The 115,343-nt window shown below is 52.0% G+C and carries 108 protein-coding genes and 1 other RNA gene (1 of these 109 only partly in view); 55 read left to right on the top strand and 54 right to left on the bottom strand.

Going from position 1 to position 115,343, the window contains the following annotated elements; genetic code table 11:
* Positions 1-35 precede the first annotated feature (35 nt).
* The 8 genes from GOC95_RS08005 to GOC95_RS07970 all read right to left on the bottom strand — a co-directional run bounded on the left by GOC95_RS08005 (position 36) and on the right by GOC95_RS07970 (position 5,113).
* Positions 36-275 (bottom strand): hypothetical protein, encoded by a 240-nt coding sequence (locus GOC95_RS08005; protein WP_275356598.1) that lies wholly within the window; start codon positions 273-275, stop codon positions 36-38.
* Positions 276-376: 101 nt separating this feature from the next.
* Positions 377-1,513, bottom strand: a complete 1,137-nt coding sequence (locus GOC95_RS08000; protein WP_275356597.1) for a PepSY domain-containing protein — start codon at positions 1,511-1,513, stop codon at positions 377-379.
* A 29-nt stretch (positions 1,514-1,542) separates the two neighbouring features.
* A complete protein-coding gene (locus GOC95_RS07995; RefSeq protein WP_194749408.1) occupies positions 1,543-1,959 on the bottom strand; it encodes a biopolymer transporter ExbD in 417 nt (138 codons plus the stop codon).
* Positions 1,959-2,702 carry a MotA/TolQ/ExbB proton channel family protein gene (locus GOC95_RS07990; RefSeq protein WP_194749241.1) on the bottom strand — a complete coding sequence of 248 codons (744 nt, stop codon included), beginning with the start codon at positions 2,700-2,702 and terminating at the stop codon, positions 1,959-1,961. The genes GOC95_RS07995 and GOC95_RS07990 overlap by 1 nt, the downstream gene beginning before the upstream one ends.
* A gap of 27 nt (positions 2,703-2,729) precedes the next feature.
* Positions 2,730-3,596: an energy transducer TonB gene (locus GOC95_RS07985; RefSeq protein ID WP_275356596.1), complete on the bottom strand. Its 867-nt coding sequence runs from the start codon at positions 3,594-3,596 to the stop codon at positions 2,730-2,732.
* A 103-nt stretch (positions 3,597-3,699) separates the two neighbouring features.
* Complete coding sequence (hemP, locus tag GOC95_RS07980) at positions 3,700-3,918, bottom strand: hemin uptake protein HemP (protein WP_194749239.1); 219 nt, start codon at positions 3,916-3,918, stop codon at positions 3,700-3,702.
* A 183-nt stretch (positions 3,919-4,101) separates the two neighbouring features.
* Positions 4,102-4,719, bottom strand: coding sequence for a 30S ribosomal protein S4 (gene rpsD, locus GOC95_RS07975; RefSeq protein ID WP_275356595.1), 618 nt, complete (start codon positions 4,717-4,719; stop codon positions 4,102-4,104).
* 85 nt (positions 4,720-4,804) lie between these two features.
* Entirely contained in the window at positions 4,805-5,113 is a 309-nt protein-coding gene (locus tag GOC95_RS07970; protein WP_194749237.1) for a hypothetical protein, read from the bottom strand.
* Positions 5,114-5,311: 198 nt separating this feature from the next.
* Here GOC95_RS07970 and ilvB point away from each other — a divergent pair, with 198 nt between their 5' ends.
* The 4 genes from ilvB (at position 5,312) to asd (ending at position 9,657) form a co-directional block, all read left to right on the top strand.
* A complete protein-coding gene (gene ilvB / locus GOC95_RS07965; RefSeq protein ID WP_194749236.1) occupies positions 5,312-7,075 on the top strand; it encodes a biosynthetic-type acetolactate synthase large subunit in 1,764 nt (587 codons plus the stop codon).
* Positions 7,075-7,566, top strand: coding sequence for an acetolactate synthase small subunit (gene ilvN, locus GOC95_RS07960; protein ID WP_018987330.1), 492 nt, complete (start codon positions 7,075-7,077; stop codon positions 7,564-7,566). The genes ilvB and ilvN overlap by 1 nt, the downstream gene beginning before the upstream one ends.
* A 52-nt stretch (positions 7,567-7,618) precedes the next feature.
* Positions 7,619-8,635, top strand: coding sequence for a ketol-acid reductoisomerase (ilvC, locus tag GOC95_RS07955; protein ID WP_194749235.1), 1,017 nt, complete (start codon positions 7,619-7,621; stop codon positions 8,633-8,635).
* A gap of 173 nt (positions 8,636-8,808) precedes the next feature.
* Positions 8,809-9,657, top strand: a complete 849-nt coding sequence (asd, locus tag GOC95_RS07950; RefSeq protein ID WP_275356594.1) for an archaetidylserine decarboxylase — start codon at positions 8,809-8,811, stop codon at positions 9,655-9,657.
* 47 nt (positions 9,658-9,704) lie between these two features.
* On the opposite strand, the gene pepN is transcribed toward asd, so the two are convergent.
* On the bottom strand, positions 9,705-12,311 hold the full coding sequence (gene pepN / locus GOC95_RS07945) for an aminopeptidase N (protein WP_275356593.1): 2,607 nt from the start codon (positions 12,309-12,311) through the stop codon (positions 9,705-9,707).
* Positions 12,312-12,520: 209 nt separating this feature from the next.
* On the opposite strand from pepN, the gene GOC95_RS07940 reads away from it, so the two are divergent.
* The 3 genes from GOC95_RS07940 to GOC95_RS07930 all read left to right on the top strand — a co-directional run bounded on the left by GOC95_RS07940 (position 12,521) and on the right by GOC95_RS07930 (position 16,104).
* Complete coding sequence (locus GOC95_RS07940) at positions 12,521-13,006, top strand: DUF6036 family nucleotidyltransferase (protein WP_275356592.1); 486 nt, start codon at positions 12,521-12,523, stop codon at positions 13,004-13,006.
* 565 nt (positions 13,007-13,571) lie between these two features.
* Entirely contained in the window at positions 13,572-15,659 is a 2,088-nt protein-coding gene (locus tag GOC95_RS07935; RefSeq protein ID WP_275356591.1) for a GNAT family N-acetyltransferase, read from the top strand.
* 22 nt (positions 15,660-15,681) lie between these two features.
* Positions 15,682-16,104 (top strand): ASCH domain-containing protein, encoded by a 423-nt coding sequence (locus tag GOC95_RS07930; protein ID WP_275356590.1) that lies wholly within the window; start codon positions 15,682-15,684, stop codon positions 16,102-16,104.
* Positions 16,105-16,276: 172 nt separating this feature from the next.
* On the opposite strand, the gene GOC95_RS07925 is transcribed toward GOC95_RS07930, so the two are convergent.
* The gene (locus GOC95_RS07925; RefSeq protein WP_275356589.1) at positions 16,277-17,152 is read right to left on the bottom strand and encodes a PA4780 family RIO1-like protein kinase; all 876 of its coding nucleotides are present in this window, start codon (positions 17,150-17,152) and stop codon (positions 16,277-16,279) included.
* A 187-nt stretch (positions 17,153-17,339) separates the two neighbouring features.
* A complete protein-coding gene (locus tag GOC95_RS07920) occupies positions 17,340-18,188 on the bottom strand; it encodes an SDR family oxidoreductase (RefSeq protein WP_194749229.1) in 849 nt (282 codons plus the stop codon).
* An 89-nt stretch (positions 18,189-18,277) separates the two neighbouring features.
* Between GOC95_RS07920 and GOC95_RS07915 the strand changes: the two genes are divergently transcribed.
* The gene (locus GOC95_RS07915; protein ID WP_194749228.1) at positions 18,278-18,676 is read left to right on the top strand and encodes a helix-turn-helix domain-containing protein; all 399 of its coding nucleotides are present in this window, start codon (positions 18,278-18,280) and stop codon (positions 18,674-18,676) included.
* A 69-nt stretch (positions 18,677-18,745) separates the two neighbouring features.
* Here the strand turns inward: GOC95_RS07915 and GOC95_RS07910 are convergent, their stop codons facing one another.
* Positions 18,746-19,081, bottom strand: coding sequence for a zinc ribbon domain-containing protein YjdM (locus GOC95_RS07910; protein ID WP_194749227.1), 336 nt, complete (start codon positions 19,079-19,081; stop codon positions 18,746-18,748).
* 140 nt (positions 19,082-19,221) lie between these two features.
* Here GOC95_RS07910 and GOC95_RS07905 point away from each other — a divergent pair, with 140 nt between their 5' ends.
* Both GOC95_RS07905 and GOC95_RS07900 read left to right on the top strand, forming a co-directional pair.
* Positions 19,222-20,019 (top strand): transglutaminase family protein, encoded by a 798-nt coding sequence (locus GOC95_RS07905; RefSeq protein WP_275356588.1) that lies wholly within the window; start codon positions 19,222-19,224, stop codon positions 20,017-20,019.
* A gap of 19 nt (positions 20,020-20,038) precedes the next feature.
* Positions 20,039-20,899, top strand: coding sequence for a transglutaminase family protein (locus GOC95_RS07900; RefSeq protein WP_275356587.1), 861 nt, complete (start codon positions 20,039-20,041; stop codon positions 20,897-20,899).
* 182 nt (positions 20,900-21,081) lie between these two features.
* Here the strand turns inward: GOC95_RS07900 and tkt are convergent, their stop codons facing one another.
* Positions 21,082-23,067: a transketolase gene (gene tkt, locus GOC95_RS07895; RefSeq protein WP_275356586.1), complete on the bottom strand. Its 1,986-nt coding sequence runs from the start codon at positions 23,065-23,067 to the stop codon at positions 21,082-21,084.
* Positions 23,068-23,340: 273 nt separating this feature from the next.
* On the opposite strand from tkt, the gene fae reads away from it, so the two are divergent.
* The gene (gene fae, locus GOC95_RS07890) at positions 23,341-23,892 is read left to right on the top strand and encodes a formaldehyde-activating enzyme (RefSeq protein WP_275356585.1); all 552 of its coding nucleotides are present in this window, start codon (positions 23,341-23,343) and stop codon (positions 23,890-23,892) included.
* A gap of 77 nt (positions 23,893-23,969) precedes the next feature.
* On the opposite strand, the gene GOC95_RS07885 is transcribed toward fae, so the two are convergent.
* Together GOC95_RS07885 and GOC95_RS07880 are read right to left on the bottom strand one after the other, a co-directional pair.
* Positions 23,970-24,983, bottom strand: coding sequence for a Gfo/Idh/MocA family oxidoreductase (locus tag GOC95_RS07885; RefSeq protein WP_275356584.1), 1,014 nt, complete (start codon positions 24,981-24,983; stop codon positions 23,970-23,972).
* A gap of 112 nt (positions 24,984-25,095) precedes the next feature.
* Entirely contained in the window at positions 25,096-25,734 is a 639-nt protein-coding gene (locus tag GOC95_RS07880) for a response regulator transcription factor (protein WP_275356583.1), read from the bottom strand.
* 157 nt (positions 25,735-25,891) lie between these two features.
* Between GOC95_RS07880 and GOC95_RS07875 the strand changes: the two genes are divergently transcribed.
* The 6 genes from GOC95_RS07875 to GOC95_RS07850 all read left to right on the top strand — a co-directional run bounded on the left by GOC95_RS07875 (position 25,892) and on the right by GOC95_RS07850 (position 33,657).
* On the top strand, positions 25,892-27,148 hold the full coding sequence (locus GOC95_RS07875) for a hypothetical protein (protein WP_275356582.1): 1,257 nt from the start codon (positions 25,892-25,894) through the stop codon (positions 27,146-27,148).
* 8 nt (positions 27,149-27,156) lie between these two features.
* Positions 27,157-29,028 carry an ATP-binding protein gene (locus GOC95_RS07870; RefSeq protein WP_275356581.1) on the top strand — a complete coding sequence of 624 codons (1,872 nt, stop codon included), beginning with the start codon at positions 27,157-27,159 and terminating at the stop codon, positions 29,026-29,028.
* A 77-nt stretch (positions 29,029-29,105) separates the two neighbouring features.
* Positions 29,106-29,789, top strand: a complete 684-nt coding sequence (locus GOC95_RS07865) for a PEP-CTERM sorting domain-containing protein (RefSeq protein ID WP_275356580.1) — start codon at positions 29,106-29,108, stop codon at positions 29,787-29,789.
* A 164-nt stretch (positions 29,790-29,953) separates the two neighbouring features.
* On the top strand, positions 29,954-31,522 hold the full coding sequence (locus tag GOC95_RS07860) for a hypothetical protein (RefSeq protein ID WP_275356579.1): 1,569 nt from the start codon (positions 29,954-29,956) through the stop codon (positions 31,520-31,522).
* Positions 31,523-31,605: 83 nt separating this feature from the next.
* Entirely contained in the window at positions 31,606-32,289 is a 684-nt protein-coding gene (locus tag GOC95_RS07855) for a PEP-CTERM sorting domain-containing protein (RefSeq protein WP_275356578.1), read from the top strand.
* A gap of 156 nt (positions 32,290-32,445) precedes the next feature.
* Positions 32,446-33,657, top strand: a complete 1,212-nt coding sequence (locus tag GOC95_RS07850; RefSeq protein WP_275356577.1) for an NnrS family protein — start codon at positions 32,446-32,448, stop codon at positions 33,655-33,657.
* 3 nt (positions 33,658-33,660) lie between these two features.
* Here the strand turns inward: GOC95_RS07850 and GOC95_RS07845 are convergent, their stop codons facing one another.
* Complete coding sequence (locus GOC95_RS07845) at positions 33,661-34,212, bottom strand: thioredoxin family protein (protein ID WP_275356576.1); 552 nt, start codon at positions 34,210-34,212, stop codon at positions 33,661-33,663.
* Between the two features lie 111 nt (positions 34,213-34,323).
* On the opposite strand from GOC95_RS07845, the gene GOC95_RS07840 reads away from it, so the two are divergent.
* From GOC95_RS07840 to GOC95_RS07780, 13 genes are all read left to right on the top strand, one after another.
* Positions 34,324-35,058: a 16S rRNA (uracil(1498)-N(3))-methyltransferase gene (locus GOC95_RS07840; RefSeq protein ID WP_275356575.1), complete on the top strand. Its 735-nt coding sequence runs from the start codon at positions 34,324-34,326 to the stop codon at positions 35,056-35,058.
* 41 nt (positions 35,059-35,099) lie between these two features.
* Entirely contained in the window at positions 35,100-35,567 is a 468-nt protein-coding gene (locus tag GOC95_RS07835; protein ID WP_275356574.1) for a nuclear transport factor 2 family protein, read from the top strand.
* Positions 35,568-35,575: 8 nt separating this feature from the next.
* Entirely contained in the window at positions 35,576-36,505 is a 930-nt protein-coding gene (locus GOC95_RS07830; RefSeq protein ID WP_275356573.1) for an AEC family transporter, read from the top strand.
* A gap of 162 nt (positions 36,506-36,667) precedes the next feature.
* Positions 36,668-37,846 (top strand): cyclopropane fatty acyl phospholipid synthase, encoded by a 1,179-nt coding sequence (cfa, locus tag GOC95_RS07825; protein ID WP_275356572.1) that lies wholly within the window; start codon positions 36,668-36,670, stop codon positions 37,844-37,846.
* A gap of 310 nt (positions 37,847-38,156) precedes the next feature.
* Positions 38,157-39,725 (top strand): amino-acid N-acetyltransferase, encoded by a 1,569-nt coding sequence (gene argA / locus GOC95_RS07820; protein ID WP_194749211.1) that lies wholly within the window; start codon positions 38,157-38,159, stop codon positions 39,723-39,725.
* A 171-nt stretch (positions 39,726-39,896) separates the two neighbouring features.
* Positions 39,897-40,733, top strand: a complete 837-nt coding sequence (locus GOC95_RS07815; RefSeq protein WP_275356571.1) for a Tim44-like domain-containing protein — start codon at positions 39,897-39,899, stop codon at positions 40,731-40,733.
* A gap of 131 nt (positions 40,734-40,864) precedes the next feature.
* The gene (argB, locus tag GOC95_RS07810) at positions 40,865-41,749 is read left to right on the top strand and encodes an acetylglutamate kinase (protein ID WP_194749209.1); all 885 of its coding nucleotides are present in this window, start codon (positions 40,865-40,867) and stop codon (positions 41,747-41,749) included.
* 33 nt (positions 41,750-41,782) lie between these two features.
* Complete coding sequence (locus tag GOC95_RS07805) at positions 41,783-42,400, top strand: glutathione S-transferase family protein (protein ID WP_275356570.1); 618 nt, start codon at positions 41,783-41,785, stop codon at positions 42,398-42,400.
* Between the two features lie 15 nt (positions 42,401-42,415).
* Positions 42,416-43,081 carry a pyrimidine 5'-nucleotidase gene (locus GOC95_RS07800; protein ID WP_275356569.1) on the top strand — a complete coding sequence of 222 codons (666 nt, stop codon included), beginning with the start codon at positions 42,416-42,418 and terminating at the stop codon, positions 43,079-43,081.
* A 58-nt stretch (positions 43,082-43,139) separates the two neighbouring features.
* On the top strand, positions 43,140-43,733 hold the full coding sequence (slmA, locus tag GOC95_RS07795) for a nucleoid occlusion factor SlmA (protein WP_275356568.1): 594 nt from the start codon (positions 43,140-43,142) through the stop codon (positions 43,731-43,733).
* 22 nt (positions 43,734-43,755) lie between these two features.
* Positions 43,756-43,980 carry a DUF2788 domain-containing protein gene (locus GOC95_RS07790; protein ID WP_194749205.1) on the top strand — a complete coding sequence of 75 codons (225 nt, stop codon included), beginning with the start codon at positions 43,756-43,758 and terminating at the stop codon, positions 43,978-43,980.
* Positions 43,981-44,051: 71 nt separating this feature from the next.
* Entirely contained in the window at positions 44,052-44,699 is a 648-nt protein-coding gene (locus GOC95_RS07785; protein WP_275356567.1) for an SGNH/GDSL hydrolase family protein, read from the top strand.
* A 67-nt stretch (positions 44,700-44,766) separates the two neighbouring features.
* Positions 44,767-45,708: a sensor domain-containing diguanylate cyclase gene (locus GOC95_RS07780; protein WP_275356566.1), complete on the top strand. Its 942-nt coding sequence runs from the start codon at positions 44,767-44,769 to the stop codon at positions 45,706-45,708.
* Between the two features lie 22 nt (positions 45,709-45,730).
* Here GOC95_RS07780 and GOC95_RS07775 read toward each other — a convergent pair whose 3' ends face one another.
* The 21 genes from GOC95_RS07775 to mraZ all read right to left on the bottom strand — a co-directional run bounded on the left by GOC95_RS07775 (position 45,731) and on the right by mraZ (position 68,764).
* A complete protein-coding gene (locus tag GOC95_RS07775; RefSeq protein WP_275356565.1) occupies positions 45,731-46,948 on the bottom strand; it encodes a multifunctional CCA addition/repair protein in 1,218 nt (405 codons plus the stop codon).
* Between the two features lie 21 nt (positions 46,949-46,969).
* Positions 46,970-47,929 (bottom strand): complex I NDUFA9 subunit family protein, encoded by a 960-nt coding sequence (locus tag GOC95_RS07770; protein WP_194749201.1) that lies wholly within the window; start codon positions 47,927-47,929, stop codon positions 46,970-46,972.
* Between the two features lie 68 nt (positions 47,930-47,997).
* Positions 47,998-49,977 (bottom strand): transglycosylase SLT domain-containing protein, encoded by a 1,980-nt coding sequence (locus tag GOC95_RS07765; RefSeq protein ID WP_275356564.1) that lies wholly within the window; start codon positions 49,975-49,977, stop codon positions 47,998-48,000.
* A gap of 32 nt (positions 49,978-50,009) precedes the next feature.
* Positions 50,010-50,192 (bottom strand): hypothetical protein, encoded by a 183-nt coding sequence (locus GOC95_RS07760; protein WP_194749199.1) that lies wholly within the window; start codon positions 50,190-50,192, stop codon positions 50,010-50,012.
* Between the two features lie 21 nt (positions 50,193-50,213).
* Positions 50,214-51,149 carry a UDP-3-O-acyl-N-acetylglucosamine deacetylase gene (gene lpxC / locus GOC95_RS07755; protein ID WP_275356563.1) on the bottom strand — a complete coding sequence of 312 codons (936 nt, stop codon included), beginning with the start codon at positions 51,147-51,149 and terminating at the stop codon, positions 50,214-50,216.
* Between the two features lie 107 nt (positions 51,150-51,256).
* Positions 51,257-52,417 (bottom strand): cell division protein FtsZ, encoded by a 1,161-nt coding sequence (gene ftsZ / locus GOC95_RS07750; RefSeq protein ID WP_194749197.1) that lies wholly within the window; start codon positions 52,415-52,417, stop codon positions 51,257-51,259.
* Between the two features lie 83 nt (positions 52,418-52,500).
* Positions 52,501-53,739: a cell division protein FtsA gene (gene ftsA / locus GOC95_RS07745; protein WP_194749196.1), complete on the bottom strand. Its 1,239-nt coding sequence runs from the start codon at positions 53,737-53,739 to the stop codon at positions 52,501-52,503.
* 36 nt (positions 53,740-53,775) lie between these two features.
* Positions 53,776-54,480: a cell division protein FtsQ/DivIB gene (locus GOC95_RS07740; protein ID WP_275356562.1), complete on the bottom strand. Its 705-nt coding sequence runs from the start codon at positions 54,478-54,480 to the stop codon at positions 53,776-53,778.
* Between the two features lie 17 nt (positions 54,481-54,497).
* Positions 54,498-55,418 (bottom strand): D-alanine--D-alanine ligase, encoded by a 921-nt coding sequence (locus GOC95_RS07735; protein WP_275356561.1) that lies wholly within the window; start codon positions 55,416-55,418, stop codon positions 54,498-54,500.
* Positions 55,415-56,320: a UDP-N-acetylmuramate dehydrogenase gene (gene murB, locus GOC95_RS07730; protein WP_275356560.1), complete on the bottom strand. Its 906-nt coding sequence runs from the start codon at positions 56,318-56,320 to the stop codon at positions 55,415-55,417. Before murB ends, GOC95_RS07735 begins: the two co-directional genes overlap by 4 nt.
* Positions 56,317-57,726, bottom strand: a complete 1,410-nt coding sequence (gene murC, locus GOC95_RS07725; protein ID WP_275356559.1) for a UDP-N-acetylmuramate--L-alanine ligase — start codon at positions 57,724-57,726, stop codon at positions 56,317-56,319. Before murC ends, murB begins: the two co-directional genes overlap by 4 nt.
* Entirely contained in the window at positions 57,723-58,817 is a 1,095-nt protein-coding gene (gene murG / locus GOC95_RS07720; protein ID WP_275356558.1) for an undecaprenyldiphospho-muramoylpentapeptide beta-N-acetylglucosaminyltransferase, read from the bottom strand. Before murG ends, murC begins: the two co-directional genes overlap by 4 nt.
* Entirely contained in the window at positions 58,814-59,980 is a 1,167-nt protein-coding gene (gene ftsW, locus GOC95_RS07715) for a putative lipid II flippase FtsW (protein WP_228518902.1), read from the bottom strand. The genes murG and ftsW overlap by 4 nt, the downstream gene beginning before the upstream one ends.
* Positions 59,965-61,335, bottom strand: a complete 1,371-nt coding sequence (gene murD / locus GOC95_RS07710; RefSeq protein WP_275356557.1) for a UDP-N-acetylmuramoyl-L-alanine--D-glutamate ligase — start codon at positions 61,333-61,335, stop codon at positions 59,965-59,967. The genes ftsW and murD overlap by 16 nt, the downstream gene beginning before the upstream one ends.
* A 28-nt stretch (positions 61,336-61,363) precedes the next feature.
* On the bottom strand, positions 61,364-62,467 hold the full coding sequence (mraY, locus tag GOC95_RS07705) for a phospho-N-acetylmuramoyl-pentapeptide-transferase (protein WP_194749189.1): 1,104 nt from the start codon (positions 62,465-62,467) through the stop codon (positions 61,364-61,366).
* 8 nt (positions 62,468-62,475) lie between these two features.
* The gene (gene murF, locus GOC95_RS07700) at positions 62,476-63,840 is read right to left on the bottom strand and encodes a UDP-N-acetylmuramoyl-tripeptide--D-alanyl-D-alanine ligase (RefSeq protein WP_275356556.1); all 1,365 of its coding nucleotides are present in this window, start codon (positions 63,838-63,840) and stop codon (positions 62,476-62,478) included.
* Complete coding sequence (locus GOC95_RS07695) at positions 63,837-65,267, bottom strand: UDP-N-acetylmuramoyl-L-alanyl-D-glutamate--2,6-diaminopimelate ligase (protein ID WP_275356555.1); 1,431 nt, start codon at positions 65,265-65,267, stop codon at positions 63,837-63,839. Before GOC95_RS07695 ends, murF begins: the two co-directional genes overlap by 4 nt.
* On the bottom strand, positions 65,264-66,991 hold the full coding sequence (locus tag GOC95_RS07690) for a penicillin-binding protein 2 (RefSeq protein ID WP_194749186.1): 1,728 nt from the start codon (positions 66,989-66,991) through the stop codon (positions 65,264-65,266). The genes GOC95_RS07695 and GOC95_RS07690 overlap by 4 nt, the downstream gene beginning before the upstream one ends.
* A 25-nt stretch (positions 66,992-67,016) precedes the next feature.
* Entirely contained in the window at positions 67,017-67,295 is a 279-nt protein-coding gene (gene ftsL, locus GOC95_RS07685; RefSeq protein WP_194749185.1) for a cell division protein FtsL, read from the bottom strand.
* Positions 67,296-67,331: 36 nt separating this feature from the next.
* Positions 67,332-68,321: a 16S rRNA (cytosine(1402)-N(4))-methyltransferase RsmH gene (gene rsmH, locus GOC95_RS07680; RefSeq protein ID WP_275356554.1), complete on the bottom strand. Its 990-nt coding sequence runs from the start codon at positions 68,319-68,321 to the stop codon at positions 67,332-67,334.
* Entirely contained in the window at positions 68,318-68,764 is a 447-nt protein-coding gene (gene mraZ, locus GOC95_RS07675) for a division/cell wall cluster transcriptional repressor MraZ (RefSeq protein ID WP_275356553.1), read from the bottom strand. Before mraZ ends, rsmH begins: the two co-directional genes overlap by 4 nt.
* Before the next feature lie 331 nt (positions 68,765-69,095).
* On the opposite strand from mraZ, the gene GOC95_RS07670 reads away from it, so the two are divergent.
* Together GOC95_RS07670 and GOC95_RS07665 are read left to right on the top strand one after the other, a co-directional pair.
* Positions 69,096-69,479 carry a glutaredoxin family protein gene (locus tag GOC95_RS07670; RefSeq protein ID WP_275356552.1) on the top strand — a complete coding sequence of 128 codons (384 nt, stop codon included), beginning with the start codon at positions 69,096-69,098 and terminating at the stop codon, positions 69,477-69,479.
* A gap of 323 nt (positions 69,480-69,802) precedes the next feature.
* The gene (locus GOC95_RS07665; protein WP_343223973.1) at positions 69,803-70,999 is read left to right on the top strand and encodes an outer membrane protein transport protein; all 1,197 of its coding nucleotides are present in this window, start codon (positions 69,803-69,805) and stop codon (positions 70,997-70,999) included.
* A 69-nt stretch (positions 71,000-71,068) separates the two neighbouring features.
* Here the strand turns inward: GOC95_RS07665 and GOC95_RS07660 are convergent, their stop codons facing one another.
* From GOC95_RS07660 to rnpB, 3 genes are all read right to left on the bottom strand, one after another.
* Positions 71,069-72,235: a mechanosensitive ion channel protein MscS gene (locus GOC95_RS07660; RefSeq protein ID WP_275356550.1), complete on the bottom strand. Its 1,167-nt coding sequence runs from the start codon at positions 72,233-72,235 to the stop codon at positions 71,069-71,071.
* A gap of 105 nt (positions 72,236-72,340) precedes the next feature.
* Positions 72,341-73,915: a diguanylate cyclase gene (locus GOC95_RS07655; RefSeq protein WP_275356549.1), complete on the bottom strand. Its 1,575-nt coding sequence runs from the start codon at positions 73,913-73,915 to the stop codon at positions 72,341-72,343.
* 412 nt (positions 73,916-74,327) lie between these two features.
* An RNA gene (rnpB, locus tag GOC95_RS07650) (RNase P RNA component class A) lies at positions 74,328-74,670 on the bottom strand.
* 61 nt (positions 74,671-74,731) lie between these two features.
* On the opposite strand from rnpB, the gene ung reads away from it, so the two are divergent.
* Entirely contained in the window at positions 74,732-75,424 is a 693-nt protein-coding gene (gene ung / locus GOC95_RS07645; protein WP_275356548.1) for a uracil-DNA glycosylase, read from the top strand.
* Here ung and pyrC read toward each other — a convergent pair.
* Both pyrC and rsmI read right to left on the bottom strand, forming a co-directional pair.
* Positions 75,421-76,455 carry a dihydroorotase gene (gene pyrC, locus GOC95_RS07640; RefSeq protein WP_275356547.1) on the bottom strand — a complete coding sequence of 345 codons (1,035 nt, stop codon included), beginning with the start codon at positions 76,453-76,455 and terminating at the stop codon, positions 75,421-75,423. The two genes, ung and pyrC, sit on opposite strands and share 4 nt — an antisense overlap.
* A 12-nt stretch (positions 76,456-76,467) precedes the next feature.
* Positions 76,468-77,325, bottom strand: a complete 858-nt coding sequence (rsmI, locus tag GOC95_RS07635; protein WP_275356546.1) for a 16S rRNA (cytidine(1402)-2'-O)-methyltransferase — start codon at positions 77,323-77,325, stop codon at positions 76,468-76,470.
* 92 nt (positions 77,326-77,417) lie between these two features.
* On the opposite strand from rsmI, the gene GOC95_RS07630 reads away from it, so the two are divergent.
* The 3 genes from GOC95_RS07630 (at position 77,418) to GOC95_RS07620 (ending at position 78,836) form a co-directional block, all read left to right on the top strand.
* Positions 77,418-77,774: a YraN family protein gene (locus GOC95_RS07630; protein WP_194749177.1), complete on the top strand. Its 357-nt coding sequence runs from the start codon at positions 77,418-77,420 to the stop codon at positions 77,772-77,774.
* A 79-nt stretch (positions 77,775-77,853) separates the two neighbouring features.
* Positions 77,854-78,423 carry a BON domain-containing protein gene (locus GOC95_RS07625; protein ID WP_275356544.1) on the top strand — a complete coding sequence of 190 codons (570 nt, stop codon included), beginning with the start codon at positions 77,854-77,856 and terminating at the stop codon, positions 78,421-78,423.
* A 125-nt stretch (positions 78,424-78,548) separates the two neighbouring features.
* A complete protein-coding gene (locus GOC95_RS07620; RefSeq protein ID WP_194749175.1) occupies positions 78,549-78,836 on the top strand; it encodes a DUF3579 domain-containing protein in 288 nt (95 codons plus the stop codon).
* A gap of 1 nt (position 78,837) precedes the next feature.
* Here GOC95_RS07620 and GOC95_RS07615 read toward each other — a convergent pair whose 3' ends face one another.
* Positions 78,838-79,284, bottom strand: coding sequence for a TlpA disulfide reductase family protein (locus tag GOC95_RS07615; protein ID WP_275356543.1), 447 nt, complete (start codon positions 79,282-79,284; stop codon positions 78,838-78,840).
* 323 nt (positions 79,285-79,607) lie between these two features.
* On the opposite strand from GOC95_RS07615, the gene trxA reads away from it, so the two are divergent.
* The 4 genes from trxA (at position 79,608) to GOC95_RS07595 (ending at position 83,388) form a co-directional block, all read left to right on the top strand.
* Positions 79,608-79,934 (top strand): thioredoxin TrxA, encoded by a 327-nt coding sequence (gene trxA, locus GOC95_RS07610; protein WP_194749174.1) that lies wholly within the window; start codon positions 79,608-79,610, stop codon positions 79,932-79,934.
* A gap of 81 nt (positions 79,935-80,015) precedes the next feature.
* Positions 80,016-81,275, top strand: a complete 1,260-nt coding sequence (rho, locus tag GOC95_RS07605) for a transcription termination factor Rho (RefSeq protein WP_194749173.1) — start codon at positions 80,016-80,018, stop codon at positions 81,273-81,275.
* A 103-nt stretch (positions 81,276-81,378) separates the two neighbouring features.
* The gene (rpmE, locus tag GOC95_RS07600; RefSeq protein WP_018987393.1) at positions 81,379-81,579 is read left to right on the top strand and encodes a 50S ribosomal protein L31; all 201 of its coding nucleotides are present in this window, start codon (positions 81,379-81,381) and stop codon (positions 81,577-81,579) included.
* Between the two features lie 123 nt (positions 81,580-81,702).
* Positions 81,703-83,388, top strand: a complete 1,686-nt coding sequence (locus GOC95_RS07595; protein WP_194749172.1) for a glycosyl transferase — start codon at positions 81,703-81,705, stop codon at positions 83,386-83,388.
* Positions 83,389-83,430: 42 nt separating this feature from the next.
* Here the strand turns inward: GOC95_RS07595 and GOC95_RS07590 are convergent, their stop codons facing one another.
* From GOC95_RS07590 to GOC95_RS07570, 5 genes are read right to left on the bottom strand one after another with little or no spacing between them, the layout of a single operon-like run.
* Positions 83,431-83,628 carry a formate dehydrogenase subunit delta gene (locus GOC95_RS07590; RefSeq protein WP_275356542.1) on the bottom strand — a complete coding sequence of 66 codons (198 nt, stop codon included), beginning with the start codon at positions 83,626-83,628 and terminating at the stop codon, positions 83,431-83,433.
* A 55-nt stretch (positions 83,629-83,683) separates the two neighbouring features.
* Positions 83,684-84,586 (bottom strand): formate dehydrogenase accessory sulfurtransferase FdhD, encoded by a 903-nt coding sequence (fdhD, locus tag GOC95_RS07585; RefSeq protein WP_343223972.1) that lies wholly within the window; start codon positions 84,584-84,586, stop codon positions 83,684-83,686.
* The gene (gene fdhF / locus GOC95_RS07580; protein WP_275356541.1) at positions 84,586-87,477 is read right to left on the bottom strand and encodes a formate dehydrogenase subunit alpha; all 2,892 of its coding nucleotides are present in this window, start codon (positions 87,475-87,477) and stop codon (positions 84,586-84,588) included. Before fdhF ends, fdhD begins: the two co-directional genes overlap by 1 nt.
* 18 nt (positions 87,478-87,495) lie before the next feature.
* The gene (locus GOC95_RS07575) at positions 87,496-89,061 is read right to left on the bottom strand and encodes an NADH-quinone oxidoreductase subunit NuoF (RefSeq protein WP_275356540.1); all 1,566 of its coding nucleotides are present in this window, start codon (positions 89,059-89,061) and stop codon (positions 87,496-87,498) included.
* Positions 89,054-89,533, bottom strand: a complete 480-nt coding sequence (locus GOC95_RS07570; protein ID WP_275356539.1) for a formate dehydrogenase subunit gamma — start codon at positions 89,531-89,533, stop codon at positions 89,054-89,056. Before GOC95_RS07570 ends, GOC95_RS07575 begins: the two co-directional genes overlap by 8 nt.
* 131 nt (positions 89,534-89,664) lie before the next feature.
* Between GOC95_RS07570 and moaA the strand changes: the two genes are divergently transcribed.
* From moaA to lplT, 8 genes are all read left to right on the top strand, one after another.
* Complete coding sequence (moaA, locus tag GOC95_RS07565; RefSeq protein ID WP_275356538.1) at positions 89,665-90,675, top strand: GTP 3',8-cyclase MoaA; 1,011 nt, start codon at positions 89,665-89,667, stop codon at positions 90,673-90,675.
* The gene (gene mobA, locus GOC95_RS07560; protein ID WP_194749167.1) at positions 90,675-91,253 is read left to right on the top strand and encodes a molybdenum cofactor guanylyltransferase MobA; all 579 of its coding nucleotides are present in this window, start codon (positions 90,675-90,677) and stop codon (positions 91,251-91,253) included. The genes moaA and mobA overlap by 1 nt, the downstream gene beginning before the upstream one ends.
* Positions 91,250-92,518 (top strand): gephyrin-like molybdotransferase Glp, encoded by a 1,269-nt coding sequence (gene glp / locus GOC95_RS07555; RefSeq protein ID WP_275356537.1) that lies wholly within the window; start codon positions 91,250-91,252, stop codon positions 92,516-92,518. Before mobA ends, glp begins: the two co-directional genes overlap by 4 nt.
* A gap of 89 nt (positions 92,519-92,607) precedes the next feature.
* The gene (locus GOC95_RS07550) at positions 92,608-93,390 is read left to right on the top strand and encodes a TonB family protein (protein WP_275356536.1); all 783 of its coding nucleotides are present in this window, start codon (positions 92,608-92,610) and stop codon (positions 93,388-93,390) included.
* A 6-nt stretch (positions 93,391-93,396) separates the two neighbouring features.
* Complete coding sequence (locus tag GOC95_RS07545; protein ID WP_275356535.1) at positions 93,397-94,878, top strand: HAMP domain-containing sensor histidine kinase; 1,482 nt, start codon at positions 93,397-93,399, stop codon at positions 94,876-94,878.
* A 109-nt stretch (positions 94,879-94,987) separates the two neighbouring features.
* A complete protein-coding gene (locus GOC95_RS07540) occupies positions 94,988-95,449 on the top strand; it encodes a peroxiredoxin (RefSeq protein WP_194749399.1) in 462 nt (153 codons plus the stop codon).
* Positions 95,450-95,461: 12 nt separating this feature from the next.
* Positions 95,462-96,856, top strand: a complete 1,395-nt coding sequence (locus GOC95_RS07535) for a PhoH family protein (protein ID WP_194749163.1) — start codon at positions 95,462-95,464, stop codon at positions 96,854-96,856.
* 21 nt (positions 96,857-96,877) lie between these two features.
* Positions 96,878-98,044 carry a lysophospholipid transporter LplT gene (lplT, locus tag GOC95_RS07530; RefSeq protein WP_275356534.1) on the top strand — a complete coding sequence of 389 codons (1,167 nt, stop codon included), beginning with the start codon at positions 96,878-96,880 and terminating at the stop codon, positions 98,042-98,044.
* A 66-nt stretch (positions 98,045-98,110) separates the two neighbouring features.
* Here the strand turns inward: lplT and GOC95_RS07525 are convergent, their stop codons facing one another.
* The 5 genes from GOC95_RS07525 to GOC95_RS07505 all read right to left on the bottom strand — a co-directional run bounded on the left by GOC95_RS07525 (position 98,111) and on the right by GOC95_RS07505 (position 103,852).
* Positions 98,111-99,436, bottom strand: a complete 1,326-nt coding sequence (locus GOC95_RS07525; RefSeq protein ID WP_194749161.1) for an NAD(P)/FAD-dependent oxidoreductase — start codon at positions 99,434-99,436, stop codon at positions 98,111-98,113.
* Positions 99,437-99,510: 74 nt separating this feature from the next.
* The gene (locus GOC95_RS07520) at positions 99,511-100,020 is read right to left on the bottom strand and encodes a c-type cytochrome (protein WP_275356533.1); all 510 of its coding nucleotides are present in this window, start codon (positions 100,018-100,020) and stop codon (positions 99,511-99,513) included.
* 140 nt (positions 100,021-100,160) lie between these two features.
* Positions 100,161-100,643 carry a cytochrome c gene (locus GOC95_RS07515; RefSeq protein ID WP_194749160.1) on the bottom strand — a complete coding sequence of 161 codons (483 nt, stop codon included), beginning with the start codon at positions 100,641-100,643 and terminating at the stop codon, positions 100,161-100,163.
* 222 nt (positions 100,644-100,865) lie between these two features.
* Positions 100,866-101,741, bottom strand: coding sequence for a quinoprotein dehydrogenase-associated putative ABC transporter substrate-binding protein (locus GOC95_RS07510; protein WP_194749159.1), 876 nt, complete (start codon positions 101,739-101,741; stop codon positions 100,866-100,868).
* 245 nt (positions 101,742-101,986) lie between these two features.
* Entirely contained in the window at positions 101,987-103,852 is a 1,866-nt protein-coding gene (locus GOC95_RS07505; protein ID WP_194749158.1) for a PQQ-binding-like beta-propeller repeat protein, read from the bottom strand.
* Between the two features lie 302 nt (positions 103,853-104,154).
* Here GOC95_RS07505 and pip point away from each other — a divergent pair, with 302 nt between their 5' ends.
* From pip to GOC95_RS07470, 7 genes are all read left to right on the top strand, one after another.
* Positions 104,155-105,099 (top strand): prolyl aminopeptidase, encoded by a 945-nt coding sequence (gene pip, locus GOC95_RS07500; RefSeq protein WP_275356532.1) that lies wholly within the window; start codon positions 104,155-104,157, stop codon positions 105,097-105,099.
* A gap of 27 nt (positions 105,100-105,126) precedes the next feature.
* On the top strand, positions 105,127-106,401 hold the full coding sequence (locus GOC95_RS07495) for a YhjD/YihY/BrkB family envelope integrity protein (RefSeq protein ID WP_275356531.1): 1,275 nt from the start codon (positions 105,127-105,129) through the stop codon (positions 106,399-106,401).
* A gap of 124 nt (positions 106,402-106,525) precedes the next feature.
* Positions 106,526-108,034 carry a tetratricopeptide repeat protein gene (locus GOC95_RS07490; RefSeq protein WP_275356530.1) on the top strand — a complete coding sequence of 503 codons (1,509 nt, stop codon included), beginning with the start codon at positions 106,526-106,528 and terminating at the stop codon, positions 108,032-108,034.
* A 224-nt stretch (positions 108,035-108,258) separates the two neighbouring features.
* Entirely contained in the window at positions 108,259-108,798 is a 540-nt protein-coding gene (locus tag GOC95_RS07485; RefSeq protein ID WP_275356529.1) for a YfiR family protein, read from the top strand.
* Positions 108,799-108,804: 6 nt separating this feature from the next.
* Positions 108,805-110,880 (top strand): EAL domain-containing protein, encoded by a 2,076-nt coding sequence (locus GOC95_RS07480; protein ID WP_275356528.1) that lies wholly within the window; start codon positions 108,805-108,807, stop codon positions 110,878-110,880.
* A 72-nt stretch (positions 110,881-110,952) separates the two neighbouring features.
* The gene (locus GOC95_RS07475; protein WP_275356527.1) at positions 110,953-112,227 is read left to right on the top strand and encodes an outer membrane protein transport protein; all 1,275 of its coding nucleotides are present in this window, start codon (positions 110,953-110,955) and stop codon (positions 112,225-112,227) included.
* A gap of 173 nt (positions 112,228-112,400) precedes the next feature.
* Positions 112,401-113,873 carry a porin gene (locus tag GOC95_RS07470; RefSeq protein WP_194749153.1) on the top strand — a complete coding sequence of 491 codons (1,473 nt, stop codon included), beginning with the start codon at positions 112,401-112,403 and terminating at the stop codon, positions 113,871-113,873.
* A 61-nt stretch (positions 113,874-113,934) separates the two neighbouring features.
* Here the strand turns inward: GOC95_RS07470 and GOC95_RS07465 are convergent, their stop codons facing one another.
* Positions 113,935-115,343 carry the 3' portion of an EAL domain-containing protein gene (locus GOC95_RS07465; RefSeq protein ID WP_275356526.1) on the bottom strand. 1,189 nt of this gene lie beyond the right edge of the window, so the window shows 1,409 of its 2,598 coding nt (coding positions 1,190-2,598); its start codon lies off the right edge, out of view — the gene reads right to left on this strand; it ends in the stop codon at positions 113,935-113,937.

The raw sequence follows: 115,343 nt of genomic DNA, 5'->3' as shown, positions 1-115,343 counted from the left end.
GGCCCGGCAGCTTGCCGGGTCAATCAAAAAAAGACTTACTTGCGGGCGCGCCCAGGCTGGCCGGGCAAAAAACGGGCAGGCAAGCGCGGCTTGCAAAGATAGTAATAAAGGCTGATCACAATCGGCAGCGCCACCGCTGCATCGGACAGCAATTCGCGGGCATCATCTACCAGCAAGGCAGTGACCAGGCCCAGAACAGTGATGAGGCCAATGACCAGCGGCCATAAAAAGATTTGTGACAGTGATTTATTTTGCATAAACAGATGTGTGACCATGATTCATATTCGCCTATTGAGACATCGCCGTTGAAACCCCAGAGATTTAAATTCACAAACAGTGTCGATATTCACAAAAAACGCTATTCATCAAACCGGACTCAGCTCGCCTCACTCAGTATGATGCGCGTTTGAATATCCGGCACATATTGGTGGCGCTTTTTCCACCAGAGCTTGAGCCCGGTCCACAACACCACAATACTTAATAGATCCAGCACCGCCCAAATCCACTTCAAGGTCATGCCACCATAATCGCCAAAATGCAACGGCTGCGACACCAGCAAGCCCACCAGATACCAGGGCAGCGGTCGACTATCGGTCAGCTGTGCGGTCTGTGCATCGACCAGCACGGGCTTGAACAGGCGCTTGGTCAGCGGGCTATCGCCACGCATGAAAATGCCATAATGATGCCGGCTGGTATAAGGCGTGCCTGGAAAGGCGATAAAGCCTAATTGCATCTCGGGTTCGGCACGCTGCGCCACTTGCAAAGACTGCTGCAGTGAGGCAAACGCTGTCGGTGGAGGCAGGTTTTTATAGGGCGCGACCATTTGCGCCATTTGGTCAAATTGCCAGTATTTAATCAGCAAATCCGACCAGGCATTGATCACGCCGGTCGCCCCCACCACCAGCAACCAGCAGAGCGTGACGATGCCCAGAAAGTTATGGATATCAAGGCGCTTGAGCTTGTCGCCACGCTGGTGACGGATCTCGCCAAACGGCAGTTTGCGCATGAAAGGCGCGTACAGCACCACGCCGGAAATAAGGGCAATCAACAGCAAAAAGCCCATCAAACCCAGGAACAACATGCCAGGCAAGCCCGCGAATAAATCAACATGCAGCTTGAACATCACATATAAAAAGCCTTCGTCATCCTTGGGCTCACCCAGCACCTGTGCCGTACGCGCATCGAGTACCACGTTGTGGGTATTCGTGATGTCAGTCGGCGTCGTACCCAAGCGGACCACCCACTGCAATGGCTCGTCGTCTTCGCGGTACATATATTGCGGCACCAGCTTGGGGTAACGGGCTTTGGCCGCCGCCATCAGGCTATCCATGCTGGCATTGGGCCCGGCATGGCTGATCACAGGCGTTTCAATCTGGTCACCCAGCAGATGATGCAGCTCATGCATAAAAATCAGGGGCAGGCCGGTCAGGCATAACAGCAACATGAATGCTGTACAGACCAGACTGCTCCATTTATGGATCCATGCCCAGCGGCGGATGGTTTGCTGTTTCATATGCGATGGTTAACTCAGATGAATTTGAATCAAGGTTGCGGCTGGCTGACAAAGCCAATTTTTTTCATGCCCGCTGTTTGCGCCTTGGCCAACACCTCGGCCAGCACCTGATAGCGGGTGTTTTTATCGGCGCGAATCTGCAACTCGGACTGTTGCTGCCTGCCTGCTTCTTCCTGCAACTTGGCAGCCAACTCTGGCGCCTGGATTTCGCTATCGTTCCAGAACAGCTTACCGTCTGCATCCACCGCCAGGTCAATGACTTCCGGCTTTTCCTCCAGTGGCTGCGAGGTGGCCTGAGGCAAATCAATCTTGACCGCATGCGTCAGCAAGGGCGCAGTAATGATAAAAATCACCAGCAAGACCAGCATCACATCCACCAGTGGCGTGGTGTTGATTTCACTCATGGGCTGGGTGTGTTCACCCGCGCTAAAAGGATTTTGCCCCATCATAGGTTGCCACCTTTGCTTGCGACTTTAGCGTGCAGCTCAGTCACATTGGCAGGTTTCTGACCTTGCTTGATCATCAATGGCGCACCCGTGGTCAGCAAGGTATGCAAGTCTTGCGCAAAATTCTCGAGCTCGGCCATGACACTGCGATTCGCCTTGATAAAGGCGTTATAGGCCAACACAGCCGGGATCGCCACCGCCAGACCAATCGCCGTCATAATCAAAGCCTCACCAACCGGGCCGGCCACCTTGTCGATGGTCGCCACGCCGGATTGGCCAATCGCGGTCAGCGCGTGGTAAATCCCCCACACCGTGCCGAACAAACCAACAAATGGAGCCACGCTGCCCACAGAAGCAAGCACAGACAACCCGCTCTCCATGCCTGCCTGCTCTTGCGACAAGGTACGGCGCAACTGGCGTGCAACAAACTCATCCTGGCTGCAAGCCGCGCCCAGAGACTGGCTGGCATGTTGCTGATGGTGCTGGGTAGATTCCACGGCAGTCAGCGCCAGGCGGAACGCTGGTGATTGCATCTGCGTATCCTGCAAGGCCTCTTGCAAAGTCGCTTTGCGCCAGAACTGCTTTACATAAGCCGTGACTTCGCGCTTGTGCTTGAAGACTTGCCAAGCCTTGACCACAATAAAATACCAGCTCATGACCGACATGGTCAGCAGCACCAGCGCCACGATGACCGAGACAACCCCACCCTCGGTAATAAATGCCAAACCACTAGTTGATTGCATCAAACGTTCCTTTCAATAAAAACTGATTTAATTTTGTGTGAGTGAGAAAGACAATGGCACATTGACGAAAGCACTGAGCGCCTTGCCGCCTTTGCGGGCTGGCTCAAACCGCCATTGCTTGACGGCATTGAGTGCCGCCTTGTCCAGCCGCTCATAGCCACTGCTTTTAAAAATCTCTACCGACTCCGGGTGACCTTCTGCCGACACCAGCACCCTGAGCAACACGCGCCCCTCTTCACCGGCGCGCTGTGACAACCGCGGGTATTCCGGCGCCGGGTTGTTCAGGTAAGCCACACCAAACTTTGGCGGCTCCTCTTTTTCTTCCACCTCGTGCTTGGGTGGCGCAGCAGGTGCAGGTGCGGGCTTGCTAGGGGCAGCCGCTTGCGGCGCTTCCAGCGGCGGCGCAGCGGGCTGGGTGCTGGCTTCAAACTTGGGCTGATCTGGCGTGGTTTCCGTGATCCGTTCCACCACTGGTGCCGGGCGCTCTATGGGCTTGACTGGCGTTTCTTTTGGTTTGATCACCGGCTTCACCACCGGTTGCTGCTTGATGATGGGCACCACCTCTGGCGCAGGTGCCTCCTCTTTTTTTGCAGGCAAGGTAATCAACGATACCGTGATCGGCTCTGGCTTGGGCAACTCAATGAGTTCCTCTTCAAACAGCAGAAAACTGGCGATCACCAGCGCATGCAGCGCGACCACCAGCAGCATGCCCACTGCATGCCAACCCTGGCGGCGGTCACGCATGAGCAACTGCTCAGTCGCCAGTACTGACCAGCGGAACACCCCCGCCAGCTCGCCCAACTGCCGCTTATGCAAACTCAACTCAGGCAAGCTGTTAGCCGACATCCGGGCGGGCTTCAACGACAACCCACGCAAAGACTCACGTTGCGCCATTAGCGTCCATCTCCTACAAAAAGACTGTTTATTAAAGTGCTGAAGGCAACCTGCTGGTTGCCTGCTTCACATTGATATTTCACCACATACCACGCGCTCTTAATCATGAAGAGACGCCATGCCCAATATTGTCCTGACACTTGGTCAAGAGCAATTTATTTTGCCTGGTCCGGGTGAGTCGGTACTCATCACGACCATGCATAATGGCTACCACGCCGCGCTTCCCCAGCAATTCATTGGCATCCACCACAGGCACGCCGGTCTGAGTCGCGTTGGCGGCATTTTGCCCTTGATTCAACTCAGGCTGCAAGCGATTCGTCATCTACAATCCAGTCCAAAAAAAAGCCGACTTACATGCTTGCGCACTGCGGCATCAGATTTCAAGGAACACCCTTACCAGGGGTAATTTGGCGCATTAAAAACACGCCTATTTGAGCAGTGACATGTTGGGGTTAGGAGCACCACTCAAATTCATTGGCCTGCAGGCTTGCACCTGCACGCGAAATTAAACGCGGTTAGCGTAGTATTCAACCACTTGCTGCACTTCAATCGGGAACGGCACATCCTCAATGGATGGCAAGTGACCAATTTTTGCCGAGGCGGTCGTCGTATCCACAGATAACCACTCGGGGATGGTCAGACTGGGCGTCGCCATCGACTCGGCCACCATCGGAATTTTGCGACTTTTCTCTTTGAGCGTGACCACATCGCCCACTTTCAAACGCACGGAAGCAATATTGACAGACTTGCCGTTTAACAACACATGCCCATGATTGACCAACTGGCGCGCAGCAATGCCCGTCGGCGCAAAACCAGCCCTGAACACCACGTTATCCAGACGGCGCTCAAGCAAAGACATCAATTTGTCACCGGTAGGCTCCGAACCTTTACGCGCTTCCAGCATCAGCTTGCGCATTTGCTTCTCGCTCACACCATAGTTAAAGCGGATCTTCTGCTTCTCCACCAACTTCACGGCAAAATCCGAGCGACGACGACGCGAAGCCTGCTGACCATGCTGGCCAGGCGGATTGGGTCTATCTTCAATCGACTTGCGTGACAACCCTGGCAACTCCACGCCCAGGGCGCGCATAATCTTGAGTCGAGGTCCGGTGGTTCTTGCCATTTCAATACTGCCTTTCTTAATCTTTTGTTTTTTTGTATGCGATGTACACTACTTAATGCAACGAGTGCCTGCGCCCTTGCGCCTATCACTGCATGGTGGCCGACGGCGTCACAAATTCAGACACCGCCTGCTGCATGGCAAAGGTTTGATGCGCTTGCAACAACTCCTGCCATTCACGCAACAATTGCCTGGCCGCCGAGGTAATCAAACCACTCTCTGCATACTCAGGCGCATTCAAGGTCTGGGCCAGACTGCAACCCAACAAGGCCAAATCCTCCGAAGGATTCATGGCATAGCGCGTTGCCACACAACTCAGCGAAACCAGCACCGCACTTGCGGTCGGCAGGTCAGGATCGAACAACTGACTGGGTGATGCGCCTTGTAAACTCTGCATGGCGTGTATGCCTCTCGTTAACTGTTATGCAAATGATAATGTTTCTCATTTATAAAGTCAACTATTGATTGCAGGGATTGCAATATGACATCCGACGCAACTGAATGTCGGGCTCGGTCAGTGCGAAATCTTGACCAAATTAGTAAAGCAAGTTAATGTATAGGGTTCAACATTTATTAGCCGAAAAATCAAGGTTTTATGGACGCCTCAGCCCACTCTGCGACAGACACCCACGCCAAATCCATGACAGGTGCGGACATTGTTGTCTCCTGCCTGAATGAAGAAAAAGTCAAATTCGTCTTTGGCTATCCAGGTGGTGCGGTCTTGCATATCTATGATGCTTTATATAAACAGAATGGCTTCAAGCACATTCTGGTGCGTCACGAGCAAGCGGCTGTGCATGCGGCAGATGCTTACTCACGTGCAACAGGGGATGTCGGTGTTGCCTTGGTCACCAGCGGTCCAGGTGCGACCAATGCGGTAACCGGCATTGCCACTGCCTATATGGATTCGATTCCACTGGTGGTGATCAGTGGTCAGGTCCCGGTGCCAGCGATTGGCATGGACGCCTTCCAGGAAGTCGACATGGTGGGGGTGACCCGCCCGTGCGTGAAGCACAACTTCCTGGTCAAGCACGTTAAAGACATTGCGCCGACCATCAAGAAAGCATTCTTCATCGCCAAAACCGGCCGTCCCGGTCCAGTGGTCGTGGATATTCCTAAAGATATCACGGCGCACGTGGCTGATTTTATCTACCCAAAAACGGTAGAGATGCGTTCTTACAACCCGATTTTGAAAGGCCATAGCGGCCAGATCAAAAAAGCGGTCAAGCTGCTGCTGGGTGCAAAACGTCCGATGATTTACACCGGCGGTGGCCTGGTATTGGGTAATGGTGCGGCTGAGCTGGTAAAACTGGCTAAGGCGTTGAATTTCCCGGTCACCAACACCCTGATGGGGTTGGGCGGCTACCCTGCCACTGACAAACAGTTTGTCGGCATGCTGGGCATGCACGGGTCTTATGAGGCCAATATGGCCATGCAGCACTGTGACGTGTTACTGGCGGTTGGCGCGCGTTTTGACGACCGCGTGATTGGCAATCCCAAGCACTTTAGCAGCCACAAACGCACCATCATTCATATTGATGTCGACCCGTCCAGCATCTCCAAACGCGTCAAGGTTGACGTGCCGATTGTTGGCGACGTGCAATCCGTGCTGTCTGACATGAACGAGATTCTGGCTCAAGAAGAAAACCAGAGCACAGACACCGCCGACTGGTGGTCACAAATCAATGAATGGCGCGGCATCCAGTCGATGGATTACGCCTATTCAGACACCGTGATCAAGCCACAGTACGTGATCCAGAAATTATGGGAGGTCACCAAAGGCGAAGCCTATGTGACTTCTGACGTGGGCCAGCACCAGATGTGGGCGGCGCAATACTACAAGTTCGACAAGCCACGTCGCTGGATCAACTCCGGCGGCTTGGGCACCATGGGCGTGGGCTTACCATACGCCATGGGTTGCCAATTTGCCGACAAAAATGCGCAAGTCGCCTGTGTGACCGGCGAAGGCAGTATCCAGATGAACATCCAGGAGCTTTCGACCTGTGCGCAATACGGCCTGCCGATCAAGGTCATTCTGTTGAATAACCGTTATTTGGGCATGGTGCGTCAGTGGCAGGAGTTCTTCTACGAGAACCGCTACTCAGAATCCTACATGGATAGCCTGCCTGACTTCGTTAAACTGGCCGAATCTTATGGTCACGTTGGCATGCGCATCACCGATCCGGCGGATGTAGAAGGCGCCCTCAAAGAAGCGTTTGATAGAAAAGACAAATTTGTATTTATGGACTTTTTAACCGACCAAACAGAAAACGTCTTCCCGATGGTTGAAAACGGCAAGGGCCTGTCAGAAATGGTATTGAGCCCACGCACGGCCAGCCGCCTGAAAGGGGAAGAATAATGCGTCACATTATTTCACTGCTGATGGAAAACGAAGCAGGCGCCCTGTCACGCGTGGCCGGCCTGTTTTCTGCCCGCGGTTACAACATTGAATCACTCACGGTGGCGGTCACCGAAGACCCTACCCTGTCTCGCATGACGATTGTGACCACAGGCTCCGATGATGTGATTGAACAAATTATCAAGCAACTCAACAAGTTGATTGACGTGGTCAAAGTGCTGGATCTCAACGATGGCAAGCACATTGAGCGCGAACTGATGCTGGTCAAGGTCAAAGCCACCGGCGTCCATAAAGACGAAATGAAGCGCATGTGCGACATTTTCCGCGGCCGTATTATCGATGTGGCCGACAATAGCTACACCATTGAGCTTACCGGCTCTTGCAGCAAACTGGATGCGTTTATTGAAGCCATAGACCGCAGCGCGATTCTTGAAACCGTGCGTACGGGTGCTTCCGGCATTGGTCGTGGCGACCGCATCCTCAAGGTTTAACCGGAATTATTTTTTACAGACAAAGCATTTGTATTGAAAGGCAAAAGCAGAGATGAACGTTTATTACGACAAGGACGCCGACTTAAGCATTATCAAAGGCAAAAAAGTGACGATTGTGGGCTACGGTTCCCAAGGTCATGCACACGCAGCCAACCTGCGCGACAGCGGCGTGAATGTCACCATTGGTTTGCGTAAAGGCGGCGGCTCCTGGGCCAAAGCCGAAGGCGCTGGTCACACCACTTTAGAGATCGCAGCAGCGGTTAAAGACGCTGACGTGGTCATGGTATTGCTGCCAGACGAAACCATGGCAGAAATCTTCAATGCCGAAATCGCGCCTAACCTGAAAAAAGGCGCAGCACTGGCATTCGCCCACGGCTTCAACATTCACTACAACCAGATCGTGCCACGCGCAGACCTGGACGTGATCATGATCGCCCCTAAAGGCCCAGGCCACACCGTGCGTTCCGAATACCTCAAAGGTGGCGGCGTACCTTCATTGATCGCGGTTTACCAAAACACCTCAGGCAAAGCCAAAGAAATCGCTTTATCTTACGCTGCAGCTAACGGCGGCACCAAAGGTGGCGTGATCGAAACTGACTTCCGCGAAGAAACAGAAACTGACCTGTTCGGCGAACAAGCCGTACTGTGTGGTGGCGCGGTTGAACTGGTAAAAGCCGGTTTTGAAACGCTGGTTGAAGCTGGCTATGCGCCAGAAATGGCCTACTTCGAGTGCTTGCACGAGTTGAAACTGATCGTTGACCTGATGTACGAAGGCGGTATCGCCAACATGAACTACTCCATCTCCAACAACGCGGAGTATGGTGAGTACGTGACTGGCCCACAAGTGATCAACAGCCAGTCCAAAGAGGCTATGCGTCAATGCCTGAAAAACATCCAGAATGGTAACTACGCTAAACAGTTCATCCTGGAAGGCCGCACTAACTACCCAGAAATGACAGCTCGCCGTCGTTTGAACGCTGCTCACCCAATCGAGCAAGTGGGTAACAAACTGCGCGCCATGATGCCTTGGATCGCGAAAAACAAACTGGTTGATCAGTCTAAGAACTAATTCTAGACCTTGAATCAGTACCTAAGGTTAGGTTGATGACAAATTAATCCAGCCATAGGTAAAAAGCACAGGCCGATGTATCGCCTGTGCTTTTTTATTTGTAAAATCATGAATATAGACATGATAAAAACAAGTGCTTGCAACAACCAAGCGCTACTCAATAAGGGAAAGAAGTGAAACTCGCCATTCTGCTACAATACATTGCCCCCAAACAACTCCTCACCGCCGCCGCCGGCAAACTGGCGCACTGGCAAGCGGGTGGCCTGACCACGGCGTTTATCGGCTGGTTTGTGCGCAAATACCATGTGAATATGGAAGAAGCACTCAACGGCGATATCAGCAGCTACAAAACGTTTAACCTGTTCTTCACGCGCCCACTCAAACCGGATGCCCGGCCCTTGGCAAATAATGCCTTTGTATGCCCGGTGGATGGCGCGATCAGCCAGTTTGGCAAAGTTGAAAACGGCCAGATTTTTCAGGCTAAAGGCCATCATTACACCGCACAAGCACTAGTGGGCGGGGACGCTACACTGGCGGCCGAATTTACCAACGGCAGTTTTGCCTGCCTGTATCTAAGCCCCAAAGATTATCACCGCATCCATATGCCATGCGCTGGCAAACTGCTGAGCATGACCTATGTGCCTGGCGATTTATTCTCAGTGAATCCCCTGACTGCCGCCCATGTGCCAGGCCTGTTTGCACGTAACGAGCGCGTGGTCTGCACTTTTGAATCCGCCCAGCATGGCAAGTTTGTGCTGGTTTTGGTCGGTGCGACGATTGTCGGCAGCATGGCTACCGTTTGGCACGATGCCAAAGACCACATTATCAACCCGCCACGTCCGGGCAAAGTCATCCATTGGGATTACAGCAACCAACACATCATCTTGAAACAAGGCGAAGAAATGGGTCGTTTTCTGTTGGGTTCTACCGTGGTGATGTTATTTGAAAAAGACGTACTGGAGTTTAATGCCAGCTGGCACCCAGGCAAACCAATACGCCTGGGCGAGGCCATGGGGAAATAGTGCGAACAGACCATTAAAAAAAGCGGAGTTTAAGCTCCGCTTTTTTATTAGCCATTCAAGCTCTTACTCACCACTTCAAACACATCACCCGACAAATTAGGCGTATCCAGCACCGCTTGTAGCGCCTCTTTCATCTGCGCCTGCAAGGCAGGTGTGTAGCGCTTCCACTCACGCAACGGCGTCACAAGGCGCGCGGCAATTTGCGGGTTGATGCTATTGAGCTCGATAATTGCATCACGCAAAAAGGCATACCCTTTGCCGCTAGGATCATGGAACTTGACCGGATTGTTAATGGCAAACGCGCTATACAGTGAACGCACGCGGTTAGGATTTTTGATGTTGAAATCGGGGTGTGCGCGCAATAAGGCGAGGTCATCAAAAATTTGCTCGCGGTTGGCAATGGCTTGCAATGAGAACCACTTGTCGACCACCAGCGGATACTTTTCAAAGCGGGTATAAAAGTCTGCAAACACCTCGGCCCGTTGCGGCTGTGTACTGTCAGACAAGCACGACAATGCAGTCACCCGATCCGTCATATTATCTGCTGCATCGTAATGCGCTTTGGCGCGTGCGGCACAACCAGTGCCATTGGTGGTGGTCAGAATCACTAACACGGCGGCCTGTAAAGCACGGCGGCCCATGGCTTGCGGGGTAATGGTGAACTCGCCCGGATTGGCGTTGGCCTCATACAGCGCGGCCAAAGCGTCTTTATGCGCACGCTTGATCTGGGTGAGGATGCTGCTACGCGCCGCATCAATGGCTGCCGGGTCTATCACCGGCAGATATTGGCCAATCACACCTATCATGGGTAAACTCAAGGCGCGCGCCAGCAAGGCTTTGTCACCCTGCCCGCTCAAGCCTTGCGCAATCAGGGCGCCGACATCGGCAATAAACTGGCTGATATCCGCCTTCGGATCTGCCATCACACGCTGTATGGTGCGCAATGCCAGCGTCTGCCCAGCCTCCCATTTGTTAAAGCCATCGGTGTCATGCACCTGCAACAGGCGCAAGTCATCGTCACTTAAATCGGTCTCCAGTTTGACCGGGGCCGAAAAGCCACGCAGGATCGAAGGCACTGGTTTGGCAGCGATGCCATCGAAAGTGAATGATTGCTCACGTGCCGTCATTTCCAGCACTTGCGTAGGCACAATCTCGCTGCCGTCCGCGGCCAGTAAACCCACCGCAATCGGGATATGCAAGGGCTGCTTGTCGGTCTGCCCCGGCGTCTCCGGCTGCGATTGTTTAAAGCTTAGCGTATAACGCTGCTGGGCCGCATCGTAATGGCTGCTGGCGACCAAGGTGGGCGTGCCTGCCTGTTTATACCACCTGAAAAACTGCGTCATGTCACGGCCAGAAGCTTCTGCCATGCACTGCACAAAGTCATCACAGGTCACCGCCTGGCCGTCAAAACGGTCAAAGTACAAATCGGTGGCTTTGCGGAAGATCTGTGGCCCAAGCAAGGTATGCTGCATGCGGATCAGCTCAGCACCTTTGTCGTAGATGGTTTTAGTGTAAAAGTTGCTGATCTCGATAAACTGGTCCGGCTGCACTGAGTGCGCCAGCGGGCTGCCATCTTCAGGGAACTGCAAACGGCGCAAGCCATTTACATCGTCAATCCGCTGCACGGCACGCGAGTTCAAGTCTGCACTAAACTCCTGGTCGCGGAAAACAGTAAACCCTTCTTTCAAGGACAATTGGAACCAATCACGGCAAGTCACGCGGTTACCCGTCCAGTTATGGAAATATTCGTGACCAATCACGCCTTCCACACTCATGAAATCGCTATCGGTTGCCGTCTCTTGATGCGCCAGCACCAGCGCGGTGTTAAACACATTGAGCGAGGTGTTTTCCATCGCGCCCATATTAAAGTCGCTCACCGCCACAATATTAAACAGGTCGAGCTGATACTCGCGGCCATACACCTCTTCGTCCCACTTCATCGACTTTTTCAGTGACTCCATGGCATGACTACACTGGCCTTCGTCGCCCGCACGCACATAAATGTGCAAATCTACGGTGCGGCCCGTCATGGTGGTAAACGTATCCGCCACCCGCACCAAGTCGCCCGCCACCAGCGCAAACAAATAACAAGGCTTGGGGAATGGGTCATGCCAGACACGGTAATGCCTGCCATCCGGCAAGCCGCCCTCTTCCTGCAAATTACCATTCGACAACATCACCGGATACGCCTTGACATCCGCCTCAATGCGCACCGTAAACACGCTCAACACATCCGGCCTGTCCTGATAATAAGTGATGCGTCTAAACCCCTCAGCCTCGCACTGTGTGCAATAAGTGCCTTGTGATTGATACAAGCCCTCCAGCGCCGTATTGGCCTCGGGGTTAATCTCGCTCACGATAGTAAGCGTGAACTCATCACCCGGACTCGCAATCGTCATCTGCCCATCGGCCACCGTGTAATCGCTCAATGGCACACCATTTTTTACCACTGAAACAATCGTCTGCTCTTCTCCATCCAGCACCAAGTCGCTCGATACCCCCACCGGGTTTTTCAAATACTTCACTTCAGATGTGACGATGGTTTTTCCCGGCAAGAGGTTAAAACTCAAATTCACCTGTTTCGCCAGATAAGGCGCGGGCGTGTAGTCTTTAAGGTAGATGGTTTTTGGTGCAACAGCGTTTTCGGTTCGCATGGATTTACCTGAGAGTTTTTAGGGTTAAGTAAGGATTATATTTGAGAGTAGGCTTCTTTGAATTGGTTTAATCCGATTGGCTACGGTTTTCCATGAAATCTTAACTCCATTGATTGAGGCTTTTGATTAACAATGCCAAGTCAAGACTTGATGAACCGTGCGAAATTAAACTAATTCTATTTTTAAGCCACCTGCTTTAAACTGCAGTTATGTTTTATTTAGACCTGTTTGCAGCGCTGCAAAAATTTGATGTCGATTACCTGTTGATCGGTGGATTGGCTGTTTCTTTACATGGCGTTGAGCGAGCAACCATGGATGTGGATATCACAGTCGCCATGCAGCCAGAAAACCTTGAAGGCATGTTGCAATGTGCAAAAGCGTTGCAGTTGACGCCCGTTGCGCCTGTGCCGCTGGAAAGCCTGACCAATCTTGCGTTATTGCGTCAATGGCACACTGAAAAAAACATGCTGGCATTTGCATTACGCACACCAGACCTGGCTGGGGTCACGATTGATATTCTGCTGTTTCCACCTTTGGATTTTAACCAGATGCATACACGCGCTGTGCAATTTAACTTGGGGGATGTCTCGGTAGAAGTGGCTTGCGTAGATGACTTAATTGCGATGAAACGTGCTGCTGGTCGCCCGATAGACCTGAGTGATATTGAGCATTTAGAGAAAATAAAATCACTATGAACACGCCCTTTAATCCAGCCGACCGAACTTATCATGTGAGTGAAGAACGCTTACGGGCCTTTATGGCGTTAACTCCATTGCAGCGTTTGCAATGGGTCGAGCAGGTCGCTTATTTTTTGCGCTTGGCTAAGTCCTCAAAAGAAAATCAGTAGCAGCTATTCATTGACAGCTAAGGCTGGCTCACTTGCTATCCATGCGTAGAATGGGTGAGTAATTATGATTCCAATTGTTCGAAAAATTTTGTTGTTTTGCAAGACCTGACTCCGGCGACTGCTCTGCCAGCGATTCACCAAGACCCATGACCGCCTGCTGGTTGCTCAAGCCTTACATGAGCCGATGCACTTAATGACCCATGACAGCCAGTTGGTGGGGTATGGCGATATGATTATGTGGGTTTAAGTATCGAAGGATGCTCACGTTTTTCCTTGTGCTATTTTGCAAGACCTGGCCCTGATGGCTTGCGGTTTTTGTTATAAATTGCATTCAACATACTGACAACTATTGCAATTTATAATGAAACGCACGTAAATATAGTTCTAATTACAAATACAAACAGGATTGCTTAATGAAAGCAACTAATTCTGTAACTCTTTCCAGAGTAGCAAACTCTAATAGCAGCCTTAATGAAATTAAGAAGCTATGGAGAGATTACGCAGATACATTAGGATTTTTTCCAGAAGGAGCATTTGAACATTATGCTCAAAAGGGTCAAATCATAATTGCTGTTGACTCATCGAGCACACTTTTAGGCTATTTGCTTTATAGAGTTACTCCATCAAGAAATGATGCCAGTATTGTGCATCTTTGCGTTAACAAAGACGCAAGAGGTCAGGGTATTGCCTCTCTTTTAGTTAAAGAGTTATTAGCTACTACCAAGCCACTAAAAGGTATCGGCCTCAAATGTAGGCGAGACTTCGAAGCCAATAAGATTTGGCCAAAATTTGGCTTTAAAGCCATGTCTGAGAGTGTTGGTAAAAGCAAAGCCGGTAGCACTCTTACTCGCTGGTGGTATGACCATAATCACCCAGACTTATTCTCAATAGCTCAAAACACTTTAAGCGATGAGACTAAGAGAGTCGTAATTGATGCCAATATATTTTATGACCTGAAAAACAAGTGCAATGACGAGTCACTTGCTCTAACAGCGGACTGGCTTGACGACAGTATTTCAATATATCTTACCGACGAGATATTTAATGAAATCAATAGAGCATCATCAGAGACTGAACGTAATAGCTCGAGAGCATTTGCAACAAACTTCGATCTTATTCGATGCGAACATGAGGCATTCGAAAGCACATATTGCCTACTCAAACAGCACATACCAGCAAAGCCGTCAGAACAAGACATATCTGACTTTACGCATCTTGCAAAAGCTATTTCAGCGAAGGTCGACTTTTACGTTACTCGTGATGAAAAGGTTCTCAACAAAAGCAATGCCATATACGAGCTATTCGGTATTCCAATAATAAGACCATCCGATCTTGTCATTGAAATTGATAGTTTATATAGGGAAAGTGAATATCAACCAGCAAGATTAGCTGGCACACTTTGTAAAGTTTCCAGGGTTCAAAGTAAAGCTGAAAGTCGAATAGTTGATATTTTCCAGAATGAAATTGAGGGTGAAAGACAAACAAACCTTAAAGCTTGTTTGAGGAATATTTTATCTAACCCCAGAGATATAGATTGTTTTGAAGCGCTTGATCACAATAACAACTCTATTGGGCTTGTTAGCTATAACAAACAAATCAGCGGTATATTAAAAGTCGAACTGCTTAGAACCAATAAAAAACATGTACTTTCCAAAACATTAATTCGGCATCTGATTGGAAAGATAATTAAAGAGGCTGAAGACTGTAGCTGTTATTTAATTAATATCTCAGACCCTTATCTTGACTCAGATACCAAAGCAGCATTGCAAGAAGATAACTTTCATAAAACAGATGATGGATGGTTAAAGTTATCAATATTTGATCATTATGACCCTAGGACACTATCCAAGAAGTTATCTCATATTGGCAATCAACATGAAAATCTGAATAATTATTGCCAAACAATTTGCACAATCATTGAAAGTGCAGCAACTTATCAGGACTTAATTAGCTTTAAGAATGTAGAGGCTTTAATCAGTCCAGGACTAATTAAAGCCTCATCCATTCCTTGCTATATTGTCCCAATTAGGCCATTTTGGGCACAACATTTATTTGATGAGTATTTAGCTTCAAATGACCTGTTTGGCGCGAGATTAGATCTAGCCTTGAACAGAGAGGCTGTTTATTATCGTTCACCAAGAAACTCTGCTGGCATCTCCTTACCAGCAAGAATTCTTTGGTACGTTAGTCACAACAAAAAATTTCCAGGATCAGGGGCATTACGCGCTTATTCACGAGTAGATGAGGTGGTTGTAGACTACCCTAAACAACTATTCAGACAATTTAGGCGGTTGGGGATATATGAATGGAAGGATGTACTTTATACTGCAAAAAGTATCGACAAGCAGCTCATGGCTATTAAATTTAGTAATACATCATTACTTAAATGCCGTTGTGACTGGAAGAGTATACAGAAAGCTTTATCCGATGCTGGCATCAATTCTCAGCTACAAAGTCCATGCCGTATACCTGAAGAATTGTTTTTTAGCTTAATAAAATAATTCAGGATTTTTAAGGTATTAAATGTCAGTGCACTCACTTTTATTATCAATAAGACCGAAGTTTGCAGAACAAATTTTTAATGGGGCAAAAACGGTTGAATTACGACGCATCAAACCAAAACTCTCATGCGGTGATACTGTATTAGTTTATGTATCATCTCCAACCAAAGCCCTTATTGGTGCTTTCGAAGTAGATAAAGTGATTGAATCCAGCCCACAAAATTTATGGGCCAAAGTGTCACATATCGCTGGGATTACGGAAGAGGAGTTTACTGCATACTACGATGGCACTGAAAAGGCTTATGGGATATTCATTAAAAAATCATGGCAGTTAGATAAACCGTTGGAGTTGTCTAATCTCAAAATGAAGTGGAAGAACTTTCATCCCCCACAAAGCTATAGATATATATCTGCCAGTGAAGCTGAAGTCATAGGAGTTCTCTAATACCGGAACCACAAATTATTCATACCACCGTAAGTGAGTAGCCGTAAGGGTCGGGGGTAGAAAAATATGCTGATTTGAGGACTGCAAAACCAGCCTCATAGCAACCGAGGGTCATGTCTAGAAAAGTAGCTCGCTGAAGCGCGGACTACTTAAACATTCAATAATTACCGTCTTAAAACCGTTTAGGCTTAGGCAGCGCGGCTTTGGCTTCTGCCAGTCGCATTTGCTTTTTGGCTTCATCATCCCGCACGGCGTCTATCACGCGTACCACGCTTTTTAAATCTACCGGTTTATTGTCTTGTTTGAATTGTCCAGTCAGCACCGTTTCGGGCGTGAGTGCGCCTTTTGCGTAGAGCGCCCAAATTTCTTTGCCATAGTGCGTGTTAATAAGCTCGGGCGCAAATTGGCCGAAAAAATGAGCCAAATTACCGACATCGCGTTCTAGCATACTCATGGCGTGGTTGTTGCCTGCGGCATCGACGGCTTGGGGTAAGTCGATGATGATGGGGCCATGGGCACTGAGCAGGATATTAAATTCGGAGAGGTCGCCGTGGACAATGCCAGCGCATAGCATGCGCACGATTTCTTTGAGCAGCGACTGGTGGTGATGGCGGGCTTCTTCAGCGGTGAAGACCACGTCGTTGAGCCGTGGCGCGGCATTGCCTTGGGCGTCGGTAACTAAATCCATGATCAACACCCCTTCGTAAAACTGATAGGGGGTGGGCACGCTCACACCTGCCGCAGCTAACCGATACAGCGCATCGACCTCTGCACTTTGCCAGGCTTCTTCTTGTGCCTGTTTGCCGTATTTTGAACCTTTGGCCATGGCCCGTGCCTGACGGCTGCTTTTAACTTTGCGGCCTTCGGTGTAATCGACACTTTGGCGGAAACTGCGTTTGTTGGCTTCTTTATACACCTTGGCACAGCGTGTTTCTTCACCGCAGCGCACCACGTACACCGTGGCTTCTTTACCGCTCATCAACTGGCGCATCACTTCATCTATCACGCCATCTTCAAGCAGCGGCTCTAATCTTTTTGGGGTTTTCATCTTACGGGCTAATAATAATTTTGGTCAGACTACCATTAAACCGGAGGATAGAGGCGTGATTGCAGTGTGCGTAACGTATTTATCTGCCAATTACCATAAAAAACACCGCCTCCTGGGAGGCGGTGTTTATCGGTCAAGCTGTTTTAAATGACAGAACAAGAGTCATTGGGCTCAGCGTCATCTTCATTTATAGACCAGCTTTGATGACCTCCTCTAATGCCGTAGTTGGGCGACCAATGAGCTGGCTTAATTGCTTGCCATCATCAAACAACTGACCGTTTGATACGCCAGTATCCGAGTCAGACAACAACTCGGCAATGGGCTCAGGCAAGCCGGCATTGAGTAATGCTTTTTTATACTCGGCTTGGGGTAGATTGACGTAGGGGATCGCTTTACCGGTTTGACGTGAGAGTTCGGCGGCAAACTCTTCCAGCGTAAATGCCGTGTCCCCTGCCAGCTCATACACTTTGCCTGTGTGGTGATCCGTGGTCAGTACCACAGTGGCCGCTTCTGCATAGTCAGCGCGTGCTGCAGCTGAGATCTTGCCTTTTCCAGCCGCACCATACACTGCGCCCAATGCTAATGCCGCTGGAATCCCCGCGGCATAGTTTTCTGTGTACCAACCATTTCGCAATATGACAAACGGCAAGCCCGCTTTTTGTATCGCAGCTTCGGTCGCCTTATGTTCGACAGCTAGGCCCAGTAACGAAGTATCCGCGCGTAACAGGCTGGTGTAAGCCAATAAGCGCACATTTGCTCGCTTGGCGGCATCAATCACAGCTTGATGCTGCTTCACGCGCAAGCCGATTTCGCTCGATGAGATCAGTAAGACTTTTTCTGCGCCAGACAATGCAGCATCCCAGCTTTCAGGTTGGTTGTAATCGGCAAAGCGTACCTGCACGCCCAACGCCGCAATGTCTTGCGCTTTTTCAGCATTACGCACAGCAGCCACAATACTGCTTGCAGGCACTTTTTTGAGTAAATGTTCAATGACTAAACGACCCAACTGGCCCGTAGCGCCGGTAACAACAATCATAATATTCCCTTTCAACACATGAAATAAATTGAGAACGCGCAGGTTATCACCTATACTTACTAAAAGTAAGTACGCACAAAAAGGTAAGTATGAAAATAGATCAGAAGACAGGTGTATTGGCCAATGCCATGCGACGCGGAGAAGTGCTCTCGCCTGATTGCCCGTCACGAGAAATATTGAAGCACGTGACCAGCCAATGGGGGGTATTGGTATTGGTGGCGTTGTTGGGCGGGACGCTCCGCTTCAGTGAGCTGCGGCGAAGAGTGGGGGTGATCAGTGAAAAAATGCTCACACAAACGCTGCAACAATTAGAGCAGGATGGCTTTGTACAACGCGTGTCTTACCCGGTTGTACCGCCGCATGTGGAATACTCGCTGACACCGCTAGGCGAAGGCATCAGCCTGAAAGTGGAGGCGCTGACAGATTGGATAGAAGTCAATCTGTCAGACATCCTTGAGAACCAACAATTGGGACTAAAAAAGAAATAAGTATCGTATTGAAATATGCTCGCTATACAGCTAGATCGAGCGGCTTTAAGAGCCGGCCAATAAAACCAACTAAGCCTTTTTCACAAACTCCGACTTCAGCTTCATCGCGCCAAAGCCATCAATCTTGCAGTCGATATCATGGTCGCCATCGACTAGGCGGATGTTTTTCACTTTAGTGCCGACCTTAACGACGGATGAAGAACCTTTGACTTTCAGGTCTTTGATCACGGTGATGGTATCGCCATCTTGCAGCACGTTGCCGTTGGCATCGCGCACGACTTTGAGTTCTTCTGATTCGGCAGTGGCCACTTTGCTCCACTCATGCGCGCACTCTGGGCAGACGTAGTTATCACCGTCTTCGTAGGTGTATTCGGATTGGCATTTTGGGCAGGCTGGTAATGACATAAAAAATTTTCTGGCTAAAACTGTAAAACCATAAATTTTACAGGGTTATTATTGATATGTCTTAGTTATTCATTCACTTTTGCACATATGTCTTGAAAGCAGGCTAGAATGGGTTGGCTTGCATCACTTAAGGATTGCACATGTGGTTACGCACTGAATGTGATATCAGCTTTGTTGTCAGTATTCCCACACCGTTTATTTTGATGCTGAGGCCGCGCAGTGGGGTGCATCAATGGGTAGCTCGACAGTCTTATACGCTTAAGCCCAGTGTGCCGGTGGAAGAATATACCGACACTTATGGCAATCTTTGCCAGCGCTTGATTGCGCCTGTGGGTGAGTTTTATATCAGCACATCGGCGGATATTTTGACCGCTGACAAGCTTGAGACTGCGCCCGGCGGGCGGTTTGAAGAGGTTCAGCATTTGCCTAACCATGTGCTGACTTATTTACTGCCGTCACGCTATTGTGAGTCAGATAAATTCATTGATCTGGGCCAGCAAATTGTCGCCAATGTGTTGCCTGGATACGACCAGGTAAAGGCCATCGAGCAATGGATACGCCAGAATATTCGTTTCAATCCGGATTCTCCACATTTTCAACTGTCTGCGGTTGAGGTGAATCAGCAGCGCGAAGGCGTTTGCCGTGAGCTGGCGCATTTGGGCATCGCCTTGTGCCGAGGGTTGTGCATCCCGGCACGCATGGTGGTGGGGTATTTGCACGGGCTACAACCGATGGACTTTCATGCCTGGTTTGAAGCGTATGTGAACGGGGGATGGTACACGTTTGACCCGAGCCAGTCAGAATCCATGGGCGGACGCATTACTGTGGCCTATGGGCGCGATGCGGCCGATGTTGCCATTTTTAACCAGTTTGGCCCGGCCTTGTACCCGGCGCTGATGCAGGTGCGTGTCACGCAACTGGCCGCCGCACCGATTTAAGCGGCGCGAGAAACACACCATGAAACGATTAAGAATCAAACATCTGACTGAATACCTGTTCTCGAGCACAGTCACACTGCAGCAGCATTATTTATTGCTGCGGCCACGGGAAGGACATGATTTACGCATTGAGTCTTCTATCCTTAACATTACGCCGGCTTATCAGATCAAATGGTATCGCGATGTGTTTGATAACTCGCTGGCGGCTGTCACATTTTTGCAAGCGAGCGACAGACTCACCATTGCAAGTGAAGTGGTGATTCAACACTATGAAGAGGCCCCACTGGACTTTTGGATTGAACCCTATGCAGTGAATTATCCGTTTGCCTATGCGCAGGCTGACTGGGAAGACCTGGCGGCTTTTCAGCGCCCCACATTTGTGGATGATCAAGATGCGGTGAGCCAGTGGCTGCTACAACTGGGGCTGAGAAACGGCAGCATCAATACATTTGAACTGCTGACCCGCCTGAATCAGGCGATTTATACCCAGTTTCGCTACCAGATTCGCGAAGAACCTGGCGTGCAGACCCCGGCCACCACCTTGAATAAGCTGAGTGGCTCTTGCCGTGACTATGCCACCTTGTTTATTGAAGCTTGCCGCCTCTTGGGACTAGCCAGCCGGTTTGTCAGTGGCTATTTGCATGCCCCGGCGACTGAGGCCGGTAACGCCACCACCCATGCCTGGGCTGAGGTATATTTGCCAGGCACCGGCTGGAAAGGCTTTGACCCCACCGCAGGCAAGGTGACCGGCACACAGCATATTGCCGTGGCAGTGTCACGTAACCCGGAAACGATCCCGCCAGTGGCTGGCAGTTTTATCGGCCCCAACATTCAGCCTAAGTTGATTGTGAATGTACAAGTGAATTTGCTCACAGGCTAAGCAAGAGTAACCTTGCCGTGGATGGCTTGTTTCACGGCACATAGGCGAAAAAAAACCGCTTCACTAGGAAGCGGTTTTTATGCAGCGATTGTTCTAAATTACAGAACAGATTTCACTGTGTTGACTACGTTTTAGCTCCGGCATAACCTAAAGGTTAGCCTTCACTGAAACTTCGTCAACAATTACAGTACAGATTTAACTGTGTTGACTACGTTTTCCACTGTGAAGCCGAAGTGTTTGAACAGTGCGCCACCTGGTGCGGATTCGCCGAAGGTATCGATACCTACAACTGCACCTTCAATACCTACATACTTACGCCAGAAGTCTGGGTGAGCAGCTTCAACAGCCACGCGTTTCACGCCTGGAGTCAATACGCTGTCTTTGTAAGCCTGGTCTTGACGGTCGAATACGTTGGTGGATGGCATGGAAACCACACGCACTTTAGTACCCGCAGCGTTCAATTCAGCAGCCGCTTGAATTGCCAGATCCAACTCGGAACCGTTAGCAATGATGATCACATCCGCTTTACCTGCAGCGTCAGAGAATACATAGCCACCCTTGCGGATCAGTTCAAAGTCTTTAGCATCGTGCTTGATGCCTGGCACTGCTTGACGGCTCAATACCAAGCTGGTTGGGCCTTCAGTGCGCTCTACTGCAGCAACCCATGCAACGGTTGTTTCTGTAGAGTCAGCTGGACGCCATACATCCATACGAGGAATCATACGCAGACCAGAAGTGTTTTCTACTGGTTGGTGGGTAGGACCGTCTTCACCTTGACCGATAGAGTCGTGGGTCAGCACGTAGATCACACGTTGATGCATCAACGCAGACATACGCATGCCGTTTTTCATGTAGTCAGAGAACATGTGGAAAGTACCGCCGTATGGCAACAAGCCACCGTGCAATGCCATACCGTTCATGATGGCAGCCATACCGAACTCACGTACACCGTAAGAGATGTAGTTGCCTGGCTCTTTACCACTCACGTGTTTGAATTCTTTAGCCGCTGTCAGGTTAGAACCTGTCAAGTCAGCTGAACCGCCCAGGAATTCTGGCAAGATTGGCGCCAACGCTGTAATTGCTTTTTGTGAAGCTTGACGAGTAGCCAATTTCTCAGCTTTTTCGTTCGTTTCAGCGATGATTGCGTCAGTCAGTGACTTCCAGTTAGCTGGCAATTCACCGGCCATACGGCGTTTGAATTCTGCAGCTTCTGCTGGGTAGGCTTTAGCGTAAGCGTCGAACTTGGCGTTCCAGTCAGCTTCGCGTTTTGCGCCTTTGTCTTTTTGGTTCCAGCCTTCGTACACGTCAGCAGGAATCACGAATGGCTCGTGTGGCCAGCCGATTTCAGCACGGGTTGCAGCAACTTCAGCTTCGCCCAATGCGGAACCGTGGCAGTCGTGTGAACCGGATTTGTTTGGAGAACCTTTACCGATGATCGTTTTGCAGCAGATCAGTGATGGTTTGTCAGTGACTGATTTCGCTTCGTCAATGGCTTTTTGAATCGCAGCCTGGTCGTGACCATCGACTGAAACAACGTGCCAGCCGTATGCTTTGAAGCGGCCTGCGGTGTCGTCTGTGTACCAGCCTTCGATGTGACCGTCGATAGAAATACCGTTGTCATCCCAGAAAGCCATCAGTTTGCCCAAGCCCCATGTACCAGCCAGTGCGCAAGCTTCGTGAGAAACACCTTCCATCATACAGCCGTCGCCCAGGAACACGTATGTGTAGTGGTCAACGATGTCGTGGCCTGGCTTGTTGAACTGGCTAGCCAGCAGTTTTTCTGCCATGGCAAAACCAACACCGTTCGCAATACCCTGGCCCAATGGACCGGTGGTTGTTTCAACGCCTGGTGCGTAGCCGTACTCTGGGTGACCAGCGCAACGGGAGTGCAGTTGACGGAATGACTTGATGTCGTCCATGGTCACATCGTAACCAGTCAGGTGCAACAAGGAGTAGATCAACATAGAGCCATGGCCGTTGGACAATACGAAACGGTCACGGTTAGCCCATTGTGGGTTGTTTGGGTTGTGGCTCAGATTGTGGTTCCACAATACTTCAGCAATTTCAGCCATGCCCATAGGTGCGCCTGGGTGGCCGGAGTTTGCTTTTTGTACAGCGTCCATGCTCAGAGCACGGATGGCGTTGCACAAGTCGACACGAGTTGCCATTGTTTTCTCCCTAGAGTGAAAGTGAACGGTCTTACACAAAAAGCTGCAAAACCTTGATTGAATTCTTTAAAAAAGCCAGAAAACCAGCCTTTTACGGAAAGGCTAGATTATTCCCTAGAACCTGCTTTTCTTCAAGCGTTAATGGTTATTAAATTCATGCATGCGCTTGGTGCCTCAAGCGGTAAAACCGCGATACCAAGCGCATGCAACTAGCCATGGTGGGAGAATTCCCCTACCATGTTGCAATACATTGATAGCAAAGGAGCTCCAAAGATGTCTAATGATCGAATTATTATGCGTGTGGGTGAAGCACTGGTGGCAGGCGGCCCACCCGGCACGGCCGCTGAACCCGAGGTGGCGATTGGTGAAATGAATGGCCCGATGGGCACGGCATTTGCCAACCTGCTGGGCGACCAGGTCAAAGGCCATACCCGCGTACTGGCGATTATGAACACCGACATTATGGTGCGCCCAGCGACGCTGATGGTGAGCAAGGTGACTGTGAAAGATCCGCGTTACACCAATATTTTGATGGGCACCGTGCAGGGCGCCATTGCCAACGGCGTACTGGATGCCGTACGTAGCGGCTATATCCCGAAAGAAAAAGCCAATGACTTGGGCATTATTGTTTCAGTGTGGTTGAGCCCGGCGATTCTGGAACAAGAGAAAATCGACCATAAGGCGCTGTTTGATATTCACCGTGAGGCGACCTTCAAGGCGATTCAAAAAGCCTTGCGCAATGAGCCTAGCATAGACTGGTTGTTAGAAAACCAGGAGAAGATTGTGCATAAGTATTACCAGATGGGCCTGGATAATAAGATTTAGAGCATGGCAAGTTTTAAAACACCAACTCAGCAATAAAAAAAGGATGCCAAGGCATCCTTTTTTTATTGTGCAAAGCCTTAACGTTTCAACGCCGCAATCACCGCTTCAATTGCTTTGCAATTACCACGCGCATCATCAAAAGTGAGCAAAGGCGCTTTGCCATTGAGCACACAATCACCAAAGTGCTCGATCTCAAGGTTAAAGTGGTTAGCCTTGGGCAGCACAATCGTTTCTGACTTGCCGCCCGCTTCCCAGCTAATGACCGGGTCATCGCCGGGATAAGACCACATATTGTGGCATTTGATCCAGCCCTTATCGCCAATCAGCTCATACTCGGCTTTGCGGCCACGCTCAAAACTCACATCAAAGTGGCCGAAACGCGCACGTCCCTGTGCATCATGGCCAAAATCGAGCACACCACTGGCAACCACATCGGCGCCATGCTCGTTGAGTTTGCCATAGGCCAATACATCTTTAGGTTCGGCAGGGACGCCGTTTTGCGCAAAACACCAGCGCAAGGCATGGATGGCGTAAGGCCCAATATCCCACATGGCACCACCACCGTTGGCCATATCACGGGTAATGCGGTACATACGTGCAGGCGCCATCAGGAAAGAAAAACTGGCACGGCATGACAGCACATCGCCGATCAGCCCGCTGTCGATTAATTCTTTAACCTTGGCATGCTGCGGATGAAAGCGGTACATAAAGCCTTCCATCACTGTCACCCCTCTGGCTTTGGCGGCAGATTCAATCGCATCAATATCTGCCAACTTGGTCGTCATCGGCTTTTCAATCAGCACGTGCTTGCCCGCCGCAATCGCCTTGAGCGCCCATTCGGCATGCTCTTCGTTAGCCATGGGGCAATAGACAGCTTCAACATTGCTGTCTGTGAGCAGGCTATCCATATTGTCATAACAGCTGACACCGCCTGCGTTTGGCGCATATTTTTCCAAGGTGGCTTTGGCAGCGCCTGGGCGGCGACTGGCGATGGCGACCAGTTGTGAGTTGCTGGCCTCTACAATCGCAGGTAGCAAGCGCTCATTCACACGCGCAGCACCGAGAATGCCCCATTTTAGTTTTGTCGTCATGATGCTCTTCCCATGTTTTAATTTGGCTGATTATACCTTGCACAAAATGGCGGGGTCATGCGCCTTTGCATTAAGAAAGACAGGGCAAGGGCTTTGTAAGTGCCCTAAAAGATTAAATCAGCCCCATGCGTTGTGCCGTGATGGCGGCTTCAGCCCGCGAAGAAACGTTTAATTTACGGTAGATTTCCTTGACATACCCGGCTACCGTATTGCGCTTGAGACCCAGGATACTGGCGGTTTCTGCCATGGTCATGCCTTTGGCAATAATCGACAATACTTCTTTTTCACGCTCGGTGAGAACGCCTTGTGCAGTCGCCTCGACATAGGGGTCATGAAAATGCCGCAATAACTTGCGCGCAATCGCGGGGGACAGGGGCGGCTGACCCGTCACAATCCCATTCAGCGCCTGCACGATAGCGGTTTGCGGCTGGTCTTTCAGTAGATAACCATGCGCCCCTGCACGCAAGGCCGGGAAAATGTGGCTATCGTCATCAAAAATGCTGGCAACCACACAAATTGTTTGCGGTGAATGACGATTTAACCATTCAATCACCGCAACCCCGCTACCATCTGGTAGACTCAAATCAATGAGCGCGATATCGATTGCTGATAGATGGTTCAACGCAGTGAGCGCCTGCGCAATGTGATTGGCTGCGTGTATCTGGATATCTGGAAAACTCTGTTGCAGGACCTCAGACAGCCACAATTGTGACTCGGGAGTATCCTCAAGAATAAAAGCAGTTTTCATCATAGGGCAGTGGCTAGGACAGCAATAGCGTTGGGATAAAAACTATATACCAAATTCAACGTATAACACCCCCGCAAACAGGGGGCTCCGATCAAAAAATAATTCGAATACACTCATGACTAAGACTCTTTTGTGTTTGCCTGTTTTGTTGCCGAATCGAATGCGCCTCCTATTACGCCCGAACTGGATCAGTTTATTGATGGGCGGGCTATTGCTGGGTAACTTTCTAACCCAAGAGGCATTCGCCATGGATGAATTACCCATACCCACGGCATTTGGCCTCAACACCATGGCGCCTGAAAGTAGCTGGGGCATCCGCTTTGAGCAACGCAACAACGACTACCACCAGACCTATGATCAACATGGCAACTTGCAGGGACTAGGCGCCAGCTTTGACGGCATTCAATTAAATAGCAGCATTTTCCCTTCGCTCGCACTATTAGGTCCTGGTGCCTCGCTGGGAACGACGCGCTTCAAGAGTGAGGTGCGTAACCAGATCAGCACATTGACCATCGGCTATGGCGTCACGCCGGATATCACGGTAGGCGCGATTATCCCTTATGTGAAATCACACACGCACGTCAGTTTTGGCGTCGACGGTGGTAATGTCGGTGCAAACCCGGCGTTTGACGCGAGCCAACCGATTAGCGCGGGCAACTTTCCGTTTGCGCCTGCGGGTGGCGCGGTGGCTCCCATGGATACGGCTGGCGTACAAGGCATCCTGACGAACCCGGCGTATGGTTATCAATACAAGCGGATTGCTTCTCAACAGTCAGAGGGATTTAGCGACCCGACCATAGGCGTGCTCTGGCGGGCTTATAAGGCGGCAGACCAGAGCCTGATTGTGGGCATCGGCTGGCGAGTGGGTCTGGCCAGAAAAGACGACCCGGATAACTTGCTGGATACGCCGCCCGGCGACGGTAGCGACGACCTGCGCACCCGCATAGAATATTTCAAGAATATAGGCAGCCACCTCGACTTGCGGTTACTGGCCGATTACAACTGGCAAACCCGCGACAAAGCCAGCATGCGCATCCCCTCATCAGGCCAGTTACTGGCCCTCGCCAGTAGCAAACAAAGATTACAACGCAACCTGGGGGACTTTTATGAAACCGATATTGAGTTGGGGTATCGCTGGTCCAACTGGCGCTGGGCGGCTACCTGGCACCGTTATGAAAAGCAGTCTGACACTTACCGCTCTGACCTTGGCACCGATACCAGCAGCCTGGAAACGAACACCTACACCCGCGCCGACCAGTACCGGCTGAGTGCGACCTGGAGTGGTATCCAGGCCTGGCAACAAGGCAAATTACCGCTGCCGCTCATCGTCAGGCTCGAAATGCAGGATACTTTTTCCGGGCGCAACTTTGTCGATGTCCGCGATATTTACCTGCAAGTGACGGCTTTGTTTAGATGAGCTTTTGCGTGCATGCCCTGTTAAAACCATTGCGCGATAGCTGCATTTTTTTGTGGCTGTTGTTCGCCTCCCTAAGCACATTTGCAACCCCTGAGGTGACCAGCAACGCTCTAGTCAGCATGAAACAAGGAGAGTTTGTCCAGAGTGCCGCTCCCCAGCCCCCAGGTGACCATGCAGACTGGCAAACTGCCAGCCTGCCGGACATCTGGAAGATCACTCATCCGACGGCAGAGGGCATAGGCTGGTATCGCTTTCAGTTTGATTACCCGACACTCAGCCAGAAGGCTTTGTATGGACTCTACCTTTCCAGGCTCAGCCTGAATGCGGAAGCGTTTCTCAATGGTGAGAAGATAGGCTCTGGCGGTGCGTTTGAAGAGCCCGTCGCCAGGCACTGGAACCGCCCCTTGTTATTTGCCATGCCGCCCCACCTGCTCAAGCCCCGCGACAATCTGTTACTCGTAAGAGTCATTGCCCCCGCACACTCTCAAGGCATGCTCGCTCCGCCGCAAATAGATACATTAGAGCATCTGCAACCGCGCTTTGAAGAAGCCAGATTTATCCGTATCACACTGAACCAGACGTCAAGCTTGCTGATCGTGGGGATTGGGCTGCTGATGCTGAGCCTGTGGTGGCGCAGAAAGCAGGATACCGCCTACGGCCTGTTTGGACTGGCCGCCTTTGTCTGGGCACTGCAATCCCTCAATTTTTACATCATCACCGCGCCCTTGCCGACCCCACAATGGGAGTTGTTTGTGAATGCGAGTTTTCAGGCGATTGCCACCTTGTGGCTGATCTCACTGCTCGATTTTGTCGGCATCCGACTTAAGCGTTTCAATCAGTTGCTGTGGGCGATCCTCATCATGTCGCCGCTGACTTTGCTGTGCACTCCCGATGCTTACTTTACTGACGTCACCGATGTATGGCACCTGGTGACCATGGGCGTGGTGGTGTTCGGCCTCTGCTTGCTGGCAAAAGAAGGCATTATGCACCGCAACAAGGATGCCAACTTACTGTTGCTGACCTTGAGTTTGATCCTGCTATTTGCATTTCATGACTGGCTGATACACACCAATATTGCTGCACTCAACCACTGGGTGAGCAATGAGGAATATCTGATGCAATTCTCGGCCCCCGTGCTGTTTTTGATTGTCGGGCTCATGATGACTTCAAGGTATGTGGGGGCCCTCAATGATTACGAGCAACTGAATCAGCAACTCGAACAACGCGTGGTTTCCAAGCATGAAGAGCTGAATCAAAACTTTCAGCAATTGCAGTCCATTCTCAAAGAGCAGGCTTCGCTGGAGGAGCGCGAGCGGATTTACCAGGATCTGCATGACGACTTGGGAGCCAAACTGCTGACTCTGGTATACCGCGCCCAAGACAGCAACAATGCCGAACTTGCCAGGTCTGCCCTGCAAGACCTGCGCGATGTAGTTTCACGGGCCGGGACAGAACATATCCCATTGACGGATGCCATGGCCGACTACCGTATCGAGTGCGAGAAACGCTTGAGTGATGTCCATATCCAGCTGGTTTGGCAGATTGAGATGAAGGAAGACCACCTGCTTCTGACGCAACCGCAAGTCCTCAACCTGGGCCGCATTATCCGTGAGGCGGTTTCAAATGTGATCCGCCATGCACAGGCAAGCCAGGTCACAGTCAACCTGAGTCGTAGCGACAGGCATCTGTTACTGTCAGTGAGTGACAATGGCATCGGGCTGCCCGCCGAGTCGGCCAGAAACAAAGGCCGCGGTTTGAACAATATTCAGAAACGCGCGACGCTGCTGGGCGGTGAAGTGCACTTTGAAGCCTTGCCCGCAGGCGGGCTCAAGCTCTGCCTGCAACTGCCGTTGCAAGCATTCGCGCAAGCTCCCCATTAACACCCCCTATCCAGGGGGTGCAAGCCGGATGGCAAAGTCTCTAAGATGAGTACTCCAATCATCAGGAGGAGAGAGACATGCACAAATTAACAATAATGACCACACTCACTGGTTGTTTACTTGCCAGTGCCAATATGGCACATGCCACGAGTAGTACCGCGATCTTCTGGGGACCCACGCCCTACCTATCCTCGAGTGACATCCCGGCTGGCTTTTACCTGGGAGGCAATCCTGTCCTACTAGATAATCTGGAAGATGGATCGCTGGATGCGTCTATCAGTGCCAGTAACGGTTCAGTGTATGGACCCACCGGCATTGCCGACTCGGTGGATGCCGATGATGGCAACATTGATGGTTTTGGCACCGCAGGACGTAGCTGGTTTTCAGGCAATGTGACCTTCACTTACACGGGTAGCGGCCCTCTGCCAACAGCCTTTGGTGTGGTCTGGACGGATGGCTCTGGCACCATTACGTTCAGCGCAACAGATGCACTGGGGCAATCACTGGGTTCACAGTCGTATACGGGCATTCCTGATGGCACGTTTGGCGGCACCACCGGCGATGACCGTTTCTTTGGTGTGCAGTTTGCCGGTGGCATAAAATCGATCACCATAGGCACCGGGGGCGGCATTGAAGTCGATCATATCCAGTATGGGCAAATGGTGAGCAGTGTGCCAGAGCCCACCTCGGCGCTCATGCTCAGCCTGGGCTTGCTGGGCGTGGTTGGATACAGGCGCACGCGCAAATCGACTACAGAATAAAGGCGCTGTCACGCGCCAAAATCCTAGTAAAAAATAAAAACGACTGCTTCACCCTTTGAGTAGCTGTGATGGCACCCCCTGAACTGGGGGTGCCTTTTTTCAGATGATTGCACTAGTCTAGGGACATTCTTAATATCGTGCCCAACCAGGGCAAAGGGTTTGTCATGTTGACCTTGCAGCGCTACGCTAAACCATCTGCCGCCATCATTGTGTTGGTTGGCTGCCTGCCTTTCCAGGCCCTCGCCACAGAAATCGCAACTAACATGCGGCTAAACTTTAACGAGATTGCCATCATGAACAGAACCACCTCGGTGTCTGTCGATGGCGTGGATATCACCACTTACAGCAACCAGATTGACAAGCTGTTGACCCTGGACCCAAGTATTGCCAATGCGCGGTTTTTGAGCACCCGACTTGGAACGTTCAGTAGCGGCAGCATGACGATTGAACTAAGAGGGAATCAATTTATTTCACTAAATGACCCTGGGGTTTCAGTATTGCCAGATACCCAACGCACACTGACGCGGATAGAAGCCGGCGCCACATTAAGCGGCGGCCTACTGACCACCACCGAGTCACTCAACCTCGATGCCACCTGGTTTTGCCGTGCAACCGCGCTTTCCTGCACCCGCGATGAAGTTTATAGCACGTTAAAATTTCTCTCTCCGCTCTCAAACTCAACCACCAGTGCAGCGGCACTGGTGCAACCCATACGCTTGCAAGCAAGTGGCGCACCCACGTTTACCGCGGATGGTGTGAGCATCAATTATGCCGGGCTGTCTTTATCCGGCACAGTCAATGTGAATGCCACCTTTACCGCCAAAACACGTAGCCAATATGTGGCAGATGCCCTCGCCGCCACCCCAGGGGCAGGTGGCGGAGTCGCAGCCGCACGCTGGGATGCTGCCGCAACCGATATTCAATCCCTGCGCAATAGCGTACTGACGGATGTCGCAGTCGCAAATACCCTGAAAATCGCCCGCACACCCGAGCTAAAAGATGCACAAACACTGCTCGCAGCCGCCAGAGACAGCACCATTTTGCTCAATGCAGGCGCGACTGCACCGACAGTATTCAACTCACCCTTCGATCTCATGCGTCAGCTATGGAACGTCACCGCAACCGTGGACCCCTCTCTGGGACGCTCAACGGCTGGCTTTAGCAGCGAAGACCTGACCAGTGACAATGCAGCCCTGTCGTTGGCGGCATTATCGCTGATTGCCAGCGGCAGCGATGAGCATGATTTCGCTGCGCAACTGGACCACGCGCTGGGCGTGCCGCTCACGACAAGTGCCGCCCCTCAATTGACGCTGGATGGGGCATTACTTGGGTTGACTGACGCCATGCTCTCCATCTATTACTTAGGCAATAGCAGCAGCGGCTTGGTAGAACTCAACCTGCCAGATGCTGCTCGCTATGCTCTGTTACGGAATGGATTATATGACCGCATCAGTTTGCTGGAGGGAAACGGCCTGACGGTGATTGGTAACAGCGATTATGCCGGTTCGGCAGTGTTGCAAGGTGAAGGTGAAGTCTATATCGGCGAAATCTCAAGTGGTTTGCTAGAACTCAGCGGACAGAGCACGGCCTCGCGCTTGCAACTCAACAATATATACAGCAACCAGTTTTTGGTCGTCGCCAGCTGGGCAGTGACCCCAGTGCCAGAGCCAAGCCAGGCCTGGCTGCTCATGATGGGCTTGCCGCTGTTGTTATGGCGTCGTCAAAGCGCTTGAGAAAATACAGGCATATTTTGCCAGGTCGCTTTAACACACATACAAGCATTCTCATCCCATCATTTATTTAAAAGGAGCATGTGATGTCATCCCCAGTGATTAATCCAGCTTGGTTTATCAAACTCGTTACGCTTTTTACTATTGGCCTGACTAGCATGCCCGCGATAGCAGCCTTCACGGTATACACGGATAAAACCAGCTTTTTGACTGCAGCGGGTACGGTGTCTAGCGAAACCTTTGACGCAGTGACGGCAGACCTCGATCCCAGCAGCACCGGCATCCACCTCAATGACTTCACATTGAGCGGCAGTGTCAGTGTCGATGCACCTTCTTCAGCGATAGATATCAATGGCACAACCAACCTCTATTTCAACACCTCATACGGCGGCTGGGCGGATCTGATTTTTAGTCAGCCAATCACTGCCTTTGGGCTCACCATGAACAATGCCCGGCTACAATTGCTCTCCATCAGCTTGGCCCGTATCGGCCCGGCCTATGGTGAATACCATCATATTGCCACCTATGCCGCGCCCGACCCTTACGTCAGCAATCAAACTCTAAATGGCTTTATTGGGCTCACCTCCGATGTGGCGTTTAATCGCATCGTCTTTGCTGGCACCGGTTGCTGCTCCAGTACGTTTGCCGTAGACGATGTCACCTATGCGACGACGCTGGCGACGCCAGTGCCCGAGCCGTTATCCGCCAGCCTGCTTGGCCTGGGGGTCGCAGGCTTGTGCCTGTTTAGAAAACAACCGCTGCGTGTATAACTCACCGACACCTTGGCCATCAGGCCTGATGTTGATTTAACCCCGTTCAGCACAGGGTTTTTAATTGGCATTTTTGCATGCATCATGTTTGCGTCAGCGCAATATGCGGGCACCTCAGCGCCGTATTATTCGCTATACGCTTTTGAGGAGGCCTGCATGCAACCACTCACCATCTCACCACCCAGCCGCAAGGTACCGGCTAACCAGTTTGCCCTGTTCAACCTGGGCTTCAGGCCTTTTTTCTTGCTGGCTGCCTGCTTTGCGGTGCTCTCGATTGGCCTCTGGGTGTGGAAATATGCAACGCTTTCTGCACCAGTGTTAAACACCGTGACCGCATCACAGTGGCATGCACACGAAATGCTATATGGTTTTGCCTTTGCCGTGATTGCCGGATTTTTACTGACCGCGGTCAAAAACTGGACCGGTCTGCAGACCTTGCATGGTCGCCCGCTCATGGGCTTGGTCACCTGCTGGGCATTGGCCCGCGCCATCATGCTGATGGCACCCTCCCTGATCGCATTGGCAGCCGCGTTTGACGGCCTATTCAACCTGTGGCTGCTCATCGCGATTGCCAGACCAATTATTCAGGTGAAGCAATGGCGACAACTGGGCGTACTGTCAAAAGTACTGTTGCTGTCGGTTGGCAACCTGGCCTTTTATTCGCAAGCGCTGGGCTGGACAAACCAAGGTGCACATGCCGCGCTATGGATGGGTTTACTGCTGAATGTCAGCCTGATCATGGTGATGAGCCGCCGCATTTTGCCCATGTTTATTGAGCGTGGTGTGAAAGAACAGGTGACGCTCAAAAATTCAGTTTGGATAGACCGCCTGTTGATGGTCTGCCTGGCCGCACTGTTGATCAATATATTAACCGCCAATGCTGAAATGCTGAATACAGTGTTAGGACTTACTATCAGCATCAGCGCAAGCTTTAGGTTATGGCGCTGGCATACACCCGGCATTTGGCAGCTGCCGCTACTGTGGAGTTTTTATCTGGGTCTGTGGCTTATTAACCTGGGCTTTTTACTATATGCCTTGAGTTTTTTGCTACCAAGCATTTCTGTGATTATGGCCATCCATTGCTGGGCGATCGGCGGCATCGGCGTGATTACGCTGGCGATGATGACTAGGGTCTCATTAGGGCACACAGGCCGCAATATTCACAACCCACCGCGTAGCTTGGTATGGATATTTGGCCTGGTCATTTTTGCTACCCTGAGTCGGGTGTTATTGCCTATCGTGCTGCCAGACTTTTACCGTTTGTCAGTGATGCTGGCGGCCAGCACCTGGATCGCCGCATTCACATTATTTACGATTGTCTATTGGCCGATCCTCAGTCAACCACGCATTGACGGCACGCCCGGTTAACGCTCACTCTTTCCACTTGATAGAACAACCAATACTTGCAATCTGTTCCTGCGGGCCGTGACCTGTTTCAGCCACTAACTTCATGGCTTTGAACAATTCACGGGTACTCTCAGGAGCGGTTTCCTTGCGGCTCTCGTCAAACCGACCCCGGTATTGCAATGCAAAATCTTTATTAAAGCCAAAAAAGTCTGGCGTACACACAGCATCATAAAGCTTGGCAATTTGCTGAGTTTCGTCCAACAGATAAGGGAACGGAAACGCCATCTCGGTGGCAATTTTGCGCATGTTCTCAGGGCTGTCTTCCGGATAATCGGAAGGGTCATTCGACATAATCGCCACCGTATTCACGCCCAGCGTCTGTAGTTCTTTTACGTCAGCGATCAGGCGAGGCAAGATGGCTTTCACGTAAGGGCAATGGTTACAGATAAACATCACCAGCAGACCATTTGGCCCCATGCTGGTTTCAAGATTGACGAGCTTGCCATCTACATTAGGCAAATTGAATGCCGGTGCTTTCCAGCCAAAATCACATACGGGGGGGCTAATACTTGCCATCAGCGTTGCTCCTGCCATTAGATCAAACCATTATGGTACGTGATTAAGACGCCAAGGTGAATCTTGTCACCACCGTGCCCGCACACAGGCATTTTGGTTACAATGCCAGTCATGAGTAATTTACGCTTTCATAGCCCGGCTGCATTGACTGTGGGCCAATCCGTCCCACTCAGTGATAACGCCATGGCGCATGCAGTCAGAGTCATGCGGCTCAAAGTAGGCGACACGTTGATTTTGTTTTGTGGGGATGGTTTTGACTATCTCTGCGCGCTGACGCAGGTCGAGAAAAAATCCGCTACCGTTGAAGTCCTCAGCCGCACACAGGTCAGCAATGAATCGCCACTGAATACCCGCCTGCTACAAGGCATCTCTAGCGGCGACCGCATGGATTACACCATCCAGAAAGCGGTGGAACTGGGTGTGCGCGAAATTTTCCCGTTAAGTACCGAGCGCTGCGTGACCAAACTCAGTGGCGACCGCGCCGAAAAGCGCGTCGAACATTGGCAAGGCGTGGCAATCGCCGCCTGTGAGCAAAGTGGCCGCGCCTTAATTCCGTTAGTACACGCGCCTCTCACGCTTGCACAATGGCTGAGCCAACACGCGACCGCTGACAGCCTTAACCTGTTATTGAATCCTGTCGGTGCACAAAGGCTGGCATCACTAAACCCGCCAAAAAACGCCATTCATTTATTAATTGGCCCGGAAGGCGGCTTGAGCGCGGCAGAAATTGCACTCGCCTCGCAACATCACTTCCAGTCTATCGTGCTTGGCCCACGGATTTTACGTACTGAAACCGCAGCATTGACTGCCATGAGCGTGATGCAGTCACTGTGGGGAGACTTTTAAGCAAGTCTGACACTGCACACTTAGCAACCCAAGGAGCCTCTATGGAACCCCGCCCACCCTTACCGCCCTTTACCCTGGAAACTGCCATGCAAAAAGTACGCATGGCCGAAGATGCCTGGAACAGCCGCGACCCGGATCGCGTGATCCAGGTCTACACGGAAGATACGGTTTGGCGTAACCGTGCCGAGTTTCCAGTAGGGCGTGCAGAGGTGCATCAGTTTTTAACGCGCAAATGGGCGCGCGAACTGGATTACCGTTTGATCAAGGAAATCTGGGCGTTTCTGGATAACAAGATTGCTGTGCGCTTTGCCTACGAGTGGCACGACGACGCGGGCAATTGGTATCGCAGCTACGGTAATGAAAACTGGATGTTTAACGACGCCGGGCTGATGATGCAGCGCCACGCCAGTATTAACGACCTGCCGATTAAAGAAGCAGACCGCAAATTCTTCTGGCCCCTGGGTAGACGCCCGGATGAGCACCCCGGACTGACCGCGCTCGGTTTATAAGGCGGCACATGTTTCAAGTCATGCTGCAAATGGCCTTGCTGATTATGGCAGGCATGCTCTGGCAACGGTGGGCGCCTTCGCACATCACCGCCCTGTCGCACCGTCGTGCGCTGACAGATCTGGTGTTTTATGTGCTATTGCCAGCCTTGGTGCTCAATATTTTATGGCAGGCGCCGTTTGATTTGAGTGCAGTCAAAATTGCGCTGACAGCCGTGTGCCGCTTGATGGTCGCGGCCTCGTGCATGTGGCTGATACTGCAATTATTGCAACGTCTGATGACCGTGACCCGTGCACAGCAAGGCGCATTGATGCTGGCGGCCACCTTCCCGAACGCGACCTACCTTGGACTACCGGTGACCAGCGAGGTATTGGGCGACTGGACGCATGAGATCGTGCTCAAGTTTGATCTGTTTGCCTGCACGCCGATCTTACTCAGCCTGGGCATGCTCATGGCGCAACATTTTGGCCATGCTGAACAACGCTCGCACCCGCTCAAGGAACTCATGCGCGTGCCACCGCTATGGGCCTTGCTCTTGGCGGCCATCCTCAATCTGTGCCACATTCCGCAACCGGTCATGGTTGCACATGCCTTGCATACCCTGGCGGGCGGCGTGGTGCCCCTGATGCTGATTGCACTGGGCATGAGCATCCGCTGGGATACTTTTAAACTGAAATTCATGCCCTTGTTATTGCCCGTGTGTGCGATTGGCCTGTGCGTCGCACCGCTGGTGACCTGGTGCTTTGCACAATGGCTGGGCATCTCGGGTGACACCCTGACTGCATGCATTTTGCTGGCTGCCATGCCGACCATGGTATTTGGCATTATCATCTGCGAGCGCTATCACCTGGATGGCGCACTGTATGCCGCGGCCGTGTTCTTGAGCACCCTGCTCAGCATGGCCAGCCTGTCAGTATGGTTTGCAGCATTGCAGCCCTGACAGCAACCGCTTTAGCTCGTTAAAACCATCCTGCCCGACGGAATCTTTGCCGTCAAATCTGTCATACGTCATATGACGAGTTGTCTGCAAGCGCAACTGTTTTTATGATGCAATCCATCAGTCATGCCTACGTGAAGTGTTATTAGGGATTATCAAACGATCATGCCGAAAACCACGACCAACCATTACCTCAGTGCGCATCCCGCGCCACCGGATACGCTTGCCAGTTTGCTGGCGGGCGCCGGGATCACGATTAACGGCAACGCGCCCTGGGATATCCAGGTGTATGAAGAAAGCGTCTACCGCGATGTGTTGACCAAAGGCTCGCTCGGACTGGGACAGGCGTTTATCGAGGGCCGCTGGGGCTGCAACCGGCTGGACGAGTTTTTCCATCGCGTCATGCGGGCGGACCTGGATGAAAAAATGGGCGGGACGGCCAGACTCAAATTATTGGCTGAGATCATTCGTCATACCCTGTTTAACCTGCAAGCGCCGCACCGGGCTTATCAGGTTGCACAGCAACACTACGATATTGGCAATGATGTGTTTGAAGCCATGCTGGATTCGAGCATGAGTTACTCTTGCGGCTACTGGCAACATGCGCAAACGCTGGAAGAAGCCCAGCGTCACAAGCTGGATATGATTTGCCAAAAGCTGGATTTGCAACCCGGCGACCGCGTGCTGGAAATCGGCTGTGGCTGGGGCGGGCTGGCCAAGCATATGGCACAACACTATGGGGTGCAGGTGCTCGGCATCACGGTGTCAGTTGAGCAACAGGCCTTAGCCAGAGAACGTTGTGCAGGATTGCCGGTGGATATCCAGCTCAAGGACTACCGAGAGTTGCATGGTCAATTCGACAAAATTGTCTCGGTTGGCATGTTTGAGCATGTGGGCCAAAAGAACTACGAAACGTATTTTGCCACCGCACAGCGCTTGCTTAAGGATAACGGGCTGTTTTTGTTGCATACCATCGGCAATCATAAAACCGCCTTGCATACCGACGCCTGGATAGACCGCTATATTTTTCCGAATGGCAAATTGCCCTCGGCCAGCGAAATCACTGGGGCGATTGAAGAAAAGTTTTTAATTGAAGACTGGCATAACTTCGGACCAGATTATGACCGCACCCTGATGGCCTGGTGGGACAAATTCAACCGTGCCTGGCCTGAATTGCAGTTTAAGTATGATGAAAGTTTTTACCGGATGTGGAAATACTACCTGATGTGTTGTGCAGGCTATTTCCGCGCCCGGCAAGGGCAACTCTGGCAGCTGGTATTGAGCAAACGGCAGAGCAACCGTGTGTATCGCTCAATCCGCCCGCAGCCAGTCAGTTGTTGTTGACGTAGTCTCTCTGTGTTCTTGACCTTAATATGACGGCCTTGGCCGTCATTTTTTTGGCACGAATCTTCGACAGCAAAAACTTTTTAACCGCCGATACACGCCGATGAACGCAGATACCCTCTAAAACTCTACTGAAACTGTGCGCTTATTTCTTACATGGCAATTAACACCAGAAACTAGTTCCAGTCTCCACCGCATCGGCGTTTATCTGCGTGTATCGGCGGTCACAGGGTGTTACCCAGTCACATTATTTGCAATAAAAACCATTTTTATTTATTATTTTGCAAATTAACCTTAAATTAAACGCAAAATGCTAGGCTCAAACATCAGGGAATTGCGTAAATCGCAAAATTTAACCTTGCAGCAACTGGCTGCCCGCATGGGCACAGATGCCAGCAATTTATCGCGCATTGAACGCGGCGAGATTGGCATCTCTGAAGCCCTGCTGCGCGCCGCCGCACAGGCACTGCATACCACGCCTGGCCGGCTCTATGATGCCAACCTGACCCCCGTCTCGCTGACCAACACGCCACCCGCCATCCTTTCTAGCACGAATAGCAAAGAGTTTGTGCATTGGTTTCGCTCTGCGGCGCCTTATATACACGCCTTTGGCGGCAGCACCTTTGTCATTGCATTTGGCGGAGAAGTCGTCAGTGAACAACAGTTTGTGGCGCTTTCGCACGACCTCAACCTGCTGGCCAGCCTAGAAGTCAGACTGGTATTAGTTCATGGTGCCCGGCCACAAATTGAGCAACGCCTGAAACGTGACCACCTCACCCCAAAACTGCATAACGGCTTGCGGATCACCGATGATGCCGCCATGGAGGCGGTAAAAGAAGCCAATGGTGCCATCCGGGTAGAGATTGAATCACTGTTATCCATGGGCATTGCCAACTCGCCGATGGCAGGCAGCGACATCCGTGTTGCCAGTGGTAATTTTGTCACTGCCAAACCCTTGGGCGTACGCGACGGTGTGGATCTGCAACATACCGGCGAAGTGCGCAAGATTGATGCGGTCGGCATCCAGAAACGGCTGGACGATGGCGAGATGGTGTTGTTGTCGCCCATGGGCTACTCCCCCACCGGCGAGACCTTTAACCTGACCCTGGAAGATGTCGCGGTGAGTGCCGCGATTGCGCTGGATGCAGAAAAACTGATTTTCCTGATGGACTCAGAAGGGATCCAGAACCTGCGCGGCGAATTGTTGCGCGAAATGACCTCGGCCAAGGCGCGCAACCTGCTACGTAACGTGCAGGAAAGTGATGAGCCGATTTTTTATTCTGAGGACGTCAATTATTACCTGCCCGCCGCCGTGCGTGCCTGCGAGCATGGCGTGGCCAGAACCCACCTGATCTCACGCCACATTGATGGCGCCATTATTCAGGAGCTGTTTACGCGCCAGGGCATAGGCACCATGATCACTGAACTGTCACTGGAAACCATGCGTCAGGCCAATATCGAAGATGTAGGCGGCATTTTGCGGTTGATTGAACCCCTGGAGAATGAGGGCATTCTGGTGCGGCGCGGCCGCGAACGCATAGAGATGGAGATCAACTATTTTTATGTGATGGAACACGATAACCGCGTCATCGGTTGCGCGGCTTTATATCCGTTTCACGAGGAAAAAATGGTAGAGTTCGCCTGCCTGGCGATAGATCCCGCTTACCGTGGCGGTGGCCGCGGTGACAAGCTGTTTAACTTTTGTCAGCAGCAAGCCAGTCAAAAAGGCTTTAAACAGCTGTTCTGCCTGACCACCCGCACCGAGCACTGGTTTCTGGAGCGCGGCTTTAGCGAACAAAGCGTGGAGCAACTGCCGCAAGAGAAACTCAAGTTCTATAATTTCCAGCGCAAGTCCAAGGTGTTTGTGAAACCTTTGTAAGGCCGCAGCCCAAAGGCTGACCCTTTTATGGCCCCTAAAAAACAAACAATGGCCTTAGCTTCTTGAAATGCAACCATTTCATGCCCACTTACGTTACATTGGATATCCGATTGCCATGCAAGCGCTCTGGCAATCCAGCATTTATTTAAAACACAGAAACAAAAGGAAAACATGAAACAGTTTTGGAAGCTATTGATGGTGTTGATGGTCTGCATGAGTTTGTTCTCTGGTGTGGCAGAGGCCAAGCGATTGGGCGGTGGCGGCAGTTTTGGTAAAAATCGGCCGGCGCCTGCCAAACAAATGCAACGTGCGCCTGAAGCGACGCCACAACCAGCCCCTGCGGCTGCACCACGTAACGGGATGAGCAAATGGATGGGGCCATTGGCCGGTCTTGCCATTGGTGCCGGCTTGGCAACCCTGTTTTCACACGGCGGATTGGGCGATTTTGCCAATAATTTCAGCACATTATTGATGGTGGTTGCAGGCTTTGCCTTGCTGATGTTTTTAGTGCGTCGCTTTAAAAATGCGCAAGCCTCGCCGCCGCAATACGCCGGCGCAGGCGCACCGTATGCCCCCGCCGGATTTCAATCTGAATCCGCATACAACGCCAGCGCTGCCCCCACAATAAAAGCAGATATTCCTGCCGATTTTCCGGTGGATAGTTTTTTACGTGGTGCCAAAGCTTCATTTATTCGTCTGCAAGCCGCCAACGACCGCAAAGACATCCAAGACATTCGTGAATACACCACCCCTGAGGTCTATGCTGAAATCAGCCTGCAACTGCAAGAACGCGGCGATGCACCACAAATAACCGAGGTATTGAATATTGATGCTGAGCTGATTGAGGTGGTCACTGAAGGCGCTTACACCATTGCCAGTGTGCGCTACTCGGGTCAGTTGCGCGAAAACAATGGTGCGATTGAACACATCAATGAAATCTGGCACTTGCAAAAAGCGCTACAGCCAAGCAATGCGCCATGGTTATTGGCAGGGATTCAGCAAGCCTGATCTGGATGATGCATCCAGATTAAGCCACTGGCTGCCCTAAACTCGCATGAGGTGTAAGCGCTGTTTTTTAATCAGCGCTTCACATTTCTGCGGTAAAATTCACGCTGTTTTGAACTCAATACGGACCTCCGATGATGCAACATGCCACTGCCTCGCAAAAGGCAAAAACCCTGTCCGAAGCGCTGCCCTACATCAAACGCTTTTTTGATAAAACCATCGTGATCAAATATGGCGGCAACGCCATGACGGACGACCGCCTCAAAGAATGTTTTGCGCAGGATGTGGTGCTGTTAAAACTGGTGGGCATGAACCCGGTGGTGGTGCATGGCGGCGGCCCGCAAATCAATGAAATGCTGGACAAGCTGGGCAAAAAGGGTGAATTCATTCAGGGCATGCGCGTCACTGACGAAGAAACCATGGACGTGGTGGAAATGGTGTTGGGGGGTCAGGTGAACAAGGAAATCGTTAACCTGATTAACCGTCACGGCGGTAAAGCGGTGGGGTTAACTGGGCAGGATGGTAACTTTATCCATGCGCACAAACTGCTGATGGAAGACCTCAAAGACCCGAGCAAAATGATTGATGTCGGCCAGGTGGGCGAGATTTCCGGCATAGACCCCAGCATCATTACGTTTCTGGATAGCGGTGACTTTATCCCGGTCGTCGCGCCGATTGGCGTAGGCAAGGATGGCGAAACTTATAACATCAATGCCGATGTGGTGGCGGGCAAACTGGCTGAAATCCTCAATGCAGAAAAACTCATTTTGCTGACCAATACGCCAGGCGTGCTGGATAAAAATGGCCAGCTGCTGACCGGCCTGACACCCAAGCAAATCGATGACCTGGTAGAAGATGGCACCCTGAGTGGCGGCATGTTGCCAAAAATCGGTTCTGCGCTAGATGCGGCGCGCAGTGGCGTCAAGTCTGTGCACATCATTGATGGCCGCGTGGAGCATGCCTTGCTGCTGGAAGTGTTGACTGACGAAGGCGTGGGCACGCTGATCAAGGCGAAATAGCCATTCAGCCACGCTCATCAGCAGTGCCCAACCATGGCTGAGATTATTTTATACAGCAACAAACTGTCGCGTGGCCGTGCCGTGCACTGGCTGCTCGAAGAGCTGGGCCTTGCGTATCAGGCGGTGTGGCTGGACTTTGGTCCGGCCATGAAAAAAGCAGACTACCTGGCAATCAACCCCATGGGCAAAGTACCTGCCCTCCAGCATGGCGGGGCCGTGGTCACCGAGACGGCCGCGATCCTGACCTATCTGGCAGACACGTTTGCCGAAAAGGGCTTGATTCCAGCCGCGGGCACCCCGGAAAGGGCCGCTTTTTACCGCTGGATGTTTTTTATCGCCGGTCCGCTGGAAGCGGCAACCACGGCTGAGTTTCTGGGCTGGCAAACGCCGGAAAAAACACCTTTGGGTACGCCTTGTCAGGCTTTTCTGGGCTTTGGCTCACTGACACTCACGCTAGATACCCTGGAATCGCATTTACGCCAGCATGCCTATGTGTGTGGCGACCAGTTCACCGCCGCCGATGTCTATCTGGCGACCCATCTGGCGTTTGGCATGCGTTACACCAAAGCCTATCCGCCGCGTGCCATCTTTGACGACTACTTAAACCGCCTGCTGCACCGCCCGGCCAAATTGCGGGCAGATGCCCTTTAATCTGGCACGGCAGTGATGACACGTAGGGTGTGGATTTTTGACCTGGACGATACGCTGCATAACGCCTCGGCGCACATCTTCCCGGTGATGAACCGCGCCATGACCCAATATATCCAGGATCACTTGCAACTGGATGAACCTGCCGCCTGCGCCTTGCGCCAGCATTACTGGCAGGTCTATGGTGCCACCCTCAAAGGGCTGATGCGCCACCACGGGGTCAACCCGCATCATTTTCTTGCAGAAACCCATGCCTTTCTGACGGACGAGATGGTGCATACCACCAAACAGCTCAGGCAATTATTGCAGCAACTGCCGGGACGTAAATGCGTCTTCACCAACGCACCGCGTCACTATGCGTTGCGCGTGCTGCAAGTCCTGGGCATTGAGGATTGCTTTTCACTGGTCTTCAGTGTGGAATCCAGTGGCTTTCACGCCAAACCCAGCGTGCGCGGGTTTCAATTGCTGCTACGCCAGCTTAAATGCCGTGCGGCAGATTGCACCTTGTTTGAAGACAGCCTGCCCGCACTGATGACGGCCAAACGGCTGGGGATGCGCACGGTGTGGATCAGCCGCAAGTTACGCAAACCAAACTTTGTGCAATATAGGTTAGCGCATATGTTGGCGCTCACTCACAGTGGCCTGAAAAAAGGGCCGCTTTACATTCCCGCCGCCGGTGAATAAGGTTAAAATACGGGTCAAAATAACCACCTAACGATCAGGCTCAGGCTCCCACATCATTATGGCTACTATCAATAAAGAAGCACGCGCAAACCGTAAACAGCAAATTCTGGAAACCCTGGCAGGCATGCTGCAAACGCCACGTGGCGAAAAAGTCACCACGGCAGCCCTGGCTGCCAAACTCGATGTTTCCGAGGCGGCACTTTACCGCCACTTTGCCAACAAGGCCAAAATGTTTGAGGGCCTGATCGAGTTTATTGAAAGCGCCTTGTTTGGTGTCATGAACAAAATCACCACCGACGAAACCGATGGCCTCAAGCAAGTACAGCTGATGCTGCAAACCATGCTCAAGTTTGCCGAGCGCAATCCCGGCATGTCACGGGTGTTGATTGGCGATGCCCTGGTCAATGAAGATGACGCCTTGCAATTGCGTATCAACCAGTTGCTGGACAGGTTAGAAGCCAGCCTCAAGCAATCGTTGCGCATTGCCGAAGCTCAGGGTCACAAAATTAATGATGCCGGCACGGCGGCCAATACCATGATCAGTTTTGTGCTGGGCCGCTGGCATGCTTTTGCCAAAAGCGGATTCAAACGCAAACCGAGCGACAATCTTGAGCAACACTTGGCCCAGCTGATTACGGGCTGCCTGCAATAAGTTTCAACAGAAAGTATCACGGATGGAAACCACTATTTTTGGCATGAATGAAGCCCAACTCACCGAGTTTGGCATGTCCTGGGGCCTCGCGTTCCTCATGCTGTTTATTGTCTTTATTGTGGGCAACCTGGCCTGGAAATCCAAAGCGGGCAAAACCGGCACTTTTGCCTTGTTTTTGGCCCTGACGCTGGGGCTGGTCGGATTCCTGGCCAAATTTGCCATTCAGCACTATCTGAATATTCACTAGCTGAATATTCACCTGTTTTATCAAAACCAGCGCCTGCTTTATACTGCATGCTCCCTTGGTGAGGTGAAGCAATGCAGCACATCCTGGTTTACTCAGACTCGTTAAGCTGGGGCATCATCCCCAATACCCGTCAGCGCCTGCCGTTTGAGCAGCGCTGGCCTGGGGTCCTCGAAATCAGCCTGAGTCAAATGCAGCAACGCGTGCGCGTGATTGAAGATTGCCTGAATGGCAGGCGCACGGTGTTCGAAGACCCGTTCAAACCCGGTCGCAACGGCCAGCAAGGCTTGGCGCAGCGTATCGAAATCCATTCGCCGCTGGCGCTGGTCATCCTCATGCTGGGCACCAATGACTTTCAGTCCATGCATCCGCACACCGCCTGGCACGCCGCGCAAGGCATGGCCAGCCTGGTCACCACGATACGGCAAGCCCCCATTGAACCAGGCATGCCTGTCCCCCAAGTCATGATCGTGGCGCCACCGCTCATCACTCAACCACAAGGACCGATTGCAGAAAAGTTTACTGGCGCCGCACAAAAATGCCAGGGACTGGCCGCGGCTTACCGCGCAGTCAGCCAGGCGATGGATTGCCTGTTTGTCGATGCAGGGCGCATCGTCACCGCCAGTGAAATAGATGGCGTGCATCTGGATGCTCCACAACATCTGCAATTAGGGCAAGCCCTGGCCCATGAAGTGAACGCGCTTCTAGGGCAGCAAGCCTGAATTGGCTATTGCGACCCTGCTGTCCGTCCGCTACCCTTAATCAATTTATCACACCACCGTTTTCGCCATGGATCACGTACTGCCACCTCAAGATAACGATACTTATAAAACATTGCTGGAATCCACCAAAGCGATTCCATGGAAATTAGACTGGGCCTCCAAACGATTCACTTATATTGGCCCACAAATTGAGTCCTTACTCGGCTGGACACAGGACAGCTGGCAATCCGCAGAGGACTGGGCCGCACGCATGCACGAGGAAGACCGCGATCGTGTATTCAATTTTTGTATCTCGCAATCACTGCAAGGCCTGGATCATGAAGCGGACTACCGTGCACTGACGGCTGACGGTGGCTTTGTCTGGATACGCGATGTAGTGCATGTGATCCGTGCTACGAACGACGAGCCCGAGGCTCTGATTGGCTTTATGTTTGATATCAGCGAACGCAAACAAACAGAGCAACAATTACTGGATTTGCAAAAACAACTTGAAGTGCTGTCCTATCAGGATAGCCTGACTGGCGTCGCCAACCGCCGCATGTTTGACAACGTGCTGGAAAAAGAATGGCTGGAAGCCAGCCGACATCAGCAGCCCTTGGCACTGATCATGATCGATATCGACTATTTCAAGCAATTCAATGATGCTTACGGGCATCTGAAAGGCGATGAGATACTGAAAAAAGTCTCCAGCCTCTTGTCTCATGCCGGCGTGCGTGCAAATGATTTTTTTGCCAGGTTTGGCGGCGAAGAGTTTGCTTGGATTTTACCGGAGACCGATCTTGTTTCCGCAGGCAAGATCGCTGAGCGTTGCCGCCATCTGATTTTCAAGGCACAGATTCCGCATGCGCACTCAGCCGTCAGTCAGCTGCTCACCATCAGTGTGGGGGTGGGCAGCATCATCCCCTCAGCAACAGACCAGATGAATGATTTTTTGGCGGATGTAGACAGACTGATGTATCACGCCAAGCATCAAGGCAGAAACCGGATAGTCTTGCAGGAAGAGGTTTAGACCCTAAACGGTCGCGGACTGGTTAATGCAGATGCATGGCCTGCTGGATGGCCTGTGTTCTGGCTTCCGCCACCGCTTGTTTGATCTGCACAGGCGACTGGCATTGTTTGGCAATTGCGCCCGCGTCTACGGTCAAGGCCGCCTGCAATGCGCGGCTCAGATGCTCGGCATCCTCCAGTGGGCATTGCTCTAATCCCAGCCGGCCTCGGCTGTCACATTCACAGGCCTTGAGAAAATCCTCAAAACGGCTGCGCTGTCTGAATGCGTCCAGCTCCTCTAGAAAATGCAGCAGCGTACTTGCCTTCATTTGCCGCGCCGCATGCAATTTGCCATGATATTTCGCCACCACCAGTGACAGATCCTTGCAATCATTGGGCACTTTCAGGCGGGCCACGACATCCCTAATCAGATCAACGCTGCGCAACTCATGGCCAATATGGCGCGGCAGCACTTCAGCAGGCGTGGTGCCCTTGCCCAGATCATGGGTCAGTGCCGCAAAGCGTACAGGCAGGCTAAAGGCTTGCGTCGCAGCGTAATCAATCACCATCATGATATGGATGCCGGTATCCACTTCAGGATGATAAGTGGCGGTTTGCGGTACGCCCCACAAGCGGTCCAGCTCTGGGAAGATGATTTTCAACGCGCCGCAAGCACGCAGCATCTCAAACATGCGGCTCGGTTGGGACTCCATGAGGCCTTTGGCGATCTCTTGCCAGACGCGCTCGGGCACCAGGGCATCCACCTCGCCTGCAGCGACCATCTCGCGCATCAGCACCATGGTTTCAGGTGCCATAGTAAAATCGGTAAATCTGGCTAAAAAACGGGCAGCACGCAGGATTCTGACCGGATCTTCACTAAACGCGGCTGTCACATGCCGCAAGATTCTTTTTTCAATATCTGCCTGGCCACCGAACGGATCAATCAGTTGACCCTCCGCGGTCTGGGCAATGGCATTCATGGTGAAGTCACGGCGAGCGAGATCTTCCTCCAAGGTCACGTCTGGATCGGCGTGAACACTAAAGCCCTTGTAGCCTTTGGCGGTTTTGCGCTCGGTACGCGCCAGCGCGTACTCTTGCTGGGTCTGGGGATGTAAAAAAACGGGGAAATCCTTGCCGACTGCACGGTAGCCTGCGGCTAGCATTTGTTCGGGGCTGGCACCCACCACCACATAGTCACGGTCTTTGACGGGCAGGCCGAGAAGGCTGTCCCGCACGGCACCCCCTACCTGGTAAATCTGCATGACAGGCAGCCCTGTACGCAATCAACGTCTGGCGTTGATGACACGCCCAGCGGCCGCGCGGAACTGATCATAGGCCCCCCGCGGATTGTTTTTGACCAGATACCCGGAAATCACGGCGAACATATCCGTCGGGACCACACACAATTCGTTGGCCATCGGTTGCTGGCACACATTATCGACCTGCATGGATTTGACGTTATCGCGTGAGATCAGCTTGATGGGCAACAGCTGCATAAAGCTGCCTTGCAGCAGGGACATGCGCAGGCTCAAGCCCAGGATGGGGCGCTGCACATGGATGGTTTTCATGACCGCCTCAATGATTTGCTGCAAGGTCATGATGGCGGGGCCACCCAGCTCATAAGTCTTGCCATAGGTCGCAGGTTCATCGACAGCATTCACCATGGCGGCAGCGACGTCTTCCACCCAAATCGGCTGGAACTTGGCATTGGGCATGGCCAGTGCCAAAACGGGAATCCATTGGATCAGCTTGGCGAACAGGTTGATAAAGCGGTCACGCGTGCCAAAAATGACTGAAGGCCGGAAGATGGTCACATGCAGTTTTTTGCTGAACGCCATGACGGCACTGTCCCCCGCGGCCTTGCTGCGCAAATATTCACTGGGGGCGCTGGCAGAAGCCTGCAGGGCGCTCATATGCAGCAAACGCGGAATCCCCAACGCTTCGCACAATTGCGCGACCTGGCGTGGAAACTGGTGATGCATTTTTTCAAAGGCGTTATCACGGGTTTGATGCAAGATGCCAATCAGGTTAATCACCACATCACTGCCCTGCAATTGCGCCTTGAGGGCGGCGTGATCGTGAATATCACACTCAACCACCTGTACATTAGGCAGCAAAATCAAGTGCTTGGCCTGCTCGCGACGCCGCGTCAGCACTTTGACTTGGTAACCGGCCTGATCTAGCCTGGCGACCACGCTGCTACCAACAAAACCGCTACCACCCAACACTGTGACTGTCTTCATTTGCTTGTTCCTGATGCGTCTTGCGTTAACTGAGTTCGTATTTGCTTATTGTACCGAAAAACCGCCGCTTACTCTTGCTCTGAAATCGTGATCGTGGTGGTGACCGTGTCAGCCTCTGCCACACTGCGTGCGGGGATCGTCCCCAGACGTTTCTTGAGGGTCACCACCGGCAAGCCCAACCGCGCAGCGTACATATGCGCATTGGCCAGCACTTTTTTCACGTAATTGCGCGTCTCGCTAAACGGGATGGTTTCGGCATAAATTGCGCCTTCGAGTGGCGTACTGGCCGCCCAGCGCCGTGCACGGCTCGGGCCGGCATTGTAGGCGGCGGTGGCCATCACCTCCTGGCCATTAAACGTATCCAGCGTGTAGCGCATGTAATAAGTGCCCAGATTCACATTGGTTTCGATGTCATGCAGCATGCCATCATGGTAGCTATTCAAGCCGAGTTTTTTGGCGATCCATTTGGCAGTAGCAGGCATCACCTGCATTAAACCACCTGCGCCCACCGATGACTTGGCGTAGTGCATAAACCGGCTCTCCTGCCGGATAATGCCATAGACCCAGGCTTCATCAATCTCCCGGCTGCGAGAGGCTTTTTGCAGGTAATCGCGGTAGGGCGTGGGGTACCGTAACTCAAAATTATGGGTACGGCTGGTTTTGTCTGCCGCCAGCACCGCCAGGTCAAACCAGCCTTTCAGCATGGCATATTGTGCGGCGACGATACGTCCGGGATCATCCAGCGCTTCCAGCAAGTACATCCACTCCAGCCTGGCCTCGTAGCGTGCCTCGACGTCAAACAAGGCTTCCATGCGTTTGACTGCCGGTTGCCGTGCAAACTGCCGGACTTCGTCGTCAGCGGGTTGATAAGTGGCCGTCGGCTCACCCAGCATTGGCCCCAACTCTTCAGCGGCCAGCCAGCCATAAAAATGCCGCTCCTGCGAGAGTTTAGCCAATAAGGCATTGGCTTCTGCAGGCGTCCCCTTCATCAGCAGCGCACGTGCTTTCCAGTACCGCCAGGCAGCCTCTTCGCCCAAGACCGGCGGCATGTCAGAGATCACTTTCAGCAGCTGGTTCCAGTCCTGCTGACGCAAAGCGGCCCGTGCATACCATTCCCACTGCTCGTTATTGAGCACAGAGGCAGTCACTTTGTTAAAACTTTGCAAGGCTTCCGGCGCGTGTTTACGTGCCGCCTCCAGTGCGATATAAGCCTGAACCAGTTGTTTTTCTTCAGCATCCAGCAAGCCGTTATATTTTTGATAACTGGCCCGCGCGACCTCGATCTCAGCCTTGGCCTGTCTATGGATGATATACATATACAACGCCCGGCCATAAGCGCTACGGTCCTGAATCGTGCCTTTTTTCAGCGCTAACGCCGGGTTTTGCGTGACTTCGTCCAGTTGTTTAAACAGCGCAGCATCTGTTTTGCTGCTACGTTTGGCCATCGCTTTGGCTAGGCCCGGCTTATTGGCAAACAGCGCGTCCCGATACAGGGTCAGTAACAACTTCTCGTCGAGCACGCCCACTTGCTGCAAGGCTTCCAGCATGCCCTGACAATCGGGTGGCAGGTCTTTGCCCGCCAGCAACAGTTTCTTGCCGTCCTCGTACGCATTTGGATCATCCATGGCGATCCCGGCCTGAATCTGGTAACACTGGTTACCCACATCGTTGAGGCTGTAATACATGGGCATTTGCGCACGCATTTCAATAAACTGGTCCCAGAACTGCAATCGGCCCAGCCGTTTCAGCCACAGCTCACGCACCCGCTGCGACAGCAAGGATTCATTGTTTTCCTGCAAAAACGCCTGCACCTGGTTGTAAGAGAGTTGATCCAGCGTGAGGATCATCTGCCAGTATTGCAGATAAGGCAGCAACGGCGAGCGCTTTTGCCTGAGCGTATCAGTAGCTTCGGATAATTGGGCCAGGTTTCTGGTTTGATAGGCCTGTTTGGCCTGTGCATAGACCTCGGCGTCGCCAGCGAATGCAGCGGTCGCCACAATGAACAGCGCAGCAGCCAGTGCCACGAAAAAGGGGAATCTAGTCTTCATGCATTAACGATCACGTGATGGCGTGATCAATTTCAAATTCTGGCCAATCGACTGAGGAAAAAGAACAACAGCAACAACAGGATGACCACAAACCCACCGCGCCAGACTGCCTTGAGCCAGCGCCAGTAGCGTGGCTGCCCGGTCTGCCAGCTTAGCAAGCCCAGGATCAGGGTGCTCAACACCAGCACGGCAAACAAGATTCGTATCCACCACATTGTAATCTGCCTGGACGCGGTTTACGCCGGTAACAGCGGCGCCGGACTAAAATAGTCGCGTTGTTTGACAAAGCCAACCGGGGCATGGGCGTCGTTATCAAACGTACAGTATTCCCAGGCGCTTTCATCGGCCAGCAGGGCGCGCAGTAACTGGTTATTCAAGGCATGCCCAGATTTGAACGCAGTAAACTGTCCGATAATCGGATAGCCCAGAATATACAAATCGCCAATCGCATCGAGGACTTTGTGCTTGGCGAATTCGTCTTCATAACGCAAGCCACCGCCGTTGAGGACTTTGTATTCATCCAGCACAATCGCGTTGTCAAGGCTGCCGCCTTTGGCGAGCCCATTGGCCCGCAGGTATTCGACCTCATGCATAAAGCCGAATGTGCGTGCACGGCTGATCTCGTCCACATAGCTCTGGCTGTCGTAATCAATGGTGACCGTTTTGCCAGAAAACTCGAACACGGGATGTGCAAAATCAATGGTAAATTCGGCTTTAAAGCCATGGTGCGGCGTAAATTTTGCCCATTTATCGCCTTCGCTTACTTCTACCGGCTTGAGGATACGCACGAATTTTTTCGGTGCCTCCAACTCAGCCAGTCCGGCCGTTTGCAACAGATAGATAAACGGTCCCGAGCTGCCATCCATGATGGGCACCTCGGCGGCCGTCAGTTCTATCAATACATTGTCTACCCCCAAACCGGCGAGGGCAGACATTAAATGCTCCACGGTAGCCACGCGCGCACCTGAAAACTCTAGGGCGGAGCTCAGGCGAGTGTCATTCACTGCCGTCGGGGCGACCCGCATGGCAGGCGCATCGGGCAAATCGATGCGCTGGAACACCACTCCGTGATCGGCGGGCGCAGGCTTGAGCGTCAGCGTGACTTTTTCACCGCTGTGCAGCCCAACGCCAGTGGCGCTGATCGATTGTTTAAGCGTGCGTTGCTTTAACATGGTTTTCTCTACTGTTAATGATTGGCGACATTATAAGCCAATCGCTGTACTCACTCATGATTCATCTGGCCTTCCCTGTGTTGCACTCGGTTCCGCCAGGCGCATCATTAGTCAGCCTGCTTGCGCAAAAATGCCGGAATATCGTATTCCTCAATCCCGGAGTTCTTCATGGCTTCGACCTGCGCACGACGGCTGTTGCTGGTGAATACGGCTGGCTCGTCTTCTTCAACCGTGTTGAAGATCGGCTGGTTAGTCGTACCATCACGCAGGGTCGTCATCACTTTGAGCTCAGGTTTGGCCTGGCGTTTGCCCACGGAACCGTTCAAGCCGGTGGCCACCATGGTCACACGCAGGTTATCGCCCATGCTTTCATCCATCACGTTACCGACGATCACGGTCGCATCTTCTGCCGTGAACTCCTTGATCGTGTTCATCACGTCATAGTATTCACGCATCTTGAAGCTGCCGCTGGCACTGATGTTCACCAGTACGCCACGCGCATTGGCCAGATTCACGTCTTCCAGCAATGGGCTGGCAACCGCTTGTTCTGCCGCAATCCGTGCACGGTTAGGTCCGCTGGCTTCTGCAGAGCCCATCATCGCCATGCCCATTTCAGACATCACGGTGCGTACGTCAGCAAAGTCCACGTTCACCAGGCCTGGGCAGTTGATGATTTCAGCGATGCCAGACACGGCATTGTGCAGGACATCATTGGCTGCACGATAAGCTTCTACCACGGTCACGTCTTCACCCAGCACGTCCATCAGCTTTTCGTTAGGGATAACGATAAGAGAGTCTACGTATTGGGAAAGTTCTTCCAGACCTTCCTGTGCAACTTTGGCACGTTTGCCTTCAAAGGCAAACGGCTTGGTCACCACGGCCACGGTCAGGATGCCCATTTCACGCGCCACTTCTGCAATGATAGGTGCAGCCCCAGTACCAGTCCCGCCACCCATGCCTGCGGTAATAAACAGCATGTCTGCACCATCAATGGTTTCAGCGATACTGTCGCGGTCTTCCAGCGCGGCTTCGCGACCGATTTCCGGTTTGGCACCAGCGCCCAGGCCTTTGGTAATGTCAGAACCAATTTGCAGCACGACTTTGGCATGGCTCTTTTTCAAGGCCTGCATATCCGTGTTGGCGCAAATAAACTCAACGCCTGTCACGCTCTTGGTCATCATGTGCTCTACGGCGTTTCCACCGCAACCACCGACCCCAATCACCTTGATCACGGCGCCATCATTCTCTTTGTCAAAAATCTCAATCATACTCACCCTCCATTGCCTATTATTTGAGTGCTTGGTTTGCCCCGCACACTCGCCCTAAAACACATTAAAAAAACAACAAAAACCTAAAAGTTGCCGGTAAACCAGCGCTTCATTCGTTCAAACAATCTGCCAAATGACCCGGATTGCAGATCGCCTACCATTTGTTTCTCCACCTGCTGTTTGGCCATCAGCAACAAGCCGATGCCAGTGGCATAGCGTGGATTGCCCACCACTTCTGACAAGCCCTCCACATAGCGCGGCACACCCAAACGCACCGGCGTATGGAAAATCTCTTCGCCCAGCTCGACCATGCCGCGCATTTGTGCCGCGCCACCGGTAATGACGATGCCGGAAGCAATCATGGATTCCATGCCACTGCGGCGCAGCTCTTGCTGCACAAACTCGTAAATCTCTTCGACGCGGTCCTCAATCACCTCGGTCAGCGCCTGGCAGGACAACTGGCGTGGCTCACGGCCATCCACCGCAGGTACTTCCACCACTTCGCGTGGGTCTGCCAGCTGACGCAAAGCACAGCCATGCTTGACCTTGATTTCTTCTGCCGACTGCGTTGGTGTGCGCAAGGCCACCGCAATGTCATTGGTGATCTGGTCACCGGCAATCGGGATCACTGCGGTATGGCGGATCGCGCCATTCTTGAACACTGCCAGGTCTGTGGTGCCGCCACCGATATCCACCAAGCAGACACCCAATTCCTTTTCATCATCAGTCAGCACCGACTCACTGGAAGCCAATGGCTGCAGAATCAGGTCACTGACTTCCAGCCCGCAGCGCTTGATACATTTGACGATGTTCTGCGCCGCAGCAATGGCACCGGTCACGATATGCACACGCACTTCGAGGCGGATGCCACTCATGCCCAGCGGCTCGCGTACGTCTTCCTGGCCATCGATAATGAATTCCTGGGTCAGGATATGCAGAATCTGCTGGTCGGCCGGTAGCGCAATCGCACGCGCTGTTTCCACTACGCGGTCTATATCCATCTGCGAGACTTCGCTCTCCTTGATTTTCACCATGCCATGCGAGTTCAGGCTCTTGACGTGGCTGCCTGCAATGCCGGAATACACGGTATTGATCTTGCAATCCGCCATCAACTCCACTTCTTCAATCGCGCGTTGAATCGCCTGCATGGTGGAGTCAATATTCACCACCACGCCTTTTTTCAAGCCACGGGAAGCATGCTGCCCGACCCCGATCACTTTCAGGGTGCCTTCCGGCAAAATCTCTGCCGCAATCGCAACAATCTTCGAGGTGCCGATATCCAGCCCCACGATCAAATTTTTATCTTCTCTGACTCTACTCATGTGTTTTCCTTGACCTTCTTTCTGGCAATGTGCCGCCTACGCCCCAGGCCGTGGCATGCGCAAGGCAAAGCCATTCGGGTAGCGTAAATCGGCATAACGCCAGTCGCTCTCTGCAATACTTGCTTGCTGACGGTAAGCCGTCACAAACTGTTGCAATCTTTGTTTCGCGGCTTCTCGCCCCAGCATCATCTGGCGGCCATCCGCTGTTTTAATTTCCCAGGCACGGCGCGAGGACAGGCTCAGTTGCTGTATCTGTAGCGGTGTGCCTGCCAGCATTTGTGCAAAACTGGCATAGCCTTGCGCCACTTCTTTCACGGCATCGCCGGGCCCATAAAAGGTGGGCAATTGCTCATCTGAGGCGGCCTGAAACAGTTCGCCATGCTTGTTAACCAGTGCCACGCCGCCCCAACGGCCCAGGGCCTGATGCTCTTCAATCTGTACCACAATGGTGTCTGGCCACTGGCGACGGACGGCCACCTTGCGCGCCCAGGGCAGTTTTTCAAAAGCGGTACGCGTGCGTTGCAGATCCAGCGTATAAAAATTGCCCTTCAGGTATTTGCGCACAATCAGCTGGATCTGCTCATGGTTCACATGGTCGAGGTTGCCCTCCACCTGTACTTGCTTGACCGGGAAGATGGGCAAATGCAACACCACAAACAACAAGGCGTACAACAACATCACCACTGCCAGTGAAAACAGCAGGTTGGCGATCCAGTTCAGCAATGTTGGTCTATCCCACATCGTCTCAGTCGTCCTCGTTACGCGTCACGCAAGGTTTGTTGCAAAATACGGATCACCAAGGCATCAAAATCCATGCCGGCCGCTTTTGCTGCCATCGGCACCAGGCTGTGATCGGTCATGCCCGGGCTGGTATTCACCTCCAGAAAATAGTGTTTACCGGCCTCATCCATCAAAAAGTCCACCCGTCCCCAGCCTTTGCAGCCCAGCACCTTGAAAGCCTGCAAGGCTTCGGCCTGAATCTGTTGCTCCTGCTCGGCAGACAAGCCACAAGGGCAGCGGTACTCGGTGTCGTCGCGCAAATACTTGGCTTCGTAATCGTAATATTCGTTTTGGGGCACAATGCGCACGACAGGCAGTGCGGTCTCGCCCAGAATGCCCACGGTATATTCACCGCCACCGACAAACTGTTCGGCAATCACCAGCGGGTCTGATTGTTTGGCCAATGCATAGGCTGCCTGCACCTCCCCCGCCTGCTTGACCTTGCTGACACCGATGCTGGAACCTTCATTGGCCGGTTTCACAAACAGCGGCAAACCCAGTGCCGTCACGACATTTTCAACATGGGTACGGTCATCCATGAGCACATAGTTAGGCGTAGTCACACCCGCAGCCGTCCACAACAACTTGGTGCGCCACTTATCCATGCCCAGTGCCGACGCCATGACGCCGCTGCCGGTATAAGGGATGCCCATTAACTCCAGCGCGCCCTGTATGGTGCCGTCTTCACCAAAGCGGCCATGCAAGGCAATAAAGGCACGGTCAAACTGCTTGAGCGCCGACAAATCCTGGCTGGCCGGATCAAAGGCATGCACATCCACGCCCTGGCGCTGCAAGGCCGCCAGCACCGCCGAGCCACTTTTGAGCGACACTTCACGCTCGCCGGAACGACCGCCGAACAACACGGCCACTTTGCCAAATTGAGACTGACTTGTACTCATGCTTGTAAAACACCTTCCCCAATTACTTTTACTTCTTGCACCAATGCCACGCCCTGTTTGGCGCGCACGGTGGTTTTCACGTGCTCAATCAGGGCTTCAATATCCGCCGCGCTGGCCTGCCCCAGATTCACAATAAAGTTGGCATGCTTTTCAGAGACCTGCGCGCCACCGATGGTGGCGCCCTTCAACCCTGAAGCTTCAATCAGCCGCGCAGCAAAATCGCCTTCAGGATTTCTAAAGGTAGACCCTGCACTCGGCATATTCAGTGGCTGACTGGCCAAGCGCTTGGCCAGCAACTGCTTGATCTGTTCAGCAGACGCCTTGCCATCGCCAGCAGGGACGGCAAACCAGCCGCCCAAAAACCACTCATCTGCCGCCGGATGCGCCACATGACGATAGCTGGGCTGGTATTCAGCTTTTGCTCGGGTTTGCACGATGCCAGCACGGTTAATCGTTTTTACCTGATCCACCCATTGCCAGGTTTCCCCCCCGTAACAACCAGCATTCATCGCCAGTGCACCGCCGACGGTGCCCGGAATGCCAGCCATAAACTCGGCCCCAACGCGGTCCTGGCTGGCCGCAAAGCGCGCCAGCTTGGCACAGGTCACGCCAGCATCCGCATAAATACGCTCACCGTGCATCTCCAGCGCTTGCAGCGCCTGATGCATGACCACCACTGTGCCGCGCACCCCGCCATCCCTTACCAGCAGGTTGCTACCCAGGCCAATAAAAGTCAGCGGCTCACTGGCCGATAACTGCTGCAAAAACTGCTGCAAGGCTTCTACGCTGTCAGCCAGCACCAGGCGATCCGCCGGGCCGCCGACACGCCAGCTGGTATAGCGGGCCAAAGGCTCGTTCTTGAGCACTTGCAAGCCTGAGGTTTTCACACGTGTGGCACTCATACGCTAGCCAGCTCCCGTGTTTTGGCCGCCACGCTACCGATATTGCCAGCGCCCATCACTACCACCACATCGCCAGGCAACACACTCTCAAGAATGGCTGCCGGCAGTTCTTCGGTGGTTTCCACAAAGCGAGGCTCCACCTTGCCGTTGACGCGGATGGCGCGGATCAGGCTGCGCGTATCCGCCGCCACAATCGGTGATTCGCCCGCCGAATACACTTCGGTCAACAGCAAGGCATCCACGGTCGACAGTACTTTTACAAAATCTTCAAAACAGTCGCGGGTGCGGGTATAGCGGTGCGGCTGGAAGGCCAGTACCAGACGGCGACCCGGGAAGGCGCCGCGCGCGGCTGCAATCACCGCCTGCATTTCAATCGGGTGATGTCCGTAGTCATCCACCAGCGTGAAGTGTCCACCGGCAGGCTCGCCTTGACTGGTCGGGATTTCACCATAACGCTCAAAGCGACGGCCCACCCCGCGGAACTCAGCCAGCGCCTTGAGGATGGCGGCATCCGGCACATTCAACTCGGTAGCAATCGCAATTGCCGCCAGCGCATTCAGCACATAGTGGTGGCCGGGCAGGTTCAAAGTCACTTCATTACGCACGGTCACGCCGTTTTTACGCACCAGGGTGAAATGCATCTTGCCGTTGTCGGCAACAATATTTTCCGCGCGAATCGCGGCCTCTTCGTGCGTGCCATAGGTGGTCACCGGCCGGGTGACGCGCGGCAGGATTTCACGCACATTGGCGTCATCGATGCACAACACAGCCATGCCCCAGAATGGAATCTGCTGTAAGAACTCGACAAACGCGGTTTTGAGTTTGTCAAAACTGTGCTCGTAAGTGTCCATGTGGTCCTGGTCGATATTGGTCACCACCGCCATGATCGGCGTCAGGTGTAAGAACGACGCATCAGACTCATCGGCCTCTACCACGATCAATTCACCGGTACCCAAGCGCGCATTGGCGCTGGCCGCTTCCAGCTTGCCGCCAATGACAAAGGTCGGGTCCATGTCGGCCTCTGCCAGAATGCTGGCAATCAGGCTGGTAGTGGTGGTTTTGCCATGCGTGCCTGCCACGGCGATGCCTTGCTTGAAGCGCATGAGTTCGGCCAACATGACCGCACGCGGAATCACGGGCACTTTGCGCGCGCGCGCGGCGATGATTTCCGGGTTTTCTTCATTGATCGCACTGGATACCACCACCACATCCGCATTGCCCAGGTGCTCGGTGGCATGCCCCTGAAACACAGTGGCGCCAAAGCCTTGCAAGCGTCTGGTGGTGGCATTGCTGGCCAGGTCTGACCCGCTGACTTCAAAGCCCAGGTTCAGCAGCACTTCGGCAATGCCGCTCATGCCCGAGCCGCCGATGCCGATAAAATGAATTTTTTTGACTTTATGTTTCATAGTGCTTTAAGTTTTCCGTTGTTCTCGGCCAGTTGCTGGCAAACCGCTGCCACCTGGCGCGTGGCCTGTGGCCTGGCAAGTGCGCGCGCTTTTTGCGCCATCGCCAGGCAAGTGGCTCTATCCAGTGTTTGCAACAAGGCGGCCAATGACCCAATATCCAGGTCACGCTGTTGAATCAGCTGCGCCGCACCTGCTTGTGCCAAATACGCGGCATTGGTGGTCTGGTGATCATCCACCGCAAACGGGAATGGCACCAGAATGCTGGCAGCGCCCACATTAGCCAACTCCGCCACGGTCAAGGCTCCAGCCCGGCAAATGACCAGATCCTCCCAGGCATACACTTCTGCCATGTCATGGATAAAGGCGCGGCAATCAGCCGCCACACCTGCCTCGGCATAGGCTTTTTTCAAAGCCTCAATCTGTTTTTCACCAGATTGATGAATGATCTGTGGCCGCGCATTGGGCGGCAACTGCGCAAAAGCCTGTGGCAACAAGGTGTTCAATGCCACCGCGCCCAAACTGCCGCCTACTACCAGGACCCGCAACACGCCGTGATGATCGGCAAAGCGCTGTTCTGGCGTAGGCAAGGTGGTAATGCCTTCACGTACCGGATTACCGACCATTTCCCCTTTGGCCCCCAACGCATTGGGGAAGCCGGTCAATACCCGATTTGCCAGCTTGGCCAGCACTTTATTGGTCAAACCCGCCACCGAGTTTTGCTCATGAATCACCAGCGGCACGCCAGCCAGCTTGGCCATGACGCCGCCTGGAAAAGCGGCAAAGCCGCCCATGCCCAACACGACATCGGGCTGATGTTGCTCAATCGCTTGCCTGGCTTGGGCAAATGCACGCAGCAGCTTGACTGGCAAGGTCAACCAGCCCATCACTCCTTTACCACGCACGCCTTGCATGGTCATCATGGCTTTTTCATAGGGTTTATCTGCAATCAGGCGGTTTTCCATACCCCCCTCGGTGGCCAGCCAGACAATTTGCCAACCTTGTGCATGCAAGGCATCGGCCACGGCCATCGCAGGATACACATGGCCGCCAGTGCCGCCCGCCATCACCAGTAATATGTATGCTCGGGTCATGACTGCAAACCTTTCTGCAGACGTCTGTTCTCGAAGTCAATGCGCAGCAACACCGACAAAGCGATGCAATTGGCCAAAATGCCGCTACCACCGTAAGACAAAAGTGGCAAAGTCAGGCCTTTGGTTGGCAACAGGCCCATGTTCACGCCCATATTGATAAAACCCTGCACCCCCATCCAGACGCCGATGCCTTGTGCCAGCAAGGCCGAGTAATAACGCTCATTGGCAACGGCTTCTTTGGCAATGCTAAAGGCGCGGATCACCAGCCAGGCAAACAGCAAGACCACGACCAGCACACCCACATAGCCCAGCTCTTCCGCCACCACGGCCAGTAAAAAGTCAGTATGTGCCTCTGGCAGGTAGAGCAATTTTTCCACACTGCCGCCCAGACCCACGCCCCAAAACTCACCGCGACCAAACGCGATCAGGGCATGCGATAACTGATAACCGGTATCAAATGGATCATCAAACGGATTCAAAAAGCCTTTCATGCGCTCCAGACGATAGGGTTCCATCACCACCAGACCAATCACCGCCAATGGCAAGGCGCCCAGCATGGCCAGAAACACCTTGAGATTGACGCCGCCCAGCCACATGATGGAAAACGCAATCGAGGCCGTGACAGCAAACGCGCCAAAATCGGGCTCTTTCAACAGCAGCACGCCGACAAACACCATCACACCCAGCATGGGTAAAAAGCCTTTTTTAAAGCTGTGCATGCTGCTGGCCTTACGCACGGCATAGTCCGAGGCGTACATGGCAATAAACAGCTTCATAAGTTCTGAAGGCTGCAGATTCATGATCAACAGGGAAATCCAGCGGCGGCTGCCATTGACCACTTTGCCGATGCCGGGGATCAACACCAGAATCAGCAGCACAATGCCGGCAATAAACAGGTAGGGCGACATCTTTTGCCACCAGGCCATGGGCACTTGAAAAACCACGATGGCCGCCCCCAAGCCGACAGAAATATACAAAGCCTGACGCACCAGGAAGTAAGTGCTGTTATGGCCAAACATCTTGCTTGAGTCTGCGTAGGCGATGGAGGCCGAATACACCATGACCATGCCAAACGCCAGCAGTGACAGCACCACCCACACCAGCGACTGATCATAGCTGGGCGAGTTATAGCGCTCACGCGACATCATCAACGGCCCAAGCATGCGGCCTCCATGGCTTTCACAGCCTCGACAAATACCTGTGCGCGGTGTTCGTAGTTGCGGAACATATCAAAACTGGCGCAGGCAGGGGACAGCAAGACCGCATCGCCCGCCTCAGCCAGTGTTTTGGCAATATGCACTGCCGCGGTTAGATCAACGGCATCGACCACAGGTAATTGCAAGTGCTGCAAAACCTGTTGAATTTTGGGACCATCACGGCCGATCAACACCACAGCACGCGCATGGTGCAACACGGCATCACGCAAGGGATTAAAGTCCTGGCCCTTGCCGTCGCCGCCCGCAATCAGCACCACTTTTTGTGGTTTGCCCTGTTTGAGCATGCCGCTGATGGCAGCGCAGGTCGCGCCGACATTGGTGCCTTTGGAGTCATCGTAAAAGTCGACATCCTCAATGTTGGCCACCCACTCCACGCGGTGAGGCAAGCCGGCAAACGACTGCACGGTATGCAGGATGGAAACTTTGTCTATGCCGATGGCCTGTGCCAGCGCAATGGCAGCCAGGGCATTGGCAATATTATGTTTGCCGCGGATCTGCAGGGTATCGGCTTCAATATAGTGGCGATTACCCGCGCAAAGCCAGCCTGCGTCATTGAGGCCATAATCATTGATGCTAGGGGCCGGGTTAACGCCGAATGAAATCTGCGGTAAGGCACCGGCCAATGCCATGCTGGCAGGATCATCTCGGTTTACTACGGCAATACGGGCATGCTGGTAGATACGGGCCTTGGCCTGCGCATAATCGGCCATGCTGTCGTATCTATCCATATGGTCCTCGGACAGATTGAGCACCGTGGCAACATCAACCTCCAGGCTGTGCGTGGTTTCCAGCTGAAAACTGGACAGCTCCAGCACATAAACGTCTGGCGCAGGCATGTGCAATGTATCCAGCACGGGCAAACCGATATTGCCAGCCACAATGGTATTGAGACCGGCCTGTTTGCAGATTTCGCCCACCAGCGAGGTCACGGTGGTTTTGCCGTTGGAGCCAGTGATGGCAATCACCTTGGCATAAGGCGCACGGAAGCGCGCAAACAGCTCGACATCACCAACCACGGCCTTGCCTTGTGCGATCAGATCGGCCAATACAGGCTCTTTCAGTGCCACACCCGGGCTGGCCACAATCAAATCCATCGCCGCCAGCAAGCTGCTATTGAAAGGTCCAAGATGGTATTCCACCTCGGGAAATTCCTCTTGCAGGCGATCCAGGCCTGACGGATGCGGGCGTGAGTCAAACATCACCACTTCTGCGCCCATACCACGCAGCCAGCGCAACGCCGAGAAGCCGGTATCACCCAGTCCCAGGACAGCAATGCGTTGGTGTTCGAAGTGTTTTTTCATGTGTTTGCCTGACAATGACGTTTTCGTCTTATCTCAATTTCAGGGTGGATAATCCCACCAGCACCAGCATCATGGTAATGATCCAGAAACGCACGACGACCTGTGTCTCTTTCCAGCCCTTTTGTTCGTAGTGGTGATGCAAAGGCGCCATCAAAAAGATGCGTTTGCCGGTCCCAGTCATTTTTTTGGTGTATTTGAAATACAGCACTTGTGCGGCAACCGAGAAAGTCTCAATCACGAACACGCCGCCCATGATGAACAGCACGATTTCCTGACGTACAATCACGGCGACCACGCCCAGGGCTGCGCCCAGCGCCAATGCGCCGACATCACCCATGAACACTTCAGCCGGATAAGCGTTAAACCACAAAAAGCCCAAGCCCGCACCAGCCATTGCCGCGCAGAACACCATCAACTCGCTGGCGCCAGCCACATAGGGAATCCCCAGGTATTTTGAAAACACGGCATGCCCGGCAACATACGAGAAAATCGCCAGCGCACTACCCACCATCACAGTAGGCAAGGTCGCCAGACCATCGAGACCGTCGGTCAGGTTGACGGCATTGCTGCTACCGACAATCACCAGGTAGGTCAGCACAATAAAACCGGTGGCACTCAGCGGAAACACCAGGTGCTTGAAGAAAGGCACAATCAGTGTGGTTTCTACAGGGGTGCTGGAGGTCGCGTACAGAAAGCCTGCCACGCCAAAACCGATCAGGCTTTGCCAGAAATATTTTTCTTTGGCAGACAGGCCCTTGGGATTTTTAAAGACCACTTTGCGGTAGTCATCGACCCAGCCAACCGCACCAAAACCCAAGGTAGTGATCAACACCACCCAGATAAAGCGGTTATGCAAATTGCCCCAGAGCAAGGTAGACACGGCGATGGCGACCAGAATCAATGCGCCGCCCATGGTCGGGGTGCCGGCTTTGACCAGATGGGTTTGTGGACCATCATCACGCACCGCCTGACCGACTTTGTATTCGGTCAGCTTGCGTATCATGGCCGGGCCGACCAGAAATGAAATCGCCAAGGCCGTCAGTGTCGCCAGCACCGCCCTGAAGGTAATGTAGTTGAATACATGAAACCCATGCACATCCGAAGCCAGCCATTTTGTTAGTTCTAGTAACATACTTTTCCCTATTTCCCCACCTGTTCAGTGGCTTGCGCCTCAACCAACGCCTGTACCACGCGCTCCATTTGCATGAAGCGTGACCCTTTGACCAATACGATGTCTTGCGCAGTCACCGCCTGATTTAAGGCCTCGACCAGGCTGGGCAATGACTCAAAATGTTGTGCCTGTGGCCCAAACGCCTGTGCAGCGGCTTTAGCCAGGGTGCCCAGTGCATAAAAATGACGTATGCCCCGGTCTTTGGCATAGCGGCCAATCTGTGCGTGCATGGCCTCAGCATCCGCGCCGAGTTCGCCCATGTCGCCCATGACGAACACGGTATTCGCGCCCAGGCTGCTGAGCACATCGAGCGCCGCCTTCATCGAATCCGGATTCGCGTTATAAGTGTCATCAATCAGGCGCGCACCACAGGCCGCGGTTTTTTGTTGCAAACGGCCCTTGACGCCTGCAAACCGGGCCAAGCCTTGCGCCACTTCGGTCAGGCTGACACCCGCGGCCAGACAGCTCGCAGCAGCGGCAAGTGCGTTCATCACGTTGTGAGCACCTGGCACGGCCAGCGTGACCTTGATAGACTCACCTTGAAAGCTAAGCTTGAACTGACTGTCACCATCCAGCATTTCACCCTGCACATCGGCGGCCTGCTGCATGCCAAAACTCAACACCCGGCGCGCAGGATTCAAGCCGCGCCAGTAATCGGCAAAGTCGCTATCGGCATTGATCACGGCGACCCCGTCCACAGCCAATCCGGCAAAAATTTCGCCCTTGGCCTTGGCAATGTTTTCCCGCGACCCCAGTTCTCCAATGTGCGCAGTGCCTGCATTATTGATGACCGCCACATTTGGCCGCGCCAGACGCGTCAGGTAATCAATCTCACCGAGATGATTCATGCCCATCTCGATCACGGCGCACCGGTGCGTTGCGCGCAAACGCAACAGGGTCAGCGGCATGCCGATATCGTTATTAAAGTTACCGGCCGTGGCCAACACCAGATCGGTGCCGCCGACATGCACTTGCATAATCGCGGCAATCATTTCTTTGGTGGTGGTTTTGCCGTTACTGCCAGTGACCGCAATCAGTGGCAATGCCAATTGCTGGCGCCACCAGCTGGCCAGCTGGCCTAACGCCAGGCGGGTGTCTTTCACAAGCACGGCAGGCAAATCGGTCTCTACGGGCTTGCTGATCAGCGCTGCCACCGCGCCTTGCGCAGCCACTTGCGGCAAAAAGTCATGGCCGTCAAATTTCTCACCCGGCAAGGCCACAAACAATTGCCCGGGTAGTACGCGGCGACTGTCAGTATCTACCGAAGTCACTGTGACGTCGTTGCCCAGCAAAGTGCCTTGCAATACCTCGGCGATGGTTTTCAGCGCAATCATGCGTTCACCTTTTTCTTCAATGCGCTTTGCACCCACTCCGCATCACTGAACGGATAGCGGATACCCTGGATTTCCTGATAATCCTCATGCCCCTTGCCAGCCACCAACACCACGTCGCCTTTGCCCGCCTGGCTAACCGCCAATGCAATCGCCTTGGCACGGTCAGTCTCGACCGCGGCTTCACGGCGCATACCCTCGGCAATCGCCGCAATAATGGCGTAGGGATTCTCACTGCGCGGATTGTCATTGGTCATCAACACCAGATCGGCCAATTCATCAGCAATGCGCCCCATTTCACTGCGCTTACCACTGTCACGGTCACCGCCACAGCCAAATACACAAGTCAGCTTGCCGCGGGTTTGCATGCGCAAGGTATGCAGGGCTTTCTCCAGCGCGTCTGGCGTATGGGCATAATCCACCACCACCAGCGGCAGGTCGCCACCACCAAACATCTGCATGCGGCCAGCCACCGGCACCAGCCCCGACACCGCCTGCAAGGCGGCAGGCAAGGCTACCTGGTTGGCCAGCAGGCTGCCCAGTACCGCCAATGCGTTATACACATTGAATTGGCCCAGCGCGTGCAATTGCACTTCGCCAATGCCATGCGGTGTACGCACCTTGATTTCAAAACCGGTGGCATGCATGGTCACGGCCGTGGCACATATATCTGCTTCTGGTTGCAAACCATAACTGAGCACGGTTTTACCCTGCTTGCGCAGTTCGGCAATCAAGCTGGCACCAAAGGCATCATCCAGATTGATGACCGCGGCTGACAGGGTCTGCCAGTCAAACAATTTGCGTTTTGCAGCCTGATAAGCCTCCATGGTCAGGTGGTAATCCAGATGATCACGCGTCAGGTTAGTGAATACAGCCACATCAAAGGCCACCCCATTCACACGCCCCTGATCCAGGCCATGCGAAGACACTTCCATCGCCACCATCTGCACCTGATCCAACACAAAGTTGGCCAGCATGTTTTGCAACTCTACCGGGCCCGGGGTAGTGTTTTGCGTAGGCTGCAAGTCTTCGAGCACGCCATTACCCAGTGTGCCAATCACAGCTGACTGCCGCTGCAAAAAGCGGTAAGCCTGCGCCAGCCAATGCGTGACCGTGGTTTTGCCGTTAGTACCGGTGACACCCACACACCACAACTGCTCGGATGGATTTTTGTAAAACTGGCTGGCGATATGGCCCACCTGATATTTCAGCTCGGGAATGGCAATGTTGTGGACTTGCCAGTCAGGGTTCCAGTCAAAGCCCTCACTATCCCAGATCACAGTATTCACACCTTTGGCAATGGCATCGGCGATGTAATCGCGGCCATCGCTGTGCTGACCAGGATAAGCGAGGAACAAGCCATGCTTTTCCACCTTGCGGCTATCTGCCGTGATGCCATGGACGGGCGCGGGAATAATGTATTTACTCACATCGCCTCCTTGACTTCAGCCGCATCGGCAGGCGGCGTCACAGGCAGCGCATTGCCGTCTTGCGGGATCACCAGCATACGCAACACATCATTCATCACCGCACTAAACACCGGCGCCGCCACACTACCACCGTAGTATTCGCCATTGCTGGGCTCGTCTATCATCACCGCCATAATCAGGCGCGGATTAGAGGCGGGCACCATGCCAACAAACGAACCCACATATTTGTCGTGCTCATAGCCATGGTCACCGAGTTTGTGCGCCGTGCCGGTTTTACCCGCCACGCGGTAACCGGTGACTTGCGCTTTGATCGCGGTGCCGCCAGGCTGCACAACCAACTCCAGCATGTCCTTGACCGAATTGGCCACTTTGGCTGAAAACACCTGACGCCCGACAGGTGGCTCGGAGAGTTTATTCAGAGTCACCGGCAGCAATTCGCCCTCGTTGGCAAAAACGGTATAAGCCCGCGCCAACTGCAACAAGGTCACGCTGATACCGTGCCCGTAAGACATGGTGGCCTGCTCAATCGGCCGCCAGGTCTTGTAATCACGCACCTTGCCAGAGGCCTCGCCAGGGAACCCGATTTTGGTCGGGGAGCCAAAGCCGAGTTGCACATAGGTGTTCCACAATTGCTCGCGGTTTAAATCGAGCGCCATTTTGGCCGAACCGACGTTAGAGGACTTCTGGATCACCTGTGACACCGTTAATACCTGATTCGGGTGTGCATCGTGAATGGTGGCGGTCCCAATACGCAAAAAGCCGGGGGCAGTCTGGATTTTGGTATCGGGCTGGTAAGGGCCAAACTCCATGGCTGCCGCCGCAGTGACCGGCTTCATGGTCGAGCCCGGTTCAAAAATATTGACGATGGCCGAGTTGCGCAGCTTGCTGGCGACATTGACCGGATTGTTCGGGTTATAGGTCGGGATATTGACCAAGGCCAGCACCTCGCCGGTTTTAGCATCCAGCACCACCGCTGCGGCCGCCTTGGCTTTGTGTTTTTCAACCGCACGCGACAACTCGCGGTGCACCACATATTGCACGGTGCGGTCTATGCTGAGTACCAGATCCTGACCATCATGCGGCAGTTTGACCGCGACCAGATCCTCGACAACATGGCCCTTGCGGTCACGCACAAAGTCACGCTTGCCGGGTGTACCAGACAGAACATTGTTGCGATAGAGCTCCATGCCCTCCACGCCGGTGTCATCCACGCCCGTGAAACCGACGATATGCGCCGCCACTTCTGCCGCTGGGTAGAAGCGTTTGTATTCTTTTTGACTGAATACGCCGGGCACTTTCATCGCCATCACCTGTTTTGCCACATCGGGCGCCACTCTCCGTTTGATATACACAAATTCTTTTTTCTTTTTCTGCAACTTCTGTTGCAGCTCTTTGGGCGGCATCTCCAGCAATTTCGCCATTTGCTTGAGCTGTGCCGCCGTAAACTGTACGTCGGTCGGGTTAGCCCATACCGACTCCACTGGCAAGCTGATCGCCAATGGCTTGAAGTTACGGTCATAAATCTTGCCGCGATGTGGCATCAACACCACTTTGCGCCGCGAAAACGCCTCACCCTTTTTAATCAGGTAATCCTTGTGCAAGGTTTGCAGGTAAAACCCGCGCCCCAGCAACAGGACAAAACTCAATAGCAGCAAGACCAGCAGCGTTCTTCTGCGCCAGGCCGGCAGCTTGACCAGCTTGTGTTGGCTTTCCTTAAGCAACATGACTCTTGATCCTCGTCACGCCTGCTCAGGGCGCCGCTGGCGCATCCAGCAGAATGACCTGCGTTTGCTGCATGCTCGGGCTGTGCATATGCAACCGGGTGGTCGCAAACTCTTCCAGGCGCGAATGCATGGCCCAGGTGCTCTGCTCAATTTGCAACTGGTCATACTCGGTCATGTACTGTTTGGTCAGCATTTCTTGCCGGTCCAGCTCAAAATACAGTTTGCGCGCCTTGTATTGGGCCGTGACCACACCCAGCGCCATCGCAATCGTCAATGCAAACAAAATCAAATTGAGCCGGATCACTGGTCTAAGCCTTGTTCAAACGATGGCATCATTTAACTACTGCACCGTGGTGCGTTCAGCCACGCGCAAAACCGCGCTGCGTGAACGTACATTTGCTGCCACTTCAGCCTTGCTTGGCTTGATCGCCTTGCCCACCGGCATCATGCGCGGTTGTGGCAAGTCTTTGGCGCGTACAGGCAAGCCTGCGGGCAGGTTGTCGCGATCGGCTTCCGACTGAATAAAGCGTTTGACGATGCGATCTTCCAGCGAATGGAAGCTGATCACCGCCAGACGGCCTTGCGGGCGCAACAAACGTAAGCAATCCGGCAACACTAGCGAGAGTTCCTCAAGCTCTTGATTGACGAAAATCCGTAAAGCCTGAAATGTGCGCGTTGCAGGGTTCTGGCCCGGCTCATTCTTGGGGATGGCGCCTGCCACGATCTTGGCAAGTTGTCCTGTAGTGGTGATGGCATGCCCATCTTCGCGCTCTTTAACAAGCGCCCTTGCAACCTGCTTAGCAAACCGTTCTTCACCATAATCTTTAATCACCTCCACCAATTGTTTTTCTGGCATTTCAGCCAGCCACTGTGCCGCAGTCTTGCCGCGGCTTTGATCCATCCGCATGTCCAGCGGCCCGTCAAAACGGAAACTGAAACCACGCTCACCCTCATCAATCTGTGGCGATGAAATCCCCAGATCGAGCAAAATGCCATCCACCGCCTGCACACCCAACGACTCAAGCACCTCCGCCATGGAGGAAAAATGTGCATGCACCAGGCTAAAACGCGCATCAGCAATCGCCTGCCCATGCGCAACAGCCGCCAGATCACGGTCCAGCGCGATCAAACGGCCTTCACTACCCAGCTGGGAAAGAATGCGGCGACTATGTCCGCCACGGCCAAACGTCCCGTCCACATACACGCCATCCGCCCGCACATTCAAGGCGTCCACCGCCTCATGCAACAACACGGTGATATGACTGGCGGCGGCTGGTGACACTGACGTTTCCGTCAAGGACGCGGGCGCTGACTTCGCGCCCCGCGTCATAGCGAGAATCCTTCGAGTTCTTGTGGAATCTGTAATTGATCCGCCGCCATCAGGCTTTCCAGCTGCTGATCCCATGCGGCCAGATCCCACAATTCAAAATGACTACCCTGCCCGACCATCATCACTTCCTTGTCGAGCTTGGCAAATTTGCGCAGTACAGCATTCACCAGCAAGCGGCCCGCAGAATCCAGATGCATCACATCTGCCTGACCGACGATCATGCGCTGAATACCACTGGTTTGAGGATTAAAACTGGACAAACTGGTCAGCTTGGTCTCAATCGGCTCCCAAGCTGCTTTTGGATACAAAATCAGGCAACGGTGAGGATGCGCAGTCAGCACAACTTCACCCTGCCCACCGGCCGTCAGGGCGTCACGATGCTTGGCCGGCACACTTAGCCGCCCCTTCGCATCCAAACTCAACTGTACCGCCCCGCGAAACATCAATTTTGATCCTTAACCCTATTTCTTGTTGAAAAAAGGAATAATTTCCCACAATTCAACACAAAATCACCCTTTTGCACACTATAGATAAAAAAAAAGTGCTTGGCAAGCACTTTGGGTGAAAAAATCTCTTTTAAAGACAATGACTTAGAGCATTTTAACAAAGCAATTCAAATCAAAGCATTGGCGCAATTAATACATAAAGTTGTTTAATAAGGATAGCTATCCCATTGAAATTATTGAATAATTAAAAAACAGTATTTTCTGGCGATTTTTTAGGCAAAAAATATGTCTAGGCAAGCATGCCCGCCATCCCACATACACTCTTTTGATGAAACTTTCCCCACGCTTAAACTTCCTGATTTTAGGGACAGCGATTTTGCTGGCCATGCAATGGCATACCTGGTGGTTTTACCTGAACCCGCCACCAGATTTTAGCCGTGGGCAAGTGGTGCTCTACGCCACCGACTGGTGCCCCTATTGCGAAAAAACGCGCGCACTGCTGGCAACGAAAGGCATTCCCTATAAGGAAATGAATATCGAAACCTCAGAAGAAGCGCGCAGCCAATACCAGCGGCTGGCGGCAAACGGCGTCCCCGTCTTATTAGTGGCAGGAGAGGTGGTGCGCGGCTACCACCAGCAGAGAATGGAAGCCCTATTAGATGCTTGGCAACGGGAACACAAACCAGCGGCTCTAACCAAAGAATACGACTGACGCTAAACCATTAACAATGCCTGACCTGCGTTTATTTAGCCTAAGGCCCTCTCAAACAGACCACTCAACAATGATTACCGCTATAAACATATAGGAAAACTTCCTTAAAAAAGATATGCTTATGCAAAATTGGCCCATGCATCCCTGTTTAATCGCCCAATCAAATACGTTTTAAAAGCGGTATAACTGGCGGGTCCGAATACATAGTTAAAAAGTTAACTTATCAATTAGACCCTAGCCAAAATTAGACCCCAGTCATGCCACCGATGATATTCCGCACAATCCGTTTACTCCCACTCCTTTTAATGGCACTGAGCCTGCCAGTGCGGGCAACCAATGGCATTCTGCTCATTGGTTACGGCGCTGAATCCACCCTGATGGGCGGGGCGGATACCGCTGTGGCAAGGGATACCAGCGCACTGAATACCAACCCGGCCGGGCTGGTGCAAATCAAAAGCAAGCAGTTCGATGCTTACGGCTCACTGCTGCGCACCACCCATCTCGAACAGGTTGACGCGCGCAACGACCAACACGCAGATAATCGTTACACCTTATTGGCTGGTGGCGGATATGCACAAGCACTGGAGGATCTACCCTGTACTGCGGGCATCGGCTTTTTTACCCAAGGCGGGGCCGGGGCGGTGTTTAAGCATATCAACACGCCGTTTGGCACCAATGACGAAATGTACTCTTTGTTTGGTATCGCCAAAATCACGCCGGGCATGGCTTGCCAGGTGAATGACCGTTTATCCGTCGGCGCCGTACTGAGCATCAATTACGCCAGCATCAAGCAAGGTTTTTTTTACAACACTTCTGTCCCGAACAACGTATTTTCAGGGTTTAAAAACAAAGGTGCAGATACGATACGCCCAGGCTTTAAGGTAGGCGTGCAATATCGACTGGATGAGCAATGGACACTGGGCTTTAGCTACACCGAAAAAACAGAATTGCCACTGACTGGCGGGACATCATTGGTGAATAATGGCGCATCTGGGGTGGTCCGTTATCGTGACTTGAGCATTAAGGGGTTTGCTCTGCCGCGCGAGGTAGCGATTGGTGCCGCATTCAAACCGGATGACCGTTGGCTGCTCTCCGCCAAAATCAACTGGATACAATGGAGCGATGCCATTAAAGATGTCACCACCACCTGGCAAGATCCTGACAATCCATCAGCAGCGAGTCAACTGAGAACGGTCAACCCGCAGAACTGGCATGATCAACTGGTCTACGCCCTGGGCGCGGCCTATCGCTACGACGACAAAACGACGCTATATGCAGGTTACAACTATGGTAAAAATCCGGTACCCAGGCAAAATTCCAGCGCGCTGTTGGCGGCGACCCTAGAACAACACATCACGCTGGGCATGGCTCGCAAGCTTGATCCCAACTGGAAAATCACTAGTGGTATCGAATGGCTGCTGCCCAAAGACGTGACTTACAATAGCAATGTGTTCGGACAAAATACCGAAGCGAATAACGGCGGTTTTTTCCTGCACATGATGCTGAGCAAACAGTGGTAAACAGACACAGGTTAAGCTGAGTTCAGCTTAACCTGCCAGATGACTTTCACTGGACAATGGCGCTAGCCCTTAATGTCCCTGACCGCTCTTGAGAATGTCAGTATTAAATCCAAATACCTTGCCCGCCCAGAGAAATATGACCCAGGCGAGCACCCCAAACGGCAAATAACCGGCAAAGCCCAGCAGCGGCATTTCGACATAAATATGTATCACATTCACGTAAGGGATATCGTATACCCAATAATTAGGGTTGGTGACCGGCAATACGGGATGCGCGCTACCATAGTTCCACACCTCCCAGAACAAGCCGTTAATGATGGCACTCAGCGCCATTAATAGCACTGGACTCCAATTGCCTTTTGCGACATCGGTAAATGGCGTCCAGATGCCACGCATTATCAATATGGCGCTAATGCCGATTAAAGGCGCAATCCACATGGCCCAAAATAATGGATATGGCCAGAACGGTACGGCAGCCAACAAGACAAAGCTCAGGTATAACATCGGCTTGGCCGGCAGTGAGAGCGCTGGACCTTGTGCATAGCGTGCGACAAATTTTGGAAACGCATTAAGCAAGGTATACCACTCAAAAATCGCCGGCCACACAGTGGTATACGCAAACAGAAAAATCCATACGATCTTGGCATGGCTTAATGCAGGAATATCATCTGTATTGGGGTAGTACCAGTTACCCAAGGCAAAATAATCAAAATACTCAAAGAAATACCAGCCGCCTAGCGAGACAGCCGCACTGATCAGAAATGTCTTGGGGCGGCTGGCAAACAGCGAGTAGCCGCCCGCATAGCGAAATGTCAGGCCATCGAGCACAAAGATAAATCCCCACCACATGGGGGTGAACGCGTAATACACCAGATCACCAAACGGGGTCGTACGCGCCCACATCAACCACCAGAAAAACAGCGTGACCACCATCCCGGCCCAAAACCACCAAGGTAGGGCGCGCTGGACAGGCTGCGGAGAAGGTGCGACCGGCTTAAAGCCAAACCATTGCGGGAAGAGTAAAAAAATCGCGACCGCGGCTTCGAGCAGAGCAATGACAACAAACACGATCAAATTAAAGCCAGGCGGGTCTTCAACAAACTGCGGCGGAAAAATACCGAAGCCAGGCGGAAGATGCGTAGATGGATAAGCAAACCAGGATGAGATCAATGGGATGAGTATCATCGCCAAAATGGTCATCACCAGCGCAGAACGTTTTGTTGCAGCTGCAAACATAAATTCCCCCTTGATTGACTAACAATGTGTTGCCCCAATGCTGCGCACTGATGAACATGGCATCCTTAGCGCAACTGATCTTGCCATTTTACGGCTCTTGTTTTGTTATTGTATTTTGCGCACGCGCTTATTTTCGTACATGCGCATATCCGCCAAACGCATAAACTCAGAGATATTATCAACCTCATAATAATAGGCGGACCCTGCGCTGGCCCCGGAAAACTCAAACCCCTCACGGCGCATATTTTCAACCGCCTCTTGCAACGCCTGCTCTACAACGACCACCTCACCTTTGTGACTTAATACGGCAAACTCATCCCCACCCAATCGATACAAGATGAGCGTACTGCCTAAATAATGCTGATATTTTTTTGCAAAGCAGATCAGCAACTCATCTCCACGTGCATGCCCGTAATGATCGTTATAAAACTTAAGTCCATCCAGATCAATAAAGGTCAGGCTACTCTGCATGGGTAGCCGATCCAGCGCTTTTACAAACGCATAGCGATTAGGCAGGCTGGTTAAAGCATCCGAATTGGCTACTTTCTCCGTCATGCCCAGCGCCTCTAATGCCTCTTCTTTTTCTTTATGCAATTGGGCAAATTGAAAAGAAAGCACCAACGCCAGCAATACCACCTCAATGGCCACACTCACCAGGCCCAGATGTTCGACATACAAATCAAACTGTTGATGCATTTTGCTGAGGCTGATCGTAATAATCCCCGACACAAAAAACAGGCTAATCGCGATTAAATAGCGTTTGGCAGTGGCATTTTTACGCTGGCTTTGCCTGATGGCCGTAGCCAGCCCATAGCATAAAAACAGCCCAACTTCATAGCGGCAAAACTCCAATGCCCAATTGGGGAAAGCAATGGCCAACAACAAAAACAAGACCATCACCACCAAAATCACCCGCCCCGCCGCATAGAGTCGCTTGTGTTGATACGGATTGATTTCCAGCAAATGCATCACAAACAGGATGTACGCAATACTGGAAAACAGGATAGGCATCGAAGCCCAATAGATGGAGTGAAGATTAAACAGGTCGGAAAGGACAAGCAGGGCGGCACTGTTAAAAAGAAAATTACCCGCAATAAAAATGGCATACATGGCTTCCACTTTACGATTACGGCTAGTCGCCAGTACCGTATAGTAGATGCCCAACCCCCAAAAGACCCCCAAGCCAAACAGCGTCAGCGCATTTCCACGCTTGATGGCATGCATGTAGCTGGCCTCATCATCTAAATAAGGCTCGGGAATCGCCAAATAGTTGGTAGAAATCAGTTGCGTGGCCAAGACATATTTGCCTGGTGCCAGATTGACACTGCGGCCATGCCTCAAGAAAAAGGGATTCTCAATTCGACGGCCAATCCCCCCTTCCAGCTTCGCCACCTCATGCCCTTGCTCGTCATACACCTGATGCTGGAAATACTCTATGGTACTGGTATTTTTGAAATCAACCACATACGCGTTGTTTGTCTTGATTTCAAACGAAGCAATATAAAGATAATGCCCGCCTCTCGGACTCACCGTCGCAACAGGCGCGTACTTTTGACGCAGTGGATCAGAGAGAAACTGCTGGGGACTTTGCCCGCCTTTATAGGCATGGACTAGCGACCAGACACCCTCTATCGATTGAGGAGAGGCCTGCACCAAGCCAATGGACAGCACAGCGATCATGATCGCTATGATCCCCCTGCCCAAGCTACTCAACATCCCCATCATCCATCACCGTTTTTATTGATTAATACGCAAACTATACAAGAAAGTCTCGCGAACGCACAGCTTCAAAGGCTACCTGCCAGACTACCCTTAACACGTCTTTGCAAAACGCCAGACTGATCGAAAATCAATCACCGCAACTGTGACAGCCCGCGAATACCTTCCCGTAGAACTAAAAGGAATATCAAGCCGTTGTAGAGACTCTACTATATTGTTGATTGAAGCGTCTTCATCTGCGTCAGGAAGAGCCCCGTCGAGGCCCAGCATGCTTTAACAGCCCACAGCACATGACTCATTGAGGGATAGATGGGTGAGGCGGCCTGATCTAAGGCCAAGGAAGCGACCACTTGGAAAGTGATCGCAAAATAAAAAGTAAAGCCAACCGGTAAGCCGGGTTCTGTAACTACTTGCGTAGCTGACAGTCATTCCTCTAGGCGTGCAATTACTCACACGCTCAAGCTATCTACCCGCTGGCAGCGCGAGCCACGCCTTATTACTTGCGTAAAATGCCAGCCTATTTGATATTGCTGCAGATGGAGGTTACCGCGTTTCACATCCACCTCACTAAAGAGGCTTACTCGTCTCTGTGGCCCTATTCCTCGCCTTATACTGTTGCCAGCTTTCAGCGTACGGCCGTTAGCCGTCATCCCGCTCTGTGCAGCCCGGACTTTCCTCCCCCTGTTTGCACAGGCGGCGACTGTCTGGTTGGCTTCAGTGCTATTTTACCATGCCTGAACGAACACCCTATAATGTGCGAAATTATCCTGGACTTGAATGCTCATGACCTCAACAGAAAAACCCGGCCAGCTGGACCCGACCTGGCAAGCCGTGCTTGGCGCAGAATTCGATCAGCCTTATATGCACTCGCTCAAGGCTTTTTTGCAACAGGAAAAAGCGGCCGGTAAAACCATTTTCCCGCCAGGCCCCCTGATTTTTAATGCCTTTAATCACACGCCCTTCGATAAAGTACGCGTGGTGATTATCGGCCAGGACCCTTACCATGGGCCGGGGCAAGCCCATGGCCTAAGCTTCTCCGTGCCTGCGGGCGTCGCACTTCCTCCATCACTCATGAATATTTTTAAAGAGATTGAAGCCGATCTTGGGGTGCGCATGAGTGGGAGTGGCGACCTGACACCTTGGGCGGATCAAGGGGTGCTGTTACTGAATGCCACCCTGACGGTGCAAATGGCCATTGCCGGTTCGCACCAGAACCGTGGCTGGGAGCAGTTTACTGATGCGGCGATTGCTGCATTGAATGCACAGCGGACAGGCCTGGTGTTTGTGCTGTGGGGCAGCTACGCACAAAAGAAAGGGGCCATGATAGACCCCAATAAACATCTGGTTTTAAAATCGGTGCACCCTTCACCGCTCTCGGCGCACCGTGGTTTTTTTGGCAATCACCAGTTTTCCAAAATCAATGCCTATCTGGCTGCACAGGGCCAAGCGCCGATCAACTGGCAACTTTAAACCAGCTTCCACGCCACAGCCTGCCCGGCGCGCAAGGGCACCAGCGCATCATCCGCAAAGGGAATGCTCTCAGGCACCAGCCAGCTTTGTTTGAGCAAGGTCACCTGGGTGGTATTGCGTGGCAGATGGTAAAAATCCGGGCCATAAAAGCTGGCAAAACCTTCGAGCTTATCCAGCGCGCCCGCCTCTTCAAAGGCTTCGGCGTAAAGCTCAATCGCCGCATGCGCGGTATACATGCCTGCGCAGCCACAGCTGGCCTCTTTGGCAGATTTTGGATGTGGTGCGCTGTCTGTCCCCAAAAAGAATTTGGGCGAACCGGAGGTCGCGGCATTGACCAGTGCGGCGCGATGCGTTTCTCGCTTAAGCACCGGCAGGCAGTAATGATGCGGACGGATACCACCAGTAAACATGGCGTTGCGGTTCATCAGCAAATGATGGGCGGTGATGGTGGCGGCCAGATTGGCTGGCCCGGCCGCCACAAACTCGGCGGCGTCTTGCGTGGTGATATGCTCAAACACCACCTTAAGACCAGGAAAATCCTTGAGCAGCGGTTGCAAATGGCGCTCGATAAATACTTTTTCACGGTCAAACACATCGACATCACCATCGGTGACTTCACCGTGTATCAGCAAGGGCATGCCCTGCTTTTCCATCTCGGCCAATGCGGCTGCACATTTTTGCAGGCTGGTCACGCCTGAGTCACTGTTGGTCGTAGCGCCCGCCGGATACAGTTTGACCGCATGCACCACCCCAGATTGACGTGCCGCAGCAATTTCACTGGCAGGCGTATTATCTGTAAGATACAGCGTCATCAGGGGCTCGAACACCATGCCGGCTGGCAAGGCTTGTTTAATGCGCTGATAGTAAGCCAGCGCGGCCTCGGCGGTGGTCACAGGTGGCCGCAAGTTGGGCATCACGATGGCGCGTGCAAACTGTTTAGCCGTATCCGGCAATACGGCTTTCAAGCCTTCACCATCTCTGAGATGCAAATGCCAGTCATCGGGACGGGTGAGGGTAATTTTGGTTGTCATGCATTCATACCTTTATTCATGAGTATTGGCGACCTTGAACGCCAGCGCCGCTTCATAGAGTTCATTTTTTTTCTGGCCAGTGATATCAGTTGCCAGTGCCACCGCCTGCTTGAGGGGCAACTCCTGTAACAGGCGCTGCAGTATCCTTAATGTTTCGTCATCCATGCCCTGGGCTTTTTCCTGCACATCAGCATGCACCAGCAAGACAAACTCGCCACGTTGCTGGTTGGGGTCTGCCTGCAACCAGGCGACCGCTTCGGCCAAGCCACAGGTGTGTATGGTCTCGAAGGTCTTGGTCAGCTCGCGCGCCAGCGTCAGCTGACGGTGACCACCCAGCACAGCGGCCAGGTCAGTAACACATTCCACAATGCGATGGGGAGCCTCGTAAAACACCAGCGTGGTTGGCAACGTTTTCAATATCTCTAATCGCTTGCGCCGCTGCGAGCCACTGGCAGGCAAAAAACCCTCAAAGTAAAAACCGGGCTGTGCGATGCCTGCGGCCGACAATGCCGTAATGACAGCGCTCACGCCTGGAATCGGCACCACCGCCAATCCTGCCTGCCTCACCGCATGTACTACCAGCGCACCAGGATCACTGACAGCAGGTGTACCGGCATCGGTCACCAGAGCAATCGACTCCCCCGCCTGCAGACGCTTGATCAAGCCTTGTGCCGATTGCTGCTCGTTGTGTTCATGCACCGCCAGTAAAGGCTTGCTGATGCCCAAATGCCTTAACAACCCCACCGTATGCCGGGTATCTTCTGCGGCAATCGCATCCACCAGCTGCAATGTGCTGATTGCGCGCTGCGTGATATCGCCCAGATTGCCGATAGGCGTCGCAACTACATATAATGTGCCTGACTGTGTCATCGCGCTATTTTATGCCATCGCAGGCAATTCGCTAAGTTGTTTCATTGCGTATTCAACAACCCAAATGCAGGCATTATTCTGGTGAGAACCCTATGAAGCTGAATCAAAACAATCAGGGATTGGCTGCGGAGCAAGCCGCTGCGCGCTTTCTGCAACAGCAGGGCCTCACTCTGGTGACACAAAATTACAGCTGCCGCTATGGCGAAATTGACCTCATCATGCACGAAAAGAACACGCTGGTGTTTGTAGAAGTGCGCTTGCGCAGCAACCGGGCATTCACCAGTGCGGCCGACAGTATTCATTATCACAAGCAGCAAAAACTGCTGCGCGCCGCGCAGTATTACCTGCAAAGCCTGAATCGCCAGCCGCCCTGCCGGTTTGATGCCATTCTGTTTGACAACAGCAGCTACCAATCGCCAGAATGGATTCGTAATGCAATCGACACATAAAAAGCGTAGAATTTTATGCTTGAATGCCTGTCACATTAGCTCATCCGTTTGTTTCACCTAGTCATCACAAGGAATTCTCATGATCAAAAAACTCTCACTGATCGCATTGGTATTATTGACCGTGCAATTGACAGGCTGCTTCCCGGCTGTCGTTGGCGGTGCCGCAGTCGGTGGCTCAATGGCGGCAGACCGTCGCACCTCAGGCATTTATGTTGAAGACGAGAATATTGAACTCAAAACAATGAAGCGCATGTCGCAATATATGGATAAAGCTTCACATATCAATGTGACCAGCTATAACCGCATCGTGTTGCTGACTGGCGAAGTGCCTAACGCCGGACAACAAGCCCAGGCTGAAACGCTGACCCGCGAAATCTCAAACGTACGCAGCATACACAATGCCTTAACCATAGGCTTTGCCTCTTCTATCAGTGACCGCACCAATGATGCTTACATCACCACCAAGGTCAAAGCCCGTTTTGTCAGCGAAAATCTGTTTCCGGCCAATGTCGTTAAAGTCGTGACCGAAGCCGGTGTGGTTTACCTGATGGGCATCGTTTCTGAAAAAGAGGCCAATGATGCCGTCGAAATCGCCAGAAGCACCGAAGGCGTGAGCAAGGTGGTCAAAGTTTTCGAATATACCAACTAAGGATAGGCGGCATCAGTCGCGATGCGCAAACATTGCAGTCCTTCTGTGAGGTTTTTATGCATCCCAGTGCTCGTACTGATAACGCTTACCCCTGACTATTAATTTGTATTTTTTAAGGAATCCGCATGGAAACTCAGGAAATTATTATTCAAGGCATCACACTGGCGGGGAAACCTTTCCGCCCGAGCGACTGGGTAGACCGTATGTGCAGCACCTATGCCAGCTTTGGCGTTGACAAGAAGCTGCGCTACTCGCCCTATTTGAAACCCAAACTGGTCAACAATGTACGCAGCCTGTCTGTGGATATGAAGCTTAAAGACGTGAATCCGGCTGGCTTTGAGCAGCTGATGCAGTTTGCAAAAGAGAACCAGTTGAGCGTGATCAACCCAGCCGGCGAAGCAGTCAACATTTAGACTAGGGCTTTACGGGGACATTAAACGCGGATTCCTTGAGTAACTGCTCTAACCAGGCGCGACTCAACGCGCCGCGTTTAACTTGATACAAGCGGCCATCTGGCGCATAAATATAGGTGGTGGGCAAAACTTCAGGCTTGTGAGCCGTCGGCTTTTGCGCCTCACCGAGCACCACCGGATAAGAAATCAGCATATCATCGGCATACTTCTTGACTGAGGCCACAGACTCATACTGGACCGCCACCCCGAGCACCATCACGTTTTGATTAACATGGGCATCATAAAACGTCACCAGTTCAGGCATTTCTTCAAGACAGGGCGGACACCAGGGGGCCCAGTAATTCACCACCAGCCAACGCCCCTTGTAATGGGAAAGCTGATGTTTATGACCAGCCATATCCTGCATCACCCAGTCCCTGGTTGCCTCCTGCGCCTGGGTCTCGCTCATGCTTGATAATAGCCATAGACTCAGCCATCCGATGCGCAACATGTTAAATAACATCAAGCCCTCTTGTTTTTAATGAAGATATGCCGCATTTACAAACAATAATGCAGGGAAAAACTTGATTATGCTTGAAAACTGTTGCTATACTAGCTGCAATCTTTTTAGTAATTTCAGTTTTCAGCAAATTACTCATTCAAAAATAATTGATTCAACTGATTCAAATAACGTTTAGCCTAAACAATATTTAGTCAAACACATTCAGAATTTTTCTGTTGATACCCTGTCTACTATTGACTTACATCCTTCACCAATCTTAAGAGGCAATAATGAGCGACAACATTACCCATTTAAGCGACGCCAGCTTTGAACAAGAAGTATTGCAATCCACGATTCCGGTACTGGTTGATTACTGGGCAGAATGGTGCGGACCTTGCAAGATGATTGCGCCGATTTTGGATGAGATCAGCAAAGAGTATGCGGGTCGCCTGAAAGTTGCCAAGCTCAACATTGATGACAACCAGAACACACCGCCCAAATATGGTATCCGTGGCATTCCTACACTGATGTTATTCAAAAACGGCAATGTTGAAGCCACCAAAGTGGGTGCCTTGTCCAAATCTCAACTCAGCGCGTTCATCGACAGCAACATCTAACTTCTTTACCCGGTTTCAACGTCTGCGAAACCGGGTTTCCTTTTCAATCTCTCAGATGTTTTTCAATCTTGCGAGTTATTCATGCACCTATCCGACCTTAAACACCTTCCTGTGACCGAACTGGTCGAAATGGCGATCGCCAACGACATTGAAAATGCGAGCCGTATGCGCAAGCAGGATCTCATTTTTGCCATCCTTAAAAATAAGGCAAAAAAGGGCGACAGCATTTTTGGTGATGGCACGCTGGAAGTGTTGCCTGACGGTTTTGGCTTTTTGCGCTCACCCGATACCTCCTACCTGGCAGGTCCGGACGACATTTACGTCTCCCCTTCACAGATTCGCCGCTTCAACCTGCACACCGGTGATAGCATTCAAGGTGAAATCCGCACGCCTAAAGAAGGCGAACGTTACTTTGCACTGGTCAAGGTAGACAGCGTCAATGCCGAGGCGCCCGAGAATACCAAACACAAGATTCTGTTTGAGAACCTGACCCCGCTATTCCCGACCATCCCACTGACGCTGGAACGCGATATCCGCGGTGAAGAGAACATCACCAGCCGTGTGATCGACATGATTGCACCTATTGGTAAAGGTCAGCGCGCCTTGCTGGTCGCCAGTCCGAAAAGCGGTAAAACAGTCATGCTGCAAAATATTGCACACGCGATTACGGCCAACCATCCTGACTGTATTCTGATTGTGTTGCTGATCGACGAGCGCCCGGAAGAAGTGACCGAGATGACCCGCTCAGTGCGTGGCGAAGTGGTGGCTTCAACCTTTGACGAACCGGCCACCCGCCACGTACAAGTGGCTGAAATGGTACTGGAAAAAGCCAAACGCCTGGTTGAGCACAAAAAAGATGTCGTCATCCTGCTCGACTCCATCACGCGTTTGGCGCGTGCGTACAACACAGTCATCCCGTCTTCCGGCAAGGTCTTGACCGGTGGTGTGGACGCCAATGCCCTGCAAAAACCCAAACGCTTCTTTGGTGCGGCACGTAACGTCGAGGAAGGCGGTTCGCTGACCATCATTGCCACGGCGCTGGTTGATACCGGCTCACGCATGGACGATGTGATCTACGAAGAATTCAAAGGCACCGGCAACATGGAAATCCATCTGGATAGACGCATGGCCGAGAAACGCACTTATCCGGCGATCAACGTCAACAAGTCCGGCACCCGCCGCGAAGAGCTGTTGCTGGATAAAGATGTATTGCAGAAAATCTGGGTATTGCGCAAATTGCTCTACCCCATGGACGACCTCGAGGCGATGGAATTCTTGCTTGATAAAATCAAGGCAACCAAGAGCAACAACGACTTTTTTGACAGTATGCGTCGCGGCTAATGCTGCCAACGATACAAATATTTTTGAGATTGTGCTTGATAAAACAGACGAATTCATAGATAATCGCGCGTTTACTGCAACTGCTTAAGATTAGAGAGAAAGCATGAAAGCTGATATTCACCCAAATTACCCGGAAATCAACGTCACATGTAGCTGTGGCAACAAATTTAAAACCCGTTCTACTAACGGCAAAGACTTGAACATTGAAGTCTGTTCACAGTGCCACCCGTTCTACACTGGTAAACAGAAGATCGTGGACACCGCTGGTCGCGTTGAGAAATTCCGCCAAAAATACGGCATGTAATTTCGGCGAAGATCGTCCAGAAAGGCAGCATGGCTGCCTTTTTTGTTTTAATCTATAGGCATTAAGCTTGAGCTGATGATCTGTTCTTGTTAAGGGCGTTTACTTCGCGATCTGTATTCCACCATGCAGTTTTACATTGACCACGACTGGCAAGAAAACATGGCTACCCCGCGCGCCAAGGTCGGTGAGCGGGCAAAAACGCATTTGCTGATCCTGCTTTGTGCCATCTGGTTGTGCGTGGGCCTGATAGGGCATTCACCCTGGAAGCCGTTCGAGTCGCAGACGGCCAGTATCGTCCAAAGTCTGTTTGAACATCCGTTCCTGTCCATGCAAAGCTGGACCGAAGGCTACTGGATTGCGCCAGTATCGGCAGGCCACCCTGCCCTGGAAACCCCGCCCTTGTTTTACTGGGTCGCAACTGGTTTTGCGCATCTGCTCTCCCCATTTTTACCTATACATGATGCAGCCCGACTGAGTGTTGGTGTCTGGATGTTGCTGACACTGATCATGATGGGCTTGAGTGGGCGGGAGCTGTGGAACTTTGGTGTTGGCAGACAAACCAATTTCATTTTCATAGGTTGCTTGGGGTTGGTGGTGAGCGCCCACACCATGATGCCGGCCGTGGCGGCCTTGAGTGGCATCACCATGGCGTTTTACGCCCTGGCACTCGTCATCCGCAAGCCATTACGTGCTGCAGGCTTGCTAGGGGCAGGCTTGCTGATCTCATTTCTGGCGGGTGGCGTATTGCCTGCACTCACCATTATCGGGACGACGGCTTGCCTGCTGCTATTGCCTGCCATTCGTCAACATCGTGCACAATCCCAAGCCTTACTGGCAGGCGTGCTGCTTGCAGTACCTGGCATCTGGCTGTGGTGCTCGCTATGCCAGCAATGGGCTCCCGAACTTTGGCAGACCTGGTGGCAATCGCAATGGCAAGTGCAACTCCCGACAAAGCATGCTTACTTTGTCCGCACCTTGGCCTGGTATGCCTGGCCAGCACTCCCTTTTGCCATGTGGGGCGTTTGGCGCTTCCGCCAGAGCGTGCTGAGCACCTACCGCTTTCAATTGGGACTGATCTTTTTTACCGTGGCCTTTGTACTGATCGGCTTTTATAGCGACCGCAGTGAAGTGAATGCCTTGCCCTTGCTGGTCCCGCTGACCGTGCTGGCAGCTGGCAGCATAGAAACGCTCAAACGTGGCGCAGCGGGTGCCTTAAACTGGTTTGGATTGATCTTGTTTGGCCTGTTGATTGCAATTGCCTGGCTGGGTTGGTGGGCCATGCTCAATGGCACCCCCGTCAAACTGTATCAGCGTCTGAGCTACCTGTCCGGCCTGCAAATGATTCCATTCAGCCTGCTCTACGGTGCGATTGCGGTAGCCGTGACCCTGATCTGGTTATCTATTGTCTTGCGTTCCAAACACTCCAACCGATCCAGCGCCACAAACTGGGCCATCGGCATGACCTGTGCCTGGACCGTATTCATGAGTCTCTGGCTCCCGATGATAGAAGCGGCGCGCACCTATCAGCCCCTGTTTGAAGACTTGCGCAAGCATTTGCCAACGCATTACCAATGTATTTATGCGCAAAACATAGGCAGCTCGCAAGAGGAGTTATTGCACTATCATGCCAAGATACGCCTGCAAACCCAGGCGACTGCAAAACCGGCAGACTGTGATTTGTACCTGATTGAAGACCAGCCTGGCAAACGCCACGTGTTGCCCGGGGATGAATGGCGCGTCATTTGGGAGGGGGAGCAGACCCGCCAGAATCGCGAGTCTTTCAGATTATTACAGCGACACCACAAGTAATACAGAAAACGGCGACCAGACCTTCAGGTCGCCGTTTTCACTTCAAGACAATTTTACATATTGCTGCACGGCCGCAATCACTTGCGGATGCAAGCCTTGCCCCTGATGTTGCTGCACATGGCTGACCAGGCTGTTGATCATGACCGAATTCCAGAATTTTTTCAGGTGGCTGGCAATTTCACGCTGCGCTTCCTCGGCATCAGGATTTGCCTCAAAAAAATCGCCAATCTGATTAGCCATTTTAATTAACTTTTCGACATCCATCTCTCTACACGCTTTCCAGTGACTATCCGGCTTAGCTTGTTTGGCCAAGCTCACCACTATACACAACACATTGGCCTGCTCTGGCAAAGCCAACCAGTAAAAAACCATATTCCTTGGCCAGGTTGACGGCGAGGGCGGTGGGCGCAGACATGGCCACCAACACCTGACCACCGGCCATCGCCACTTTCTGTACCATTTCATAACTGGCGCGACTGGTCGTCAGCACCCAGTGATCCAGCCAGCATGCAGTCCACTCGACTTGCTGGCGCAACAAGCAACCGATCAGTTTATCCAGCGCATTATGCCTGCCGACATCTTCCCGCACGCACACAATGTTGCCCTGTTTGTCGGCAAGTGCTGTGGCATGCGTTGCGCCTGTCATCTGTTGCAGTGGCTGCTGTGATTGCAACGCTGCCAGCGCGTTGGCTATCACGGCCGCATCCAGTCTGGTGGGCGCTGATGCCGTCATGCCAGGATGCTTGAATACTTGTTGCAAACTTTCTGCACCGCATAAGCCACAACCCGTGCGGCCAGTCAGATTACGGCGCTGCGCCTTAAGCAAAACAAATTGTTCTGTGGCTAACTCTATGTGCAGCTCAATGCCTTGTAATTGACCATCGTCATCCTCAATCGCTTTAGCGTCTACACCATAAATCTGCTTGCGCGCAGTAATAATGCCTTCGGTAAACGAAAAGCCATAGGCAAAATCTTCGAGGTCTGCCGGCGTGGCCATCATCACCACATGCGATATCCCGTTGTACACAAACGCAATCGGGACTTCTTGCGCCAAGGCGTCGGCGACCACAGTCACTTCGCCCTGACGCCAGCGCGTCACCGCCAGCGTCGTGACTGCCTGCTCAGCAGGCTGCACCGGCATTTCCTGATAGGCTGACAGGCGACATTGTGCCTCAGCCTCCTTAATGGCCTCGCTCATCAGGAAACAACCGTCTGCGGATCCATGCCGGACAACTCAATTTGGGTATCGCTGAATGAACGATACTGTTTCTGCCAATCAGACAACTGGTTCACCTTGGACACCTGTACTGCCGTGACCTTGTACTCTGGGCAATTGGTCGCCCAATCCGAGTTGTCGGTGGTAATGACATTGGCACCGGACTCAGGATGGTGGAACGTGGTATAGACCACGCCAGGTTGTACCCGCTCGGTAATCTTGGCGCGCAACACGGTCTGCCCGGCGCGGCTGGTAATCCCCACCCAATCGCCTTCAACAATCCCGCGATCCTCAGCATCGTGCGGATGAATCTCAATCACATCCTCATGATGCCAAACCACGTTTTGTGTGCGTCGAGTTTGTGCACCCACATTATATTGCGACAGGATACGGCCGGTGGTCAGGATCAATGGGTATTTCTGGTTGACGCGCTCGGTGGTAGGCACATATTGAGTAACAAAGAACTTGCCCTTGCCGCGCACAAACGCATCCACATGCATGGTCGGCGTCCCCTCTGGCGCCTCGTCATTGCAGGGCCACTGGATACTGCCCAACTCGTCCAGTTTCTTGAAGCTGACCCCAGCAAATGTAGGGGTCAAGGCAGCGATTTCATCCATGATCTCGCTGGCATGGGCGTAATGCATGGGGTAACCCAAGGCGGTCGAGAATCTGGCAGTAATCTCCCAATCTTCCATCCCATTCTTGGGGGTCATGACTTTACGCACTGGGGAAATGCGGCGTTCGGCATTGGTAAAGGTCCCGTTTTTCTCAAGGAAGGACGCGCCCGGGAAGAATACATGCGCGAATTTGGCAGTTTCGTTCAGGAACAAGTCCTGCACAATCACACATTCCATATTCTCCAGTGCATGGGTCACGTGCTGGGTGTCAGGGTCTGACTGGGCAATATCCTCACCCACGCAATACACCGCCTTAAAACTGCCTTCAGCGGCCAAGTCCAGCATATTGGGAATACGCAGCCCGGGGTCAGCGCTCAGTTTAACGCCCCATGCCTGCTCGAACTGCGCCCGAGTTTCATCATCAGACACATGACGGTAGCCAGGGAACTCATGCGGCATGGATCCCATGTCACAAGAGCCTTGTACATTGTTTTGACCACGCAAGGGATTCACACCCACACCTTCACGCCCGACATTGCCGGTTGCCATCGCCAGGTTGGCTATGCCCATCACCGTGGTCGAACCTTGACTGTGCTCGGTGACCCCTAACCCGTAGTAAATTGCCGCATTGCCGCCGGTGGCATACAAGCGTGCAGCTTCTCTCACCTCGTTGGCAGGCACGCCCAATTCTTTTTCCAATGCTTCTGGAGAGTTTTCAGGCTTGGCAGCAAAATCACGCCAGGCCACATAAGAATCCCATTCGCAGCGCGCTTTAACAAAGTCCTCTTGCACCAATCCTTCAGTCACAATCACATGTGAAATGGCTGAAATCATGGCCACATTGGTCCCAGGCCGCAGCTTGAGATGGTAGTCGGCACGAATATGGGGAGAATTAGCAACCAGGTCGATTTCACGTGGATCGACGATAATCAACTTGGCCCCTTCACGCAGACGGCGTTTCATCATTGAGCCAAACACCGGGTGACCATCGGTAGGGTTGGCCCCCATGACGAAAATCACATCTGATTTCATCACGGAATCGAAGGTCTGTGTACCTGCGGACTCCCCCAGGGTTTGCTTGAGGCCATAGCCAGTCGGGCTGTGGCACACACGGGCACAGGTATCGACGTTATTCACACCGAACACGGCACGGATCAGTTTTTGTGTGACATAGACTTCTTCATTGGTGCAACGACTGGAAGTAATTCCGCCCACGGCCTCTTTGCCATAGGCTTGCTGGATACGCTGAATTTCACTGGCGGCATAATTAATTGCCTCATCCCAGCTCACTTTTTGCCAGGGATCATGAATACTCTTGCGTATCATGGGCGTAGTAATGCGATCCGCATGCGTCGCATAGCCCCAGGCAAAGCGGCCTTTGACGCAGCTGTGACCATGGTTGGCCCCGCCTGCTTTGCTCGGCGTCATGCGGACAACCTGCTCACCTTTCATTTCTGCATCAAAACTGCAACCAACGCCGCAATAGGCACAAGTCGTTGTCACTTTGTGCTCAGGCGTGCCTGCCTCAATCACGGTTTTTTCCATTAATGTGGCGGTCGGACAGGCTTGCACACACGCACCACAGGAGACACATTCTGACTCCAGAAAGTCTTTGTTGCCGGCAGAGACCTTGCTGTCAAAGCCGCGACCTTGAATGGTCAAGGCAAAGGTGCCCTGCGTTTCTTCACAGGCCCGCACGCACCGTGAACAGACAATACATTTGGAAGGATCAAATGTGAAGTAGGGATTGGACTCATCTTTGGCCTGGCCCAGATGATTTTCGCCTTCGTAGCCATAGCGGACTTCACGCAAACCAACCGCACCTGCCATGTCCTGCAACTCGCAATCCCCATTGGCGCCACAGGTCAGACAATCCAGCGGATGGTCAGAAATATATAATTCCATGACGCCCCGGCGCACATCCGCCAATTTAGGAGTTTGCGTCTTCACCTTAAGCCCGGGGGCGACTGGCGTCGTGCAAGAGGCCGGATAGCCGCGACGGCCTTCGATCTCGACCAGACACAGCCGGCAGGAACCAAACGGCTCAAGGGAATCGGTAGCACAGAGCTTGGGCACGGTGACGCCGCCCAACTGCGCCGCATGCATGATAGAACTGCCCTCGGGCACAGTAACATCCACCCCATCGATATTGAGGGTCACCATCACTGCGCTGTCTGATTTTGGCGTACCGTAATCCTTGTCTGGGTCATACTTGAGGGATTGCGGCTGCGAAGAGGAATACTTGATATCGTCCATAATAATGTCCTTTGCTGCCTAGGCTGCAGCCTCTTTACCACTTAATCCAAAGTCTTCAGGGAAATGGTTCAATGCGCTCAAGACCGGGTAAGGCGTCATCCCGCCCAAGGCGCACAGGGAACCGTTAAGCATCGTGTCAGACAAATCACGCAACAAATGCACTTGCTTGGCGCGATTGTTGCCCAGCATAATTTTGTCCATTACCTCTACGCCACGGGTAGAGCCAATCCGGCATGGCGTACATTTGCCGCAGCTTTCCTCGGCGCAAAACTCAAAGGCATAGCGGGCCATTTTCGCCATGTCGACACTGTCGTCAAAGGCGACGATGCCGCCATGACCGAGTACCGCCCAGATTTTGCCAAACTCTTCATAATCCAGTGGCGTATCAAACTGACTCTCTGGCAAATAGGCCCCCAGCGGACCGCCGACTTGCACGGCGCGAATCGGCCGCCCGGTCGCTGAACCACCACCATAGTCGTAGAGCAATTCGCGCAAGGTCGCACCAAATGCCAGCTCGACCAGGCCGGTGTGTTTTAAATTGCCCGCCAGCTGGATAGGCAGGGTGCCGCGCGAACGCCCCATGCCGTAATCCGCATAGTATTGCGCACCCTTATCCAGAATAATCGGTACGGTAGCCAGCGAAATCACGTTATTGACAATGGTCGGCTTGCCAAACAAGCCTTCAATGGCAGGCAGTGGCGGCTTGAAGCGCACCAGCCCTCGCTTGCCTTCCAGGCTTTCCAGCAAAGAAGTCTCTTCGCCACACACATAAGCGCCTGCCGCACGGCGCACCTCCAGGTGAAACGTTCGGCCTGAGCCCTGAATATTCTCGCCCAGATACCCGGCAAGATTGGCCTTGCGGATCGCCTCATTCAGTGTTTTCAAGGCATGCGGATATTCACTGCGCAAGTAGATATAGCCCTGCGTTGCGCCGACCGCAATGCCGGCGATGGTCATGCCTTCAATCAGCACAAACGGATCGTCTTCCATGATCATGCGGTCAGAATAGGTGCCAGAATCGCCCTCATCCGCATTACAGACGACGTATTTTTGTTCAGCGGGCGCATTGAGCACGGTATTCCACTTGATGCCGGTCGGAAAAGCGGCACCACCCCGGCCACGCAAGCCTGAGTCAGTCACCGCTTTGACTATGTCAGCGCCGGACATGGTCAGCGCATTTTTGAGTCCTTGATAGCCATCATGCGCGAGGTAGTCCTCAAGAGACAATGGATCAGTGATCCCCACCCGGGCAAAGGTCAGTCGTTGCTGTTTTTTGAGCCAGGCCAGCTCTTCAGTCAAGCCGAGATATAAGGGATGGGCTTTCGCCTGGTCTGCCAAGGGCTGAGTAAACCCGGCATCAAACAAGCCTGCGACATCTGCGGGCGACACCGGGCCAAAAGCGACGCGCCCTTGCGCACTCTCTACTTCTACCAGAGGTTCCAGCCAGAACAGGCCACGAGAGCCATTACGCACCAGCGTAATCTCGAGGCCTCGCGCCTGGGCTTCCTGGAGGATTTTTTTCGCGGTACGCTCAGCACCCAAAGACAGTGCTGTCGAGTCGATTGGGACATAGATCTTAACCATGACATACCTCGGCAATCAGTTCAGTCACTTTTTGCGTATTCATGCGGCCATAGACCTCTTCATCGAGCATAACGGCCGGGGAACAGCCGCAATTACCCAGACAATAGACCGGGAGCAAGGTCAGTGTGCCGTCAGCGGTGGTTTGATGATAGTCCACGCCTAGCCTTGCTTTTAATTCGGCTTCAAGCCTCTCTGAACCCATGGCCTGGCAGGATTCCGCGCGGCAGACTTGCAACACATGCTTGCCGACCGGATGCGTACGGAAATGATGATAGAAACTCACCACGCCGTGCACCTCGGCCACCGAGAGCGCCAGGGCTTTGGCAATGTCAGGATAGACGGTTTCCGGCACATAGCCAATATCATCCTGAATCGCATGTAGCAGAGGCATTAAGCCGCCCGGTACATGCTGGTGTGCTTGAATATGCGCTTGAATTTGCGCATGCTGTTCATGGCTTAATGTGTTATCCAAACCGACCTCACATCTTAACGAGTTACAATTCAGTTACATTCTATCACCCTGGCATCATATCCTCTATTTATGCCTTGTTAAAGCAAAAAAAGGGCATAAAATGCTGATTACTTTAAATTTTAATGATTGCAATGCATACGCCAGCCACTCTGCCCACCCAATTGATCGACCAGTTTGGCCGACAGGTGGACTACATACGCCTGTCGATTACTGACCGCTGCGATTTCCGCTGCCAATACTGCATGGCAGAGGACATGACGTTTTTACCCCGTCACAAGGTCATGTCACTGGAAGAGTGTGCACGCTTGGTTAAATTGTTTGTCCGTATGGGCGTGCGTAAAGTTCGCATCACCGGCGGCGAACCGCTGGTACGCAAAAATGCACTGTGGCTGTTTGAGGAAATTGGACATTTGCCCGGTCTGGAGGAGTGCGTCATTACCACCAATGGCAGCCAACTGGATAAATACGCGCAGGCATTGAAGGCGGCAGGCGTCAAACGCATCAATATTTCCATCGACAGCTTGCAGGCTGACCGCTTCAAGGCGATCACCCGGGTAGGTGAGTTATCCAAAGTGCTGGGCGGTCTTGAAGCGGCCATCGCCGCCGGTTTTGAAAACATAAAGCTCAATTCGGTATTGATGCGCGGCATCAATGATGATGAAGCCGAAGCCCTGGTGAACTTCGCCATTCAAAAACGCATAGATATCAGCTTTATTGAAGAGATGCCCTTGGGCGAAGTGGCGCATGACCGTGAACAGAGCTGCGTCAGCAATAAAGACACCCTGGCACTGCTTAAAAGTAAGTTCTCACTGACGCCGAGCACCCATCAAACAGGTGGCCCCGCGCGCTACTGGCAGGTCAATGGCCAAGCGACCAGAATCGGCTTTATTTCACCGCATAGCCACAATTTTTGTGAAAATTGCAACCGGGTACGCATTACCTGCCAGGGAGAATTATTTTTATGCCTGGGCCAGGACCATCAGGTGAATTTATTGCCGCTGTTGCGTGCGCATCCCGACGATGACCAGCCCCTGATAGAAGCGATTTTGCACGGCATGCACATCAAACCCAAAGGCCATGACTTTGATTTACAGCGTGCAGGACCCGCTGTGATCCGTTTTATGTCGCACACAGGTGGTTAATGCAGATTACCGCAGTGATTCTTGCCGGGGGGCGTGGCTTGCGCATGGGGGGCGTGGACAAAGGTCTGGTGGATTACCAGGGCAAACCACTGGTCGCACATGTGCTGGAGCGCATCCAGCCGCAAGTGAATCATGTCATCATCAATGCCAACCGCCATCTGGACGAGTACCAGCGTTTTGGCATCCCTGTGGTCGCCGATGCCAATGACCAATTTGACGGGCCTTTGGCAGGCATGCAAGCAGGGATGCATCATGCCAGCACCGAGTGGATTGTGAGTGTCCCCTGCGATTCGCCGCTGCTGCCGCTGGATCTGGTCAGCCGTCTCAAGACTGCCCTGGAACAAACACAACACCTGCACAAGCAAGCCCATGGGCTGGCCATTGCACGCAGCCAGAGTGGAACACACCCCGTTTTCTGCCTGATGCCACGCGCCCTGCGCGAGGATTTGGATCATTTTCTCGAGCAAGGCCAGCGCAAAGTGAGCGCATGGCAAGCGCAACATCCACATGTATTCGTGAGCTTTGAAGATGAGCAAGCGTTTACTAACATTAATGAACGGCCATCATCATCGCTATGAACCAGACACCAGATTTATTACGTCAATTGGCCCACGACCCGGCGGGCGCAGAGGATTATGACCCAAATGCCATGTCGGTATCGCAAGCGCGACAATACATTCAACAATTCCTGACGCCTGTGCAACAGACCGAATGCCTTTCGATTAAACAAGCCTTGGGACGGGTGCTCGCCAGCCCTATCGCCTCTACACTCAATGTGCCAGGTCACAACAATTCAGCCATGGATGGCTTTGCTTTCAGGCTCGCTGAAGCCTCGCAGCCATTGCGTATCGTCGGCACGGCGTTTGCCGGCAAGCCTTTTAACGGCACGATTCCTGCGGGTGGCTGTATCAAAATCATGACCGGGGCAGTGATTCCGGCAGACGCTGACACCGTCGTGATGCAAGAGCATGCAACAGTAACCGGCGAGCATGTCAGCATCCAAAAATTGCCTGGCAAAGGCGCCAATATTCGCCTAATGGGTGAAGACATCGCTATCGGGCAAACCGTCCTTGCTACTGGCCACACGTTGCAACCGGCAGACATGGGCTTGCTCGCCTCGCTGGGTGTCGCAGAAATTGAGGTTTACCGGCGTCTTAAAGTGGCCTTTTTTACCACGGGCGATGAACTGGTGAGCGTAGGCCAGCCCTTGCAAGCAGGACAAATTTACGACAGTAACCGCTATAGCCTGTGGGGCATGTTGCAAGCCCTGGGCGCAGAGGTCGAGGACCTGGGCAATATTGCCGACAATCCCCAAACCTTGGAGCATACCCTATTGCAAGCCGCCGCCCGCTTTGATGTGGTCATCACCAGTGGCGGCGTGTCTGTGGGTGAAGCGGACTTCATGAAACAACTGCTCGCCACCCATGGTCAGGTGCTGTTCTGGAAAATCAACATGAAGCCAGGGCGACCGCTGGCTTATGGCAAGCTGGGACAAGCGCATTATTTTGGCTTGCCCGGCAATCCGGTCGCCACGATGGTAACGTTTTACCAGTTTGTGCAAACGGCGTTAAAAACCTTGATGGGAAGCCATGAGCGCGCACAACCTTCCTTCAAGGTTGCGTGCGTGAGCCCGATTAAAAAGGCCGCAGGTCGTACCGAGTTTCAGCGCGGTATCCTGTTTAAGGACGGTGCAGACTGGAAGGTAAAAACCACAGGCGAGCAGGGCTCCGGTATTTTAAGCAGCATGAGTCAGGCCAATTGCTTTATCTTGCTCGATGAAGCCTCAGGGCCGCTACCCGCAGGCAGTTGGGTTGAAGTACAACCTTTCACCGGCATTTTCTAAGGCATCCTTGTATCTGCAAGCTGGCAAGAAGATTCAAAAATAGCTTATAGTGTCGGCTTGCGTTGGGGGTCATCAAAAGGGATATTGGCGTGCAAGCCGTTTTAAAAGAAACAAAACAATTCAGTCATTTATTAGAGTGGTGCCTGATTGCCTCACTCCTGATACATGCCTTGATCATGTTTACCCTACCCAAACCTGATTACGACCTGCCGCCCCCAAACAAGCAAGAAATTCGGATTGAGCTGGTCAAACCAGAACCACCCGCGGTCACGCCCGCGCCACCTGCACCAGCAGAACCTGAAGTGGTCAAACCCACCCCTCCCAAACCGCAGCCACAGCCTCCAAAGCTAGAACCCAAGCCCGTTGAGCAAAAACCGGTGACGCCGCAAAAACCGTCGCCTATGCCAGAGCAAGCGGTAGAAACGCCCCGCCCCGTAGTGGAATCACCAGCCCCGGCTGTGATTGCCGCCAAGCCCAGCGTCAGTGAAACCAAGTCTGAAGTCGTGGTGCCGCCCCCCGCCCCCCCTGCGCCACCAGAACCAGTCAAAGCCTCTGGGCCCAGCGAAGGGGATATTGACGCCGCGCGTAATGCGTTTAGAAGTGCGGCGCATCGTGAGCTGAAGAAAAACCAGCGCTACCCGCGGATTGCGCAAGACAGAGGCATAGAGGGCGATGTCAAATTAAGCATCAACATTGACGATCATGGCAATATCACCAATATCGAAGTCGTCGAGTCCAGCGGCAACAAAGCCATTGATGACGCAGCCTTGGCGGCAGCGCAAAAATCGCAGCTGAAACCCCATTTTCATGAAATACTACGTGGCAGAATCAATAACATTATTGTCACGGTCAGCTTCAAACTGTCCAGTTAGGTGCACATGCTGTTCAAGCGCAAGCAGACAAGCTCCTCTCCCCACTGGCAACATGACAAGCCGCTGCGCTTATTATTGCTTTTTCATGACATCTATTTTATTGCACTGATCGTCCTCGCCGTCGCCAGTGGCGCTTACGGCATCTATTTGTGGGACAAAGCCTCCAAACAATCCCAGCGCATCAATGTCGTGATCCAGGAAATCTACCTGGTACGTGGCGACCTTTACCGGCAAATGAAAGAGTTGTTTGATGCATTTTTTTTGCAGGAGACGAATGCGCTCAATGAATACAACCAATACACCACGTCGATTCTGATCCATATGGAGCGCCTGCAGTCGATCGCGCTGGACCAGGAAGAACGTGATGCCTTGATGGAGATTGAGCATAAATACCGCAACCTGGTGAATGAAGCGCCTGCGCTGTTCTATCGTTACCAGAACAATCCCGACCGTAATGCCCAGAAGTCGATTTATCAGGATATTGAAACCGGCATCTTCAAGCATTATGAAGAGGTGTCCAAGCGGGCAGAACGCCTGCTCATGATCAAGCAAGGTGAAATCAAGCACAGGCTGGATGAAGCCAGAAGTAACTCCATTGCCGTTTTGTCTTTGCCGCTGTTACTGGCTTGCGTGCTGATTGTCTATTCCAGACGCATCCTCAAAGAGTCTATCGTGCGCCCGATAAATGACATTATGCAAGCCACCAATGCCATCAGTGGCGGCAGCCTCACCCATCAGGTGCCAGAAGCTGGTGCCGAGGAGCTGGCGATGCTGTCACGCGAAATCAATAAAATGGCCGAAGACCTGGCCGCCAGCCGCGATGCCCTGGTCAAGAGCGAGAAACAGGCGGCACTTGGCCTGTTGGTGCCTATGCTGGCGCATAACATCCGCAATCCCCTGGCGAGTATCCGCGCTACTGCGCAGGTCATTGATGACCCGCAGCTGGACAAGGACACCGTGGAATCGATTCAAGGCATTATCCATACCGTAGACCGGCTTGAGCGCTGGACCGGCAGCCTGCTGTCTTATCTGCATCCGATCAAGCCTATGCTCAATCAGCTGCGGCTATCCAATATCGTTCAAGGTGCGGTCACTACCCTGCATCCCAAACTGAATGAAAAGCAGATCAGGTTGCAAGAAAACAGTGACACGGTGCAACAATTGATTTTGACCGACGAGCATTTACTGGAACAAATGCTATACAACCTGCTTCTAAACGCGACAGAGGCTTCTCCCAAAGGCGCCGAGATTCAGCTGCAATGTGCGCTACATGATCACTTGCTAACCCTGTTGATTATCGACCAGGGGCCAGGCATGCCGTTCAAGCCTGATCCGCATGCACTGACACCGGGCCCCACCACCAAACGGTTCGGCACGGGTCTCGGCATTCCTTTTGCATTTAAAGTTTGCGAAGAGCTCGGCGGGAGCATGTCTTTTGAAAGTGGCGCAGGCACAGGTACCCGCATTACTATCTTATTACCGCAATAATCATCCACCTCTCGTGAGATGCTTGATCGCAGGCGGTGAATATGCGATTTGTGCTTGCTTAATTTTGTATTTTTATCAACAATGTGATTAAGTGATAGCGATGTCAACTATGTTAAATTCACCTGTTCCAGAACTCAGCTTACCAGCGACCTCCAGCCTGCAATTCAATAGCAAAGACTATTTGGGCAAGTTCCTCGTCCTGTATTTCTACCCCAAGGATTCCACCCCAGGCTGTACCACGCAAGGGATGCAGTTCCGTGACATGCATGCCGCATTTCTCGAAGCCAATGCCATCATTTTTGGCATTTCGCGTGATACGCTCAAATCGCACGAAAACTTCAAGGCCAAATACAGCTTTCCCTTTGAATTGATCTCGGACAGCGATGAGATCGCTTGCCAGGCGTTTAATGTGATCAAAATGAAAAACATGTATGGCAAACAGGTTCGCGGCATTGAGCGCAGTACGTTTCTGATCAACCCACAAGGCATCATTGTGCGCGAATGGCGCGGTGTCAAAGTCGATGGTCATGCCGCTGAGGTGTTAGCCAGCATACAGTCTTCCCACTCATAAAAGTGATTTTCTATGGCCCGTGCTCCACAAACCAAGCTTTTTGTCCTCGATACCAACGTTTTGATGCACGACCCTTCGTCGCTATTCAGGTTTGAAGAGCACGACGTCTACCTTCCCATGGTCACCCTGGAAGAGCTGGACAACAATAAAAAAGGCTTGACCGAAGTTGCACGTAACGCGCGCCAGGCCAGCCGTTTTCTTGAAGAAATCATGGGGGGCAATGAAACAAGCAACCTTGAGGAAGGCTGTCCGCTTGCCATTCAAGGCAACCGTCATTTAACGGGCAAGCTGTTTTTCCAAACCGAGCATGTGCCAACAGATTTACCAGGCCTCGCTGGCAGCAAGGCCGACAACCAGATCATCAGCGTGGTGCTGGCGCTCAAAAAACAACACACCAAACGCAATGTCATCCTGGTCAGCAAGGATATCAACATCCGCATCAAAGCCCGTGCCATGGGCGTGGCGGCTGAAGATTACTTTAATGACAAGGTACTGGAAGACAGCGACATGCTGTATACCGGCCTGCGCGAACTACCTGAAAACTTTTGGGACTTGCACAGCAAGGACATGCATTCATGGCAAGAATCTGGCCGCATGTACTACAAAGTCAGCGGGCCTATCGTCAAGTCTTTGCTTGTAAACGAATTCGTGTTTTATGAGTTCAACAAACCGTTTCACGCTATTGTGCGCAAGATTGAAGACAATACCGCCATTCTTGAAGTGGTGCAGGACCACATGAACCCCAAACACAATGTGTGGGGCATCACTGCGCGCAATCGTGAGCAGAACTTTGCGCTCAACCTGCTGATGGATCCCAACATTGATTTTGTTACGCTGCTGGGGCAGGCCGGGACGGGTAAAACCTTGCTCACCCTCGCCGCCGCCCTGACGCAAACCCTGGATAAAAAACGTTATTCGGAAATTATCATGACCCGTGTGACGGTACCGGTCGGCGAAGATATTGGCTTTTTACCTGGCACGGAAGAGGAAAAAATGGCGCCATGGATGGGTGCCCTTGAGGACAACCTCGATGTGCTCAACAAAACCGATGAAGATGTGGGTGAGTGGGGCCGTGCAGCCACCCAAGACCTGATTCGTACCCGGATTAAAATCAAATCGCTGAACTTCATGCGTGGGCGTACCTTTCTCAACAAGTTTCTGATCATAGACGAAGCACAAAACCTCACCCCCAAACAAATGAAAACGCTGATTACGCGGGCCGGACCGGGCACCAAAGTGGTCTGTCTGGGCAATATTGCCCAGATTGATACCCCCTACCTGACGGAGGGCAGCTCGGGATTGACCTATGTGGTTGACCGCTTCAAGAACTGGGCGCATAACGGGCATATCACCCTGGTACGTGGTGAGCGCTCACGTCTGGCAGACTTTGCGGCAGAGGTCTTGTAGACAGTCGTCTGCTCGCTTCTTATGGTCAAAGGCTTCTATACCTTACTGATTGCCCAGTTTTTGTCGGCAATCGCAGATAATGCTCTGCTGTTTGCTGCGATTGCCCTGCTGGCAAAGCTTAACGCACCCAGCTGGCACGAACCACTTCTACGCGAATTTTTCGTGATTTCCTATATCGTGCTCGCGCCTTTTGTCGGCCCCTTTGCCGATGCGCTGCCCAAAGGCCGGGTCATGTTTTTAAGCAATGGGTTGAAGTTTATCGGTTGCCTGATGGCACTGGCGGGCGTGCCGCCCCTGTATGCGTACGCTGTGGTGGGGATAGGTGCTGCCGCTTATTCGCCAGCGAAATATGGCATTTTGACGGAAATGCTGCCATCGCATTTGTTAATCAAGGCCAACGCATGGATGGAGGGCACCACAGTCACCGCCATTATTCTGGGGCCGGTCTTGGGTTCTACGTTGTCTGCCAACAATCCATACATGGGCATTGCCTGCATCATGTGCCTATATTTGCTGGCCGCAGCGTTCAACTACTACATTCCCAAAGTACCGATTGACCACAAAGTAGCGCAAAAAACGCTCTGGTTTTTGCTCAAAGATTTTTGGCATGCCTTTATGACGCTGTGGAAAGATCCGCAAGGCCAGGTCTCGCTGGCCGTCACCACTTTGTTCTGGGGCGCCGGGGCCACCTTGCAATTCGTGGTATTACAGTGGGCAGATGTCAGATTGGGCTTCTCTCAGCAACAAGCGACTTATTTGATCGCCATCCTTGCCGTTGGCATCGCCATCGGCTCAATCATCGCTTCCAAGTATGTCGAGCTGGAGAATGCCGTGAAAGTGTTACCGGCAGGCATTTACATGGGGATTCTGGTGATGAGCATGATGGTGATCCACAGCCCCATTTTGGCAGGGATCCTGCTATTTGTGATTGGTGTGCTTTCAGGCTATTTTCTGGTGCCGCTTAACTCCTTATTACAGCACAGGGGCCATCATTTACTCGGCGCCGGGCACTCGATTGCCGTACAGAATTTTAACGAGAATATTGGCATCTTGCTGCTATTAGGCGCTTACACCTGGATGGTAGGCGCCAAGCTAGAGATTAATAGCATTGTGGCCATCTTCGGGGTATTTATTATCTTCAGCATGTCATTGATCACACTGGTTTATCGCAAACATATCCGGCGATAAGCGCAACGCAGCTTTGATACAATCAACAAAAAAGGGCGCCTGAGCGCCCTTTTTGCTGTCTAGCGATCAATGCAATTTGACATGTGGCTCGGTACGTCTTGAGATAATACGACCGATGGTGTGAACAATCACCGCCAGCACACCGTGCAATGCCATCAAGTGCATCTTGTACAAGGAACGGTACATCACGCGTGCGAACAAGCCCTGAATGTACATGCTGCCCCCCGCCACGGCACCCATCAAGCTGCCCACGGTAGAGTATTTGCCCAAATTGACCAGTGAGCCGTAATCGGTATAGTGGAACTCTGGCAGCGATTCTTTACCAGCCACACGCGCCTTCACCGTCTTGATCAGCAGCGAAGCCTGCTGGTGTGCCGCTTGCGCACGTGGAGGAACCGTCGCGTCATGCCCCAGCCATGGACAGGCTGCACAATCACCAAACGCAAAAATATTCGTATCCCGAGTGGTTTGCAAATGCTGATTCACCACCAACTGGTTAATGCGGTTGGTTTCCAGCCCATCGATATCCTTGAGGAAATCCGGGGCTTTGATGCCAGCCGCCCACACCACCAACTCCGCAGGAATCGTACGGCCGCTGTGCGTCGTGATGCCTTTGGGAGACACCTCAGTCACACGCTCTCCAGTAAACACATTCACCCGCAGTTTACGCAATTCAACATCGACCGCATAAGAAAGCTTGGGTGGTAATGCTGGCAAAATACGGTCACTTGCTTCAATCAGAGAAATCTTGACGTCACGATCGGCATCAATTTTATCCAGACCATAGGCGGCGAGCTCACGCGTAGTATTGTGCAGTTCAGCCGCCAACTCGACACCCGTCGCCCCAGCGCCCACAATCGCCACTTCAAGCTGACCGGGTTTTAATGGTTCAGGCTGTGTTTGTGCACGCAATAATGCGTTGTGCAGATAGCGATGGAATTTTTGCGCCTGCGCCTGGGTATCCAAGGCAAGTGAATACTCACGTGCCCCTTTAATGCCAAAATCATTGGTAGTACTACCCACCGCGATAATCAGGGTATCGTATTTGAATGAACGGCGCGCAATAATTTCATTCCCATCTTCGTCATGTACCGGCGACAAAAACACTTCACGTGTTGCACGATTCAGCCCATCCATCCGGCCCAGCCTGAACTTGAAGTGATGCCAATGTGCCTGTGCCAGATACTCCAGCTCATGGCGATCCGGATCCATACTACCCGCTGCAATTTCGTGCAACAGCGGCTTCCAGACATGGGTTCGCGTTGCATCAATCAACGTGATCCTTGCTTTTTTCTTTTTGCCCAAGGAGTCACCCAACTTGGTCGCCAATTCAAGGCCACCTGCACCACCACCTACAATAATGACATGGTGTAAATCATTTTCGTCAGTCACGCTCACATTAATCCTTCAATAAAAAAGCGCGCCTGCCGTACTGCCAAGCGCGCACAACACCTCAAATAACACGACTATTCGTTACCAGTAATTTTGGCATGACTACGAATAAAAGCGATGATTTTCAATACATCGTCAGGCTTCAAACCATCATCTGGCGCCATCAAGCCAAAACCTTTTGCACCCATGCCACCATTGGTGCCATGCCAGATTGTTTCAAACATGCCTTTATTGGTTGCATTCTTCGCATAACGGAAATTCTCGCCAATCAAGCCAGGCCCGACAGCGCCTTCACCATGACCACCATGACAAGCAACGCAAGAGAACAGGTTAAACTTTTTCTTGCCTTCCTTAATCGCCTCTTCGTTACCAATATAAGGGTTTTTACCCGTCGCCAAAAATTCTTTCGCAGCAGGTGTATCAAACATTTTATGGTCAATTTCCATAGGTTGACCATCTTGGGTGGTGACAAATTGTATCGCCTTGACACCGCCACCTTCTGCTGAAGCGCCAGCAGATTGCCCACCGTTGTTACATGCCGCCAACATTGCTGCCAGCAATGTCGTCAATAATAAACTTCTCATCGTTACCCCCAGGTTTTATATAGTGTTATTCCTTAAAATCCTGCCATGTCTATTATTATTTTAGCTTCACACAGCACGCTTTAATTGTGCCATAAAAACAAAAAACGGTCACCTAAGTGACCGTTTTTATTCGTAACGAGTTATTCGTTACCTGTCATGCCTACGTTGCTATTACTACGCACAAAGGCAATCACTTTCAATACTTCATCTGGTTTCAAACCATCATCTGGCGCCATCAGGCCAAAACCTTTAGCACCCATACCACCGTTGGTACCGTGCCAGATGGTTTCAAACATGCCTTTGTTCGTTGCGTTTTTAGCGTAACGGAAGTTAGCACCGATCAAGCCTGGACCCACAGCGCCTTCACCTTTACCACCGTGACAGGCAACACATGAGTACATGTTGAAAATCTTTTTACCTTTTTTGATAGCGTCTTCGTTACCGATGTATGGGTTTTTACCAGTAGCCAAAAATTCTTTGGCAGCATCTGTATCGAACAAAGCTTTGTCAATGTTCAAGGTGGAACCGTCTTGAGTTGCTGAAAAAGTGATATCAGCCATTGCGCCTGTGGCAAATGCCATCAAGGAAATCAACAATGCTGATTTAAGTGTGTTGCCTAACATGTTTTCTCCTAATCCTAAACAAAATGAGCGGCGACAAGTGGTAAACCAAACAATTACCGCATGCTCATTTAACGAATCGTTCCAGAAACGGTTGACGAATAATTCATTAATAATGACAGAATTTATCACACAGCCATCTCAAAACAAGCCAACGATTTTACTGTGTTTTTTTTTCCTTGTCATTAGCAACTGTCTGTTTATAAAACTTTTTCAACAGCACTGTTATTTTTTATACACACTGTCGCCTTCAACAACTGGCACGGTGGGGATACCATAATCCTTAAGAATCGCATCAATCTTGTCTTTGTTGCGCTCTAAAGCTTCATTAATCATTTTGATGCGGTCTTTGTCCTTCATACGGACAGCTACTGAAATATTCCAATACTCCTTACCTTTGAGGTTGACTTTGTTGTACTCAGGAATCAAGCGCATTTCCAGCGGGACTTTGGAATTTTTAACGTAGTAACCAGCGATAGGACCCCACATCACAGCGACATCAATATCGCCTTTGACCAGATCATCAATAATGAAGCTGGTTGGCAAATTCAGATCGCGCTGCAAACGGTAAGGACGTGCATTCGTCATCAAGTTGTAATCATTGAGCGGGATAGTCGCTGGGCTCTTGTCAACAATCCCGATAATGCCTTTTTTCAAATCTGGCGAATCCCAGTTGGTAATGTCGTAATTGCTGTCTTTGCGCCAGACAAATACATGTCCTGAACGATAGTAGGGTTTGGACGTTCTCAACCCATCGAAGTCTGAGGTCATACCGATGATCACATCACATCGCATCGCATTGATGGTATTACGTAGAAACCCTTGACGGTTATAGGCATATTGGAAGCTCAGCTTCTTGCCCAGGTCATCGGCCAGTACTTTTGCAATCTTGTCTTCAAATCCTTCAAGCTTCAAGTTAGAGTAAGGCATATTATCGGGATCAGAACAAACCTTGAACTCTGATTCATCAGCCACACGACGTACCTCACCGATCCGGCCTTCATCCGGGTTGATTGAAGGGATTTCGATCTCCTCAGCAGACACCCATGATTGCGTTGCCAACACCAATCCCACCGCACCCAGCATATTCCATATTTTCATTTTGATTTCGTTCCTTTTTGTGATTGTTTCCTGTCGTTTTTTGAACTTAATCATATGCAAAAGTTCGATGAATTCACGACAAACTCAATCATCTTATCGCGAATACGTATTGATTTGTAGGGAAGCCCTACTTAAATTCCTGTTCATGGTTTTTAATCATGAAATTCATGAAAAAAAACACCCTGCCTAAGCAGGGTGTTAAGGAGTCAACGTACTTCTATTAGATAATTTAAGACAAGCTCAAATTACAGTGAGAATACGTTCAATGCACCGCCGCCAGGAGCAGCGTTGTACTTGGTCAACTCTTTGTAACCACCAGCAGCACCCAGTGCGTCTGTGTCGTTAGTCATACCCAAGTTCATCGCAACACCAGCCCAACCACCGATACCAGACAATACACCAACGTATTGTTTACCAGCATGGCCGTAGGTGAATGCGTTACCAATTACACCGGAACCCACTTGGAATTTCCACAGTTCTTTACCATTTTGTGCATCAACAGCCTTGAACCAACGATCCAATGTACCGTAGAACACAATGTTAGAAGCTGTAGTCAGAGCACCACCCCAAGCAGAGAACTTCTCTTTGTTGTACCAAACTTTTTTGTTGGTCATTGGGTCGTAAGCACCGAAACCACCCATCACGCCGTCTGGACCAGCAAACATAGTCAGTGTCGCACCAACCCATGGTTGACCAGCAACGTATTTGGACTCAACTGGCTCGTATGTCATACATACGTGGTTCAATGGTGTGTACATCAAACCAGTTTTTGGTGAGTAAGCCGCTGGCTGTTGGTCTTTAGTACCCAGAGCCGCTGGACATACACCTTTAGCGTTGTAGTCTTGGTGTGTAGAAGCAGATGCCAGTTTGTCTGGTACACCTGTTTTCAGGTCAACGCTGTTAGCCCAGTTAACAAATGGGTGCACTTTTTCAGCAGCAACCAATGTACCGTTGTTAGCTTGCCATGTGTAGATAAAGCCGTTACGGTCATGGTGCCATGCGTATGTTTTGCCACCTTTGTCGAACAGGATCACTTCGTTAATACCGTCGTAGTCCCACTCATCGTGTGGTGTCATTTGCATTGCCCATTTAGCAACACCAGTGTCCAGATCACGTGCAGTGATTGTCATGGACCATTTGTTGTCACCTGGACGTACGTCTGGGTTCCAAACGGATGGGTTACCTGAACCGTAGTATACCAAGTTTGTCTTGGCATCATATGGCCACCAGCCCCATACGGAACCACCACCATGTTGCCAGCCGTCTTTCACCGCTTGTGGTTTCAACCAAGTACGTGTACCCAGTTCTTTTTCGCCGATTTTCAGTTGGTCGTTAGGGATCTTTTTGAAAGAACCGCCTTGTTTGTTACCACCGTTCACGTCTTCATAAACAGACAGCGCGTTGTACTGTGGGTTTTCTTTGTTGGTATTAGCGTCGTGCAATGTTTCGCTATCTGGGCCTGTAGAGTAGGCTTTCCATGCCAGAGAACCATCTTTAATGTTGTAAGCAACAATAAAGCAACGTACGCCGAACTCAGCACCTGAGCAACCGGTCAGTACTTTGTCTTTGATCACGTGTGGTGCGTTGGTGTTAGTTGCACCGACTTTTGGATCAGTGTTTTTAACGTCCCAAACTTTAGCACCGGTTTTTGCATCCAAAGCAACCAGCATGCCGTCGTTTTGTTGCAAGAAGATTTTGCCGTCGCCGTAGCCCAGACCACGAGAAACGTTGTCACAGCACAGAACTGCTTGTACGCTTGGGTCTTGTTTTGGGAAATAGGACCAAACGATTTTTTGGTTGTCGTTCAAATCCAGAGCGTATACGTTGTTTGGGAATGCTGTATGTACATACATCATGTTACCCACAACCACTGGAGAACCTTCGTGACCACGGTTTACACCGGTTGCGAATGTCCAGGCAGCTTTCAGGTTTTTAACGTTACCTTTGTTGATTTGAGCCAGGTTGCTGTAGCCTTGGTTGAAATGGTTAGCGCGTGGGTGTGCCCAGTTGTTGGCATCTTTCATCGCAGCTTCTTGGTCAGCAGCAGCGAATGCAACCATTGGCAAAGCAGCTACCAGACCCAGGGCCAGTTTGATTTTGTTAACTTGCATATTGATCTCCAAAGTTAGTACTAAGGGTTTAATATTAGGTGTGCACCTGATTTGCTGACACTAGGAATGAGCATAAAAGGCACACACTTTACACACCAGAGACAAGGGAAATTATCCTGAACTAACTTGGAAATTGTCACTTGCCACATGTGAGGATTGCAATATAGAACAATTTGTTTTCAATTGCAACACTTTGGTTACAAATTGGTTACAATTTTTTCAAATTATTTTTTGAATTTTTCCACCGTCTCATTGGAAATAAATTTTCACAAATAAAATCAAATAGTTAAAGAAAACCCTCTATGAAGAACCTCGCCCTCTTTCCCGAATGCCAACCATTCAAACAGTGGCATCTTGCTGCCACTTCGTTACATTCTATCTATGTTGAGCAGTGCGGGAATCCAGAAGGGGTTCCCGTGATTTTTTTGCACGGTGGCCCGGGCAGCGGCTGCAATCCTGCACAACGGCGCTTTTTTGATCCTGCGCATTACCACATCATTCTGTTTGATCAGCGCGGCTGCGGCCGCAGCATGCCGGCGGGAGAAATTCAAGACAACACAACCCAACATCTGGTTGCCGATATTGAACAGATTAGGACCAGGCTAAATATTTCACGCTGGCATGTCTTCGGCGGATCATGGGGCAGCACCCTGGCGCTGGCTTATGCCAATCAACATCCGAATCAGGTGATCAGCCTGACCTTGCGTGGCATCTTTCTAAGCAGACCACATGAAATTAACTGGTTTCTGGGACAGGTTGCATTGTTCTTTCCTGAAGCATGGCAGACATTGCTAGCCCCAGTCCCAGAAGCGCAGTGCAGCCAGGTACTGGAGTACTATGCAACCCAGGTGTTCGATCCTGACCCCGTCGTCAGTATTCCGGCGGCAATTCATTGGAATGCGTTTGAATCCAGCATCATGAGCCTGCTGCCCAAGGCAGACAGCAGCGCGCCGGATGGCCAGGTGGAGCTCGCCCGCGCAAGGGTACAAATTCACTACATCCGGCATCTCTGCTTTGTGGATGGTGAGCAGATGCTCTCCGATGCGGGCAAGCAACTGACACACATTCCAACGACAATTGTTCAGGGCCGTTATGACATGGTGTGCCCACCGCAAACGGCTTGGGCACTGAGCCAAGTTCTGCCTCACGCCAAGTTTGTGATGGTGCCGGATGCTGGTCACTCCGCGATGGAGGCAGGTACCTGCCTTGCCCTGCTGAACGCCACAGAACAATATAAGCATTTATGAGACGCAGACTGAGCCACTAAACGCAATATGATGCCATCCGTATTATGGTCAACCTTGCAGCAGCAATGGCAAGGCTTGAAACAGCAGCTCTCGGCTTATACCTATTGCACGCCACTATTTGTGGTGCAGACCACCTGGCATGGTGTGATTCGCCACCGCCTGATGGCGCTGGCGGCAGCGTTGTCGTTTTATGCCCTGTTTGCGCTGATCCCGCTGATTGTGCTGATTTTCTTTTTACTCAGCCACTTGGTGTACTCATCGGATTATGCGATCGTGAAGCTGGCCATCCTGACCAGCAATCTGCTCCCGGAATTTAGCCAGCGCATCATGGTAGAGGTGTATCACAACACTCAAACCGAAGCCGCCTGGGGTGCCGTCGGCTTCTTTATTCTGTTATGGACCATCACCCCTCTGGCTGCGCATATGCGCTCCAGCTTTTATCTGATTGCCAGCCGCCAGGATGTCCCCTCATTCTGGCATAAGAAGCTGCGGGACATCATGGCAGTGCTGGGCGTGTTGCTGGTGTTCTTCCTGTTTACCGCAGCGGGCTTTGTGCTGGAATCAGTAATTGTCTTTTTGGCGCAGCACCTGCCAACGGCGATGATCAGCGTAGTCGGCTGGCTGGCTTCACTCTTGTTGACCACCTTGCTGATCGCCGGCTTTTATCATAGTTTTTGTCCTCTCCCCATCCAGTGGCGTCATTTGCTCATCTCAGCCTTGCTGACGGCGACGGTGTGGATGCTGATGCGCCCTGCCTTCGGGTTATTTTTAACGGTGAATAAAAATTTTGGCGCCGTGTTTGGCAGCATGAAAGCCATGTTTGTCTCGATCAGCTGGTTATATCTCAACTTTGCCGTCTTTTTGGCGGGCATAGAATTGATGGTCTCGCTGAAACAAAAAGAAGTATTGCTACTGAAAGGTCTGTTTGATGATGTGCCCAATCAGCAGCATTACCTGCAAGCGCTGACACAGATCTTTGGACAGTCCTATAGCAAAGGCGACCACATCATCCGTCAAGGCGCATTGAGTACCTACTATTACATGGTGGTCGAGGGCATTTTGCATATGACACAGCACACTAATGGGCAGGAAAGCACCGTGCGCATTTTGCAGTCTGGCGATTTCTTTGGTGACCTGGCCTTGTTTTCTCAACAAGCGGCAACCGCCAGTGTGGTGGTAGTCTCCGAGAGCGCATCCGTCATCCGCATAGAAAGCGACTACATGCACAGCTTGCTGGAACAAGCCCCTGAAATTGCCGTTAGACTGCTCAAACAGCGCTCAGACCACCCCCGCCCCCACTAACCCACCTGCCTTTTTGGCACCCAATCCCCTTTTAGACAATCACCATTTGCGGGAGATCAACACACGCAATCATTGCGAAATTGTAATATCTGTTACAAAATTGTAACTATATTGGGAATTTTTCATGATGGCTATTCCACTCGCACAAGAGATCAATGCATTAATACAGCAACTGAATCGCGGCCAATTCGAGGCAGTCATTCAACGTGCTCGCCATTTAGTGGCGCAACATCCTCGCGAATTTATCTTGCATCATTTGCTGGCGCTAGCATTCGATCAACAGCAAGCGTACCCGCAAGCGGCTGAGGCTTACCAACATGCTTTAAACCTAAACCCGAAAGTCCCTGAGCTTTGGTTCAACTATGCGATTGTTAAAACACATCTGAATGACCTGGTTGCCGCGGAGCAAGCTTATGCCAAAGCGATTGCCTTGAATCCACAATTTTTTGAAGCCCATGGCAATCTGGGCACGATATTGCAAAAGCAAGGCCGGCTGGACGAAGCGGTCGCCAGTTATCAGCGCGGCTTGCGCATCCAGCCGCAAGATGCACGCGGTCATTTTAATCTGGGTACCGTGTTGCGCGATCAAGGCGACTTGCAAGCCGCCGTACAAAGCTATGAGCGTGCCATCGATTTGTTCCCAAATTACACCGATGCCTATAACAATCTGGGGGAAACCTGGCGCGATCAGGGCGATATGACACGGGCGGTCAACTGCTATCAGCAAGCCTTGCAGCGCAATCCCCAACATGCTGCAGCCAATTACAACATGGGCGAGTTTCTATATTTGGCCAAGCGCTTCGAAGAAGCGATCCCTTACTTTGAGACATCGCAACTGGAAGACTGGCAAGCGAGAGTCTTGTATTGTTTATATCGCGCCGAACAATTTGAGGTTTTTAAACAACGTCGCGATGCAATGCTTGCGCAAGGCCCGCACACGGCACCGTTTATTGCCACCCTCTCTACGCACTACAGCATCAATCATGGCGAGCCGGACCCTTACCAGTTTTGCCCCGATGGCTTCTCGTTTGTCTATCACCGCAGCCTGCCTGAGCTGGCCCCTGGCAGCCCCTTGCTCACACAGTTATTGAACGATATCGCGCAAGCAGATATTGCTGAACGCAAACAAGCGCGGCTCACTCACGGCAAACAGTCTGCTGGCAACTTATTCAAACGTGCGGAAGCTTCGTTCCGGGCACTGGGCGAAATCGTCAAGCGAGAGTTTCGCTCATACCACGAACACTATAAACATGCGGACTGTGCCTTAATTACGCATTTTCCATCAGCACTGGAGTTCACCAGCTCATGGTATGTCAAGATGCAAACAGGCGGGCATCTGGATGCGCATATCCATGAAATCGGCTGGATCAGCGGCGCGGTTTACCTGGCCATGCCGGAGACTGAGGATGAAAAGGAAGGCGCCTTTGAATATGGCACGCATGGCGACCAATACCCGCAATTGCATGACCGGTTTCCGACACGTTATATCAAGCCGGCGATTGGAGATATTGTGCTGTTTCCCTCTTCGCTCTTTCATAGAACGATCCCGTTTCAGGCAGACGCAGAACGCATTTGCATTGCCTTTGATTTAAAACCCGTGACGCCAACCGGCTTCACACATAGTGACTATTAATCTCCTGCAGGTTCACAAGCCAGAAAAAATCCTTTAGTTTGATGAATTTATCAAACCGATACAGAATTTATCAATTTTGCTGATTATAGATAGGTGGCCGCAAGGTATGATAGGCATTGCATCAGACGGTAAGCTGGCCGTGGCAATGCCTTAAAACTGGCCCGCAACCCATTGTAATCTAAACCGTTCGATCAGATCCCTCACCCTTTTGGAGTCAGATCAAGATGATTTCAGCGCGCCAGTCTTGTTTTTTTCCACGCTTGCTGCTTCTCCTGCTTTACCCCTGCTTTATCCAGCAAGCACATGCCAGCGTGGACGAGGCACGTACCTCAAAAAGTGAGTTACTCTACAATCTGGCCCTGTTGAGTCAGACGCCTTATCGCCCACGCCAGGAGATTTACACGGTATGTGCGTTTGAGGAAGACATTGGTCATCTCAAGGCCACCTCGCTGGAATCGCAAAAATTACAACAATCTCCGATTTTTTTAGTGACGCTGAAAACACAAGCCGATGTGAAACGCTGTAATTTGCTATATATTCAAGATGTCGTCTCACAAAAGCCGTTAGAATTGCAGCAGATTATTCAAAAAGAGTCCGTGCTCACGGTTGTCCATCAGGGCAACAAGTTTGCCGAGTTTGGCCATGTAGAAATCAGCGAGCTAGACAAACGCTATCAGTTCATGCTGCGTTTGGGCGCGGCCAAACAGGCCGGCATCGTGTTCGACTCCCGCTTGATGAAACTGGCAACTAACCTTATTCAGTGATTTTGTATGCTAAAACTGCTGCCTCACCTCAAGATTGCCCATAAACTGCTGCTCACCGAGCTGGTGATGACACTGAGTATGTTTCTGGTGTTTATCGTGTTTGCATTTGGCAGCCATTATCACAATCTGCGCACCCACATGATCCGTGACATTCTGGTGCAAACCCAGGTCGTGGCCACCTCGATTGGACCCGCGGTCATGTTTGGGGAGGTCAACTCACTGACCAAAACACTGGAACCGCTGACGGATAATCAGAATATCCGCAGCATCACGATTTTTAACCAGCAGCAACAAGCAATCCAGCAACTCTATCCGCAGCATCCACAATCCACCGCCGTCTGGCAATGGCTCTACCCTTTTTTCAAGGATCTGGAAGTCGAGACGCCTATCGTGGTGAATGAAAAAACGGTGGGCACCTTGCAAGCAACCATCAAGCAGGCGCAAATTGTCGATGTGCTGATTGGATTTGCCTGGTCTAACGCCATTGCGGTCCTGGCAGCCGCGCTGGTCGGCTGTCTGATTATCTGGCGACTTAACCGCAATATCGTTAACCCGATTCACGCCTTACAAAGCTTTGTCAGCAATATCACTCGCAATCATCACTATGACCAACGCATCAGCATCCGTAGTCAGGATGAAATCGGCATGCTAGGCCATGACATCAACAATATGCTGGAAAGCATCCGGCAGCGTGATGCTCAGTTACAAACCGAACTGGAACATCGCAAAGTCATTGAAGAAAAATTGCAGTTCCTGGCGCACTACGACAAAAATACCCAATTACTGAACCGTCACGCGTTTGAAGAAGCGATTACGCGTAGAATCACCGCTTCGTCCAATGGCCCAGCCAATGTGTACCTGCTGTTGTTAGACTTGGACCGTTTTAAAATCGTCAATGATTCGTTTGGCCATAACACCGGGGACAAGTTGTTGCTGCAAGTGGCGCACCGCCTGCGCGGCAACCTGGCACAAAAGGATGCGATTTTCCGCCTGGGTGGCGATGAGTTTGCCATTCTGCTGGATGCCGCAGGCCGACAAACAATCGAGCAAGTCTGCAAACGGATTATCCAGACGATTTCTGCCCAATTTATCGTCGATGACCATGAAATTAATATTGGGGTCAGCATCGGCATTGCGCAATTGAGAGCCGGATTTGACTCTAAAACCGAAGTGATGAAAAACGCGGATGTGGCGCTGTATCAAGCCAAGGACGCGGGTCGCAACACCTATCGCTTTTACAGTGAAATGGATGAAGCCAATACCTCCGAGCTACGTAACCTGCGTGAGGCGTTGCACTTCGCGCTGCAAAATCAGGAGCTGGAGCTCTATTATCAGCCCATCATCCATACACAGCTATTGAAAACCATCGGCTTTGAGGCCTTGCTCAGATGGCGTCATCCAACCAGAGGTTTACTCAGCCCTGACCAGTTTATCCATCTGGCGGAAGGCTCGGGCCTGATTATCAGTATCGGTGCCTGGGTGATTCACCAGTCACTCAAGCAACTGGCCATGTGGCAAGAGATGTTTGACCAGGATCTGTTCATGAATGTGAATATTTCTTCGCGCCAGATTGATGACGATAGCCTGTCAGACACTATCCGTCATGCACTAGATTTTTACCACATTTCGCCACGTACCCTGAACCTGGAAATTACCGAATCCATGGTCATGCGTAATATTGATTCTGCCAAACAAATCCTTTACTCACTGAAGCAGTTAGGCATAGGCATTGCGATTGATGATTTTGGCATTGGCCACTCGTCAATGAACTACCTGAAACAATTGCCGGTAGACATTTTAAAAATTGACAAGCAATTTACGGCGGGCATTCCGCATGACAAAGTCGATATCGCGATTGTCGACGCGTTGGTTGCGTTAGCGGTCAGCCTCAATTTAAAAGTGGTGGCAGAGGGCGTGGAAAGCGCAATCCAGTTTGAATACCTGCAGTACAAACTCTGCCATCATGTGCAAGGTTACTTGTTCAGTGCGGCCTTATCTGCGAGCCAAACCACCACGTTTATGGCAGACTTCCCGGAAAGCATTCCGGCAGTGTTCAGAAAAATTGCGAGTGCAGAAAATTAATGCCGTTGATCACGACGCATGAGTGTAGTGATCAAGCTTAAAAAAATCAAAAAAGTCGTTTTAGGGGGATCCATGTTACGTTTGAAATCTACCAGTTTCTGGCTGGGGCTGGCTTTGGTCAGCACCCATCAAGTCACTGAGGCAGCAGGCTTTGCCTTATCCGAACAAAGTGGCAGCGGGCTTGGGAATGCCTTTGCCGGAGCGGCTGCCGTGGCAGAGGATGCCAGTACGATTTTCTTCAACCCGGCTGGGATGACTTACCTGGAGGGGCGTCAGATCGTGGGTGCAGTCAACCTGATTAATGTCAGGGGAAATTTTGATAATCAAGGTAGTCAAGCAGCCAGAAATCCATCTCTAAATGGAGAAGGCGGTAATTTGGGCAGTTTTGCGGCGATTCCCAATCTTTATTACAAGCAGGACATAAACGATCAACTCAAAATCGGCCTCGGTATTGGCAGCCCATTTGGACTCAAAACCGAGTACGACAACAACTGGATTGGCCGCTTTCAAGCCATTAAATCCGAGCTTAAAACCGTCAACATCAACCCATCACTGGCCTGGAAACTCAATGACCAGTGGTCATTGGGATTTGGCGTGTCTGCCATGTGGGCACAGGCAGAGCTGACCAGTGCAGTGAATTTAGGGGCCGCAGAATCATCGATTAAAACCAAGGGAGACGACTGGGGATTTGGCTACAACCTGGGCGCCATTTATCAAGTCACGCCCGATACCCGGCTAGGCTTGGCTTTTCGTTCAAAAGTCGACCAGCACTTGAAGGGGGAAGCGCGCTCCCCTTTCACGTTGGCCAATGCGAGTCCATCGAGCACATTGAATACCAACATTACAGCAGATTTATCCTTGCCTGAAACGCTTTCGCTCAGTAGTTTCAGCCGACTGGACGACCGCTGGGAGCTACTGACAGACATCACCTGGACACGCTGGAGCCGGTTCAAAGCCTTGAGCATCATGCGCGATAATGGCTCGAATACTGCTATTGGGACCACGCAGGAACACTGGAACAATACCTTACGTTATTCGGTCGGGCTCAATTATCATTACTCAGACACACTCAAACTCAAAACCGGCATTGCTTACGATCAAGAAGCCATAGACAAGCAACATAGAACCCCCCGCATTCCTGGCAATGACCGTATCTGGCTGTCTTTGGGCGCGAGCTGGCAATACAGTCATGAAACAAAACTGGATGTTGGCTATGCACATTTGTTTATCCAAGAGGCCAGTATCTATGACGACCAGCGGGCGCTTACGCCAAGCAGGGGGCTGGTGGCCGGTCAATACAATGGCAGTGCTGATATCCTCAGCCTGCAGTTTAACCACCAATTCTAAGGCTTAAGGGCGCTGCGCGCGCACCGCTCAACCGAGCTCCCACATTTGTGACAAGTCAATTATGACGGGCGTAAGCTTCATGTAAGCCGCATGTCATCTAATCTTCATTTGCCAGCACGAGAATGCGTTGTCTTGTGACAACCCGCAATATCGCATAAAACATTGAGATTAAGATGACCATCAGACATTTTTTTAAACTGGCATTACTTCCAGTCGCAATCGGTCAGGCCCTGACCGCCCAGGCAGAAACGCCTACAACGTCCGCCAACCAAAACGATCAGGCACCAAGCTCGTTCATGACACGTTTCATGAACGATGACAACCCGTTGCGTCTGGACTTCAACGTCGGAGACCATCCATCGAACGTACAAGTGTATGGCATCATCGATATTGCGCGCACCAGTGTTAACCACTCGTTGCCTGAAAACTACGAATTACCTAACAACTTCTATCCTTACAATGGTGCAAAAATCACACCGAGAACCACCTCAAGAACCGAGTGGGTCAATGGTGGTTTGCAAGCCTCCCGTCTGGGCATCAAGGGCGAAGTCGGCAAACTACAAATGTGGGATCGTGACTTTAAATTCATGTACCAGTTTGAAGCTGGCTTCAACCCGCTTGATATGAAGTTGCACGATGCGGCACAGACGCTGGCAGACAACTCCGGGACCAACGCCAACTCCAGCGTCAGCGCGGACTCCTCCATGAACGGTGAGTTATTTGCGCGTCAGGCCTGGGTAGGGATTGATGGCGGCAAGCTGGGGCGTGTGTCATACGGTACCCAGTACAACCCATTTTTTGAAATCACCAACCCTTATGACCCGAACAGCAAGGCAGATACCTTCTCGCCTTTGGGTGAGAGCGGCACGATTGGCGGCGGTGGCGGCATCTCCGAAAACTCCCGCATGAAAAACACGGTGAAGTATGGCAATACTTACGATGTTGAAGGGCTAGGTAAGGTCAACTACGCCGGCATGTATCAGTTTGGCAATACCGCAGGCACCTCCGAGGGTTATGGCTACACCGGTCAACTGGGCTTTGAAAATAGCGTATTTGGCGTTCAGTTTGCCTTTAACGGCTTTAACAATGCCGTCAAGGCAGGCTCTGCTGCCGCTGGCAATCCAGCCGCCAACGACACCATTACTGCGTCCCTGTATAACACGGAAGCCACTTTAATCGCGTTGAAGTGGACGCCGAACAAGGAAATCAAATTCACAGGCGGCTGGGAATGGTACCGTTTGAAGCCTTCATCAGACCGGACCATCAAATACAGCAAACTGTTTGACCAGACCGTATTTGGCGGCGTCGCCACCTCTGCATTACAACCGGGTTACAAACAAGATAACAATGTCTACTACATTGGTGCCAGCTACGACTTTTCGCAGCGCATTCCAGCCCTGGCAGGTCTGACAGCTTCCGTCGGCTACTATGCAACCCGGTTTGATGCGATTGATGGCCCAACAGTCTCTACCAACTCACAAGGTAAAATTGACACGTGGACTTCAGTGATTGACTATAAGATCAACAAGCGGGTTGATACCTATGTTGCTTACACCAATAACCACTTTTCAGGGGACAAGTTCCCGCGTTCGACCTGGTATCAGGATGTGAAGGCGGTAGGTGCCGGGGTACGTTTCCGGTTCTAAGTTCGCTGCCTGTTCATAAAAAGGCCCAAGTCGTGCTTGGGCCTTTTTTCATATGTGTGAACTAACCCTGCAGCAGCGCAGCTTCTTGCCGCGATTGTTGCACCAGCATTTGCTCAAAGGCCTCAGCAGGCACAGGCGGGGAATAGAAAAATCCCTGGGCAAAATCACAATGGATATCCATCAGCAAATCACGCTGCAGTGCGGTCTCCACCCCTTCAGCGATCACTTTCAGGCCTAGCTTATGCGCCATGACAATGATGGCCTCACACAAGACATAACTTTCATTGCCCGCATTCAGGTTACGGGTAAAGGACTGGTCAATTTTCAAATAATCAATATCAAATTTACTGAGGTAAGAAAGCGAAGAATAGCCAGTTCCAAAATCATCGATCGCAACTTGAATCCCCAAGTCGCGATAGTACAATAAGCGCTGCTCGACGACCGGGTCGGGATTCAGTAACAAGCCTTCGGTAATTTCAACCACCAGATGCTTGCCTGCCAGTGCGTTATGCTGCAAGATTTTTCCCCAGTCATGATGAAAGCGTTGCGGGTCAACGAATTGCACCGGAGACTTGTTGACGCTAATGGCAAATGCCTCCCCCACCAGCGGCTGCCATTTGGACGCATGCGCGACCGCCCGAGAAAAAATCCAATTACCCATCGCAACAATGTCCCCCGTTTCTTCGGCCACGGGAATAAAGAGCGCCGGACTGATCAGTCCGCGTTCAGGATGCTGCCAGCGCATCAGCGCTTCGGCTTTGACGATCTTGCCCGTGTTCAAACTGACAATCGGCTGGTAGTAATCGCGCAACTCATCCTTTTCAAGGGCCGCCTTCAGGTCCCGTGCCAACATCACGCGTTGCGACATGGCCTCTTTAATCGCTAGCGAGAAAAAACGCAGGTTATTACGGCCCCGACTTTTTGCCTCATACATGGCCTGATCCGCATGCTGTATCATTTCTTCAGCATTAACGGCATCCTCGGGATACTGGCTGATGCCAATACTGACCGTGACATAGACGCGCTCCCCGCCAAGAATGGTGGCTTTAGAGATCTCCTGCATCAACTGTTGGCCGAATGCTTGCAAATCGGCACAGGCAGCCTCTGGTGCAATAATGGCAAACTCATCCCCGCCCAGCCTGGCCACCTCCATATGATCATACAAGCATTGGCGTATCCGTTGGCCGATCTCAATCAACAACTCATCCCCATGCCGGTGACCGAGCGTATCATTGACCTCTTTAAAGCGGTCTAAGTCGAGCAACAACAGGCTGAGTTTTTGCTGTTGGGTCGCCGCCTCGGCAATCGCCTCTTTGAGGTGGCGATTGAAATAATGGCGGTTAGGTAATTGGGTCAGGCTATCATAATTGGCCTGTTGCCAAATCGCAGCATCGGCCTGCTTTTTATCCGTGATATCAATATGCGTACCGCGCATCATCCACGGCTGCCCGTCGGCTGTACGCGAAATCA

It is taken from the genome of Methylophilus sp. YYY-1 (assembly GCF_029132825.1).
GTDB classification, from domain to species: domain Bacteria; phylum Pseudomonadota; class Gammaproteobacteria; order Burkholderiales; family Methylophilaceae; genus Methylophilus; species Methylophilus glucosoxydans.
Note: the sequence above shows the minus strand (reverse complement) of the source record. Positions and strands in the feature narration are given on the sequence as shown.

Bases quoted from the DNA above. Each gene is read 5' to 3' on its own strand.
- ftsA (WP_194749196.1), bottom strand. From the start codon at position 53,739: ATGAGTAGAGTCAGAGAAGATAAAAATTTGATCGTGGGGCTGGATATC.
- hemP (WP_194749239.1), bottom strand. From the start codon at position 3,918: ATGACGAATCGCTTGCAGCCTGAGTTGAATCAAGGGCAAAATGCCGCC.
- lplT (WP_275356534.1), top strand. From the start codon at position 96,878: ATGGTCAAAGGCTTCTATACCTTACTGATTGCCCAGTTTTTGTCGGCA.
- GOC95_RS07925 (WP_275356589.1), bottom strand. From the start codon at position 17,152: ATGAAAACCCCAAAAAGATTAGAGCCGCTGCTTGAAGATGGCGTGATA.
- pyrC (WP_275356547.1), bottom strand. From the start codon at position 76,455: ATGACAACCAAAATTACCCTCACCCGTCCCGATGACTGGCATTTGCAT.
- GOC95_RS07835 (WP_275356574.1), top strand. From the start codon at position 35,100: ATGGAACCCCGCCCACCCTTACCGCCCTTTACCCTGGAAACTGCCATG.
- cfa (WP_275356572.1), top strand. From the start codon at position 36,668: ATGCCGAAAACCACGACCAACCATTACCTCAGTGCGCATCCCGCGCCA.
- GOC95_RS07660 (WP_275356550.1), bottom strand. From the start codon at position 72,235: ATGTTTGCAGCTGCAACAAAACGTTCTGCGCTGGTGATGACCATTTTG.
- ilvN (WP_018987330.1), top strand. From the start codon at position 7,075: ATGCGTCACATTATTTCACTGCTGATGGAAAACGAAGCAGGCGCCCTG.
- GOC95_RS07690 (WP_194749186.1), bottom strand. From the start codon at position 66,991: ATGTTGCTTAAGGAAAGCCAACACAAGCTGGTCAAGCTGCCGGCCTGG.
- ftsZ (WP_194749197.1), bottom strand. From the start codon at position 52,417: ATGATTGAGATTTTTGACAAAGAGAATGATGGCGCCGTGATCAAGGTG.
- murF (WP_275356556.1), bottom strand. From the start codon at position 63,840: ATGATTGCGCTGAAAACCATCGCCGAGGTATTGCAAGGCACTTTGCTG.
- GOC95_RS08005 (WP_275356598.1), bottom strand. From the start codon at position 275: ATGGTCACACATCTGTTTATGCAAAATAAATCACTGTCACAAATCTTT.
- ung (WP_275356548.1), top strand. From the start codon at position 74,732: ATGCTCATGACCTCAACAGAAAAACCCGGCCAGCTGGACCCGACCTGG.
- murC (WP_275356559.1), bottom strand. From the start codon at position 57,726: ATGAAACATAAAGTCAAAAAAATTCATTTTATCGGCATCGGCGGCTCG.
- GOC95_RS07770 (WP_194749201.1), bottom strand. From the start codon at position 47,929: ATGAAGACAGTCACAGTGTTGGGTGGTAGCGGTTTTGTTGGTAGCAGC.
- GOC95_RS07615 (WP_275356543.1), bottom strand. From the start codon at position 79,284: ATGAGCGAGACCCAGGCGCAGGAGGCAACCAGGGACTGGGTGATGCAG.
- GOC95_RS07535 (WP_194749163.1), top strand. From the start codon at position 95,462: ATGGCCCGTGCTCCACAAACCAAGCTTTTTGTCCTCGATACCAACGTT.
- GOC95_RS07995 (WP_194749408.1), bottom strand. From the start codon at position 1,959: ATGGGGCAAAATCCTTTTAGCGCGGGTGAACACACCCAGCCCATGAGT.
- GOC95_RS07670 (WP_275356552.1), top strand. From the start codon at position 69,096: ATGAAACTTTCCCCACGCTTAAACTTCCTGATTTTAGGGACAGCGATT.
- GOC95_RS07790 (WP_194749205.1), top strand. From the start codon at position 43,756: ATGGAAACCACTATTTTTGGCATGAATGAAGCCCAACTCACCGAGTTT.
- rpmE (WP_018987393.1), top strand. From the start codon at position 81,379: ATGAAAGCTGATATTCACCCAAATTACCCGGAAATCAACGTCACATGT.
- GOC95_RS07490 (WP_275356530.1), top strand. From the start codon at position 106,526: ATGATGGCTATTCCACTCGCACAAGAGATCAATGCATTAATACAGCAA.
- tkt (WP_275356586.1), bottom strand. From the start codon at position 23,067: ATGGCAACTCGTGTCGACTTGTGCAACGCCATCCGTGCTCTGAGCATG.
- GOC95_RS07970 (WP_194749237.1), bottom strand. From the start codon at position 5,113: ATGCAGAGTTTACAAGGCGCATCACCCAGTCAGTTGTTCGATCCTGAC.
- GOC95_RS07805 (WP_275356570.1), top strand. From the start codon at position 41,783: ATGGCTGAGATTATTTTATACAGCAACAAACTGTCGCGTGGCCGTGCC.
- trxA (WP_194749174.1), top strand. From the start codon at position 79,608: ATGAGCGACAACATTACCCATTTAAGCGACGCCAGCTTTGAACAAGAA.
- GOC95_RS07735 (WP_275356561.1), bottom strand. From the start codon at position 55,418: ATGAGTACAAGTCAGTCTCAATTTGGCAAAGTGGCCGTGTTGTTCGGC.
- GOC95_RS07495 (WP_275356531.1), top strand. From the start codon at position 105,127: ATGATGCCATCCGTATTATGGTCAACCTTGCAGCAGCAATGGCAAGGC.
- GOC95_RS07930 (WP_275356590.1), top strand. From the start codon at position 15,682: ATGTCAGTGCACTCACTTTTATTATCAATAAGACCGAAGTTTGCAGAA.
- GOC95_RS07915 (WP_194749228.1), top strand. From the start codon at position 18,278: ATGAAAATAGATCAGAAGACAGGTGTATTGGCCAATGCCATGCGACGC.
- rsmH (WP_275356554.1), bottom strand. From the start codon at position 68,321: ATGACGCGGGGCGCGAAGTCAGCGCCCGCGTCCTTGACGGAAACGTCA.
- GOC95_RS07850 (WP_275356577.1), top strand. From the start codon at position 32,446: ATGCAACCACTCACCATCTCACCACCCAGCCGCAAGGTACCGGCTAAC.
- GOC95_RS07760 (WP_194749199.1), bottom strand. From the start codon at position 50,192: ATGTGGTGGATACGAATCTTGTTTGCCGTGCTGGTGTTGAGCACCCTG.
- argB (WP_194749209.1), top strand. From the start codon at position 40,865: ATGATGCAACATGCCACTGCCTCGCAAAAGGCAAAAACCCTGTCCGAA.
- glp (WP_275356537.1), top strand. From the start codon at position 91,250: ATGAACCAGACACCAGATTTATTACGTCAATTGGCCCACGACCCGGCG.
- GOC95_RS07575 (WP_275356540.1), bottom strand. From the start codon at position 89,061: ATGGTTAAGATCTATGTCCCAATCGACTCGACAGCACTGTCTTTGGGT.
- GOC95_RS07540 (WP_194749399.1), top strand. From the start codon at position 94,988: ATGTTAAATTCACCTGTTCCAGAACTCAGCTTACCAGCGACCTCCAGC.
- GOC95_RS07815 (WP_275356571.1), top strand. From the start codon at position 39,897: ATGAAACAGTTTTGGAAGCTATTGATGGTGTTGATGGTCTGCATGAGT.
- GOC95_RS07765 (WP_275356564.1), bottom strand. From the start codon at position 49,977: ATGAAGACTAGATTCCCCTTTTTCGTGGCACTGGCTGCTGCGCTGTTC.
- GOC95_RS07775 (WP_275356565.1), bottom strand. From the start codon at position 46,948: ATGCAGATTTACCAGGTAGGGGGTGCCGTGCGGGACAGCCTTCTCGGC.
- argA (WP_194749211.1), top strand. From the start codon at position 38,157: ATGCTAGGCTCAAACATCAGGGAATTGCGTAAATCGCAAAATTTAACC.
- rsmI (WP_275356546.1), bottom strand. From the start codon at position 77,325: ATGACACAGTCAGGCACATTATATGTAGTTGCGACGCCTATCGGCAAT.
- GOC95_RS07505 (WP_194749158.1), bottom strand. From the start codon at position 103,852: ATGCAAGTTAACAAAATCAAACTGGCCCTGGGTCTGGTAGCTGCTTTG.
- GOC95_RS07910 (WP_194749227.1), bottom strand. From the start codon at position 19,081: ATGTCATTACCAGCCTGCCCAAAATGCCAATCCGAATACACCTACGAA.
- pip (WP_275356532.1), top strand. From the start codon at position 104,155: ATGAAGAACCTCGCCCTCTTTCCCGAATGCCAACCATTCAAACAGTGG.
- fdhF (WP_275356541.1), bottom strand. From the start codon at position 87,477: ATGGACGATATCAAGTATTCCTCTTCGCAGCCGCAATCCCTCAAGTAT.
- GOC95_RS07985 (WP_275356596.1), bottom strand. From the start codon at position 3,596: ATGGCGCAACGTGAGTCTTTGCGTGGGTTGTCGTTGAAGCCCGCCCGG.
- GOC95_RS07590 (WP_275356542.1), bottom strand. From the start codon at position 83,628: ATGGCTAATCAGATTGGCGATTTTTTTGAGGCAAATCCTGATGCCGAG.
- ilvB (WP_194749236.1), top strand. From the start codon at position 5,312: ATGGACGCCTCAGCCCACTCTGCGACAGACACCCACGCCAAATCCATG.
- GOC95_RS07740 (WP_275356562.1), bottom strand. From the start codon at position 54,480: ATGTGGGATAGACCAACATTGCTGAACTGGATCGCCAACCTGCTGTTT.
- GOC95_RS07900 (WP_275356587.1), top strand. From the start codon at position 20,039: ATGAAACGATTAAGAATCAAACATCTGACTGAATACCTGTTCTCGAGC.
- rpsD (WP_275356595.1), bottom strand. From the start codon at position 4,719: ATGGCAAGAACCACCGGACCTCGACTCAAGATTATGCGCGCCCTGGGC.
- GOC95_RS07595 (WP_194749172.1), top strand. From the start codon at position 81,703: ATGCAGTTTTACATTGACCACGACTGGCAAGAAAACATGGCTACCCCG.
- fae (WP_275356585.1), top strand. From the start codon at position 23,341: ATGTCTAATGATCGAATTATTATGCGTGTGGGTGAAGCACTGGTGGCA.
- murG (WP_275356558.1), bottom strand. From the start codon at position 58,817: ATGACCCGAGCATACATATTACTGGTGATGGCGGGCGGCACTGGCGGC.
- GOC95_RS07830 (WP_275356573.1), top strand. From the start codon at position 35,576: ATGTTTCAAGTCATGCTGCAAATGGCCTTGCTGATTATGGCAGGCATG.
- moaA (WP_275356538.1), top strand. From the start codon at position 89,665: ATGCATACGCCAGCCACTCTGCCCACCCAATTGATCGACCAGTTTGGC.
- GOC95_RS07545 (WP_275356535.1), top strand. From the start codon at position 93,397: ATGCTGTTCAAGCGCAAGCAGACAAGCTCCTCTCCCCACTGGCAACAT.
- murB (WP_275356560.1), bottom strand. From the start codon at position 56,320: ATGAGTGCCACACGTGTGAAAACCTCAGGCTTGCAAGTGCTCAAGAAC.
- GOC95_RS07510 (WP_194749159.1), bottom strand. From the start codon at position 101,741: ATGAAAATATGGAATATGCTGGGTGCGGTGGGATTGGTGTTGGCAACG.
- rho (WP_194749173.1), top strand. From the start codon at position 80,016: ATGCACCTATCCGACCTTAAACACCTTCCTGTGACCGAACTGGTCGAA.
- GOC95_RS07620 (WP_194749175.1), top strand. From the start codon at position 78,549: ATGGAAACTCAGGAAATTATTATTCAAGGCATCACACTGGCGGGGAAA.
- GOC95_RS07875 (WP_275356582.1), top strand. From the start codon at position 25,892: ATGCGCCTCCTATTACGCCCGAACTGGATCAGTTTATTGATGGGCGGG.
- GOC95_RS07865 (WP_275356580.1), top strand. From the start codon at position 29,106: ATGCACAAATTAACAATAATGACCACACTCACTGGTTGTTTACTTGCC.
- mraY (WP_194749189.1), bottom strand. From the start codon at position 62,467: ATGTTACTAGAACTAACAAAATGGCTGGCTTCGGATGTGCATGGGTTT.
- GOC95_RS07885 (WP_275356584.1), bottom strand. From the start codon at position 24,983: ATGACGACAAAACTAAAATGGGGCATTCTCGGTGCTGCGCGTGTGAAT.
- GOC95_RS07920 (WP_194749229.1), bottom strand. From the start codon at position 18,188: ATGATTGTTGTTACCGGCGCTACGGGCCAGTTGGGTCGTTTAGTCATT.
- GOC95_RS07475 (WP_275356527.1), top strand. From the start codon at position 110,953: ATGTTACGTTTGAAATCTACCAGTTTCTGGCTGGGGCTGGCTTTGGTC.
- GOC95_RS08000 (WP_275356597.1), bottom strand. From the start codon at position 1,513: ATGAAACAGCAAACCATCCGCCGCTGGGCATGGATCCATAAATGGAGC.
- GOC95_RS07780 (WP_275356566.1), top strand. From the start codon at position 44,767: ATGGATCACGTACTGCCACCTCAAGATAACGATACTTATAAAACATTG.
- GOC95_RS07515 (WP_194749160.1), bottom strand. From the start codon at position 100,643: ATGTTAGGCAACACACTTAAATCAGCATTGTTGATTTCCTTGATGGCA.
- GOC95_RS07630 (WP_194749177.1), top strand. From the start codon at position 77,418: ATGAAGCTGAATCAAAACAATCAGGGATTGGCTGCGGAGCAAGCCGCT.
- GOC95_RS07990 (WP_194749241.1), bottom strand. From the start codon at position 2,702: ATGCAATCAACTAGTGGTTTGGCATTTATTACCGAGGGTGGGGTTGTC.
- GOC95_RS07785 (WP_275356567.1), top strand. From the start codon at position 44,052: ATGCAGCACATCCTGGTTTACTCAGACTCGTTAAGCTGGGGCATCATC.
- lpxC (WP_275356563.1), bottom strand. From the start codon at position 51,149: ATGTTAAAGCAACGCACGCTTAAACAATCGATCAGCGCCACTGGCGTT.
- GOC95_RS07855 (WP_275356578.1), top strand. From the start codon at position 31,606: ATGTCATCCCCAGTGATTAATCCAGCTTGGTTTATCAAACTCGTTACG.
- GOC95_RS07940 (WP_275356592.1), top strand. From the start codon at position 12,521: ATGTTTTATTTAGACCTGTTTGCAGCGCTGCAAAAATTTGATGTCGAT.
- murD (WP_275356557.1), bottom strand. From the start codon at position 61,335: ATGAAAAAACACTTCGAACACCAACGCATTGCTGTCCTGGGACTGGGT.
- GOC95_RS07485 (WP_275356529.1), top strand. From the start codon at position 108,259: ATGATTTCAGCGCGCCAGTCTTGTTTTTTTCCACGCTTGCTGCTTCTC.
- GOC95_RS07800 (WP_275356569.1), top strand. From the start codon at position 42,416: ATGACACGTAGGGTGTGGATTTTTGACCTGGACGATACGCTGCATAAC.
- GOC95_RS07655 (WP_275356549.1), bottom strand. From the start codon at position 73,915: ATGATCGCTGTGCTGTCCATTGGCTTGGTGCAGGCCTCTCCTCAATCG.
- pepN (WP_275356593.1), bottom strand. From the start codon at position 12,311: ATGCGAACCGAAAACGCTGTTGCACCAAAAACCATCTACCTTAAAGAC.
- mobA (WP_194749167.1), top strand. From the start codon at position 90,675: ATGCAGATTACCGCAGTGATTCTTGCCGGGGGGCGTGGCTTGCGCATG.
- GOC95_RS07470 (WP_194749153.1), top strand. From the start codon at position 112,401: ATGACCATCAGACATTTTTTTAAACTGGCATTACTTCCAGTCGCAATC.
- ilvC (WP_194749235.1), top strand. From the start codon at position 7,619: ATGAACGTTTATTACGACAAGGACGCCGACTTAAGCATTATCAAAGGC.
- fdhD (WP_343223972.1), bottom strand. From the start codon at position 84,586: ATGAGCGAGGCCATTAAGGAGGCTGAGGCACAATGTCGCCTGTCAGCC.
- GOC95_RS07520 (WP_275356533.1), bottom strand. From the start codon at position 100,020: ATGAGAAGTTTATTATTGACGACATTGCTGGCAGCAATGTTGGCGGCA.
- GOC95_RS07625 (WP_275356544.1), top strand. From the start codon at position 77,854: ATGATCAAAAAACTCTCACTGATCGCATTGGTATTATTGACCGTGCAA.
- GOC95_RS07845 (WP_275356576.1), bottom strand. From the start codon at position 34,212: ATGGCAAGTATTAGCCCCCCCGTATGTGATTTTGGCTGGAAAGCACCG.
- GOC95_RS07860 (WP_275356579.1), top strand. From the start codon at position 29,954: ATGTTGACCTTGCAGCGCTACGCTAAACCATCTGCCGCCATCATTGTG.
- ftsW (WP_228518902.1), bottom strand. From the start codon at position 59,980: ATGCTTGGGCCGTTGATGATGTCGCGTGAGCGCTATAACTCGCCCAGC.
- GOC95_RS07880 (WP_275356583.1), bottom strand. From the start codon at position 25,734: ATGATGAAAACTGCTTTTATTCTTGAGGATACTCCCGAGTCACAATTG.
- slmA (WP_275356568.1), top strand. From the start codon at position 43,140: ATGGCTACTATCAATAAAGAAGCACGCGCAAACCGTAAACAGCAAATT.
- GOC95_RS07905 (WP_275356588.1), top strand. From the start codon at position 19,222: ATGTGGTTACGCACTGAATGTGATATCAGCTTTGTTGTCAGTATTCCC.
- GOC95_RS07480 (WP_275356528.1), top strand. From the start codon at position 108,805: ATGCTAAAACTGCTGCCTCACCTCAAGATTGCCCATAAACTGCTGCTC.
- GOC95_RS07840 (WP_275356575.1), top strand. From the start codon at position 34,324: ATGAGTAATTTACGCTTTCATAGCCCGGCTGCATTGACTGTGGGCCAA.
- GOC95_RS07935 (WP_275356591.1), top strand. From the start codon at position 13,572: ATGAAAGCAACTAATTCTGTAACTCTTTCCAGAGTAGCAAACTCTAAT.
- mraZ (WP_275356553.1), bottom strand. From the start codon at position 68,764: ATGTTTCGCGGGGCGGTACAGTTGAGTTTGGATGCGAAGGGGCGGCTA.